Annotated in this window: 103 protein-coding genes and 1 pseudogene (2 of these 104 only partly in view); 38 read left to right on the forward strand and 66 right to left on the reverse strand. The window is 67.1% G+C overall.

The annotated features are described in order from the left end of the window. Positions 1-228: the 5' end (the start) of a pentapeptide repeat-containing protein gene (locus LDO22_RS09910; RefSeq protein ID WP_224026967.1), read on the reverse strand. The gene continues 447 nt to the left of window position 1, outside the view; the window shows 228 of its 675 coding nt (coding positions 1-228); it begins with the start codon at positions 226-228; its stop codon lies beyond the left edge, outside the window. A 126-nt stretch (positions 229-354) separates the two neighbouring features. Between LDO22_RS09910 and LDO22_RS09915 the strand changes: the two genes are divergently transcribed. Then, a complete protein-coding gene (locus LDO22_RS09915; protein WP_159630868.1) occupies positions 355-531 on the forward strand; it encodes a CsbD family protein in 177 nt (58 codons plus the stop codon). Between the two features lie 160 nt (positions 532-691). On the opposite strand, the gene LDO22_RS09920 is transcribed toward LDO22_RS09915, so the two are convergent. After that, complete coding sequence (locus LDO22_RS09920) at positions 692-1,747, reverse strand: DNA polymerase IV (RefSeq protein WP_224027210.1); 1,056 nt, start codon at positions 1,745-1,747, stop codon at positions 692-694. Positions 1,748-1,872: 125 nt separating this feature from the next. Between LDO22_RS09920 and LDO22_RS09925 the strand changes: the two genes are divergently transcribed. Next, a complete protein-coding gene (locus LDO22_RS09925) occupies positions 1,873-2,610 on the forward strand; it encodes a dienelactone hydrolase family protein (RefSeq protein ID WP_224026968.1) in 738 nt (245 codons plus the stop codon). Between the two features lie 102 nt (positions 2,611-2,712). Here the strand turns inward: LDO22_RS09925 and LDO22_RS09930 are convergent, their stop codons facing one another. After that, a complete protein-coding gene (locus LDO22_RS09930; RefSeq protein ID WP_159630864.1) occupies positions 2,713-4,176 on the reverse strand; it encodes an amino acid permease in 1,464 nt (487 codons plus the stop codon). Between the two features lie 208 nt (positions 4,177-4,384). Here LDO22_RS09930 and LDO22_RS09935 point away from each other — a divergent pair, with 208 nt between their 5' ends. From LDO22_RS09935 to LDO22_RS09955, 5 genes are all read left to right on the forward strand, one after another. Next, positions 4,385-5,146 carry a CPBP family intramembrane glutamic endopeptidase gene (locus LDO22_RS09935; protein WP_224026969.1) on the forward strand — a complete coding sequence of 254 codons (762 nt, stop codon included), beginning with the start codon at positions 4,385-4,387 and terminating at the stop codon, positions 5,144-5,146. A 51-nt stretch (positions 5,147-5,197) separates the two neighbouring features. Continuing rightward, a complete protein-coding gene (locus LDO22_RS09940) occupies positions 5,198-5,638 on the forward strand; it encodes a VOC family protein (protein ID WP_159630860.1) in 441 nt (146 codons plus the stop codon). A 22-nt stretch (positions 5,639-5,660) separates the two neighbouring features. Further along, positions 5,661-6,614 carry a 1,4-dihydroxy-2-naphthoyl-CoA synthase gene (locus LDO22_RS09945; RefSeq protein ID WP_224026970.1) on the forward strand — a complete coding sequence of 318 codons (954 nt, stop codon included), beginning with the start codon at positions 5,661-5,663 and terminating at the stop codon, positions 6,612-6,614. 12 nt (positions 6,615-6,626) lie between these two features. Further along, on the forward strand, positions 6,627-7,835 hold the full coding sequence (locus LDO22_RS09950; RefSeq protein ID WP_224026971.1) for an AMP-binding protein: 1,209 nt from the start codon (positions 6,627-6,629) through the stop codon (positions 7,833-7,835). A 75-nt stretch (positions 7,836-7,910) separates the two neighbouring features. Beyond that, a complete protein-coding gene (locus tag LDO22_RS09955) occupies positions 7,911-8,792 on the forward strand; it encodes a 1,4-dihydroxy-2-naphthoate polyprenyltransferase (protein ID WP_159630854.1) in 882 nt (293 codons plus the stop codon). Here the strand turns inward: LDO22_RS09955 and LDO22_RS09960 are convergent. Beyond that, complete coding sequence (locus tag LDO22_RS09960; RefSeq protein ID WP_224026972.1) at positions 8,789-9,100, reverse strand: DUF4229 domain-containing protein; 312 nt, start codon at positions 9,098-9,100, stop codon at positions 8,789-8,791. The two genes, LDO22_RS09955 and LDO22_RS09960, sit on opposite strands and share 4 nt — an antisense overlap. Before the next feature lie 61 nt (positions 9,101-9,161). On the opposite strand from LDO22_RS09960, the gene LDO22_RS09965 reads away from it, so the two are divergent. After that, complete coding sequence (locus LDO22_RS09965) at positions 9,162-9,551, forward strand: PLD nuclease N-terminal domain-containing protein (RefSeq protein WP_224026973.1); 390 nt, start codon at positions 9,162-9,164, stop codon at positions 9,549-9,551. 5 nt (positions 9,552-9,556) lie between these two features. Further along, a complete protein-coding gene (locus tag LDO22_RS09970; protein ID WP_224026974.1) occupies positions 9,557-10,126 on the forward strand; it encodes a hypothetical protein in 570 nt (189 codons plus the stop codon). A 28-nt stretch (positions 10,127-10,154) separates the two neighbouring features. Here the strand turns inward: LDO22_RS09970 and LDO22_RS09975 are convergent, their stop codons facing one another. The 10 genes from LDO22_RS09975 to LDO22_RS10020 form a co-directional block, all read right to left on the reverse strand. Next, entirely contained in the window at positions 10,155-11,648 is a 1,494-nt protein-coding gene (locus LDO22_RS09975) for a dynamin family protein (RefSeq protein WP_224026975.1), read from the reverse strand. Next, positions 11,645-13,525, reverse strand: a complete 1,881-nt coding sequence (locus LDO22_RS09980) for a dynamin family protein (RefSeq protein WP_224027211.1) — start codon at positions 13,523-13,525, stop codon at positions 11,645-11,647. Before LDO22_RS09980 ends, LDO22_RS09975 begins: the two co-directional genes overlap by 4 nt. A 117-nt stretch (positions 13,526-13,642) precedes the next feature. Further along, on the reverse strand, positions 13,643-14,761 hold the full coding sequence (locus tag LDO22_RS09985) for an IniB N-terminal domain-containing protein (RefSeq protein ID WP_224026976.1): 1,119 nt from the start codon (positions 14,759-14,761) through the stop codon (positions 13,643-13,645). A 164-nt stretch (positions 14,762-14,925) separates the two neighbouring features. Then, the gene (locus tag LDO22_RS09990; protein ID WP_224026977.1) at positions 14,926-17,010 is read right to left on the reverse strand and encodes a LuxR C-terminal-related transcriptional regulator; all 2,085 of its coding nucleotides are present in this window, start codon (positions 17,008-17,010) and stop codon (positions 14,926-14,928) included. A 1-nt stretch (position 17,011) separates the two neighbouring features. Next, positions 17,012-19,069, reverse strand: a complete 2,058-nt coding sequence (locus LDO22_RS09995) for an Hsp70 family protein (RefSeq protein ID WP_346347084.1) — start codon at positions 19,067-19,069, stop codon at positions 17,012-17,014. A gap of 255 nt (positions 19,070-19,324) precedes the next feature. After that, positions 19,325-20,413, reverse strand: a complete 1,089-nt coding sequence (ccsB, locus tag LDO22_RS10000; protein ID WP_159630842.1) for a c-type cytochrome biogenesis protein CcsB — start codon at positions 20,411-20,413, stop codon at positions 19,325-19,327. Continuing rightward, on the reverse strand, positions 20,413-22,191 hold the full coding sequence (locus tag LDO22_RS10005; protein WP_159630840.1) for a cytochrome c biogenesis protein ResB: 1,779 nt from the start codon (positions 22,189-22,191) through the stop codon (positions 20,413-20,415). The genes ccsB and LDO22_RS10005 overlap by 1 nt, the downstream gene beginning before the upstream one ends. Further along, the gene (locus LDO22_RS10010; RefSeq protein ID WP_159630838.1) at positions 22,191-22,946 is read right to left on the reverse strand and encodes a cytochrome c biogenesis protein CcdA; all 756 of its coding nucleotides are present in this window, start codon (positions 22,944-22,946) and stop codon (positions 22,191-22,193) included. The genes LDO22_RS10005 and LDO22_RS10010 overlap by 1 nt, the downstream gene beginning before the upstream one ends. A gap of 15 nt (positions 22,947-22,961) precedes the next feature. Beyond that, the gene (locus LDO22_RS10015) at positions 22,962-23,540 is read right to left on the reverse strand and encodes a TlpA disulfide reductase family protein (RefSeq protein ID WP_224027212.1); all 579 of its coding nucleotides are present in this window, start codon (positions 23,538-23,540) and stop codon (positions 22,962-22,964) included. Between the two features lie 35 nt (positions 23,541-23,575). After that, on the reverse strand, positions 23,576-24,256 hold the full coding sequence (locus LDO22_RS10020) for a histidine phosphatase family protein (protein ID WP_159630836.1): 681 nt from the start codon (positions 24,254-24,256) through the stop codon (positions 23,576-23,578). Between the two features lie 214 nt (positions 24,257-24,470). On the opposite strand from LDO22_RS10020, the gene LDO22_RS10025 reads away from it, so the two are divergent. Together LDO22_RS10025 and LDO22_RS10030 are read left to right on the forward strand one after the other, a co-directional pair. Further along, positions 24,471-25,019 carry a YceI family protein gene (locus tag LDO22_RS10025; RefSeq protein WP_159630834.1) on the forward strand — a complete coding sequence of 183 codons (549 nt, stop codon included), beginning with the start codon at positions 24,471-24,473 and terminating at the stop codon, positions 25,017-25,019. Positions 25,020-25,252: 233 nt separating this feature from the next. Beyond that, positions 25,253-26,080, forward strand: coding sequence for a hypothetical protein (locus tag LDO22_RS10030; RefSeq protein ID WP_159630832.1), 828 nt, complete (start codon positions 25,253-25,255; stop codon positions 26,078-26,080). A 71-nt stretch (positions 26,081-26,151) separates the two neighbouring features. Here LDO22_RS10030 and LDO22_RS10035 read toward each other — a convergent pair whose 3' ends face one another. Next, positions 26,152-26,856, reverse strand: a complete 705-nt coding sequence (locus LDO22_RS10035) for a redox-sensing transcriptional repressor Rex (RefSeq protein ID WP_159630830.1) — start codon at positions 26,854-26,856, stop codon at positions 26,152-26,154. A 10-nt stretch (positions 26,857-26,866) separates the two neighbouring features. Then, complete coding sequence (locus tag LDO22_RS10040; RefSeq protein WP_159630828.1) at positions 26,867-27,121, reverse strand: glutaredoxin family protein; 255 nt, start codon at positions 27,119-27,121, stop codon at positions 26,867-26,869. Between the two features lie 78 nt (positions 27,122-27,199). On the opposite strand from LDO22_RS10040, the gene LDO22_RS10045 reads away from it, so the two are divergent. Continuing rightward, positions 27,200-28,018 carry an HAD-IB family hydrolase gene (locus tag LDO22_RS10045; protein WP_159630826.1) on the forward strand — a complete coding sequence of 273 codons (819 nt, stop codon included), beginning with the start codon at positions 27,200-27,202 and terminating at the stop codon, positions 28,016-28,018. A gap of 104 nt (positions 28,019-28,122) precedes the next feature. Here LDO22_RS10045 and LDO22_RS10050 read toward each other — a convergent pair whose 3' ends face one another. From LDO22_RS10050 to LDO22_RS10085, 8 genes are all read right to left on the reverse strand, one after another. Further along, positions 28,123-28,221 carry an AURKAIP1/COX24 domain-containing protein gene (locus tag LDO22_RS10050; RefSeq protein ID WP_003792170.1) on the reverse strand — a complete coding sequence of 33 codons (99 nt, stop codon included), beginning with the start codon at positions 28,219-28,221 and terminating at the stop codon, positions 28,123-28,125. A gap of 151 nt (positions 28,222-28,372) precedes the next feature. Then, on the reverse strand, positions 28,373-28,585 hold the full coding sequence (locus LDO22_RS10055) for a helix-turn-helix domain-containing protein (protein WP_043452394.1): 213 nt from the start codon (positions 28,583-28,585) through the stop codon (positions 28,373-28,375). 154 nt (positions 28,586-28,739) lie between these two features. Beyond that, entirely contained in the window at positions 28,740-29,855 is a 1,116-nt protein-coding gene (locus LDO22_RS10060) for a 3-deoxy-7-phosphoheptulonate synthase (protein WP_224026979.1), read from the reverse strand. 243 nt (positions 29,856-30,098) lie between these two features. Beyond that, the gene (locus tag LDO22_RS10065) at positions 30,099-31,118 is read right to left on the reverse strand and encodes an acetylxylan esterase (RefSeq protein WP_159630822.1); all 1,020 of its coding nucleotides are present in this window, start codon (positions 31,116-31,118) and stop codon (positions 30,099-30,101) included. A 2-nt stretch (positions 31,119-31,120) separates the two neighbouring features. Beyond that, positions 31,121-32,605: a rhamnulokinase family protein gene (locus LDO22_RS10070; RefSeq protein ID WP_224026980.1), complete on the reverse strand. Its 1,485-nt coding sequence runs from the start codon at positions 32,603-32,605 to the stop codon at positions 31,121-31,123. After that, positions 32,602-34,638, reverse strand: a complete 2,037-nt coding sequence (locus LDO22_RS10075; protein ID WP_224026981.1) for a bifunctional aldolase/short-chain dehydrogenase — start codon at positions 34,636-34,638, stop codon at positions 32,602-32,604. The genes LDO22_RS10070 and LDO22_RS10075 overlap by 4 nt, the downstream gene beginning before the upstream one ends. A 7-nt stretch (positions 34,639-34,645) precedes the next feature. Continuing rightward, positions 34,646-35,812, reverse strand: a complete 1,167-nt coding sequence (rhaI, locus tag LDO22_RS10080; RefSeq protein WP_224026982.1) for an L-rhamnose isomerase — start codon at positions 35,810-35,812, stop codon at positions 34,646-34,648. Between the two features lie 127 nt (positions 35,813-35,939). Continuing rightward, the gene (locus LDO22_RS10085; RefSeq protein ID WP_224026983.1) at positions 35,940-36,284 is read right to left on the reverse strand and encodes an L-rhamnose mutarotase; all 345 of its coding nucleotides are present in this window, start codon (positions 36,282-36,284) and stop codon (positions 35,940-35,942) included. A gap of 152 nt (positions 36,285-36,436) precedes the next feature. Between LDO22_RS10085 and LDO22_RS10090 the strand changes: the two genes are divergently transcribed. Beyond that, the gene (locus LDO22_RS10090) at positions 36,437-37,459 is read left to right on the forward strand and encodes a LacI family DNA-binding transcriptional regulator (protein WP_159630812.1); all 1,023 of its coding nucleotides are present in this window, start codon (positions 36,437-36,439) and stop codon (positions 37,457-37,459) included. Between the two features lie 13 nt (positions 37,460-37,472). Here LDO22_RS10090 and LDO22_RS10095 read toward each other — a convergent pair whose 3' ends face one another. Further along, positions 37,473-37,850: an STAS/SEC14 domain-containing protein gene (locus LDO22_RS10095; RefSeq protein ID WP_224026984.1), complete on the reverse strand. Its 378-nt coding sequence runs from the start codon at positions 37,848-37,850 to the stop codon at positions 37,473-37,475. A gap of 306 nt (positions 37,851-38,156) precedes the next feature. Between LDO22_RS10095 and LDO22_RS10100 the strand changes: the two genes are divergently transcribed. Continuing rightward, a complete protein-coding gene (locus LDO22_RS10100; RefSeq protein WP_224026985.1) occupies positions 38,157-38,723 on the forward strand; it encodes an ABC transporter substrate-binding protein in 567 nt (188 codons plus the stop codon). Between the two features lie 64 nt (positions 38,724-38,787). On the opposite strand, the gene LDO22_RS10105 is transcribed toward LDO22_RS10100, so the two are convergent. The 6 genes from LDO22_RS10105 to LDO22_RS10130 form a co-directional block, all read right to left on the reverse strand. Beyond that, positions 38,788-39,459 carry a DUF1961 family protein gene (locus tag LDO22_RS10105; protein ID WP_224026986.1) on the reverse strand — a complete coding sequence of 224 codons (672 nt, stop codon included), beginning with the start codon at positions 39,457-39,459 and terminating at the stop codon, positions 38,788-38,790. Continuing rightward, positions 39,459-40,187, reverse strand: coding sequence for a rhamnogalacturonan acetylesterase (locus LDO22_RS10110; RefSeq protein ID WP_224026987.1), 729 nt, complete (start codon positions 40,185-40,187; stop codon positions 39,459-39,461). The genes LDO22_RS10105 and LDO22_RS10110 overlap by 1 nt, the downstream gene beginning before the upstream one ends. A 33-nt stretch (positions 40,188-40,220) precedes the next feature. After that, the gene (locus tag LDO22_RS10115; protein ID WP_224026988.1) at positions 40,221-41,093 is read right to left on the reverse strand and encodes a carbohydrate ABC transporter permease; all 873 of its coding nucleotides are present in this window, start codon (positions 41,091-41,093) and stop codon (positions 40,221-40,223) included. A gap of 2 nt (positions 41,094-41,095) precedes the next feature. Beyond that, positions 41,096-42,070: an ABC transporter permease subunit gene (locus tag LDO22_RS10120; RefSeq protein ID WP_159630802.1), complete on the reverse strand. Its 975-nt coding sequence runs from the start codon at positions 42,068-42,070 to the stop codon at positions 41,096-41,098. Next, the gene (locus LDO22_RS10125) at positions 42,071-43,600 is read right to left on the reverse strand and encodes an extracellular solute-binding protein (protein WP_224026989.1); all 1,530 of its coding nucleotides are present in this window, start codon (positions 43,598-43,600) and stop codon (positions 42,071-42,073) included. A gap of 123 nt (positions 43,601-43,723) precedes the next feature. Continuing rightward, the gene (locus LDO22_RS10130) at positions 43,724-44,392 is read right to left on the reverse strand and encodes a DUF624 domain-containing protein (protein ID WP_224026990.1); all 669 of its coding nucleotides are present in this window, start codon (positions 44,390-44,392) and stop codon (positions 43,724-43,726) included. Between the two features lie 255 nt (positions 44,393-44,647). Between LDO22_RS10130 and LDO22_RS10135 the strand changes: the two genes are divergently transcribed. Beyond that, positions 44,648-45,853: a Gfo/Idh/MocA family oxidoreductase gene (locus tag LDO22_RS10135; RefSeq protein WP_224026991.1), complete on the forward strand. Its 1,206-nt coding sequence runs from the start codon at positions 44,648-44,650 to the stop codon at positions 45,851-45,853. 44 nt (positions 45,854-45,897) lie between these two features. Here LDO22_RS10135 and LDO22_RS10140 read toward each other — a convergent pair whose 3' ends face one another. From LDO22_RS10140 to LDO22_RS10160, 5 genes are read right to left on the reverse strand one after another with little or no spacing between them, the layout of a single operon-like run. Next, positions 45,898-47,166, reverse strand: a complete 1,269-nt coding sequence (locus tag LDO22_RS10140) for an MFS transporter (protein WP_224026992.1) — start codon at positions 47,164-47,166, stop codon at positions 45,898-45,900. Positions 47,167-47,168: 2 nt separating this feature from the next. Beyond that, complete coding sequence (locus LDO22_RS10145; RefSeq protein ID WP_224026993.1) at positions 47,169-47,801, reverse strand: Poxvirus protein I5; 633 nt, start codon at positions 47,799-47,801, stop codon at positions 47,169-47,171. A 10-nt stretch (positions 47,802-47,811) separates the two neighbouring features. Beyond that, positions 47,812-48,729 carry a carbohydrate ABC transporter permease gene (locus tag LDO22_RS10150; protein ID WP_159630791.1) on the reverse strand — a complete coding sequence of 306 codons (918 nt, stop codon included), beginning with the start codon at positions 48,727-48,729 and terminating at the stop codon, positions 47,812-47,814. After that, positions 48,726-49,679 carry a sugar ABC transporter permease gene (locus LDO22_RS10155; RefSeq protein WP_159630789.1) on the reverse strand — a complete coding sequence of 318 codons (954 nt, stop codon included), beginning with the start codon at positions 49,677-49,679 and terminating at the stop codon, positions 48,726-48,728. The genes LDO22_RS10150 and LDO22_RS10155 overlap by 4 nt, the downstream gene beginning before the upstream one ends. 50 nt (positions 49,680-49,729) lie before the next feature. Then, positions 49,730-51,019: an ABC transporter substrate-binding protein gene (locus LDO22_RS10160; RefSeq protein ID WP_224026994.1), complete on the reverse strand. Its 1,290-nt coding sequence runs from the start codon at positions 51,017-51,019 to the stop codon at positions 49,730-49,732. Between the two features lie 176 nt (positions 51,020-51,195). On the opposite strand from LDO22_RS10160, the gene LDO22_RS10165 reads away from it, so the two are divergent. Continuing rightward, a complete protein-coding gene (locus tag LDO22_RS10165; RefSeq protein WP_224026995.1) occupies positions 51,196-53,211 on the forward strand; it encodes a beta-galactosidase in 2,016 nt (671 codons plus the stop codon). A 136-nt stretch (positions 53,212-53,347) separates the two neighbouring features. Continuing rightward, positions 53,348-54,850: an HNH endonuclease signature motif containing protein gene (locus LDO22_RS10170; protein ID WP_224026996.1), complete on the forward strand. Its 1,503-nt coding sequence runs from the start codon at positions 53,348-53,350 to the stop codon at positions 54,848-54,850. Between the two features lie 191 nt (positions 54,851-55,041). On the opposite strand, the gene LDO22_RS10175 is transcribed toward LDO22_RS10170, so the two are convergent. The 3 genes from LDO22_RS10175 to LDO22_RS10185 form a co-directional block, all read right to left on the reverse strand. After that, positions 55,042-56,427, reverse strand: coding sequence for an extracellular solute-binding protein (locus LDO22_RS10175; RefSeq protein ID WP_224026997.1), 1,386 nt, complete (start codon positions 56,425-56,427; stop codon positions 55,042-55,044). Between the two features lie 252 nt (positions 56,428-56,679). Continuing rightward, complete coding sequence (locus LDO22_RS10180) at positions 56,680-57,624, reverse strand: carbohydrate ABC transporter permease (RefSeq protein WP_159630781.1); 945 nt, start codon at positions 57,622-57,624, stop codon at positions 56,680-56,682. After that, on the reverse strand, positions 57,614-58,558 hold the full coding sequence (locus LDO22_RS10185; RefSeq protein ID WP_224026998.1) for a sugar ABC transporter permease: 945 nt from the start codon (positions 58,556-58,558) through the stop codon (positions 57,614-57,616). The genes LDO22_RS10180 and LDO22_RS10185 overlap by 11 nt, the downstream gene beginning before the upstream one ends. A gap of 336 nt (positions 58,559-58,894) precedes the next feature. Here LDO22_RS10185 and LDO22_RS10190 point away from each other — a divergent pair, with 336 nt between their 5' ends. Genes LDO22_RS10190 through LDO22_RS10205 form a run of 4 tightly spaced genes read left to right on the forward strand, consistent with a single transcriptional unit; the run spans position 58,895 to position 64,551 of the window. After that, entirely contained in the window at positions 58,895-60,190 is a 1,296-nt protein-coding gene (locus LDO22_RS10190) for a sugar ABC transporter substrate-binding protein (RefSeq protein WP_224026999.1), read from the forward strand. A gap of 55 nt (positions 60,191-60,245) precedes the next feature. Further along, positions 60,246-61,397, forward strand: a complete 1,152-nt coding sequence (locus tag LDO22_RS10195) for an acetylxylan esterase (protein WP_224027000.1) — start codon at positions 60,246-60,248, stop codon at positions 61,395-61,397. After that, on the forward strand, positions 61,394-63,439 hold the full coding sequence (locus LDO22_RS10200) for a DUF6807 family protein (protein WP_224027001.1): 2,046 nt from the start codon (positions 61,394-61,396) through the stop codon (positions 63,437-63,439). Before LDO22_RS10195 ends, LDO22_RS10200 begins: the two co-directional genes overlap by 4 nt. Then, positions 63,436-64,551 (forward strand): peptidase M24, encoded by a 1,116-nt coding sequence (locus tag LDO22_RS10205; protein WP_224027002.1) that lies wholly within the window; start codon positions 63,436-63,438, stop codon positions 64,549-64,551. The genes LDO22_RS10200 and LDO22_RS10205 overlap by 4 nt, the downstream gene beginning before the upstream one ends. Before the next feature lie 82 nt (positions 64,552-64,633). Here the strand turns inward: LDO22_RS10205 and LDO22_RS10210 are convergent, their stop codons facing one another. From LDO22_RS10210 to LDO22_RS10230, 5 genes are read right to left on the reverse strand one after another with little or no spacing between them, the layout of a single operon-like run. Next, positions 64,634-66,085, reverse strand: a complete 1,452-nt coding sequence (locus LDO22_RS10210; protein ID WP_224027003.1) for an aldehyde dehydrogenase (NADP(+)) — start codon at positions 66,083-66,085, stop codon at positions 64,634-64,636. A 37-nt stretch (positions 66,086-66,122) separates the two neighbouring features. Then, entirely contained in the window at positions 66,123-67,226 is a 1,104-nt protein-coding gene (locus tag LDO22_RS10215; RefSeq protein ID WP_224027004.1) for a mandelate racemase/muconate lactonizing enzyme family protein, read from the reverse strand. Beyond that, positions 67,226-68,131 (reverse strand): 5-dehydro-4-deoxyglucarate dehydratase, encoded by a 906-nt coding sequence (locus tag LDO22_RS10220; protein WP_224027005.1) that lies wholly within the window; start codon positions 68,129-68,131, stop codon positions 67,226-67,228. The genes LDO22_RS10215 and LDO22_RS10220 overlap by 1 nt, the downstream gene beginning before the upstream one ends. Then, positions 68,128-69,084 (reverse strand): NAD(P)-dependent oxidoreductase, encoded by a 957-nt coding sequence (locus LDO22_RS10225; RefSeq protein WP_224027006.1) that lies wholly within the window; start codon positions 69,082-69,084, stop codon positions 68,128-68,130. The genes LDO22_RS10220 and LDO22_RS10225 overlap by 4 nt, the downstream gene beginning before the upstream one ends. Before the next feature lie 9 nt (positions 69,085-69,093). Continuing rightward, entirely contained in the window at positions 69,094-70,551 is a 1,458-nt protein-coding gene (locus LDO22_RS10230; protein ID WP_224027007.1) for a Gfo/Idh/MocA family oxidoreductase, read from the reverse strand. Between the two features lie 355 nt (positions 70,552-70,906). Between LDO22_RS10230 and LDO22_RS10235 the strand changes: the two genes are divergently transcribed. Next, the gene (locus tag LDO22_RS10235; RefSeq protein WP_159630757.1) at positions 70,907-71,941 is read left to right on the forward strand and encodes a LacI family DNA-binding transcriptional regulator; all 1,035 of its coding nucleotides are present in this window, start codon (positions 70,907-70,909) and stop codon (positions 71,939-71,941) included. A gap of 3 nt (positions 71,942-71,944) precedes the next feature. On the opposite strand, the gene LDO22_RS10240 is transcribed toward LDO22_RS10235, so the two are convergent. After that, positions 71,945-72,535, reverse strand: a complete 591-nt coding sequence (locus LDO22_RS10240; RefSeq protein ID WP_224027008.1) for a TetR/AcrR family transcriptional regulator — start codon at positions 72,533-72,535, stop codon at positions 71,945-71,947. 109 nt (positions 72,536-72,644) lie between these two features. Between LDO22_RS10240 and LDO22_RS10245 the strand changes: the two genes are divergently transcribed. Both LDO22_RS10245 and LDO22_RS10250 read left to right on the forward strand, forming a co-directional pair. Continuing rightward, positions 72,645-73,961, forward strand: coding sequence for an MFS transporter (locus LDO22_RS10245; RefSeq protein WP_224027009.1), 1,317 nt, complete (start codon positions 72,645-72,647; stop codon positions 73,959-73,961). Then, positions 73,962-76,463, forward strand: coding sequence for a glycoside hydrolase family 3 C-terminal domain-containing protein (locus LDO22_RS10250; RefSeq protein ID WP_224027010.1), 2,502 nt, complete (start codon positions 73,962-73,964; stop codon positions 76,461-76,463). It abuts the gene before it with no gap. On the opposite strand, the gene LDO22_RS10255 is transcribed toward LDO22_RS10250, so the two are convergent. Further along, positions 76,460-77,179, reverse strand: a complete 720-nt coding sequence (locus LDO22_RS10255) for an FCD domain-containing protein (protein WP_224027011.1) — start codon at positions 77,177-77,179, stop codon at positions 76,460-76,462. The two genes, LDO22_RS10250 and LDO22_RS10255, sit on opposite strands and share 4 nt — an antisense overlap. Positions 77,180-77,246: 67 nt before the next feature. Here LDO22_RS10255 and LDO22_RS10260 point away from each other — a divergent pair, with 67 nt between their 5' ends. Next, positions 77,247-78,596 carry an alpha-hydroxy acid oxidase gene (locus LDO22_RS10260; protein WP_275182120.1) on the forward strand — a complete coding sequence of 450 codons (1,350 nt, stop codon included), beginning with the start codon at positions 77,247-77,249 and terminating at the stop codon, positions 78,594-78,596. Positions 78,597-78,619: 23 nt separating this feature from the next. Here LDO22_RS10260 and LDO22_RS10265 read toward each other — a convergent pair whose 3' ends face one another. Beyond that, positions 78,620-79,267 (reverse strand): metalloregulator ArsR/SmtB family transcription factor, encoded by a 648-nt coding sequence (locus LDO22_RS10265; protein ID WP_224027012.1) that lies wholly within the window; start codon positions 79,265-79,267, stop codon positions 78,620-78,622. A 69-nt stretch (positions 79,268-79,336) separates the two neighbouring features. Further along, on the reverse strand, positions 79,337-80,548 hold the full coding sequence (locus LDO22_RS10270) for an acetoin utilization protein AcuC (RefSeq protein WP_224027013.1): 1,212 nt from the start codon (positions 80,546-80,548) through the stop codon (positions 79,337-79,339). Between the two features lie 104 nt (positions 80,549-80,652). On the opposite strand from LDO22_RS10270, the gene LDO22_RS10275 reads away from it, so the two are divergent. Further along, positions 80,653-82,086, forward strand: a complete 1,434-nt coding sequence (locus tag LDO22_RS10275; RefSeq protein ID WP_159630751.1) for a potassium transporter TrkG — start codon at positions 80,653-80,655, stop codon at positions 82,084-82,086. After that, positions 82,079-82,765, forward strand: coding sequence for a TrkA family potassium uptake protein (locus tag LDO22_RS10280; protein WP_026265713.1), 687 nt, complete (start codon positions 82,079-82,081; stop codon positions 82,763-82,765). Before LDO22_RS10275 ends, LDO22_RS10280 begins: the two co-directional genes overlap by 8 nt. 18 nt (positions 82,766-82,783) lie before the next feature. Here LDO22_RS10280 and proC read toward each other — a convergent pair whose 3' ends face one another. From proC to LDO22_RS10305, 5 genes are all read right to left on the reverse strand, one after another. Continuing rightward, complete coding sequence (gene proC, locus LDO22_RS10285; RefSeq protein WP_159630749.1) at positions 82,784-83,617, reverse strand: pyrroline-5-carboxylate reductase; 834 nt, start codon at positions 83,615-83,617, stop codon at positions 82,784-82,786. A gap of 242 nt (positions 83,618-83,859) precedes the next feature. Next, complete coding sequence (locus LDO22_RS10290) at positions 83,860-84,849, reverse strand: Ppx/GppA phosphatase family protein (protein WP_224027014.1); 990 nt, start codon at positions 84,847-84,849, stop codon at positions 83,860-83,862. A 7-nt stretch (positions 84,850-84,856) separates the two neighbouring features. Then, entirely contained in the window at positions 84,857-85,276 is a 420-nt protein-coding gene (locus tag LDO22_RS10295) for an SseB family protein (protein WP_159630745.1), read from the reverse strand. A 52-nt stretch (positions 85,277-85,328) separates the two neighbouring features. After that, a complete protein-coding gene (gene topA, locus LDO22_RS10300; RefSeq protein ID WP_159630743.1) occupies positions 85,329-88,055 on the reverse strand; it encodes a type I DNA topoisomerase in 2,727 nt (908 codons plus the stop codon). Positions 88,056-88,178: 123 nt separating this feature from the next. Continuing rightward, a complete protein-coding gene (locus LDO22_RS10305) occupies positions 88,179-89,828 on the reverse strand; it encodes a methyltransferase (protein WP_224027015.1) in 1,650 nt (549 codons plus the stop codon). A gap of 43 nt (positions 89,829-89,871) precedes the next feature. Between LDO22_RS10305 and LDO22_RS10310 the strand changes: the two genes are divergently transcribed. Continuing rightward, positions 89,872-90,348: a hypothetical protein gene (locus LDO22_RS10310; protein WP_159630739.1), complete on the forward strand. Its 477-nt coding sequence runs from the start codon at positions 89,872-89,874 to the stop codon at positions 90,346-90,348. A gap of 50 nt (positions 90,349-90,398) precedes the next feature. Beyond that, positions 90,399-90,962, forward strand: coding sequence for a hypothetical protein (locus tag LDO22_RS10315; protein ID WP_224027016.1), 564 nt, complete (start codon positions 90,399-90,401; stop codon positions 90,960-90,962). Between the two features lie 56 nt (positions 90,963-91,018). On the opposite strand, the gene LDO22_RS10320 is transcribed toward LDO22_RS10315, so the two are convergent. Next, positions 91,019-91,915 carry a rhodanese-related sulfurtransferase gene (locus tag LDO22_RS10320; protein ID WP_224027017.1) on the reverse strand — a complete coding sequence of 299 codons (897 nt, stop codon included), beginning with the start codon at positions 91,913-91,915 and terminating at the stop codon, positions 91,019-91,021. 147 nt (positions 91,916-92,062) lie between these two features. Here LDO22_RS10320 and LDO22_RS10325 point away from each other — a divergent pair, with 147 nt between their 5' ends. Beyond that, on the forward strand, positions 92,063-92,755 hold the full coding sequence (locus LDO22_RS10325) for a GNAT family N-acetyltransferase (protein ID WP_224027018.1): 693 nt from the start codon (positions 92,063-92,065) through the stop codon (positions 92,753-92,755). A gap of 84 nt (positions 92,756-92,839) precedes the next feature. Further along, positions 92,840-95,215, forward strand: coding sequence for a DEAD/DEAH box helicase (locus tag LDO22_RS10330; RefSeq protein ID WP_224027019.1), 2,376 nt, complete (start codon positions 92,840-92,842; stop codon positions 95,213-95,215). Between the two features lie 54 nt (positions 95,216-95,269). On the opposite strand, the gene LDO22_RS10335 is transcribed toward LDO22_RS10330, so the two are convergent. The 3 genes and pseudogenes from LDO22_RS10335 to LDO22_RS10345 form a co-directional block, all read right to left on the reverse strand. Beyond that, the gene (locus LDO22_RS10335; protein WP_346347085.1) at positions 95,270-95,869 is read right to left on the reverse strand and encodes an Rv3654c family TadE-like protein; all 600 of its coding nucleotides are present in this window, start codon (positions 95,867-95,869) and stop codon (positions 95,270-95,272) included. Beyond that, a complete protein-coding gene (locus LDO22_RS10340; RefSeq protein ID WP_308209027.1) occupies positions 95,770-96,264 on the reverse strand; it encodes a TadE family type IV pilus minor pilin in 495 nt (164 codons plus the stop codon). The genes LDO22_RS10335 and LDO22_RS10340 overlap by 100 nt, the downstream gene beginning before the upstream one ends. Then, positions 96,261-96,416: pseudogene (locus LDO22_RS10345) on the reverse strand (DUF4244 domain-containing protein); the annotation flags it as partial. The gene LDO22_RS10340 and the pseudogene LDO22_RS10345, both read right to left, overlap by 4 nt. On the opposite strand from LDO22_RS10345, the gene LDO22_RS10350 reads away from it, so the two are divergent. Beyond that, positions 96,394-96,747: a hypothetical protein gene (locus tag LDO22_RS10350; RefSeq protein WP_224027309.1), complete on the forward strand. Its 354-nt coding sequence runs from the start codon at positions 96,394-96,396 to the stop codon at positions 96,745-96,747. The pseudogene LDO22_RS10345 and the gene LDO22_RS10350 sit on opposite strands and share 23 nt — an antisense overlap. A 346-nt stretch (positions 96,748-97,093) precedes the next feature. Here LDO22_RS10350 and LDO22_RS10355 read toward each other — a convergent pair whose 3' ends face one another. From LDO22_RS10355 to ssd, 4 genes are read right to left on the reverse strand one after another with little or no spacing between them, the layout of a single operon-like run. Further along, a complete protein-coding gene (locus LDO22_RS10355) occupies positions 97,094-97,702 on the reverse strand; it encodes a type II secretion system F family protein (RefSeq protein ID WP_224027216.1) in 609 nt (202 codons plus the stop codon). Between the two features lie 5 nt (positions 97,703-97,707). Continuing rightward, complete coding sequence (locus LDO22_RS10360) at positions 97,708-98,499, reverse strand: hypothetical protein (RefSeq protein WP_224027020.1); 792 nt, start codon at positions 98,497-98,499, stop codon at positions 97,708-97,710. Then, positions 98,496-99,794: a TadA family conjugal transfer-associated ATPase gene (locus tag LDO22_RS10365; protein WP_224027021.1), complete on the reverse strand. Its 1,299-nt coding sequence runs from the start codon at positions 99,792-99,794 to the stop codon at positions 98,496-98,498. The genes LDO22_RS10360 and LDO22_RS10365 overlap by 4 nt, the downstream gene beginning before the upstream one ends. Beyond that, positions 99,791-100,831 (reverse strand): septum site-determining protein Ssd, encoded by a 1,041-nt coding sequence (gene ssd, locus LDO22_RS10370; RefSeq protein ID WP_224027217.1) that lies wholly within the window; start codon positions 100,829-100,831, stop codon positions 99,791-99,793. Before ssd ends, LDO22_RS10365 begins: the two co-directional genes overlap by 4 nt. Before the next feature lie 282 nt (positions 100,832-101,113). Between ssd and LDO22_RS10375 the strand changes: the two genes are divergently transcribed. Further along, positions 101,114-102,850 carry a bifunctional 3'-5' exonuclease/DNA polymerase gene (locus LDO22_RS10375; RefSeq protein ID WP_224027022.1) on the forward strand — a complete coding sequence of 579 codons (1,737 nt, stop codon included), beginning with the start codon at positions 101,114-101,116 and terminating at the stop codon, positions 102,848-102,850. Between the two features lie 160 nt (positions 102,851-103,010). Further along, positions 103,011-103,199 (forward strand): DUF1508 domain-containing protein, encoded by a 189-nt coding sequence (locus tag LDO22_RS10380; protein WP_159630724.1) that lies wholly within the window; start codon positions 103,011-103,013, stop codon positions 103,197-103,199. A gap of 3 nt (positions 103,200-103,202) precedes the next feature. On the opposite strand, the gene LDO22_RS10385 is transcribed toward LDO22_RS10380, so the two are convergent. Genes LDO22_RS10385 through LDO22_RS10395 form a run of 3 tightly spaced genes read right to left on the reverse strand, consistent with a single transcriptional unit; the run spans position 103,203 to position 106,146 of the window. Next, a complete protein-coding gene (locus tag LDO22_RS10385) occupies positions 103,203-103,880 on the reverse strand; it encodes a CoA pyrophosphatase (RefSeq protein ID WP_159630722.1) in 678 nt (225 codons plus the stop codon). Beyond that, on the reverse strand, positions 103,877-104,671 hold the full coding sequence (gene nth / locus LDO22_RS10390) for an endonuclease III (protein WP_224027218.1): 795 nt from the start codon (positions 104,669-104,671) through the stop codon (positions 103,877-103,879). Before nth ends, LDO22_RS10385 begins: the two co-directional genes overlap by 4 nt. Before the next feature lie 44 nt (positions 104,672-104,715). Further along, complete coding sequence (locus LDO22_RS10395; protein ID WP_224027023.1) at positions 104,716-106,146, reverse strand: hypothetical protein; 1,431 nt, start codon at positions 106,144-106,146, stop codon at positions 104,716-104,718. 408 nt (positions 106,147-106,554) lie between these two features. Here LDO22_RS10395 and acs point away from each other — a divergent pair, with 408 nt between their 5' ends. Then, complete coding sequence (gene acs, locus LDO22_RS10400; RefSeq protein WP_224027024.1) at positions 106,555-108,576, forward strand: acetate--CoA ligase; 2,022 nt, start codon at positions 106,555-106,557, stop codon at positions 108,574-108,576. 95 nt (positions 108,577-108,671) lie between these two features. Continuing rightward, positions 108,672-109,448 carry a DeoR/GlpR family DNA-binding transcription regulator gene (locus tag LDO22_RS10405; RefSeq protein ID WP_224027025.1) on the forward strand — a complete coding sequence of 259 codons (777 nt, stop codon included), beginning with the start codon at positions 108,672-108,674 and terminating at the stop codon, positions 109,446-109,448. Here LDO22_RS10405 and LDO22_RS10410 read toward each other — a convergent pair. Continuing rightward, complete coding sequence (locus LDO22_RS10410) at positions 109,445-110,467, reverse strand: LacI family DNA-binding transcriptional regulator (protein WP_224027026.1); 1,023 nt, start codon at positions 110,465-110,467, stop codon at positions 109,445-109,447. The genes LDO22_RS10405 and LDO22_RS10410 overlap by 4 nt on opposite strands. Positions 110,468-110,481: 14 nt before the next feature. Then, entirely contained in the window at positions 110,482-111,684 is a 1,203-nt protein-coding gene (locus tag LDO22_RS10415; protein ID WP_224027027.1) for a Gfo/Idh/MocA family oxidoreductase, read from the reverse strand. Positions 111,685-111,867: 183 nt separating this feature from the next. Here LDO22_RS10415 and LDO22_RS10420 point away from each other — a divergent pair, with 183 nt between their 5' ends. Continuing rightward, positions 111,868-112,800: a sugar ABC transporter permease gene (locus LDO22_RS10420; protein ID WP_224027028.1), complete on the forward strand. Its 933-nt coding sequence runs from the start codon at positions 111,868-111,870 to the stop codon at positions 112,798-112,800. Between the two features lie 9 nt (positions 112,801-112,809). After that, on the forward strand, positions 112,810-113,556 hold the 5' portion of the coding sequence (locus LDO22_RS10425; protein ID WP_224027029.1) for a carbohydrate ABC transporter permease. It continues 177 nt past the right edge of the window; the window shows 747 of its 924 coding nt (coding positions 1-747); it begins with the start codon at positions 112,810-112,812; its stop codon lies off the right edge, out of view.

The raw sequence follows: 113,556 nt of genomic DNA on the forward strand, positions 1-113,556 counted from the left end.
GCCGCGGAGCTGCGCGTCGTTGAAAGAGGCAGCATCGAACCGGCACTCGGCAAATACGGCCTCACCCAGGTCAAGGCCATCCAGGGCGGCGCGGTTGAACCGCAGATTTTCGTACCGGTCCCCGCGGCGGAATACCGGATCCTGCAGTTCTTCGAGATCCTGCAGTTCCACGGCGGAAAGCCGGGGCGGGGCCACCTTGGCCGCCGCCGTGCCACGTCCTTTATCCATAGGCCGAGCCTAGTGCCGCTGCAGCCAGCCGGCCGCAACTGCAACAGGGTACTTGAAATAGTAAGCAAGCTTTGTTTATGGTGAAAGGGCACGGTTGATCGACGGAAACGAAAGGAGGCCGGAACCATGGGCCTCGGAGACAAGATCAGTAACGCGGCAGAGGACCTTGGCGGCAAGGCCAAGGAAGCTGCAGGCAACGCGACCGACAACGACCACCTGAAGGCAGAAGGCCAGGCCGACCAGGTCAAGGCAGACGCCAAGAAGGTGGGCGAAAGCGTGAAGGACGAGTTCAAGCGCAACTAGTCCTTGCTGCTGCAGCCGCAGCGAACGGCGTGCTGCAACAGCCCAAAACGGCGGCGGATCCAATGCATCTGCCGCCGTTTCGCTGTCCACCCACCATCGATTGCTGAGTAGATGCCGTTTTGGGGCCCCAAAACGGCATCTACTCAGCAATCGATGGGGTTCACCAGCCGCTGCGGGTTGGGGTGTGCCCCTTCCGGGAATCTTCGGGCATGGCCATCTCGGCCCGGACACCCAACAGCCGGACAGCGTTGCCGGGTTCGATCTTTGAGACCAGGCCAAGCACCCCTGCCAGCACCAACGCGGGATCGGAGGTCTCGGGGATCTTCCGCGCGTAAGTCCTGGTGGTGAAGGGAACGTAGCGGACCTTCAACGTCAGGCCGACCACCGGCCTGCCTTCGGCGGCAACATCCTCCAGGACGTGCGCAGCCAGCTCCCGGACGGCGTCCTCAATCTGCGCCCCGTCGGTCAGGTCCCGCTGGAAAGTGGTTTCGCGGCTGTGCCCGCGCGCCACCCACGGGGTGTCATCGACGGTCCGGGAACCGTCGCCCCGTCCCAGTTGCGCATACCAGGGCCCCATTTTTGGACCGAATTCGGGAACCAGGTCATCGGGGTTCGCCGCTGCCAGTTCGGCAACGGTCGTGATCCCCAGGGTGGCGAGCCGGCGGGACACCGCCTTTCCCACACCCCAGAGGTCGATGGTGGGCCGCTCCCCCATGACCTCAAGCCAATTCCCTTGCGTGAGGCGGAAAACGCCCGCGGGTTTGCCGAACGTCGTCGCGACCTTGGCACGGACCAGGGTGTCCCCGATGCCGACGCTGCAGTGCAGCTGGGTTTCCGCCAGGACTGCCTCCTGCAGCCGGCGGGCAAAGGCTTCGGGATCGGCCGCCTCGAGCCCGACGAACGCCTCGTCCCAGCCGAGCACCTGGACGGTGGTTCCCGGCTGGGCACGCAGGACCGCCATCACCTTTTCGGATGCTTCCAGGTAGGCTTCGTGGTCCACCGGCAGGATGACCGCATCGGGCACTTTCCGCGCGGCGATGCGCAGCGGCATTCCGGACCCCACGCCGTAGGCCCGTGCTTCGTAGGACGCCGTGGACACCACTGCCCGCTCCGTGGGGTCGCCCCGGCCGCCGACGATTACCGGCCTGCCCGCAAGCTCGGGACGGCGCAGTACCTCGACGGCGGCGATGAACTGGTCCAGGTCCACATGCAGCACCCACTGTTCGCTCACAAGCCCCAGTCTGCCCCCGCCATGCAGCGTGCACCACCCCGCCTCCCGCCGTCGAATACCCCGGGGCACAAACGCGGGACATCCCGGGCACCGCCGGTTAGCCTTGGCCCATGACGAACGTAGACCTCAGCGCTGCGGGCGCGGCTGCCGGCGGCTCCCCCTCCCTGCACGGCTACCTCGCCGTGCCTGTTGGACAGGGGCCGTTTCCCGGCGTCGTGATGATCCATGAAGCGTTCGGCCTGGACGACCAGACCCGGCGGCACGCGGACCGGCTGGCCCGGGCCGGGTACCTCACCCTGGCCGTGGACCTGTACAGCGACGGCGGTCCGCGGCGTTGCCTGGTGGGAACCATGCGCGCCATGGCGGCCCGTACGGGGCGTCCCTTCACCGACATCGCCACGGCCCGTACCTGGCTCGCGGAGTCTGAACTGTGCAACGGCAAAACCGGGGTGATCGGCTTCTGCATGGGCGGCGGGTTCGCCCTGCTGGTGGCGCGTGACGGGTTCGACGCCGCTTCCGTCAACTACGGCCGGCTCCCGGGCAAGCAGCAGCAGGAACTGGAAGACGCACTGCGCGGTTCCTGCCCCATCGTGGCCAACTACGGCGGCGCGGACAGGTCCCTGAAGAGGGCTGCGGCGCGCCTCGAAACTGCGCTGGACCAGTTGGGCATCGAGCACAGCGTGAAGGAGTTTCCCGGCGCCGGGCACGCCTTCCTCAACGACGAAGAAATCGGGCCGGTTCTCCTCAGGCCGCTGATGCGGGTCATGGGCGTGGGGCCGGACCCCGAGTCAGCCCCGGAGGCCTGGCAGCGCATCGAGGACCACTTCGCCAGGTACCTGAAGGACTAAGCAGCAGCAGAGGGGCTGGACCTGTCCGGCACTCCGTGGAAACGCCGACGGCGGGCCACCCACTGAAGGGGCGCCCCGCCGTCGAACATTGTCCGGAAAGCGTTAGCTGAAGAGCTCGCTCTTAGGCTCGTTGTTCTTGACCTTCTGCCAGCCGAGCCACAGGAGCACGGCGAAGAACGGGATCGTGCCCAGGGTCCAGAGGCCCAGGTAGAACACCTCGCCGGTGGCCTTGTCCGTCATGGTGTCGAAGCCGATGAGGATGGTGATGGCGAGCAGGCCCAGCAGTCCGGCCCAGCTGGTCCACGGCGAGCCGGGCATCGGCAGGGTGGAGGTGATGCCCTTGCGGCGGCGCAGCACGATCTGGCTGGCGAAGATGGCACCCCAGCAGAAGATCACGCCGATCGAGGCGCTGTTGAGCGCCAGGTCGAAGGCGTGCGAACCGCCCAGCCAGATATTCAGCAGGATGCCCACCAGGTAGAACGCCGCGATGGCCAGGATGGCGGCATACGGGACGTGCCGCTTGGACATTTTGGTAAGCCACTGCGGGGCGTGGCCGTTGTTGGCCATGGTGCGGAAGACCCGGCCAATGGAGTACAGGCCGGAGTTGCACGAGGACAGCGCGGCGGTGATGACGATCATGTTCATCACATCGCCCACCCAGCCCAGGCCCATCTGGCCGAAAACGGTCACGAACGGCGACGTGCCGGCCTTGTACTGGTCGGACGGCAGCAGCATGGCCAGCAGCAGCACGGAACCGACATAGAACACCACGATGCGCAGGACGACGGCTCGGATCGCCTTGGGCACTTCGCGCTCCGGCTTTTGCATCTCGCCGGCAGTGACTCCGACCAGCTCGATGCCGTTGTAGGCGAAGATCACGGCGTTAAGGACCAGGACCATCACCAGCGCACCCTTGGGGAACATGCCGCCGTCGGCTGCGAAGAGGTTGGCCACCGAGGCATGCCCGGTGCCCACCTGGGCATTGGTGACCACCATGAAGGTGCCCACGGCCAGGAAGATGACGATGGCGCCGACCTTGAGGCAGGACGCCCAGAACTCGAATTCGCCAAACGCCTTAACGCTCAGCAGGTTGACCGCCACCAGCAGAGCCAGGGCCGCGATGGCCGAGGCTTCCACGGGGACGTTGGGGAAGAAGAACTGGAAGTACAGACCGATGGCGATGAGCTCCGCGATGCCCGTCATGCCCCAGTTGATGAAGTACATCCAACCGGACAGGTAGGCGCCCTTTTTGCCGAACATCTCCCCCGAATAGCTCACCAGGGAGCCGGAGGTCTGGCGGTACATGATGAGTTCGCCCAGGGCCCGCATGAGCAGGTAGGCAATGACGCCGGCAATGGCGTAGGAGAAAATCAGGGCCGGGCCGGTGGAGGCCAGGCGTCCGCCGGCTCCCATGAAGAGGCCCACGCCGATGGCGCCGCCCATGGCAATCATGGTGACGTGGCGTCGGCCCAGCGTCTTTTTGTAGCCCTCGGCGCTGAGGGACGGGTCGACGGCGGAGGATGGCGCCGTGCTGTTCTTGAGGTCTGTGGGGGTACTTTGAGGCACAACTGTTCCTTGTGGGTTGGGGGTTGGCCGCATCCGGTCTTCGTATGATCAAGCTCACAAAATTCGGCCTTTAGGCCTTGGGACCAGCAGATGTGAGGGTGGATCGGCCGAACTGCCGAAGCTTCACGCGACCTGACCATCTTACAAGACGGTCCGGGGTGGTACGTGACGCGCACTACACCCCGGCGCCCGGCGATAGGCTGGGGGCATGGCAACAGCCCACCGCTTACCGCCCGCCCCGCAACCCCAGCTGTACCGGTTTTCGCCCCTGGACCTGGCCACACTGTGCCTCTACGTTGCCATTGCCGGGTTCTTCGCGGTGGCCGGCAATGTGCTGTCCCCACTGCTTCGGCTGGTGGCCCCGTCCCCGGCAGCGGCCTCTTATGCCGTGAACCTGCTGTTCTATGCCTCCGTGGGAATACTCGCGCTCCTGGCCGCCCGCCGGGTGGTGGCGCGGGACCTTAGAGTGCTGGGGACCCGGCCCTGGTTCACCCTGCTGATGGTGCCGGCAGCCGTGATCGCGATGATGATCCTGACCGCCGTCGTGGTGGCCGCGAACGGGCAGGTTGAAACCTCCGCCAACCAGGCCGGGCTGCAGGCGCTGATGCAGCAGGTCCCCGCATGGCTCATGGTGCCTTTGCTGGTGGTGGTGGGTCCGTTCGTGGAGGAGTACATCTTCCGCCACCTGCTCATCGGCAAGATGTCCAGGCGCGTGAACGTCTGGATCTGCTGCGCCCTGTCCGTGGTGCTGTTCGCCGCGCTGCACATCGTGGGGCAGGAGGCGCTGACCCTGACTGCCCTGCTCCCCTACCTGGCCATGGGTGCCACCCTGGTGTCCGTCTACATGTGGACCGGGAAGAACCTCATGTTTTCCTACTTCGTGCACGCCGCCAAGAACCTGCTGGCCGTGATCCTGGTTTACGCCATCCCGCCGGAACTGTTCAACCAGATGCAGAACGTCCAGGCCTAGGCGCGCGCACAGGACCTTCCGCAACGCCCCGGCCGCCCTTACCGTGGACGGATGGGACTAAACATCCAGATCGTTGTCGATTGCGCCAGCCCGCATGAGCTGGCCGACTGGTGGGCCGAAACCCTGCAGTGGGCGGTGGAACCGCAGGACGCAGGCTTTATCCGCTCCATGATTGAGCAGGGCTACGCCACCGAAAACCAGACCACGACGCACCGCGGAAACCTGGTGTGGAAGGACGGCGCCGCCATCCGGCCACCGGAGGAGATCGAGGCCAAGGATCCGCAGCGGCGCATCCTGTTCCAGACCGCACCCGAGGGAAAAACGGTGAAGAACCGGGTGCACTGGGACGTCCGGCTGGACGGCAGGGACAAGGATGAGGTGCGGCGCGAACTCGAGGCACGCGGGGCTTCCTTCCTCTGGTCTGCTCGGCAGGGACCGCATTCCTGGCACACCATGGCGGACCCCGAGGGCAACGAGTTCTGCATCAGCTAAGCACGATTACTAGACTTGGACGGTGAGCAACCAGATCCCCGCCCCCGTGTCCGATGTCTTCGATCCCACGCGCTGGCGGGTGGTTTCCGGCTTCGAGGACTTCCAGGACATGACCTACCACCGGCAGGTGGAGCGGGATTCCGGGGGCGGCTGGGTGCGTGACCTGCCCACGGTCCGGATCGCGTTCAACCGCCCGGAGGTCCGCAACGCGTTCCGGCCCGGCACCGTGGACGAGCTCTACCGCGCCATGGACCACGCCCGGATGACGCCGGACGTCGCCACCGTGCTGCTGACCGGCAACGGCCCCTCCCCCAAGGACGGCGGCCACTCCTTCTGCTCCGGCGGCGACCAGCGGATCCGGGGCCGGGATGGCTACCGGTACGCCGACGGCGAGACCCAGGAAACCATCGACCCCGCCCGGGCCGGCAGGCTGCACATCCTGGAAGTCCAGCGCCTGATGCGCACCATGCCCAAGGTGGTCATCGCCGTCGTCAACGGCTGGGCAGCCGGCGGTGGCCACTCGCTGCATGTCGTGTCAGACCTGACCATCGCGTCCCGGCAGCACGGAAAGTTCAAGCAGACGGACGCCACGGTGGGAAGCTTCGACGCCGGCTACGGCTCGGCGCTCCTGGCCCGGCAGGTGGGCCAAAAGACCGCCCGCGAGATCTTCTTCCTGGCCCGCGAATATTCCGCAGAAGACATGGTCCGCATGGGCGCGGTCAACGAGGCCGTGGACCACGAACGCCTGGAGGAGGTGGCGCTCGAGTACGCAGCTGACATCGCCCGGCAGTCCCCGCAGGCCATCCGCATGCTGAAGTTCGCGTTCAACCTTGCCGACGACGGCCTGGCCGGCCAGCAGGTGTTCGCCGGTGAAGCCACCCGGCTGGCCTACATGACGGACGAGGCTGTGGAGGGCAAGGAGGCCTTCCTGCAAAAACGCGACCCCGACTGGTCACGCTTCCCGCACTACTTCTAAGGCAGGACGGCAATGAACAGCGAAGCCTCACCGAGCACCGCCCACGGCGGCCCGCTCAACATCGAACCGGCCCTGAAAGCCCTCGCGGCCGCCCTCCACGGCGAGGGCCCCGCCGTCGAACTGTCCGTTGGACCGGACGGTGAACTGGTGGTGGGCCACGTGGAGACCCCCGGCTGCGACGACGCCGTGGCCGTGGTCCGCACCTCCGGTTCCACCGGCACGCCCAAGGCAACCCTGCTGACCGTGGAGTCCCTGGCGGCATCCTCGATGGCCACCGCGCTGCGGCTCAAGGGCGAGGGCCAGTGGCTGCTGGCCCTGCCCGTGCAGTTCGTAGCCGGCATCCAGGTGCTGGTGCGGTCCCTCTTTGCCGGGACCCGGCCGTGGGTGATGGACATGTCCGGCGGCTTCACCCCGGAGGCCTTCACGGCGGCCGCGCTGGAACTCACGGACAAGATCCGCTTCACTTCCCTGGTTCCCACGCAGCTCCAGCGGCTCCTGGACGATCCTTCGCCGGACACGCTTGCCGTGCTCCGCCGTTTCAACGCCATCCTGCTGGGCGGGGCCCCTGCATCCCCGGCCCTGCTGGACGCCGCCCGCGACGCAGGAGTGCGGGTGGTCACCACGTACGGTTCCGCGGAAACCTCAGGTGGGTGCGTGTACGACGGCTACCCCCTGGAAGGCGTCTCGGTCCGGGTGGCGGAGGACGGCCGGATCCTGCTGGGCGGGGACACCGTGGCTGCCGGGTACATCGAGGCCCCGGACGAGGAAACCGGAACATTCTTCGAGGAGGACGGGGTTCGCTGGTACCGCACCAGCGACCTCGGCACGATTGACGACGACGGCCGGCTCACCGTGCTGGGCCGGGCGGACGACGTCATCATCACCGGCGGCGTCAAGGTATCGGCCGGCCACGTGCAGGAGCAGCTGGAAAAGTCCGACGCCGTCGCAGCGGCTTTCGTGGCCGGCGTCCCTTCCGCGGAATGGGGCCAGGCGGTGGCGGCCTACGTGGCGCTGGCACCCCAGGGTGCCGCCGGTGAAGCCGGACCCGGGCAGGAAGCCGGGGACCCCGGCGTCGTGCTTCAACAGCACTGGCAGCGGCAGTTGGGGGTGCTGGCGCCCAAAACGGTCCTCACCGCGCCTGCCCTGCGGATGCTGCCCAACGGAAAACCGGACCGGCTCGCCATGGCCGCCGAACTCAGCTCCCGGCACGGGGGAAAGTAGAGTGGACCTGCACCACCGCGGCCGGTGCACACGTTCCATCCAGCCGTCTTACCGAAACAACACGAGGTACTAACCGTGGCAACAGCCGCCCAATGGATCCAAGGCGCCCGACTCCGGACGCTGCCGGCAGCGATCGCGCCGGTGCTGATCGGCACCGCCGCCGCCTACGAAATGGACTCGTTCCTCCTGCCCAATGCGATCCTCGCGGCGCTGGTGGCGCTCCTGCTCCAGGTGGGCGTGAACTTCGCCAACGACTACTCGGACGGCATCCGCGGGACGGACGATGACCGGGTGGGTCCGCTGCGGCTGGTGGGCTCCGGTGCCGCCAAGCCCGAACACGTCAAGTGGGCGGCGTTCGGCGCCTTCGCCCTGGCCATGGTGTTCGGCCTGGTCCTGGTGGTCCTCACCCAGGCATGGTGGCTGATCCTGGTGGGCCTGGGCTGCGTCATGGCCGCGTGGGGCTACACCGGCGGCAAGAACCCCTACGGCTACATGGGCCTGGGCGACCTGTTCGTGTTCGTCTTCTTCGGCCTGGTGGCCACCCTGGGCACCACCTTCACCCAGGCAGGGCACATCAGCCTGTCCGCGGTCATCGGCGCCATCGGCACCGGGCTGATCGCCACCGCACTGCTCATGGCCAACAACGTCCGGGACATTCCCACCGACATGCAGGCCGGCAAGAAAACCCTGGCCGTGCGGCTTGGGGACAAGCACGCGCGCGAAAGCTACGTCCTGATGCTTGCCGTAGCCATCCTGCTGGTGGTGATCCTGGCGCCGGGACGGCCGTGGATCCTGATCGTGCTGCTGCTCATTCCGGCCTGCCTGATGCCGGCCTGGCTGATGATCAACGGCCGCAAGCGCAAGAGCCTGATCCCGGTCCTGAAGCAGACCGGCCTGATCAACCTCGGCTACAGCGTGCTGTTCTCACTGGGGCTGGTCCTCAGCCACGGGTTCTAGCTCTTCTTGCCGCTGCCCTTGGCGTTGTTGATGGTGATGTCCGGGTTGGCGTCCAGCAGGGCGTCCTCGGCGTTGGCGTCCTGGACCTCGCCGGCGGAACGCATCGGCTTGGCCTTCCCGGAGAAGCGGTGCTGCAGGGCTGCCGAGGCGGCGTCGCGCTGCTTCTGGAAGAACAGGTAGCTGATGGCAAACGCAATGAGTGCGGCGCAGATAACCGCCATCAGCGCCCCGACCTGCAGGAGCGCAAACAGGACAAACAGGGGCACGAAGATTGCCAGGCGGATCAGGGAGTATTTCAAAAAGGCCACTATTCAAGTTTAGCCGCCCCGGCCAGCAGCCCCTGCGCGTCCTGACGATAGACTTAATGGCATGCTCTTCCGTGTGGCTTTGGCCGTCGCAGTCCTCGTCATCTTTGTGTATGGCCTGGTGGACGTGATCCGCACTGAAGGCCGCCTGACCCGGGGCATTTCGAAACCCGCGTGGATCATCGTGCAGATCGTCCTCCCCGTCCTCGGCGCCGTCCTGTGGCTGCTGATCGGCCGGCCGCGCGGCACTGCGCAGCCGCGGCCCAGCTACCCGCACCCCACCGCCCCGGATGACGACCCGGACTTCCTGCGCAACCTGGAGGCACGCCGCCGCAACCAGGCCGAGGCCGAGCGGCTGAAGAAGCTGCGTGACGAGCTGGAGTCCAAGGCCAAGGAGGACGGCGGGAAGCACCCGCGCGGCACGGACGAACACGATACCGACGGACTGAAATAACGCCCATGGCGTCCCCTTCCGGAGGAGAAGAGCGGCGGCTGTCCGCTCCCCCACCGAGGCCCGGCCTGTCCTACTCAGCGCCACCGCCCATCCCGGTCGCTCCCCCTGTGCCGCGGACTGTCCGCACCGCCCGGTCGCTGTGGCTCTTCAGCTTCGCCGCCGGGCTGGCAGTCCTGCTGGGCTCCTTCGTGGCCCGTGACTCCAACCTGCAGCGGCTTCGCGGAGTGGTGGCGGACATGGCCTCGGGAAGCGACGCCGGATCGGTGGGAACCGCAGCGAACATCGTGTTCTGGGGCAGCATCGGCGCCCTGCTCCTGGTGACCGTGCTGGAGGCCGCTGTCCTGGCCGCAGTAATGGGCCGCCGGACCTGGGGCCGCTGGGCCCTGGTGCTGCTGCTGGCCGGCCATCTGCCCGTCATGGTCCTTGCGTCCGCGTTCCTGGTCCCCAGTGGCGCCGCGGGCAGTTACGTGGTGATGCTGTGGGGCGCCGAACTTCTCCTGGCCTTCGCCGGGCTGGTGCTCCTGTTCCTGCCGCCCGCGGGAGCCTGGCTGAAGCGTCAGCGTCCGCGGGGCTGAGCCGCCCGTCCTTGCCTTGCCGGCCGCACTATGCCGATTGCGGCTGCCGCGTCCTGCCGGTGCAATCGGCCAGCACGCCCTCGCAGCTGCGGATCACCACCCGGCAGGCCTCCACGGCTGACCGTGCAGTCAGGGGGCTTTCAGCGACCGCGCGCCAGCGGCCCAGCACCTGGCGGGCCTGCGCCGCCAGGACCTCCGGAGGCGAATCGGAGGGCACGCCCAGCCGCTGTGACGCCGCGGCGCCCTGGCCGCCGATGAGCCGTTCAGCTTCCGCCGCCAGTTCCGGAGCAAGTTCCACCCCTGTGGTCCGCAACGCCGCCAGCAGCCGGAGCTCGCGGAATTCGTGCGCGCCGGCCTGCAGCCGCTCCAGGGATGCCGCCAGCTGCTCCGTTCCCTGCCGCGGCCGGGTGGCCAGGAGGTCTTCCACCGCTGCCAGCGCGGTCCTGGCCTTCAGCGCCCCCGCCCTCGCCTGGAACTGGCGGTCCAGCAGCTCCAGCAGCGGGTCCAGGCCGCTGCGCCGGGCGAGTTCATGGGCCAGGGCTGTTGGCTCCCCGAATCCGTTGCGGACCAGGACCATGGCGAGCCGGATGCCGAAGAGCCCGTAGCGCTCCAGCAGTGATGTCCGGGCCTCTTCCGTCAGTCCGTCCGGTTCAGCGGAGCGGCGGAACCTGTCGGCGGAAAGCAGCATCCGTTCGCGCGCGGCGCGGTCCAGGGTGGCAAGCAGCTGGAGGGCCTCGAAGTCCGCCTGGCGCAGGGTGCGGGCGCTTTGCGCCAGGAGCCCTGCCACCGGGACAACGCCCAGGGCCAGCTTCCGTAGGTTGGGGTCCCGGCTGTACCGTTCCGCGATGGTGCCGGCGGACAGCAGGGAGTCGATGCGACCGGCTCCCACCTCATCGGCCCGGGACAGCACCGCGATGGCGTTGACGGTGCCTGAGCGTCCCGCCCCGATGTCTCGGAAGGATTCCAGGAACCGGATATCGGATTCGTGCAGGTGCCGCATCAGGTAGATCACGGCATCAGCCTCCGACGGCGTATCCTCCGGGGTCAGGAACCGAATGGACCGTGCCGACACATCCTGGGAGAGGGAAGCGATGCCGGGGGTGTCGATCAGCGTCATGGCCTTCAGCGCCGGCGACGGCCATTCGACGTCGAGGCGCTCCACCTCCTCCGCACGCACGCCGTCCAGGACGAACACCAGGCGCCCGTCCACGCGCTTCAACGGGAGGTTCCGGGGCAGGCCGTCCGTGGGGTGCAGGGTGATGCGGGGCGTGCGTCCGTGCCGGTACCAGGTGACAATCCGGGTGCATTCGCCGGTGTCCGTGGGCGCGATCTCCTCGCCGATGATGGCATTCAGGAGGGTTGATTTCCCTGCTTTCACCATGCCGGCAACGGCAATCCGCAGGGGCTCGGCCAACCGCTGCGCGTAGCCTTTCAGTGACTGGACGGCGTCCGGGTCATCCGCATAGGCCTCCAGCGCTTCGCGGATCAGTGCCGCCGCTCCGGCTGTGGTGGACGCCGTCATCCCACCCCTGCCGCGGTACGGATTCCGGCGGCGGCAACCTCCGCTGCCACCGCTTCCGCCGCGCGGTGCAGCGCGTCCACCCGCTTGAGCTCGGCCCTGATGTCCCGGATGCGGCCTTCCTTCTCCTGGGCATACGAGTTGGCTGCCTTTTGGGCTGCTGCCACCGAGTCCGACAGCGACCGGTGGTATTCATCGGCGATCTCGGTGAAGTGGTCCCTGATGGTCCGCTGGACCAGGCGCAGCCTGTCCTTCAGCTGCTTGCCCACCTGGAAGGTGACATCGTCCAGTTGGCGCCTGACCAGCGCCTTCGCTTCGCCCTGGCGGCGCTTCAGCCGCGTTTCCTTGTCCTCACGGTAGGCCTTGCGTCCCAGCAGCAGCCCGGCACCCACGGACAGCGGATTGATCAGGGCCATCCCGAAAATCCCGGTCAGGAGGCCAAACATCAGGACGCCGCCATAGGATCCCCGCATGCCGATGAGGACTTTTTGGATCGGGTTCACGCGGCCGGGATCCAACCCGGGCATCTGGTCCACCGGGTCCAGGGCGTCCCCGGAGTCGGACACGTGCAGGACGGGCAGTGACACCTCGTCTGCGGCGAAGTGCTCAGCCACCTGCGCGGCCAGCCATTGCGACCGCTCGCTGGTCCAGACAAAGGTGTCCGAGACCGCCGCGGCAACGCACTCTTCGAGCCACGCGGAAAACTGCGTCCAGACAGGACCGGGATCGCCCTGGTCGATGGCGTTCTCGGCTTCCCGTTGGATCCGGCGCAGGCGGTCGCGGAGGTCGTATTCCATGTCGGCGATGAGATCGTTGATGCCGTCACTGAGCGTCAGCTGCCAGCGCGCGGACCGCTTCCGCAGCTCGTCCGCCTCCGTTTTGGCCTGCTCCAGGGCTGCGAGCATCTGCGGCGTACCGTCGGGGTTCTCCAACGCGTCCAGTTCGGACTGCAGGGACAGGCGCAGGTTTTCGGTGACGGAGAGCAGGTCCTGGCTGACGGAGCGGCGCTGGATGCGCTGCGCCTTGCCCACAATGTCGTTGCGCAGGTGGGACACCAGGGCTGGGAAGCCTGATTCGGCGTTGAGCTCGGCGTCCTGGAGGCGTGAGGCCTCGAGGCGGAGGTCTGCGGACAACGCGAACAAGGGGATGTCCGGTGACACCTGGTCCAGGTGGTTCCTGTCCAGCTCTTCAACCCGGCGCCAGTCCGGGTACAGGTCCGTTTTGGAGAGGACGGCGGCAACGCTGGGGGTGATCCGCATGGCCTGGCGCAGGAACCGCAGTTCCGGTTCCGTGTATTCCTGGGAGGCGTCCGAGACCAGCAGCATGGCATCCGCGGTGGGAAGGGCGGTGAGGGTGGTCAGCGTGTGGGTGGAGCCCATGCCGCCCACACCCGGGGAGTCGATGATGGTCAGGCCCCCAGTGAGGACGCGGCGGGGCAGGCAAACTTCCGCGGCCGCGAGCTTCCGGCTGTTTCCCGGGTTGCCCTGCTCGGAGACGAGCGCCGGCAGCTCTGACAGCTCAATGGGCCGGCGCTCGATGCTGCCGTCCCCGCCGTCGCCCGCAGGGTTGGCCGCCTGGTTGCCGGCCTGGTTGTCCGCCGTGGGGACCAGGACGGCGGCCGAGGCCGGTTCGCCGTAGCGGACGATGGTGGGCAGCGACGTGGCAATATCGTCATCCACCGGGCACACCGGGGCGTTCACCAGGGCGTTGATGAGCTTGCTCTTCCCCTGCTTGAACTCCCCCACCACAATGACCCTGATGCTGGGGTCCTGCAGCCGGACCATGGCCTGGCCGAGCCTCCTGCGCAGGTCCTCGCGGTCCCCGGCACCCACCAGCTGCAGGCCCTGCTCCACGAGCTTGGCCAGCTGTCCGGCCGTCATGGGCGCCGCCGGCCGTGCCGGTTCTGCATCTGCCACAGCCTCTCCCCCCTGCCCCAGCGCCAAAAGATCTGTTCCCGTGAGGCGGATCTGGGCGGTTCGCCTCACGGGAATAGCGTGTTACAGCACGGTGGAGTCGTCAACCACCGAATCGTCGATGGTGGCGTGGTTGTCCAGGTCAACATCCGTGTGCGTGGAGTTGTCCTCCGTGAAATCGAGCTGGTTGTCCGCCACCACCAGGTTGTCTTCAACGATGCTGGTGGCGGGGTTGTCCTGGAACGAGTCGTCCACGTGGACCTCCACCGCGGTAGTGGTGGAGCTGTCCTGGTTGAAGGAATCCTCAACCAGGGTGGAGGTGTCCTGGTTGTAGGAGTCGTCCACCGCCACGGAGTTGTGGGTGGAGTTGTCGGAATTGTCGTTGAACGAGTCCCGGACGTCCACGTCCACGTCGGTGCTGGTGGAATGGTCCGAGTAATCCGTGTGGTGGGAATTGTCGGAGTTGTCGTTGAAGGAATCGTCCACGTCCAGGCCGAGATCGGTGTTGAAGGAGTCGGAGATGTCCGTCTGCTCGTTGCCGATGCTGACGTCGCTGCCGGCATGGATGGAGTTGTCCGTGGAGTTATCGGTCGAGTGGTCGGTGTTGTAGGAGTCCCTGACGTTGTAGGAGTCCCGCACGTTGTTGGAGTCCCTGACGGCGGCGTCATCACCGGCGGCCACGGCCTGGTCGCCGGAGGCCACCACGGCATCGTTGTCGAACCACTGCTCCACGTCCCCGTGCGCCCAGATGTTTTGGTTGACGGACTGGTCGGTAATGGTGACGCGGTCATCCAGCATGGTGGTGTTGGTGGTGTAGGAGAAGTGGTTCACCACGTGGTGGAGCTGCTGGACCGCGTGGGCGTGGTCGTCCTGGTCATAGCCGGCGCCCCCCTGCCCGGCAACCGCCCCTCCGCCGTGGAGGGCGGAGGGGCCTGCGCCGTGGCCGCCCAGCGTCCCCGTCTGCCCGGCCCACACACCGTTGCCGCCGGTGGTGTGCTCCCGGGCGAAGGAGGTGGCATTGACGGTGATGGGAGCGTAGTCGAGGACCACCGGCATGGCGGCGTCAACGTCAGCCGAGCACACGTTGGCCAGGCCGTGTTCCTGCAGTGCCCTCTCCGGGTCATCCAGGAACTCCTGGATCGCCTCCCGGTCGCCGAAGAGCTGCATCAGGAACTGAACAAGGTCATTTGCGAGTGTTGGCATATGCGTGGTCCTCACATCTTCGTGGAGTTGTGGATCATCCGGTGTACGTATCCGGTTGCTTCAAACCTAGATTCGCCGCCGGGGACGGTGCATCGGGCGCTTTCCCCCTACCCCCGGGCGCTGTTCCGGGGCACTGGCACCCCCGTGTCTAGGGGGGTTAGGGGTTATTCCTGCTGCGGATTCAGCGGCTGGGAATGTTCCACGCCAAGGGCCAGGCGCAGACGGGCCAGCAGGTCGGAACGGTTTTCCGCTCCCAGCCGGCGCCGGATCCTGGCAATGTGGTGCTCCGCGGTCCTGGGCGATATGTAGATTGCCTCGCCGATCTCCCGGTAGGTCTTGCCCTCAAGCACCAGCCTGGCCACTTCCTTTTCGCGCTCGCTCAAACCGGAGGCGTCGGGCTGCCCCGCTTTGCCGGCGTCGGTACCGGTTCCTGCCTGCACCTCCGCCGCCCCTGATGCTCCGGCAGCAGGGCTGCCTTGGGGGTGAAGGTCCCGGGCACAGGAGAGCAGGCGCATCATGTCCCGACGCTCGTCGGCCCGGGCGGCAGCGTGCCCGGCCAGCCGTGCACCCTCCCAGGGCATCCCCACCGCACCGAGCAGCCGGGCAGCACCCTCCACATCGGCGGTCCGGAACCGGCCGGCGAGCACCGAGACCCAGGCTTTGCCGGCCGTGGCGAGCACCGCGGCAAGCTGACTGTGGGCAGAGGCCCGCGCCAGTGCCGTTGCGTGGGGAGCAAGATCGGCGGGGCTTTCATTCAGCAGCGCAGCCTGGACGGCGGACCAGTGCAGGGGAACGGACCACAGGGCAGGACCACCCAGGCGGCCCAGCAGTTTCCAGGCGTCCTCCAGGTACTGCGCCACCCGGCGTGTCTCGCGCAGCCGGGCCGCGGCGATCAGCAGTTCGCCCCACGGCAACAGGTTGTAGAGGTCCACCGAGGTGTGGAGCATGGCTTCGCGTGCCCGTTCCCATGCCCTGAGCAGCTCCGGCACGTCGCCGTTCCGGCGCGCAAGCCCCACCTCCAGGGCGGCGCACATGAACTCGTCGCGCGGGACCAGCGGCCAATGATTGGCTTTGGCCGCTTCCGTGGCTGCCAGGCGGGCGTCCTCGAGTTTGTCCTGCATCATCGCCGCCCAGGCCTGGAGCAGCAGGAGCCTTGGCTGGGCGGCGTTGCCGCCCTGTCCGGCTGCGGCTGCCGCCTTGCAGACCGTCTCCGCCAGGTGCGGCTCACCGCTCTGCAGGGCCAGCAGGGCTGCCAGGGCCGCCGGTGTTTCCGGCAGCGGAAGGGCCGTGCCCGCCGAGTTCAGCATGTCCGAGGCGTGGATCAGGATGGAGATGCCCTGTTGCGGCTTGTCCCCCAGGGAGGCCAGGATTCCCTGTCCGGTCTGGACCAGGGCGGCCGCAAGCAGCGTCGGCGAGGCCGCCGGAGCATCGGGCCGGAAGAAGGCCTCCGCAGCCGCCCGGTCACCGGCGCCGATCATGGCGACGGCGGCAAGAGGTGCGGAGGGGCCCACCCGTCCGGGACCAAGCCAGCTGTATACGTCGGCTCCGCGGGCCAGCATTCCCCGCTGCGCCCAGACGGAGGCAGCGACATCGGCTCCGCGGCGCACGTCCGGCGGGTCCGGGCTGACCAGGAGCGCGTCGATGATGCGGGCCGCGGCGTCGAGTTCCCCGTCGCCGGCTGCGGCCTGGGCGCGCCTGGCTGCGGTGGCCAGCGGGTCGGCGCCGGCCAGGAGTGCTTCCTCGTAGAGTTGGGACGCCAGCCTGGGGTCATTCTCCAGCACGGCGTTCCCAGCCTGCTCCAGTTCCGCGGCCACCCGTGGATCGGCAAGGCCTCCCCTGGCCAGCTCGCGGGCGAGGTTCCCCAGCGGCTGTCCTGCGGATGTGAAGACGGTTACGAGCTCCCGCTGGAGCGCGTGCACCTTGGCCGTGGGGGTGGCGGTCAGAAGGGCGTGTTGGGCCGTCCCCACCACCGTGCCGTCCGGCCGCAGCAGGCCTGCGGCTTCGGCGCGGTCCACCAGGGCATCAAGGTCCTCCACCGTTCCGCTGATGAACTTGTGCTGGAGGTCCGCCGGAAGCGGTCCCGGCAGGGCGAAGCCCACCGAAAGTGCCAGCAGCAGCTCCCGGACGGCAGCGTTTGCGCCCTTCAACTGCTTGGCCATCAGCTCCGCGGCGTGGGGCGGATGGCCCTGGTGGTCAGGTGCGGTGAGCAGGGGTACGGGCCGTTCCGCCCGCTGGATGTGTCCGTCCATGTCAGGCCCCCGGAGAAGTGGTCGTGGCCGTTGCGACGGCAGTGTCCGTCGGAGTCACGGTGGACTCCTCCGGCGTGGGTGAAGGTGCAACGGTCGGGGTGGGCGTTAGGTCGGCCGTGGGGGACACGAGCGGGTCACCTGTGGGGGCCGGAGCCGCCATGGTGGTGGGCAGGATGGTGGGGGTCGCTCCCCCGGTGGTGGGGGAAGACGTCCCCGGGTCGGCGGGAGCGGTTCCGGAGCCAAGCGTGGGGTCGACGGTCGTGCCGGGCGAGGATGTGCCCGGCGGCGGCGTCGTCGGTGTTGGCGTGGCAGTGGACGTGGGCGGGGCGGTTGTTGGGGCCGGGGTGGCAGTGGGGGCAGGCGCGGTAGGGACGGGTTGCGTGGTGGCCGTTGGCGTTGCGGGGCCTATGGTGGCTGAATCGGGAACGATGACTGTCCCCGGAGTGCTGCCCCCGGCTGCTGACGGCGGATTCGCTGCAGGGGCTGCGCCGGCGGCCGCAGGCCCACCCGCCGTGGCGCCGCCGGCCGCGGCCTGGCTGCTGGTGGGTGAGGCGGACACGTCGAGCCCGGGCTGCTGCGCGATTGGCTTTTTGGCGCTGGCCTCCACGCCCGCGAGCGGCTGGGGGGCGCCAACGGCTGCAGCTCCTCCTCCCCCTCCACCTGGTGCTTCCGCCCCGCCGGTGCCTGCGGATCCGCCGTCGGTGCTCGCTCCCGCCTGCGGTACAAACATGGCGGTGAGGCTTCCGAAGCCGTCGGGGCTCTGCGCCGCAGTGGCGGTGAGGACCGTCAGGAGGGCTGCGGCAGCGGCAACAGCCGTGACCCGGACCGTGGGTTTCGGGGCGTGTGCCCCTCTTTCCCCCCGCCGCGCAGTCCGGACGGCGCCGTGCCCCGCGCCGGCTTCAGCCGTCGTCGCATATTTGCGTGACCAGCTGGGCAGCCCTGGTCCGGAGGTTGCCGGTGGCACTGCGGAAGGCACGACGGCGGGCGGCGCCTGAGCGGCGGACGTTTCAATTCCTGCCGCGTCAGTTTGGGGCGCTGCCGTTTCTGCGCGGGCTGCGGCGTGCGCGAGAAGCGCGGCCACGGCCGCGCCGAGGCAAATGGAGGACTTGGGATCCGCGTCAACGGCGATGGGCCGGTCCAGTTCCTCCGACACCACCTGGGCTACCAGGGGGATCCGGGACGAGCCGCCAATCAGCAGCACCGCGGACAGGTCTGCCGGTTCCAGGTGCAGCTGGGCCAGGGAGCGCTCCAGCGCGTCCACCGTTTCCCGTACGGGCTCTTCAATCAGGGCCTCGAACTCGGAACGGACCAGGCGGATTTGCTGCTGGACGCCGGGCAGGAGCACGGGAATGCTTGCCTCGCTGTCGGAGGACAGGGCTTCCTTGGCCTCCACGCATTCGCGCCGGAGGCGGGCCAATGCCCCGAGGACCGCGGGGTCGGCGGGGTCGAGGTCTGCCAGGGCGGTGCCGGTGTGCCCGGCAACATAGCTGAACACCGCGGCGTCGAAGTCGGCCCCGCCCAGGTCTTCGATGCCCTCCGGACGGCCCAGCAGTTCGAAGCGGCTGCTGCCGGACTTCCGCAGGACCGCGGTATCGAAGGTGCCGCCGCCGAGGTCGTACACCGCGATGGTGCTGCCCTCCTCCACCCGCACCTGCGAGGCGTAGTGCAGCGCCGCGGCCTCGGGTTCGGGGAGGAGGGTGACGTTTTCCAGGCCGTGGGCGGCAAGGGCGGCGCGGATGACGGACAGGCGGTGGATGCCCCAGGCAGCGGGGTGGGTGAGGTAGACGGCCGACGGCGGGCCCCCCTCGCGTTCGGCCGCGCGGTCTGCCACCCAGCGGGCCATGGTGGCGAAGACGTCCTCCGGCTGCAGCGCCAGGGTGCCAAGGATGATGGGAACGTCGTCGCCGATGCGGCGTTTGAATTCCCGCACCACGCGTTCTGGCGAGTCCAGACCGCGGCGTTCCGCGACCTCGCCCACCAGGACAGTGCCTTCCTCCGGGAAGTACACCACGGAGGGAACCGACGCTCCACGCGCGCCCAAAGGCAGGCACTCAGGCACAGCGGAGGGACCTTGGTGAAAACGAACAACGGCGGCTGCCGTGAAACTGGTCCCGACGTCTACGGCGAGAGCGTAGCTCATGGTTACCTCGGAAGGCTGGCGGTCCACATGCAAGCTTCATCACAGTGAACGTCACCAACGTAGCATTTCCGACGGACCCGCGGACAGCCCTGTTGCTACATCGAATGGTTATTTAGCGGCCAGTTGCCGCGATGCGGGTGGATTCCCCGCCCAGGGCCCGGAAAGGGCCCGTTTCTAGAGGCCGGAGTAGGAGTGAAGCCCGTTGAAGAACTGGTTCACGATGGTGAAGTTGAAGATCACGCACAGGTACCCCACGATCGACAGCCACGCGGCGCGTGTCCCGGTCCAGCCGCGGGTGGCACGGGCGTGCAGGTAACCTGCGTAGACAACCCAGATCACGAACGTCCAGACCTCTTTGGTGTCCCAGCCCCAGAACCGGCCCCATGCCTTTTCTGCCCAGATGGCACCGAACATGAGGGTGAAGGTCCAACCGATGAAGGCGATGGCGTTGATCCGGTAGGAGAGGTTCTCCAGGCTCAGCGCGGAGGGCACCAGGCGCATGAAACCGAGCTTGTCGGCGCCGCCGGCTGCAACGGTCTTCTGCCGGTGGGACTGCACCAGCTGCAGGGCGGACATCGCGAACGTCAGGGTGAACAGGGCCGAGGAAAGCACGGCAATGGATACGTGGATGACCAGCCAGTAGCTCTGGAGTGCGGGGACCAGGTGGCCCACGGGGGTCCAGAAGGCCACCGAGGCAGCCACCAGCATGATGATCACCAGGCCCACGACGAAGGTGCCCAGGAAGCGCAGGTCGCGCCGGATCAGCGAAAGCAGGAAGACGGCCGCCACCAGGAACGCGCCGGTGGTGAGGAACTCGTACATGTTGCCCCACGGCACCCGCCCCGCGCCCAGGGCCCTGGTGACCACGCCGGCGCCGTGGATGAGGACGGCGAGGGTGGTCAGGGCCACGGCGACCCGCGCCGGAACCCGGCGCTCCGTGGCGTACTTCATGTCGCCGTCGGCCGTTACGACACCGCCTGCCCCCGCGCCGCCGGCCTTGGCAGCGGACGACGACGGACGCTCGGCCCGGTCGGCGGGCCCGTCCAGGCGCGCCCCGGCAGAGCCGGCGCCAACACCGGCGGCCACGGGAACCTTGGTGGCAGCCCCGGCCTGGGCGGCCTTCAGGTCAACTGCGCGCAGGGCCTTGCTGCTCTTGGCCAGGTCCCAGGCGAAGGCTATGAAGGCCACTGTGTAGGTGCCCGCCGCCAGCAGCATGAAGAGTTCGCTGTACTGGCCCATGGTTTCGTTGATTCCAAATGGCATTACTGGTCCTTTTCGGGCCCGGTGGGGCCTGCTGGGGTGGTGACGGAGCCTTCGGCCTTTTCGGCGGAGCCTGCGACATTATCGCCTGTCCGGCTGGGAGTTTGCTGGGACGGGGCAGTATTTTCGGGGGCAGCAGCGTCAGGCGCGGCCTCGTCGGCCAGCTGCCACTCGGTGGCGAACAGTTTCCGCAGCGCGGCCGCCTCGCCCGCCAGCCGGTGGTCCTCGCCGCGGGCCAGCAGCCCGTATTCCACCATGGTGCGGCCGTCGTCAGCGGTGCCGGTGCGCACCCAGACGCGGCGGCGGTTGACGTAGAGCGAAAGGATCAGGCCGGCCACAGCCAGCAAGGCGAAGATCAGGGCGTACAACTGCCCGGGGTTGTGGTGGATGTCCACGCCGATGTACCGCTTCACGCCGTCAAAGCTGATGCTGCCCTTGCCGTCCGGGAGGGTGTAGGTGGAGCCGGGCGCCAGCGTGATGCCCCCGGCGGCCAGGTTCCTGGCGTTGAGCGGGGTCAGGTTCTTGACGTCCAGTTCGAAGACGTTCTGCGGAGCACCCTTGTTCAGACCCAGGTCGCCGTAGTAGGAGTTCAGGGTCAGCTGCGGGTTGAAGAGCTCAGGGTCGGCGCTGAAGGAGACGTTCTTGTCCGTCACGAACGCGGTGGGGAGGAAGAAGCCCACGAAGCCCAGCTGGTCCGGCTGGGCGTCGGGGACCTTGATCACCACGGAGGAGTAGTAGTTCTCGCCCTGCAGCTTGGCCACCACCGGGCCCTGCATGGCCACGTTGCCCGCCCCGTCCCGGATGGTCACCACCGGCGCGTAGCCGTTGCCCGTGAGGTAGATGCTGGTGCCGCCCAGGCTCACGGGGTCGTTGACCTTCAGGATCTCCTGCTTGGGCGGAGCGTCCGGGTTTTCCTTGGTGGTCACGGTGGCGGCGAAATCGATGGGCTGGCCGAACTTGCCCCGGGACTCGCGGTCGAAGGTGATGTTGAACTTGTCCAGCTGGAGCGAGTACGGCTGGAGCTGGCTGGACTGGAAGTTGGTGCCCGGGTTGAACTGGTCATAGCCCACCAGGGTGTTCACGAAGGTGTCGCCTTCCACCAGGATGCGCTGGCCGCTGTATCCGAACAGGCCGCCGGCGGCCACGGACACCAGCACGCCGATGAGCGAGGTGTGGAAGACCAGGTTGCCCACTTCCTTCATGAAGCCGCGTTCGGCACCCAGGGACGGAAGGGCGCCGTCGGCATCCCTGACCTCCACCCGGTAGCCGCGCTTGCGCAGCAGGCCGGCCGCACCGTTGATGGCGTCCGACGCCGGGACGGCGGCACTGGCGGGGATCACCAGGGTGCCGTATTCCGGCAGCCTGGAGAGTCGCTGGGGGGTCCGCGGCGGCTGTGAGCGCATGGCCTTGTAGTGGGCGATGGCCCGCGGCACCACGCAGCCGATCAGGGAGATGAACAGCAGGAGGTAGATCGCGGAGAACCACGCCGAGGAGTAGACATCGTAGAGCTGCAGGGAATCGAGCAGCTTGCCGTAGTCCGGATGGTCCTTGATGTATTGGGTCACCACGGCCGGGTTTGCCGGCCGCTGCGGGAACAGTGATCCGGGGACGGCGGCGACGGCGAGGAGCAGCAGCAGGAACAGCGCGGTGCGCATGCTGGTCAGCTGGGTCCAGGCCCACCGGAGCATGCCCTTGGGTCCCAGGGCCGGGAGGGCAGCCTGGGCCTTTGCCTCTGCGACAGGGGCGGATTGCTTCTTCTTTACGTTCACACGCTCGCTCATCAGATCGGCAACTTCACGTCGGTTTGGAACCAGTACTGCAGCCCGGTCACCCAGGCACCCCACACGCCGGTGGCCATCAGCAGCCCGAGGACCACCAGGATCCCGCCGCCGGTCCGCTGGATGGCCAGGCGGTGCTTGCGGAAGAACGCCATGACGCCCATCCCCCGGCGCAGGGCCAGCGCGATCAGCAGGAACGGGATGCCCAGTCCCAGGCTGTACACAAAGGCAAGGAAGGCGCCCTTGGCGGCGGAGGATCCGCCGGAAAGGCTCAACAGCTGCACGGCGGAGTATGTGGGGCCGATGCACGGGGCCCAGCCCAGGCCGAAGGTCAGGCCCAGCAGGGGCGCTCCCCAGAGCCCGGCGGGCGGCTTGGCATGGATCTTCGCGTCGCGCTGCAGCCAGCTGAAGCCGCCCATGAAGACGATGCCCATGATGATGACCAGGATCCCCAGGAGTTGGGTGATCCAGGCGTTCTGGCTGCCGGTGATCAGGGTACCCAGCTGGCCGAACGCGCCGCCCAGCAGGACGAAGATCACCGAGAAGCCCAGGACGAACAGTCCGATGCCTGCCAGCATCCGGCCGCGTTTCTGCTTTTGCAGGTCCACGCCGCTCAGTCCGGTGACATATCCCAGGTAACCGGGCACCAGGGGAAGGACGCAGGGGGAAAGGAAAGACACAAGTCCGGCGAGCAGGGCCACCGGAATGGCCAGCAGGAGGGAGCCACTGAGGATGGCTTCGGCGAAGGGGCTGTTCACGGTCCCGGCCTGTCCCTATTCCGCCACGGCGGCGGTGATGAGGGCTTTCAGGGTGCCCTTCTCGATTTCGCCGAGGACGCGGGAGGCCACCCGTCCCTGCTTGTCCAGCACCAGGGTGGTGGGCACGGCCCCGGGCGGCACCAGGCCGGACACGGACAGCAGGACGCCGCCGTCCTTGTCGTCGAAGCTGGGGTAGGTGAGGTTGAAGGTCTTTTCGAAAGCCTCTGCCGTGGGCTTCTCGTCCCGGAGGTTGACGCCGAAGAACTGCACGCCCTGGTCCTTGAACTCCTGGTGCAGTTCCTCAAGGAGCGGCGCTTCCACGCGGCAGGGGGCGCAGGCGGCAAACCAGAAGTTCAGGACGCTGACCTTGCCCTGGAAGTCGGCCGGGGTGACCGCGGCGCCACTGAAGAGCGCGCCCTGGATCTGCACGGCTTCCTTGCGGTCCCCGGCGGCGAACTCGGTCACGGAACCGTCGCCGGCAACGTAGTTCTTGTTGTCTCCCGCCTTGGCCTGCTTGGCCAGCGCATCCTCCTGGGCACAGCCGGAGAGGCCAAGGATCAGCGCGGTCAGGGCCATGCCGCCTGCTGCAAGCATGCTGCGGCGCGAGGGAAGGTTGTTGTTGCTCACTGCTAGGCTCCAGGGGTGCTGGCGGCACCGGGAAGAAGGGACGCCGCGGGTTCGCTGTACTCGACCCGCACCAGCGAGCCGTCGTCGTCGAAAACCAGGGACGTGACGGATGTCAGGGTGCACTCGCGCTTGCGCGGGTCATGCCACAGCGGCCGGCCCTCCGCGCTCAGCCGTGCCGCCCAAATGGGCAGCTGGTGGCTGACCAGGATGGCCTCAGGGCCTGCGGCGCCGAAGTCGCCGGCAGCCAGTTCGATAGCCTTCAGCCGGGCGTCCTGGACGGCAGCCGCCACCCTCGCGGCCTGCTGCTTGTACGGCTCGCCCCATGACGGGCGCAGCGGGTTGACCAGGCGCGGCCAGTGCCTCGGCCGGCGGAGTTCGGCTTTGGTGACCTTCATGCCCTCGAAGTAGTTTTCCGCTTCGATGATGCGCCCGTCGGTGTGGATCTGCAGGTGCAGCGCCTCCGACGTCGGCCGCGCGGTTTCCTGCGCACGGTCCAGCGGCGAGGCGGCCAGGTAGGTGATCCGGGCGCCGCCCGCGGCACGCTCGCGGAAGTGTTCGGCAAGCATCCGGGCCATCTCCTGCCCCAGTTCGGAGAGGTGGAATTCCGGGAGCCGTCCGTAGAGAACGCCGTCGGGATTGTGGACCTCGCCGTGGCGGAGCAGATGGACAGTGGCTTGGGGCATGTTTACCAGTTTCTCAAAGATGGCGTGCGATCCGAAATCTTCCGCACGTGCTTTCTACAAAGAGTAGAACTCAAGTTTCTGAAGAAATGTTCCGAAACCGGGAACAAAAGATGCAAACGCATGTTTATACTGGATGCAGCAAGTTAGTTGAGACTTCAACCGATGAAGGTTCAACCCCCCGACCCGAGCAGCATTCACACCAAGGAGCAACATCATGGCACTTCCCGCAGACGTCACCACCGGCACCTGGACCCTGGACAACTCCCACAGCGAGATCGGCTTCACCGTCCGCCACGCGGGCATCAGCAAGGTCCGCGGCCAGTTCAAGGAAGCCGAGGCCACCCTGGACCTCGCCGAGAACGTGGCCGACTCCAAGGTCAACGCCACCATCAAGACCGCCAGCTTCGACTCCGGCGACGTCAACCGCGACGGCCACGTCCGCGGCGAAGACTTCTTCGACGTCGAGAAGTTCCCGGAAATCTCCTTCGTTTCCAACTCGATCGTCCCCAAGGGCGATGCCTACGAACTCCAGGGCGACCTCACCATCAAGGGCGTCACCCGTCCCGTGGCCCTTGAGACCGAACTCCACGGTGTGGCCGTCGATCCCTTCGGCAACACCCGCGCCGGCCTCACCGCCGAAACCACCATCAGCCGCAAGGACTTCGGCCTGACCTGGAACGCCGTCCTCGAGGCCGGCGGCGTGCTGGTCAGCGACAAGGTTGCCATCAACCTGGAACTGGCCTTCATCGCCCCCGCAGCATAAGTTTCCCCGTTCACGGCACCCCGGTACCAGGCCATCCCGGCCCGGTACCGGGGTGCCGTGTTTAACCAAGGGCCTTTCCCCCGGGTTCACCTGCCGGCCGCGGGCGTGGATCCCGCCTGAATCACCCACAACGCCACCCGCCGGGGGTACGGTGGACTTAAGCCACGCTGGGGGGAAGGCTGAGGACCGATTCCCGGCAGCCTACCTGGATCCCGACCTGCAGAAGGAACGCCATGAGTACTCCTCCCGTCCCGCCTCCCGCGCCCCAAGACCCCCACTCCGGCAATGGCCAGCCAGGGAACGGCCAGTCCGGCAGCCAGCAGCCCGGACCACAGCAGCCCCGCTACGGCCAGAACGCGCCGCAGTATGGCCAGAACGCTCCCCAGTACGGGCAGAACCAGCCCCAGTACGGTTCCCAGCCGCCCGCAGCGCCGCAGTACGGGCAAAACGCGCCGCAGTACGGTTCCCCGTACGGGCAGAACGCTCCGCAGGCCCCGGGCTACGGCCAGAATGCACCCCAGTACGGGCAGTCGCCGTATGGCCAGTCCCCTTACGGCCAGTACCCCTCGGAGCAGCCGCAGCCGGCCGGAAGCAACGGCGTCCCCCAGCTGGTGAACATCGCATTCTGGCTGCTGATCGCTGCCACCGCGATCTACGTCATCTCCATCCTCGTCAACCTCACCCAGCTGGATGCCCCGCAGTTCCGGCAGGAATTTGAACAGCAGGTCCGGGCCAGCGGGGCGGACATCACCTACGACGACATCAAGCCCTTCATCGCCGGCTCCCTGGTGGTCTTTGGCATCATCGGCGCCGCCCTCTACCTGCTGGTGGCCTTCTTCATCCGCAAGGGCAAGAACTGGGCACGCATCCTGGGAACCGTCTTTGCTGCACTGTCGGTCTTCGGCCTGTTCGGAATCCCCTCCTTTGCAACGATCGGGACCGTCCTGGGGATCGCCGCCATCGTCCTGCTCTACCTCCCTGCCGCTGCCCCCTACTTCCGGAAGCAGCAGCCCTTCGCCAACCCGTATTCCGGTGGCTTCGGCAACCCTTACGGGCGCTGACCACCAACCACAGAACGCAACGGCGGCCCGGGATGTCCAGCATCCCGGGCCGCCGCCTTTAAACCGTGCCCCTAGGCTGTCTGCCCCGGCGCCTGCGCCCGCTGGGCGTGGTAGGCCAGGATCTGCAGCTCCGTGGCCATGTCCACCTTGCGGAGGTTGACCCCTTCCGGAACCTGGAGCATTACCGGTGCGAAGCTGAGCACGCTGTGCACGCCCGCCGCCACCACCCGGTCGCAGATGCCCTGCGCCACCGCCGCAGGAAGCGCCAGCACCACCATGTTGGCCCCGGTGCGGTGGAGGACGGTCTCAAGGTCCGCGACGTCGCTGACCCGCAGCCATCCCACCTCGTTGCCCACCACCATCTGGTCCGCGTCGAAGATGGCCACCACATCGAAGCCACGCGATTCAAAGCCGCCGTAGCGTGCCAGCGCCTTGCCCAGGTTTCCGGCTCCGACGATGGCCACTTTCCAGTCATGCGTGAGCCCCAGGGCCGCGGCAATGTGGCGGCTGAGGTACTGGACCTCGTACCCTACTCCCCTGGTGCCGTAGGACCCCACGTGGGACAGGTCCTTGCGCAGCGTTGAGGAACTGACGCCGGAGGCTTCCGCCAAAGAGTCAGAGGAGACGCGCTCAACACCCTCGGCCAGCAGCGTGTTCAGGGCCCGGAGGTACAGGGTCAACCGGGCCACGGCAGCAGGGGGAATTTGCTTTGCCGGTGCACCCGCGGCATCCGGGATGCCCGGGACAGGCTGGGACGTTGAATCCAAGGACGTCACTCGCATCCCCCTAATTGGCCATGGCGCGCTGCAGGACGCGTTCCAGCCGGGCTTCGTCGATCTTCCAGAAGTCGCGCTGCACCCCGTCAACCAGGACCACGGGGATCTCTTCGGCGTAACGCTCCCGCAGTTCGGGCTGGTTGTCCACCAACTCTTCGCTCCAGGTAAGGCCCAACGAGGCAGTGACCCGGCCGACGGCGTCGCGCGCCTCCTCGCAAAGGTGGCAGTCAGCTTTGGTGACCAGGACGACGCGGGGGGTAGCCATGGCTTAACGGTATCGCCGTTCGCGCCGTGCGGGTGACGCCGACGGCGGCCAGCGGGTGGATTGACTAGACTCAAGTCCATGCCCGAGGAGAAATACGTCGCCGTCGTCACGCGGCCGGTTGCTGCGCCGCAGCCCGGTGAAGCGGCGTTTTTCGATGTGGACAATACTTTGATGCGCGGGGCCAGCCTCTTCCACGTGGCGCGGAAGATGCACCAGCGCGGCGCGTTCACCCTGGCCCAGGCGGCCGGATTCGCGTGGAAGCAGTTCAAGTTCGTGGCGCGCGGTGAGAATATCGACGACGTCCATGCGGTCCGTGATTCGGCCCTGACGCTGGCCGCCGGCATCACCGTTGACGACATCAAGGCCCTCGGCGAAGAAGTCTACGACGAGATGATCGCATCGCGGATCTGGCCCGGCGCCAAGGCGTTGGCGGAACAGCACCTGCGGGTGGGCCGCCGCGTCTGGCTGGTGACGGCCACCCCCATCGAAGTGGCAACAGTCATCTCCACCCGGCTGGGGCTGACCGGAGCGCTCGGGACAGTAGGTGAGGTGTCGGACGGCATGTACACCGGGCGCCTGGTGGGGGACATCCTGCACGGCTCGGCCAAAGCCGTAGCGGTCCAGGGAATTGCGGACCAGGAGGGCCTGGACCTCAAGCGCTGCTGGGCGTACAGCGATTCCTACAACGACGTGCCGCTGCTGTCACTGGTGGGACACCCCGTGGCCATCAACCCGGACGCCAAGCTTCGCCGGCACGCCCGGGACCGGAACTGGCCCGTTTATGACTTCCGCGCGGGCCGCCGCGCTGCCACGCTGGGCCTCAAGGCAGCAACCTTCGGCGGTGCTGTCTACGGCCTCTGGAAGGGCTTCGCCCGCATCCGCGGTCCCCGGGCATAAAACACCCTGCCGCAGCCAAAAGCCTGCAGTCTAAACCCTGACGACAAAAAAATGCCCGCCGCCTTTGGAAGGCGACGGGCATTTCCACGCTGTTCGAAGTATCTCTACTTCTTGTTGCGGCGCTGGTGACGGGTCTTGCGAAGCAACTTGCGGTGCTTCTTCTTGGCCATACGCTTGCGACGCTTCTTGATAACTGAACCCACGAAAGTTCCTTACAAACTAGATGCAGTACCTGCCTGATGGGGAATGTCCGCGGACAAAGCTACGAACTGAACAACTGACAGATTCTTACAATGACGTAAAACGTTCCTTAACAGGGTACCGCTTATCGGGGGCGGCTCGGGACAGGCCGCCTCAGGCGGTCTCGGTGTGGCCGTCCACAACAGCACCTTTGAGGTACTGTTCGACGGCGTTTTCGGGGACACGGTAGGAGCGGCCGAAGCGCACCGCGGGCATTTCGCCTGAGTGAACCAGGCGGTAAACAGTCATTTTGGAGACGCGCATGACCTCGGCCACTTCAGCCACGGTCAGGAACTTCGCGTTGGAGAAGTTCTGTTCTGCCGACATTTCCCTATTTTCCTTTGCTGACGGATGGACAACAGTGACCCCAGGTACGTGCCAATGCGGTGTTCCGATGCTGAGCCATCCACCAACCACCTAAACAGATACTCTAGATGTTCATGTGGCAGATGTGAAAGTAGTGTTTCCCCTATTTCGCCCCCTAATTCGAGGCCCGGCGCTTCCGTGCCGACGCCGCCAGCTGCTCCAGGACTGACGCGGAAACATCCCAGTCCATGCAGGCGTCGGTAACGCTCTGGCCGTAGACCAGTTCCGCCCGTCCCGCGGCGTGTTCCGCAACGTCAAGGTTCTGGGCGCCGCCCACCAGGAAGCTTTCCAGCATCACACCGGCCACTGCCCGGGCCGCTGCGCCGCCTTCCTCAAGCTGGGCACCGATCTCCAGCGCCACCTCAGCCTGCCGGTGGTGGCTCTTGCCGCTGTTGGCGTGGCTCGCATCAACGATCAGGCGGGGGTTGAGCCCCTTGCCCGCCAGTTCGGTGGAGGCGCGTTCCACATCGGCCGCCGAGTAGTTGGGGCCCTTCCGGCCGCCGCGGAGGATGACGTGCGTGTCGGGGTTTCCTGCCGTTGCCACCAGCGCGGCCCGGCCTTCGCCGTCGATCCCCAGGAAGGCCTGGGCCGCCGCGGCGGCACCGCAGGCATCGATGGCAACCTGCAGGCCGCCGTCGGTCCCGTTCTTGAAGCCAATGGGCATGGAGAGCCCGGAAGCCAGCTGGCGGTGGATCTGGCTCTCGGTGGTGCGGGCACCGATGGCTCCCCAGGAGATCAGGTCCGCCATGTACTGCGGGCTGATCGGCTCCAGGAATTCAGTGGCGGTGGGCAGGCCCAGCGCCGTGACCTGCTGCAGGAACTGCCTGGCGGTGCGCAGGCCGGTCACCATGTCATGGCTGCCGTCCAGCCGCGGATCGTTGATCAGGCCCTTCCAGCCCACCGTGGTGCGCGGCTTCTCGAAGTAGGTCCGCATGACGATCAGCAGGTCTTCCTTGTGCTTCTCGGCCTGGCTGACCAGCCGGCGGGCGTACTCCAGCCCGGCCTTGGGATCGTGAATGGAGCAGGGGCCCACGATGACCAGCAGGCGGTCGTCCACGCCGTCCATGATGGCGCGCACTTCGTCGCGTCCGCGTTCGACGACGGCGGCCTCCCGGTCCCCCAGCGGCAGTTTGGTGAGAAGCGCCGACGGGGCGGGCAGCGCAGTGAATTCGCTGACGCGCAGGTTGGACGTGGACTTGGTGGCGCTGGCGGCTGCTGTTGCGGTGCTCATGTTCGGGGTCCTGTTCCAGATGGGAAGCGGGCCCGGATTTCAGAACCCGCCGGAGAAACGGCGAAGGGCAGAGAATGATCTCTGCCCTGTTGGCTCTGAAGGAAGTTGGATGCGTGTCAGTTAGACGCGGGCCCCTCCAGAGCCAACGAAAAATACGCATACCAACGGTTAGTCATGGAAGAGACCATAAACCCGGCACACGGCGGCCGCAAAATCGGTTGCGTCACATTCCGGCGCCGCAGCCTACCCCAGGAGCTTCCGCAGGAACTGCAGCTGGCGGATCCAGTGGTGTTCCTGGCCGCCCTCATGGTTGTTAAACCGGTACACCTCAATGTCCTTCACGGCACCGGTGGCCGATGAGGCGTGGGTGCCGGTCCCGTAGGCGTTGTAGCTGGCGAACACCGTGGACGGCGGGCAGATGTCATCCATTTGCGCAGCTGAGTACAGCGCCGGAACGGTGGCCCAGCGGGCCAGGTTGACGCCGTCGAAATAGTTCAGGACGCCAAGTGCGGCGTCGTAGCGGTCCCGGTGCCGCGCCAGGAACTGGGCGATCTCCGGATAGGGCCCCCGCGGAGTGATGTCGATGGCACGGGGAAAGTCCTGCAGGAAGGGGACGTCGGGCAGCGCGGCGATGACGCCGTCGAGCCGTCCCGCGGTGAGCCCCGCCGTGGCCACCACCAGGCCACCGCCCTGGCTGACACCGGCCAGCACCACTTTGGCGGGATCGACGGCGGGGTGGGCCTGGGCAGCCTCCACCGCGCGGAAGGCGTCCACGTAGACACGGCGGTAGTAGTAGTCCTCCCGGCTGGCGATGCCCCTGGTCATGAGGCCCGCGTGCGCCACATCCCCCGCGGAGGGGTGGGGATCCGCGGTGTCCCCCAGCGTGCCGCCGTACCCCTGGCCCCGGGTGTCCATGATCAAGTGTGCGTACCCGGCCTGTGCCCACCGTGTGTCCTGGTTGGCCAGGCCGCGGCCGCCGGAATAGCCAATGTAGTTCACCACCACCGGCAGCCTGACGCCTGCCTCCCGGTTGGCCGGCAGGTGCAGCCAGCCTTTGACGGGCGCGCCGCCGAAGCCGGAGAAGGTGACGTCGAACGTATCGATCACCGTGAGGTAGTTGTCCACCGGTTCGAAGGTTGCGTCGAGCGGAAAGGCCCGCGCTTCGTCCAGGGTGGCATCCCAGAACGCCTTGAGGTCACCCGGCGGTGTGACCTCGGAGGTATAGCTGCGGAGCTGGGACAGGGGAAGGTCGAAGAGGGGCATTCCTAATTCACGCATCCTTGGCGCGCAGCGACAAGTGGCTGGTACCGGTCCAGGCTGGTCCCGGTGGCGACTATCCGGCGGAGCTCGGCCAGCCCGCCGTCGACGGCTCCGGCGGCCCGTGCCTGGACCAGCACGTTGCCCAGGGCGGTGGCTTCGACGGGTCCGGCCACCACCGGGCGCCCGGTGGCGTTGGCGGTGAGCTGGCAGAGCAGGGTGTTCTGGGAGCCGCCGCCCACCACATGCACCACGTCCACTTCACGGTTGGCGAGGCGTTCCGCAGTGGTGATGGTCCTGGCGTAGCCGGCCGCGAGGCTGTCCATGATGCAGCGGGTGATGGCCGCGGGATCATCGGCCAGGACCTCGCCGGTACGGCGGACCGCCGCGCGGATGCGCCCTGGCATGTTGTCCGGGGCGATGAAGTACGGGTCGTCGGCATTAATCCGCGGCCCGCCGACGGGGAGGGCCGCAGCGGCGGTGAGCAGGGCGGCGAGGTCGGGCTGGAAGCCTTCACCGGCCCAGGTGCGCTGGCATTCGCTCAGCAGCCACAGTCCGCCCACGTTCCGCAGGTAGCGGATGGTGCCGTCCACGCCGCGTTCATTTGTGAAGTTGGCTTCCCGGCTGGCCCCGGTGAGGACCGGATGCTTCAGTTCCAGCCCCACCAGGGACCACGTGCCGGAGGAGATGTACGCGAAGTTCTCCCCGCGGCCACCGTCTGCCACGGCGGGAACGGCCGCGACGGCGGAGGCAGTGTCGTGCGAGCCCACCGCCACCACAGGGGTCTCCGGCGGGAGGTCCACTTGCCCGGCGATGTCCGGCAGGAGTGTTCCGACGGTTTCGCCGGGCTGGATCAGCGGCGGGAACAGGTCCTTCCGCAGTCCCAGCGCCGCGAAGAATTCGGTGGCCCATTCCCCCGCCACGGCGTCAAACAGGCCGGTGGTGGAGGCGTTGGTGGCCTCGGTCCGCCGCACCCCGGTGAGCAGGAACGCAATCAGGTCCGGGATCAGGAGGGCCTGCAGCCCGTCCAGGTCCTTCTCGGTGGCCAGCTGGTAGATGGTGTTGAACTGCAGGAACTGCAGCCCCGTGGTTTGGTACAGGCGGGCGGGGTCCAGCTTGGCGTGGACGGGCGCGACGGCGGTCCTGCTGCGGTCGTCGCGGTAGCTGTACGGCTGCGCCACGAGGTTCCCCGCGCTGTCCACCAGCCCGTAGTCCACGGCCCAGGTGTCGATGCCAACGCTGGCGATCTTTTCGCCCCGGGCTGCCGCCGCCGCGGCGGCCGCACGGAGTCCCGCCAGCACCTCCGCGAACAGTGCATCGAAGTCCCAGCGGAGGCCGCCGTCGCGCTCCACCACGCCGTTGGGGAACCGGTGGACGGTTTCCAGCGCCACCCCGGCGGAGGTAACGCGGCCCAGGATCACCCGCCCGGATGAGGCGCCGATGTCGACGGCGGCGAACACCCCGCCCTCGGCCGCCCCTGCCCCCGTACTCACCGCAGGAAGGCTGCCGCCACTCCGGCGTCCACGGGAATGTGCAGGCCGGTGGTGTGGGACAGTTCGTTGCTGGTGAGGACGGCGGCCGCGTTGGCCACGTGTTCGGGCAGGACTTCGCGCTTGAGCAGGGTGCGCTGCGCGTAGTACTCGCCCAGCTTTTCCTCGTCCACGCCGTAGACCGCGGCACGTTTGGCGCCCCAGCCGCCGGCGAAGATCCCGGAGCCGCGGACCACACCGTCGGGGTTGATGCCGTTCACGCGGATGCCGTGCTCACCCAGCTCGGCGGCGAGCAGGCGCACCTGGTGGGCCTGGTCGGCCTTGGTGGCGGAGTAGGCGATGTTGTTGGGGCCGGCGAACACGGAGTTTTTGGAGGAGATGTAGATGATGTCCCCGCCCATGCCCTGCGCGATCATGACCTTCGCCGCGGCCTTGGCCACCAGGAACGAGCCTTTTGCCATGACGTTGTGCTGGAGGTCCCAGTCCTTTTCGGTGGTTTCCAGCAGCGGCTTGGAGATGGACAGGCCGGCGTTGTTGACCACCAGGTCCACGCCGCCGAACGCCAGGACAGCAGCGTCGATGGCCGCGGACACCTGCGCCTCGTCGGTGACATCTGCCTGGACGCCGATGGCGACGTCGGCACCGCCCAGCTCCTCGGCGACCTTTTGTGCGTTTTCAAGGTTGAGGTCGGCAATGACGACGCACGCGCCGTCGGACGCCAACCGTGTGGCGATGGCCTTGCCGATGCCGGACGCGGCACCGGTCACCAGGGCAACCCGGGTGGCGTGGGACTTCGGCTTGGGCATCCGGGCCAGTTTGGCTTCCTCCAGCGCCCAGTACTCGATGCGGAACTTTTCGGATTCCTCGATCGGGGCGTAGGTGGAGATGGCCTCCGCGCCGCGCATGACGTTGATTGCGTTGATATAGAACTCGCCGGCCACCCGGGCGGTCTGCTTGTTCGCCCCAAAGGAGAACATGCCCACGCCGGGGACCAGCACGATGGCCGGATCCGCGCCGCGCAGGGCCGGGCTGTCCGCGTCCTTGTGGCGGTCGTAGTAGGCCTGGTAGTCCTCGCGGTAGTCGGCGTGCAGTTCGTGCAGCCGGGCGATCGAGTCCTCCGCGCTGGCGTCGGCGGGCAGGTCCAGGATGAGCGGCTTGACCTTGGTGCGCAGGAAGTGGTCCGGGCAGGAGGTGCCGAGCGCGCCGAGACGCGGGTGTTCGGCTGCCTCGAGGAAGTCCAGGACGACGGCGTCATCACTGAAGTGCCCCAACTGCGGCCTGTCCGTGGAGGCCAGGCCGCGGATCACCGGTGCCAGGGCTGCGGCCTTGGCACGGCGTTCGGCTTCGGTCAGGGCGGCATAGCCGGGAAGCCTGGCACCGAAGGGCTCGGCCTTCCCGTTCTCTGCGATGTACTTTTCGGCCTGGTCGATGATCCAGAGCGAATTCTGCTCTGCTTCTTCGCTGGTGGCGCCCCAGGCGGTGATGCCGTGGCCGCCCAGGACGGTGCCGATGGCCTGCGGGTTGGCGTCCTTGATCGCGGCGATGTCCAGGCCCAGCTGGAAACCGGGACGGCGCCAGGGAACCCAGACCACCTTGTCACCGAAGATCTTGGTGGTCAGCGCCTCCCCGTCCACAGCCGTCGCAATGGCGATGCCGGAGTCCGGGTGCAGGTGGTCAACGTGCGCGGCGTCCACCAGGCCGTGCATGGCAGTGTCGATCGATGGGGCGGCCCCGCCTTTGCCGTGCAGGCAGTAATCGAACGCGGCCACCATCTCGTCTTCCCGTTCCACGCCCGGGTAGACATTCTTCAAAGCATTCAGCCGGTCCAGGCGCAGCACCGCAAGGTTCTGCTCCTTCAGGGTGCCCAGGTCACCACCGGAACCCTTGACCCAGAGCAGCTGGACGTCGTCGCCCGTGACGGGGTCCTTTTCGGTGCCCTTGGCGGAGGTGTTGCCGCCGGCGTAGTTCGTGTTCCGCTTGTCCGCGCCAAGGCGGTTGGAACGGGAGATCAGGTCTTCCACAGTTTTGTTCGTCATAGCTGAATCAGGCGCCCCATCCGGCTTGCTGGCCGCCCACGCGGTCCTCGTTGATCTGTTTCTGGTAACCGCTCGCCTTGAAGGCGGCCATTGGGTCCGCGGGCAGGCCGCGGGATTCACGCCACTCGGCCAGGATGGGCCGGACGTCGGTGTAGAAGGCATCGTTGAAGATGCCGTTGGCGGCCAGGACATCGCCGGCACGCTGCGCTTCGCCCAGGGCGGCGGTGTCCACCAGCAGGGCGCGCAGCGTCATTTCCTGGACATTGAGCACGGAGCGGATCTGGCCGGGGATCTTCTCTTCCAGGTTGTGGCACTGGTCCAGCATCAGGGCCACGCCGGAGTCCTTGCCGTAACCGCCGCCCCGTATCACTTCGTGCATGATGCGGAACAGCTGGAACGGGTCGGCGGCACCCACGATCAGGTCATCGTCCGCGTAGAAGCGGGAGTTGAAGTCGAAGGAACCCAGCTTGCCCAGGCGCAGCAGCTGCATCACGATGAACTCGATGTTGGTGCCCGGCGCATGGTGGCCGGTGTCCAGGCAGACGAACGCCTTCTCCCCCAAGGCCAGGGTCTGGGCGTAGGAGGTGCCCCAGTCCGGCACGTCCGTGTGATAGAACGCCGGCTCAAAGAATTTGTACTCCAGCACCAGGCGCTGCCCATCCCCCAGGGCCGCATAGATCTCCTGCAGGGACTCGGCCAGCCGGTCCTGGCGGCCGCGGATGTCATCCTGGCCCGGGTAGTTGGTGCCGTCCGCCAGCCAGATCTTCAGGTCCTGCGAACCCGTGGCGTGCATGATGTCGATGCACTCGAGGTGGTGGTCGATGGCCCGGCGCCGGACGGCCTGGTTGGAGGAGGTGAGGGAGCCGCACTTGTACTCATCATCCTGGAAGGTGTTGGAGTTGATGGTGCCCAGGCCCACGCCCAGTCCCGCCGCATACTCCCGGAGGGCGGAGTAGTCGTCCACCTTGTCCCACGGGATGTGCAGCGCCACAGTGGGGGCCAGGCCGGTCAGCTCGTGGACCTTGGCGGCGTCCGCCAGCTTCTCCTGGACCGTCCGCGGCGTGCCGGGCGTGCCGAACACCTTGAACCGCGTACCTGAATTTCCATAGGCCCACGAAGGGACCTCGATGGCAAGCTCCCCGAGCCTGCCCAGCGCCGTTGCTACGTCGTTCATGTTGGTTCTTTCCGGTGTTGAGCGTCTGTCTGATGCTTTTGGTTGGTGCCCCGCTGCTGGAGCGTGCCTGCTGGCAGTTGCCTGCTGTTCCGGTGCGCCGGTGGTCCTGCGTCCCGCGTCCTGCCGGTCAGCCTGCGGGGGGCTGTGCCGCCAGCTGGCTGTTGAGATTGAAGACTTCTTCCAGCACCTGGAACCCTTCGTCGGGCGCCTGGCCGGAGTCCTCGAACAGGGTTGCCATCTCGGCCTGCCAGCGGGCGTTCACATCCGTCAGGGCCATGCGGGCACGGACGGCGTCAAAGTCGTCGCACTCCACGTACCCCACCAGGAGCCCGTCTCCACCAAGGAACAGGGAGTAGTTGTGCCAGCCCGCCTCCTTGAGGGCGTTCAGCATTTCCGGCCACACTGCGGCATGCCTGCGCCGGTATTCGTCGATCAGCGCCGGCTGGACCGAGGAACGGAAACACACCCTCATGCGGACTCCTCCTCAAACTTCCCAAAGTTTTGAATCGTTTCATTGGTACGATTCAAAGTACTCTTGGAGTTGAGCAGGTGTCAAGCAATGGCAGAAACTTTTGATTTCCCGCGCGGAAGCTCCCGCGGCGGGCAGGTCGGCACGGAGAATCGATGAACCGCACAGCCAGTATCAAGGACGTGGCCACCCACGCGGGCGTGGCCGTGGGGACGGTGTCCAATGTCCTCAACTATCCCGACAGGGTGTCCGACCGGACCAAGGAACGGGTCCTGCGCTCCATCGACGAACTGGGGTTTGTCCGCAACGATGCCGCCCGCCAACTCCGTGTTGGCCACAGCCGCACCATCGGGCTCATCGTCCTGGACGTAGGCAACCCGTTCTTCACCTCCGTGGTCCGCGCGGCGGAGGACGCCGCAGCGCTGCAGGGAAGCGCCGTCCTGCTGGGCGACAGCGGCCACAATGCCGGCCGCGAGGCGAATTACATTGACCTCTTCCAGGAGCAGCGCGTGCAGGGCCTGCTGATCTCGCCGGTGGGCGATGTAACGGAAAGGCTGGACCTCCTCCGCGAGCGCGGCGTGCCAACGGTCCTGGTGGACCGGCTGGCTGACGAGTCCAAGTTCAGCTCGGTAGCCGTGGATGACGACGCCGGAGGCTACCTGGCTGCCCGGCACCTGCTGGACACCGGCCGCCGTCGGCTGGCTTTTGTTGGCGGCCCCATGTCCATCCGGCAGGTCGCGGACCGGCTCCAGGGGGCCCAGCGGGCCGTGAAGGAGGAGCCGGACGCCAGCCTCGAGGTGTTGGATGCTGAAGGGCAGACCGTCCTGGCTGGGCGCAGCGTGGGCGACATGCTGGTGGAGCGCGGGCGGGCTGAACTGCCCGAGGGGATTTTCTGCGCCAACGACCTCCTGGCCCTGGGCGTCATGCAGTCGCTCACTATGACGCACACGTTCCGGATCCCGGAGGACGTGGCGCTGATTGGCTATGACGACATCGACTTTGCCATCTCCGCGGTGGTTCCCCTGTCCTCCATCCGCCAGCCCACCGAACTGCTGGGCCGGACAGCCATCGAACTGCTGTCCGAAGAGGTGGAGTCCCAAAATCCCGTCCACCGGTCCGTAGTGTTCACGCCGGAGCTGGTGGTCCGCCAGAGCACGGCCGCGCCGGCCGCCGGCTGATCAGCCGGGCGCTCTACTTTCCCGTCTGCTGCAGCCACTTCATGGACTCGTCCCGGGACGTGAAGAAGCGGGTAGGGCAGGGCGGATTATGGACTCCCAGGAAGAAATTCGCGATGATCCGGTCCACCGGGCTCGATCCAAGCAGGGCAATCCGGTTGGCGGCGCAGGGGATGGAGAACACCGAGCGGGCCTGGATACTGACGTTCTCCGTGGTGGCCATGTCCACCAGCATTGGATAGTTGCCGTCTCCTGCTATGCGGTTCACCGCAGCCATCGCCGCCTGTGCGTCCTCGACTTCTATGCGGACTTTGGGCTCCCACATGAGGTGGATGACGCCGTCAGCGCTCAGTTCCACGGTTCCCTTGCCGCCGTCGACCATTATGGGCTCCATACCCCGCCTCCCTCCAGTGGGCAGTTCCTGAACCCCTCTATCTTGCACCAGGCCGCCCGGCCCAGGCATCCTGGCGCCCGACAAACAGCGCCGCAACCCCGACTTGACTACTCAGCATGCTTACTAATAGGTTGATCGACGTGCCCGTGGCCTGGATCACCATCCGGAGCTGCGTGTCGCGGCCCGACAGGGCTGCATCTGAAACAAGTGCATTTGAAATAACCAGTTCCGCCGGGGTTCTCCATGGGGGCGGAGCCTCGGGGGGTTCAGAGCGCCGCAACCCGGCGCTGAAAGGATTTACCGAAAATGCGAACAAAGGTCTCAGCTTCAGTCACTGCCATTGCCCTCTCCGGCGCCATGCTCTTCGGCATGGCAGGCCCGGCGACGGCAGCAGCACCCGCGGCTCCTTCTGCCGCTTCCCAGTCATCCCAGACAGCCAACGTCACTGGAACCATCAACCAGACCATTGACGGCGTGGGCACCTTCGTGGGCTCGTTTACGCCATCCAACTTCAGCGTCCAGAACGGCCAGCTGACCGTCACCGGCTTGGTGCAGGGTACCTTCACCGATCTTGCCGGCGTGGCCACTCCGGTGAGCCAGACCGTGACCACCACGGCTGCTGCGGCCCCCACCACCAACGCCGCGACGGCCACAGGAGGCGGTTGCGACATCGTGAACCTGGTCCTCGGGCCGCTGCACCTGGACGTGCTGGGGCTCAATGTCGACCTGAACCAGGTGGTCCTGGACATTGTTGCGCAGTCGGGAGCGGGCAAACTTGTCGGCAACCTGCTCTGCGCCGTCACCGGGCTCCTTGACGGCGGCAATGGCCTCAGCGGCCTGGCCAACCTGCTCAACCGGCTGCTGGGGCTCTAGTTCCCGGCAGTCCACAAGGCAGCAAGATGGGCAGTCCCCCGGGACTGCCCATCGTCGTTTTCGCCTAAATCTTCGCCACCACCAGGTTGCGGTAAGCCGCCCGGAGCGGGGCCATCTGCCGGAAACCAATCCGGCCGCCGCCGAGCACCTTCGACGACGGATCCTGCCACTTGAAGAGCAGCAGCCCATTGATGGAAAACGCCGCCAGGGGCCCGTCCTTCACCAGTTCCAGGCGGTAGAAGTCCGTGGCATCCTCCGCGGGCGGCAACGGGTCCGCGCCCTGCGCCACCAGCTCGAAGCCGGCACTTTTGCGCAGGTTGCAGGTGCGGAACGCGCGCTCGGACGGGAACTTGTGGCGGAAATAGGAGACGTGCAGGGCATCGATATCACCCGAATGGTACTGGGGGTAGTAGCCCGTCCTGGGCGGGAGGGCCGGGCTGAAGAGGTCCTGCCCGCGGTGTCCGGTGGCCGCGAAGAACAGCATGGCCAGGCCCGGCTCGGCGAGCGGGCGGAATTCCCAGCTGATGCGGATGCGGTCCGGGAAGTTCTCCGGGCACCACAACGTCCAGTGCGCGTGGTCGCCGAATTCCTGGTCGTCCAGCGCACCGGAGAGCTCCAGGGAACCCTCGTGGCTGCCGCCGCGCAACGGCCCTTCCGCTACCCATCCAGCCACGTCATCGGGCCCCGCCAGCGGGTTGCTGTAGAGGATCCGCTCCCTAACCGCTGCGGCCCCCACTAGGCGCGTCCCGCCGTCGTACTCATTCCCCAGGTGCCGGCCGGCTCCGCCTCTCCAGCCGGCCCGTACCCCAGCCGGCGCAGCTGCCGCGCCACCTCCCCGGCCACCAGCGAGGCACCGTGCCGGGAGAAATGCGTATTGTCCGCCAGGCCGCCCGGCCAATGCGCATGCTCCCCCGGCGCGAAGTGGCAGAAGAGCTCCCTCGATCCGTCCCGGCCCAGCCGGAGATACAGGTGGCGGGTCCACGCGTTGAGGTCCACCACGGGGACCCCGAGCTCCTGCCCCAGTTCGCGGACCACCTCCGGATAGTCCTCCAGGCTCTCTGCGAGGACGTCCGACGACGGCCCCTCCCCCGGGTGCCTGCCGTCCAGGAAGTGCCGGCGCTCCACGGAGGTGCACAGCACCACTGCCGAGCCCCGGGCGCGCACCTCCCCCACCATGGTTCGCAGGTTGGCCGCGTAGCCGGTGCGGGCGGCCAGGTGCGGCTTCTTCTGGTCGTTGTGGCCGAACTGGATGAGCACGGCATCGTCCGGGCCTGCTTCGGTGAGCAGCTCCGCCCAGAGCCCCTCAGTGCGGAAGGATTCGGTGTCGGCGCCGCCCTTGGCGAAGTTGTGTACCGTGCCCCACGTGCAGGTGAAGGGTGCCAGCTGCGCTCCCCAGCCGCTCATGGGGAACTCGTGCGTGGGACAGTTGGCAACGGTGGAATCTCCGGCCAGCAGGATTTTCATGGTGGTTCTTTCCTTTGATGCCCGCGGGCAGAGTCAGCCTTTGACGGAGCCGATGAGCATACCCTTGGCGAAATGCTTTTGCAGGAACGGGTAGAAGATGAGGATGGGCAGCGTGGCCACCACGATCACGGCGAACTTGATGCCCTGTTCGGGCGGGATGTAGTTGGGATCAACGTTGCCGGTGCCCAGCAGGTCCGAGGCGGCGGTGACCTGGCGCAGGTACATCTGCAGGGTCCACTTGGAGTTGTCGCTCAGGTATAGCAGGGGTGACATGAAGTCGTTCCAGATGCCCACCGCATAGAACAGGGCAAAGGTGGCCAGGACGGGCTTGGACAGCGGCAGCAGGATCCGCCACAGGATGCCGATCTCGGTGGCGCCGTCCATCTTGGCGGACTCTTCCAGTTCGGCAGGGAGCTCCTGGAAGAAGTTCTTGATGATGATCAGGCTGAACGGGTTGATGGCCGCGGGCAGGATCAGGGCCCAATAGGAGTTGAGCAGGCCCAGGTCCTTGACCAGCAGGAACGTGGGGATCATGCCGCCGGAGAAGACCATGGCAAAGACCACCAGGGACAGGATGGCGTTCCTGCCCCGCAGGGTTTTCTTGGCCAGCGGATAGGCCATGGTCACGGTGAAGGCCAGCTGGACCAGGGTGCCCACCGCGGTGACCAGGATGGTGGTCACCAGGGCGCGGACGAACGCCGGGGTGGCGAAGATGTATTCGTAGGAGCCCAGGGTGAACTGCTCGGGCCAGACGAAGAATGCCCGGCGCGTAATTTCGGCTTCGGTGGCAAACGATCCGGCGAAGACGTACACGAACGGCAACAGGGTAATGAGGCCGATCAGGGACAGGAAGACGTAGTTGGCGGCGTCAAAGATCCGGCCGCCGCGGGTGTTGTGGATTTTCATGGCTAGAACAGTCCGCTCTGGTTGAATCGCTTGGCCAGCCAGTTGGTGCCGAAGATCAGCACGATGCCCACCAGCGATTTGAACAGGCCCACGGCGGTGGAGTAGCTGTAGGCGCCCTGCGTGATGCCTACGAAGTAGACGTACGTGTCAAAGACATCCGCCACCTCACGGTTCAGCGCGTTGGTCATCAGATAAATCTGTTCGAACCCGGTGTTGAGCATCTGCCCGATGGCCAGGATCAGCATCACGATGATCGTGGAACGGATCGCGGGAAGCGTGATGTGCCAGACGCGCCGGAACCGGCCCGCGCCGTCGATGATCGCGGCTTCGTACTGGTCCTGGTCCACGGTGGAAAGGGCGGCCAGGAAGATGATGGTGCCCCAGCCGGTGTTCTTCCAGATCTCCTGCAGCACGATCAGGGGCCGGAACCAGGCGGGATCTGACAGGAAGTCGACGTGCGTGCCCATGGCGTTGTTCAGGAACTGGAACAGCGGCCCGATGTCCAGGGCAAACAGCAGGAAACTCAGCGACGCCACGATGGTCCAGGACAGGAAGTGCGGGATGTACACCAGCGTCTGGACCGTGCGCTTGAGGATGGACAGCCGGACTTCGTTCAGCAGCAGCGCCAGGATGATGGTCAGCGGGAAGGCCACCCCCAGGTTCAGGAAGGCCAGGATCAGGGTGTTGCCCAGCAGCCGCGGGAAGTCCGGGTTGGCGAAGAAGTCCTCGAAGTTCCGGAACCCCACCCACGGGCTGCCGTTGACGCCCAGGAACGGGACGTAGTCCTTGAAGGCGATGCTGACACCGTACATGGGGGCGTAGCGGAACACCGCGAAGTACACCACGCCAGGCAGCAGCAGAAGGTACAGCCATTTGTAGTGCGCGAAATGGACGGAGAACCTGCCCCCGTTCCGGGGAGCGGGAGCGGTCCTGCGCGTCCGCTCCCCGGCGAGGGTGTCAATGACAGGGGCTGCCATTTACTTGTTGTCCTGCCAGAGCTTGTTGATTTCTTCCTTGACCTTGTTGCCGCCGCTGGTGTCCCACAGCTTGATGGCATCCTTGAGGCCCTGTTCATCGATCTGTCCGGCCAGGTACTTGATCCGGGCGTCGGCCACAATGTTGTCCAACTGGGCACCCTTGGCCACATAGGTGGCCGAAACGTAGGGTGCGGCCGGGTTGTAGACGGCGCTCTTGAGGTCTTGGGCCATGACGTCGGTCCGCTTGTCGAAGACCTGCTGCTCGTAGTCGGAGGCCTGCTTCACCGGGTAGAACTCGTTGCCGGCAACGTTCATGCCCAGCTGGGCGTAGCTCTTGATGTCGGTGGTGACGGCCTTGCCCTCCGGCGTCTCCGGTTTGATGGTGGCGGCCTTGCCGGCCTCCACCGAAAAGTTCACGCCCTCGATGCCGTTGTTCAGCAGGACCGCAACATCCTTGCCGTTCACGGTGTTGAGGAAGGCCAGGACCTTGTCCAGTTCGGGCTCGCTCTTGACGCTGGCCTTGGGGATCGCAAGGAAGCCTGAGTAGCCGTCGGTGGGGTGGGCGTGCAGTTTGCCGTCCGGGCCTTCGAGGTTGCCCACGAAGCCCACTTTGTTCTGGAAGTTGGTGGGGTCTGCCTGCTTGAAGAGGTTGATGAGCACGCTCACCCGGGAATCGACGTCGACGATGATGCCGCCCTTGCCGTTGAAGAACGGCTCGTTCCACTTGGTGCTGTCGAAGGTGGCGAAGTCGGGGTTGATGAGCTTTTCGTCAACCATCTTCTTGATGAAACGGTCCGCCTCGAGGAACTCGTCGGTTTCGAAGCTGGGAATGAGCTTCCCGTCCCGCTCCGTCCAGCGGTTCCCGGCGCCGTACCATTCCTCGATCAGGTCGTAGGGGCTGTTGGTGCCCAGCGCACCCCACTTGGGGATGGTGATGCCGTAGGTGTCATTGACGCCATTGCCGTCCGGATCCTGCTCGGTGAAGGCCTCTGCCACCTTGTACAGGTCCTCCGTGGTTTTGGGCGGCTGCAGGCCCAGCTTGTCCAGCCAGTCCTGCCGGAACATGACGGCCGCACGCATGGGGGAACGGCCGCGGAAGACGCCGTAAACCTTGCCGTTGACGCTGGCGTTCTTCTGGATGTCCGGGAAAGTGGTCTTGAGGTTGGGGTACTTGTCCAGCTTGTCGGTGAGGTCCCAGAACGCGCCCGCCTGGGCGTTCTTGACGAAGCCGGGTGTTTTGCCCTGGATCACCATGACCTGCGGAATGTCGGATCCCGCCAGCGTGATGTTGGTCTTGTCCTCATAGGAGGCGTTCGGCGCCCAGTTGATTTTGACCTGTTTGCCGGTGAGCTCCTCCAGCTTCTTCTGCACCGCGCCGTCCGCTGCAGGCGGCTGGGCCTCCAGGAACGGGGCCATGATGGACACCGAAGTGAGGTCCGCGGCCGGGGCGTCCCCGCCGCTGCACGCGGTGAGGGACAGCGCCGTGGCCGTTACGACGGCGGCGGCCAGGGAGAGTTTGCGATGGATCATATGTCGTCCTTTTCCACTTCTTTGGGGTTTGTTGGGCTGGCTGGCCCACGGTTTTGATACGTTTCATTCATGCGTCCGCCCAGGGCAGCGCCCACCATCGGCAACCAAGGGCGGGGAGCAGCGTCAGGCGGCGGTGGCCCCCTGCAGGGCGGTGCGCGCGGCAGGCTCCCCCGCTGCGGCCGCCGACTCGTCATTGGCCGCGAAGAAGCGGTCACACAACCAGCCGGTGAGGTAGAGCCAGGCCCCGATGCTGAAGAATGGAACCAGGCCCGGAAGGCAACTGCTGGCGTAAAGTACCGCGGCGGAAACGAAGAGCAGGATGACCGTTCCCGCCAGGTGCCGCAGGGCGAACCGGGACGACATCAGCAGGTACTGGAACAGGGGCAACTCGTACCGGGCATACATGGGGAACACGTAGCAAACGGCCCCCGCCAGGAAGATGGCGGCAACCAGGATGCCGACGGCCATGAACTGCGCCAGGACTCCCCTGCCTCCCGAAAAATAGTTCCAGTTCAGGACAAGGGCCGCCGCGACGGCCATGACCGGGAGCGCCAGGGCGTTGGCCCGGAGGAAGTTCCGGAAGTATGCGGAGGCAAACCCCCGCAGCAGCGGAACAGCATCGCCTGCGGCCCGCTTGCGCACCGCAATCTGTGCCGCGGCGGTGGCCGGACCTGCACCAAAAATGCCAAAACCCAGCAGGGTGAAGGCGATCCACAGCAGGTTCAGGCCGGCGATCCACACTAGCGTGTCAAAAAATGAGTAGGCGCGCGCACTGAAGGTCCCGGACAGCATGGCACGGCTCCCTTCTGTTCTCCATCGTTGCAGAGGCGAAGCGGAAAGTGTCCCGCATCACGCCGGTAATCGGTTTCTCGAAAATGTAGACCCCCTATCCGGCCGCGGTCAAGCGGAACTTTGAATCGTTACATAGCTGGACGGCGGCTTGCCGTTTGCCTCACACTAAAAGGTGGAAAGCGCTTGCTGACTCGATGCACGCGCAGATGATGCCGGTGCCCGCAAGGCGGGAGCCGGTGGGCAGAACGGAGAACCATGGAAACGGCAACGGAAGCCGCCGGCAGCGCCGCCGCGGCTTCAGCAACAACCCCGGCACGGGTTGCACTGGTGGGAGTGCACGGCTTCGGCACCCACCACCTGCGGAACCTCCAGCGCCTGCAGGCGGCAGGCAGTGTCAGCCTGGTCGCCGTGGCGGACCCGCAGCCCCCGGCACCCGGCGCCCTCCCGCCGTCGGCCGCCGTCTACCCGGGGCTCGAGGAGCTCCTCACCGCCACCCGGGACCTGGACCTGGTCATCGTGGCCACCCCCATCCAGACGCATGCTCCGCTGGCCCTGGCCGCCCTGGCCACTGACGCTGAGCTGTACCTTGAGAAGCCACCCGTCGCCTCCCTGGCCGACTTCAACCGGTTGTGCACGGCAGCCGCCAGGTCCGGCCACGGGGTGCAGATCGGCTTCCAGAGCCTGGGCTCGCACGCGCTTGGAGCCATCGAAGAACTGCTTGCCGCCGGGACCATCGGAACACTGGAGGGCATCTCCGCCACCGGCCGCTGGGTCCGGGACCGGGCCTACTACACGCGCTCCCGTTGGGCAGGAAAACGCAGCATCAATGGCGTGGATGTGGTGGATGGCGTGGTCACCAACCCCTTGGCGCACGCGGTGGCAACCGCCCTCCGGATTGCCGGGGCGCGCACCACAGCAGACCTCGCATCAGTGGAAACCGAGCTGTACCGCGCCAATGACATCGAGTCGGATGACACCTCCGTGATCCGGATCCGCACCGCCTCGGGCCTGCCCATCACCTGCGCCCTGACCATCTGCGCCGCGGAGTCCGTTGAACCGTACGTCACGCTGCAAGGTTCGGGCGGCACGGCGGTGTTCCACTACACCGAGGACCGGCTGACGGTGGAGACGGCGGCCGGGCGCACGGAGGAAACCTTCGGCCGGGACGACCTGACGGAGAATCTCCTGGCCCACCGCGGCCACGGCGTTCCGCTGGCCAGCAGCCTGGCGGACAGCGGAGCCTTCATGCTGGTGCTGGAAGCCATCCGGACCGCACCGCCGCCGGCCCCCATCGATCCCGCCTGCGTCCGCTGGGAAGGCGAAGGAGACGCTGCGCATGCCGTGGTGGTAGGCATCGAGGAAGCCCTGGAGCGCGCCGGCCGGCAGCATGCCACGTTCAGCGAAATTGGGCTCCCCTGGGCTGTGGCCGCGCCGGTGGCCTTCGACATCCCTGTGTCCTGATGCGGTTCAGGACCCGGCGGCGCAGCCGGCCGCCGGGTCTTTCACTATCGTGCAGCAACACCCCGGCGCCGTCCGTGGCGCCACAGGAGCAGGCCCACCACGGCCGCGGAGAGCATGCCCAGTCCGCCGGTGACCACCAGCCCGGTCCGGACGCCGAACTGTTCCGTCAACCAGCCCGCCAGGAGGCCGCCGCAGGCGTGGCCGCCCAGCAGGAGAGGAAGGTACAGGGCCATCACCCGGCCGCGGATGGCAGGCCCGGCCTCGAGCTGGACGGCCGTGGCTGCGCTGGTGAGGAACAGCAACGTCATGATGCCCACCACCGCCAGCATCGCCACAAACAAAACCAGGGTGGGCATCAGGGCGGCCACCAGCTGGGACAGCCCAAAAAGCCCCGCCGCGGCCACAATGCCCCTGCGGCCCATGGTCCCCAGCCGGGCTGCCAGGAGGGCACCGGCCAGGGCGCCGCCGGCGCTGACCATGTTGAAGAGGCCAAAGCCCTCCACGCCGTTGTGCCACACGTCCTGGGCGAAGGCCGCGAGGACCACCGGCCCGTTCATGCCGAAGGCGCCCAGCAGGCCGGCCAGCAGGATGAGGAGCAGCAGGCGCGGGCGTTCACGGACGTAGCGGAAGCCGGCAAGCACCTGCCCGCGGCCCCGCTCGGCGGGTGTACCGGGATGCAGTTCGTGCGGCCGGATGCCGGCGATCAGGCCCAGCACCACCAACCCGATCACTGCGTTTGAGGCGAAGGCGGCGGCCGGCCCTGCCTGCGCGATCAGCACGCCGCCCAGCGCGGGGCCGGCCATGGCGCCCAGCTGGGCGAGGGCGTTGTTCAGTCCGATGGCGGGACGCAGGGCGGCGTCGCCCACCACCTCATTGACGAAGACCTGGCGGGTGGGCTGGTCAACCGCCGCGGTGATGCCCAGCGCCATGCAGCTGGCGTAAACAACCCAGACCGTAATGGTGCCGCTGGCAGCCCAGGCCGCCAGCCCAAGGCCGAGCAGCACAATGACGGACTGGCACACCATCATGATCCTGCGCTTGGGGAAGATGTCCACCACCAGGCCGGCAAGCGGCCCCACCACGAGCATGGGAAGGAACTGAAGGGCGACGGCGGCCCCCACCGCTGCCGGGCTCCCCGTCAGTTGCAGCACCAGCCAGTCCTGCGCCAGCCGCTGCATCCAGACGCCAAGGCTGCCGGCGAGCTGCATGCCCAGGAAGAGCCGGTAGTTGTACTGCTTAAGGGGGTGGAACCAGCGCGGCTGGCTGATACCCGGGCGTGCAGACGGTGCGGGACGGGTGCGGCGGGACGGCACGGTCAGGTTCGGGCGCGGCTGGAGCGCAGTTTCACTGCGGCGGCGGCAAGGATCAGGGTACCGGGGACCACAACGAAGAGCGCGGCGAGCATCCAGACAAACACCACGGCGCAGAACAGGGCGGCCGCCAGCAGCAGCGACCCCGTCCAGTCGCGCAGGGAGACGTCCTTACCCACCTGGAGGGCCTGGCCCCAGGTGTCCTTGCCCGTGGCACCGGAAGCCGTGGCGTCGGACCAGGCGGATGCGGTGCGCAGGAGCAGGATGGCACCGCATCCGGCGAGTATCAGCGTGGCTGGAAGGACCACTTCGCGGCCCGGCAGCTGCCCCACCCATGCGAGCAGGAGGTTGAGGACAATCACGACGCCGGCTCCCGCCGTTGCGATTCCCAGCTTCCAGCTGCCCGGCAGGGCAGCCCTGAACAGGCCCCACAGCCCCCAGACGGAATCGTCCCTGCCATTGAGGTGCCGTTCAAGGTGCGCGGTCCCGGCCGCGTAGGCGGCGGGGATGGTGGCCAGCGGTACGGACAGCACCAGCACCAGCACCCCCGCCAGGAGGGTTTCGGAGAACAGGGCGAACCGGTTCACCGGGATTGGTTCGTGGCCTGGGGCGGATGTGGTGCTGTCCATGGCGCTCATTGTCCTTTGCCTAGCCCTTCAGTCCCTGGGTGGAGACGCCTTCGACGATGTAGCGCTGGAAGATCAGGAAGAAGATCAGCACAGGCAGCAGGGCCAGGACGGACATGGCGATCATGGCGCCGTAGTCGGAGGACTGGGTCTGGTCCACGAACAGCCGCAGGGCCAGCGGCAGCGGGTACTTGTCCGGGGTGTTCAGGTACAGCAGCGGGCCCAGGAAATCGTTCCAGCTCCAGATGAAGGAGAAGATGGAGGTGGAGATGAGGGCCGGCTTCATCAGCGGCAGCATGATGGATCCAAAGATCCGGGCGTGCCCCGCGCCGTCGATCCTGGCGGCTTCATCCAGTTCCGCGGGCAGGCCGCGCATGAACTGGACCATCAGGAAGACGAAGAACGCGTCCCCGGCCAGGAACTTGCCGATCAGCAGCGGGACGTAGGTGTCCACCAGGCCCAGCTGCTGGAAGATGATGTACTGCGGGATGATCACCACGTGGAAGGGCAGCAGCAGGGTGGCGATCATCATGCCGAAGAACAGGCTGCGGCCGGGAAAGTTGATCCGGGCGAACGCGTACGCCGACACGCTCGCGGACAGGATGGTGCCGACGACGGCGCCGAGGGCCAGGATCAGCGAGTTGGTGAAGAACTGCAGGGTGGACACCCCGCCGATCCCCTCCATGGCGGTCACGAAGTTATCGAAGCTGAAGTTGTTTGACCACAGCGACGTGTTCTGGCCGCCGATCTCCGAGTTGGGCTTGAAGGACGAGGCGATCATCCACAGGCCGGGGTAGAGGACGATGGCAGTGAGGACAAGGGCCACCAGGTGGAAGATGGCGCTCTTGGCCCGTTTGGCTGCCACCGATTCGGATTTCGGGTTGTAGGCCGGGGCGGCGGCGTCCGGTGTGGACTGGGTGGGGGTTGCCGTGGTTGTCATTTTGAATCACCGCTGTAGTGGACCCAGGACTTGGACGTGCGGAAGAAGATCAGCGTGATGATGCCCACCACGATCACCAGCAGCCATGCCATGGCCGAGGCGTAGCCCATCCGGAAATCGCTGAAGCCCCGCAGGTACAGGTAGAGGGTGTAGAAGAGGGTGGATCCGGCGGGGCCGCCGTCACCGTTGGAGATGATGTAGGCCGACGCGAAGATCTGGAACGCGTGGATGGTTTCCATCAGCAGGTTGAAGAAGATCACCGGGGAGAGCATGGGCCAGGTGATGTTGAAGAACTTGCGCACCGGGCCGGCACCGTCCATTGACGCTGCCTCGTACAGCTCACCGGGGATCTGCTTGAGGCCGGCCAGGAAGATCACCATCGGGGCGCCGAACTGCCACACGGTCAGGAGAATGAACATCGGCATGGTCATCGAGGGGTTGCCCACCCAGCCGCCCAGGTTGATCCCGAAGAAAGACAGGCCCTGGTCCACCGGTCCGGAATCGCCGAACATGGCCTTCCAGACGATGGCGATGGAGACGGACGCACCGATCAGGGACGGGGCGTAGAAGGCAGAGCGGTAGAAGCCCTGGCCGCGGCGCTTGCTGTTCAGCAGCATGGCCACCGCCAGTGCCGCCGCGAGCTTCAAGGGGGTACCGAACACCACGTAGCCCACGGTCACGCCCACGGACTGCAGGAAGCGTTCGTCCTGGAACAGGGTGGTGTAGTTGTCCAGGCCGATCCACTTGGGCGGCTCGAACAGGTTGTAGTTGGTGAAGGACAGGTACAGCGAGGAAATCATCGGCCCCACCGTGAGGGCAATGAATCCCAGCAGCCAGGGCAGCAGGAAGGTATAGCCGGCGCGGGCGTCCGAGCCCCGCTGCCGCGACTTGCGCGGCAGCGGGGAACCGGACGACGCCGGGCGCCTGCTCAGGGTTGGAGTTTGAGTCACAAGATCATTCCGTCAGTCGTAAAACCTGGGTGGGAGTGCACGGCGCCGGATCAGGCGTTCTGCTTGATGAGGTCTTCGGCTTCCTTGAACCACGCGTCGACGGCTCCGTCAACCGTGAGCTTGCCGTAGTTCAGGTCGGAGGCGATCCGGCCGAACGACGCTTCCAGCGTGCCGAAGCCAACGATGGGCGGCTCCGGAGCGTCCTTGAGGTACTGCGCAATTGATTTCTCGTAGTCCACCACGAGCTTGTCGGCGCCTTCGAACGTGGTGCCGTCGCGCTGGGTCTTGGAGGCCGGAACGCCGCGGGAGGTCTTGAAGATCTGGCCTACTTCGGGGTCGTTGACCATGAAGTCGATGAAGCGGGCGGCGGCGTCCTTGAACTTGGTCTTGGCACTGGCCACCATCAGCATGGAGGGCTTCAGGAATAGGCCCAGGTTGTTCGGGTCGTCCGACGGCACCGGAACAAGCTTGAGTGATTTGGCCCCGCTGTCGGCCAGGTAGCCCGCCATGAAGTTGTCCCAGGTGACCTCAGACGCTGTGACGTTGGAACCGAAAGGCGACTTGGGCTTGAGCTGGGTTACCCTGTCTTCCGGGACGAGGGCCTGCGTGCCGCGCAGCTTCGAGTTGAGGTTCCACCAGCTCTTCAGGTCGTCCTTGCTGAAACCAAGCTTCCCATCGCTGTTGAAGGCCTGGATGTTCTTCTGGCGGAGCCAGATGTTGAACTGCCACCACACGCCCGTGAAATCCGTGGAGCCGAACAGGGTCCCGTTGCCCTTGTCCCCTACCTCCTTCAGGAATGCCTGGTATTCCGACCAGGTCCAGCTGCCGTCCGGCTCCGCTATGCCCAGGGAGGCGAGTTTGGCGGGGTCGTAGTAGACGGCGAAGGCGTTGGTGCTGGTGGGAATGCCGTAAGTCTTGCCCTTGATCTGGCCGGAAGGCAGGAGTGACTTTTCGAAGGCGTCAGTGTTGATCTTGACCGTGCCCAGGTCCAGGAGCTGGTTGCGCTGGCCGTAGTCCCGCAGGTAGGACAGGTCCCACTGCATGACGTCGGGAAGGCCGCCGCCGGCCGCCTCGGTGGCGCGCTTCTGCCAGTAGCCGGCGAAGTCCGTGAAGTTGCCGTTGACCTTGATGTCCGGGTTCTTCGACTCGAAGAGGGCAATGGCCTTGCGGGTGCGCTCGGCGCGGTCGTCGTTGCCCCACCAGGTGTAGTTGATGGTGACGGGTTTGTCGGCCGATCCGGTCTGGCCGGAAGAGCTGGATCCGTTCCCACAGGCCGCCAGGGCTGCGGCAGATGCGGTGCCGATGGCCACGGTTGTGAGGAAATGCCTTCTGTTGATCACGGGAGCCTCCTTGCTCGATGTGTGTTGCTCTTCCGCTCCGCCTACAACGTGAGTAGTGAGCTGGCTTACACGGCTTCTGAAACGATACAATATCCGCATTCCCGGAATTGGGCAAGCGTTTTCCAAACGTCTGGCCAATGCCCCCGTTCCGCCTTGCGAGCAGACAAAGGAGTCACATGACACAGCAGGAAACCAGCTCCCCTTCGAGCGTTTGGAACAGGGTTGAGGGCGTGGCCTTCGGAGGTGATTACAACCCTGAGCAGTGGCCGGTGAGCATCCGCCTGGAAGATCTGGACCTCATGCGGGAAGCTGGCGTGAACTTCCTCAGCGTGGGGATCTTCTCCTGGGCGCTGCTGGAACCCGCCGAGGGGCAGTATGACTTCGGGTGGCTGGACGACGTGATGGACAACCTCGCAGGGATCGGCGTGAAGGTGGCACTGGCCACCGCCACGGCCGCTCCCCCTGCCTGGCTGGTCCGCAAGCACCCGGAGATCCTGCCGGTCACGGCTGACGGGACCGTGCTGGGACCGGGCTCGCGGCGGCACTACACGCCGTCGTCGTCCGTGTACCGGCGCTACGCCGCGGGCATCACGCGCGTCCTGGCCGAACGGTACAAGGACCACACCGCGCTGGCCCTGTGGCACGTGGACAACGAACTGGGCTGCCACGTCTCAGAGTTCCACGGGGAGGAGGACGCCGCGGCCTTCCGTGCCTGGCTGGAGCGCCGGTACGGGAACATCGATGCGCTCAATGCCTCCTGGGGCACGGCGTTCTGGTCCCAGAACTACGGTTCCTTTGACGAAATCCTGCCGCCGTCTGTCGCCCCGTCCACGCTCAACCCGGGCCAGCAGCTGGACTTCCAGCGGTTCAGCTCCTGGGCCCTGATGGACTACTACCGGGACCTCGTGGCGGTGCTGCGCGAAGTGACGCCGGACATCCCCTGCACCACCAACCTGATGGCCTCCAGCGCCACCAAGTCCATGGACTACTTCGACTGGGCCAAGGACCTGGACGTCATCGCCAATGACCACTATCTGGTGGCCGCTGACCCCGAACGGCACGTGGAACTCGCGTTCAGCGCGGACCTGACCCGCGGCATTGCGGGCGGTGACCCATGGATCCTGATGGAACATTCGACGTCGGCCGTGAACTGGCAGCCGCGCAACCAGCCCAAGATGCCCGGTGAGATGCTGCGCAACTCCCTGGCGCACGTGGCCCGCGGCGCCGACGCCGTCATGTTCTTCCAGTGGCGCCAAAGCTTCGCCGGCTCGGAAAAGTTCCATTCCGCGATGGTGCCGCACGGCGGACGGGACACGCGGGTGTGGCGCGAGGTGGTGGAGCTGGGCGCCGCGCTGAGACGGCTGGAACCCGTGCGCGGTTCACGGGTTCATTCCCTGGCCGCCATTGTTTTTGACTATGAGGCGTGGTGGGCCAGCGAGATCGATTCGAAGCCCAGTATCGACGTGAAGTACCTGGACCTGCTGCGGGCGTTCCACCGCGCCCTGTTCCTCCGCGGGATCTCCGTGGACATGGTGCACCCGTCTTCTTCGCTGGATGGGTATGACCTGGTGCTGGTGTGCACGCTGTACGCGGTATCGGACGGGAACGCCGCCAACATCGCTGCTGCCGCCGCTGCCGGTGCCACGGTACTGGTGAGCTACTTCAGCGGGATCGTGGACATGCAGGACCGCGTGCGGCTGGGCGGCTACCCCGGGGCGTTCCGCGAGCTGTTGGGCGTGCGCGTGGAGGAGTTCCACCCCCTGCTTGCCGGGTCACAGCTGAAGCTCAGCGACGGGACGGTTTCCTCGGTGTGGAGCGAGCATGTCCATCTGGCCGGCGCCGAGGCGGTACAGACCTTTACGGAGTATCCGCTGGACGGCGTGCCTTCCCTCACCCGGCGGCCCGTGGGTTCCGGGGCGGCCTGGTACATGGCCACCTTCCCCGATCCCGATGGCATCGAGTCCGTCCTTGACCGGCTGCTCGCCGAGTCGGGCGTCACGCCGGTTGCCGACGCCGATCCCGGGGTGGAGCTGGTCCGCCGGATGGCCGCCGACGGACAAAGCTTCCTGTTCGCCATCAACCACACGCGTTCGGCTGCCTCGGTTTCCGCCACGGGCGCCGACCTGCTGACGGGTGAGCCGTTTGCGGGCACTGTGCCGGCAGGCGGCGTGGCGGTGGTTGCGGAGGGCTAGGCACACGCGCGTTCGGGAACGTTCGACGGCGGCCGGTTGCGGCGCGATCCAGGGGTACGCCTTCCACGGGGGTGCGTTTTCCACATAGGGGTTTGAGCGAGCTGGGATTGTCAGAGGGTGCTGGAAGACTCTGGTTATGGAAGCGGTTGTGTGGGCGGCAGCAGTACTGAAGGCGGAACCTCAGGTGCCTTCCATCGCTGACGTCCTGAACCTGCTCGCCCGCGTCCCGGTCCCTGCGGATGGTGCGGGCATGATTGATCAGATTCGTGGGTTGGAGGATCTGAAGTCCTTGGCGGGTGCCCGGCAGGCTGATACCGCTGTCGCTTTTGATTTATCCCAGCGGCGGGAGCAGGCCGAGGCCGGGGTCCCGGCTGACGAGCGGGGCGCCGGGGTCGCGGCGCAGATCGCGTTGGCCCGGCGTGAGTCCCCGGCCCGGGGTTCCCGGTTGCTCGGCCTGGCCAAGGCATTGACCGGCATGCCGCACACGTTCGCCGCGTTCCGGACCGGCCTGTTGAGCGAGTGGCGGGCCACGCTGATCGTGAAAGACACCATCTGCCTGTCGTCCCCGGACCGGGCGGGGGTGGATGAAGAACTCGCCGCCGACACCGGCGCCCTGGACGGCCTGGGCGACAGGGCCATCATCGCCGCGGTCCGCGCCGCCGCGTACCGGCGGGACCCCGCCTCGGTCGCGAAGCGCGCCAGCCGGGCCATGGGCGAACGGTGCGTGAGCCTGCGCCCGGCCCCGGACACCATGACCTACCTGACCGCCCTGCTCCCCGCCGCCCAGGGCGTCGCCGCCTACGCCGCGTTATGCCGGGACGCCGACACCGCCCGCTCGAACGGGGATCACCGGTCCCGGGGCCAGGTCATGGCAGACACCCTCGTCCAACGCGTCACCGGCACCCCCGGCGGCGTGACCGGGGTCCAGATCCAGCTCGTCATGACCGACCACACCCTCCTGCAGGCCGGCGCCGAACCCGCACGGCTGCCCGGCTACGGCACCATCCCCGCCGAACAGGCACGGCACATCGCCCTCACCGGCGGATCCCCCGTGCCCACGGCCCCGGCGGCCGGGCCGGCGGGTGCGGAGGAACTCAAGCTGTGGGTGCGCCGGCTCTATACCGCCCCCGGCACCGGTGAATTGGTGGCGATGGACTCCACAGCCCGGCTCTTCCCGGCGGGGTTGAAGCGCTTCCTCCAGGTCCGGGATGACACCTGCCGGACCCCCTACTGCGACGCCCCCATCCGCCACCACGACCACATCGCCGCCTGGCACCATAGCGGACCCACCACCGCCGGAAACGGGCAGGGCCTCTGCGAAGCCTGCAACCACACCAAAGAAACACCGGGATGGACCGCAAAAGCAGTCCCCGGCCCGCGGCACACGGTAGCGACCACCACCCCAACCGGCCACACCTACCACTCCACAGCACCACCACTCCCCGGCACCGGCATGGGTAAGCGGCTCAATGAACAGCTTCTGCACGGGGAGTCCTCCCCACCCTGCCCTCCGGCACGAACCCTCTCCGTCCAGGTCCTGGGGCGGGTCCTGCCGTCCGAACCGGTCCGGCGTCCGGCTGAACCGGAACGACGACATAACGAGCTTCGGACCAGGCGAAGGGAACGCGCCGCCCCATAAAAGCTGCGCCATGGAACGCGGCTGCTCAATTCCACCACCCCGCCCGGGCAGCCTGACAACTGCGCTTTAAACAGCTCCACCCCGGAAGGAACCATGGGTTCCTTCCGGGGCAGAGCTACCACCCGCCGTCGGACGTCTGTGATGAGGAGGCACCATACAGACGGTCCGGAGCCGTGTCGGCGGGGTGGGGACTAGCTGCTGATGGCGGACTTCATTTCATCGGTCGCCTTCTTGCCGGCATCCTCCGGGGACAGCCGCTCGAAGAGGACTTCGGAGGTGTAGCGCTTGATGATTTCCTGGATGGCGCCCGCACCCTTCGGCGGCGGTGCCGGCGCCTCGCCGAGTTCGTCCTTGATCTGGTCGATGAAGTTGACCACCTTGACGTCGGCGGGGGTCAGTTTCGGCTGGATGGCTGCCCGGACCTCGGAGTTGGGGTAGACGCCGCGGTCTGCAAGCAGGGCCTCGCCGGCCTTGACGTTGTTGGTGAGGAAGTTGATGAACTTGGCGGTTTCCTGCGGGTGCTTGGTGCGCGATGATGCTGACCAGAACTGTGAGGCCTTGTACCAAAGCTCGGTGTCCGCGGATGATCCGGTCTTGGTGGGGAACCGCAGGATCTTCAAGTCCCCGCCGCTCGCCTTTTCGAGGGCCGGGGCCTGGTTAGACCACCAGAAGGCCATACCGTTCTTGCCTGTTGCCAGTCCGCTCTGGTCGAGCGGTGCAGCCTCGGCCTCCACCACCTCGGATGCGGACGGCACTGCCTTGTCCTTGCTGAGCTTCTTCAGGAAGGCCCACCACTCGGCGATGTCGCCCGGCTCGAAGCCCAGCTTGCCGTCGGACGTATACAGCGACTTGCCTTCCTGCCGGAGCCAGACTCCCAGGGATGCCTCGTCCGTTCCGTAGGCCGCCGCACCATAGGTTCCCTTGGGCGACTTTGCAGTGATCTCGGCGGCGATGCGGCCAAAGTCTTCCCACGTCCACTTGGTGTCGTCCGGAAGTGGGACTCCGGCAGCCTGGAAGACGGCGGGGTTGGCCAGGATGGTTGCAGCATTGATGCCGGCGGCGATGCCGGTCAGGCCTTTTTCGCCCTTGCCTGCGTTCAGTGCTGCCTCATCCAGCTTGGACGTGTCGATGTCGTACTTGGACAGGTCCAAAAGGGCACCCCGGCTTGAGTATTCCGTGATGTACTTTTCGTCCATCTGGATAACGTCGGGGGCATCGTTGGCCGCCACCTGCGTGGCCAGTTTGTCCCAGTAGCCGCTCCAGTCCCCAAACTCCGGCTTGATCTTGATCTTGGGGTTTTCGGCCTCGAACTGCTTGATTGCTTCCTGCGTGAGCTGCGCGCGCTTATCACCGCCCCACCACGAGAAGCGGAGCTCGACGGTGCCGTCCGCACTCTGCGGTGCGGCTCCTCCACCGCAGGCACTGAGGGCCATAACGGCGGCGACGGCGGCAACCGCGCCGGCCTTGCGGGTCCGGACACTGCGGGTTTGGGCACCGCGGCGTTGGGGGTCAGGGCCTGAAGCGGGTGCCCCTGCTGTTTGCTTGGCAGCAGATGCAGGACGGGGAAAAAGCGGCACTGTGTACTCCGATCTTCGTTGATCCAGGTGCGGGTGGTGGGTCTCAGCTGTGTGGTTGAGGGGCAAAACTCGGCGGCGGGACAGCAGCCTCCCGGCTGTGCGAAGGTCCCTGAAAGCGCTTTCTGGTACAGATACTACAAGTTCAACACTTGTAATACAAGATGCGTCGTGGCCGGTGCCGGGAATGTCTTGCCCAACGGCAAACGGCCCGCCACCAGGGCGGGCCGTTCAGACCGGGATTGTCTTTGAGTTTTACTTGATGCCCGTAGTCGCGATGCCCTTGATGAGGAACCGCTGGCCAAAAAGGAACACCAGGAAGACCGGCAGCAGCGAGACGATGGACATGGCAAACAAGGAACCCCAACTCGTGGCCGACTGGGAATCCACGAAAGCCCGGAGGGCCACCGGAACGGTGAACATGTCCGGATCCGTGAGGTAGATCAGGGCACCAAAGAAGTCGTTCCAGGTCCAGATGAAGGTGAAGATGGTGGTGGTGGCCAGCGCCGGCACCATCAGCGGCAGGATGACCCGCAGAAAGATGCGCGGATGGCCGGCACCGTCGATGCGGGCTGCCTCGTCAAGCTCCCGTGGAATACCACGGATGAACTGGACCATGAGGAAGACGAAGAATGCGTCCGTGGCCAGCAGCTTGGGCACCAGCAGGGGCCAGAAGGTGTTCACCCAGCCAATCTGCGAGAACAGGATGTACTGCGGGACGATTACCACGTGGAACGGCAGCATGATGGTGAGAAGCATGATGCCAAAGAACAGTTTCTTTCCCGTGAACTGGAGCCGGGCAAAAGCGTAGGCGGCCATGGAACAGGAAACGAGGTTTCCCAGGATGGAGCCGATCACCACGATGGCCGAGTTCAGCATGTAGTGGCCAAAGGGGTGGGTCAGGGCCGACCAGCCGGACGTGTAGTTGCTCATTTCCAGGCTGTTGAGCCAGAGGCCCGGCTCCCGGAAGATCATCTCGTTCGGCCGCAGCGATGACACCACCATCCACAGGAGTGGATAGATCATCAGCGCGCCGGCCAGGATCAGGATGCCGTGCTTCATGAGGGATTTGCCCCGCTGGGCCCGGCTGAAGGCCAGGGTTCCCCGGGACTCGCGGACCCGCGGCTTGCGGTTGTTAGGCTTGCCGGCACCCGCGGTCTTCTTGTCCGCGGCGGGCAGCGTCTCCAGGTTAGTCGTCATAGAAAACCCAATACTTAGAAGCGATGAAGTTGATGGCGGTAAAGACGCCGATGATGAGCAGCAGCACCCACGCCATGGCGGACGCGTAGCCCATGTCGAACTGGCCGAAGCCCTTTTGGTACAGATACAGGGTGAAGAACATGGTGGAGTCTGAGGGCCCGCCATTGCCGCCGGAGACGATGAACGCCTGCGTGAAGGACTGGAAGGACCCGATGATCTGCAGCACCAGGTTGAAGAAGATGATCGGGCTCAGCATCGGCATGGTGATCCGCCAGAACTGCTGGAGCGTGCTGGCGCCATCCACCTTGGCGGCCTCGTAGTACATGGCGGGAATCTGCCGCAGGCCTGCCAGGAAGATGATCATGGGTGCGCCGAAGGTCCAGACGTGCAGCAGGATGATCGATCCCAAAGCGGTGCTGGGATCCGAGATCCAACCCGGACCCTGGATCCCGAACATGGCCAGCACCTGGTTGACCAGGCCCGTGGTGCCAAAGATCTGCTTCCACAGGATGGCCACGGCAACGGATCCGCCCAGGAGGGACGGCAAGTAGAACACCGAACGGTAGAACGGGAGGCCGCGGAGGCCCTTGTCCAGCACGAGGGCTATGAGCAGTGCAACGGCGAGCTGCAGGGGGACGCCGACGAAGACATAGGTGAAGGTGACCCGCAGCGAGTTGTGCAGCCGGGCGTCACTGAGCATCCGGGTGAAATTGTCCAGCCCGGTCCATTCCGGCGGCTGCAGCAGGTTGTAGTCCGTGAAGGACAGGTAGAGGGACATCAGCATCGGGCCGATGGTGATGGCCACCAGGCCCACCAGCCATGGCAGCAGGAAGATGTAGGCGGCCTTGTTATCCCGCCTGTTGGCCTTCTTTTCCTCGGCGGTGACTCCGCCCTTCCGCCGGGTAATGGAGCTGAGCTCGCTGATGGCGCTCATCGGAGCTGCTCCGTCCGAGACAGGCACACTGCGTCCGGCGCCAGGGCCGGACGATGCGTCCTCGGGATGTGTTTTGCGGCCATGTGGTCTCCTTTGGTCATCGTGGCCTCCACGTTGCGGTCATCGCCAGGCGATGGGGTGTGCGGCACCTCCGGCACGGTCAGCTGCTGCCGGGAATGGCTGCGGATTCCGGCGCCGCGGGTGCCTTCGAAAATGCGGCTCGGTACCAAAGTAAACGCTTTCTTGACTCCTGTATAGCCCTTTGTTAGTTTTTGAGAAACCGTTTTCTGCTGGACGCATCACTCCACCCTAAATGAGAAGCCGAGGGGCACAACAATGAAGTTTGGTCTCAGAAAATCCGCCGTCGGAGTAACCGGCGCCATTGCCGCCCTGGCCATTGCCCTGACCGGCTGCGGCAACAGTCCCCAGGCGGGAAAGGTGGGGACGGCGGAAGATCCCGTCACCATCCGGTTCGCCTGGTGGGGCAATGACTCCAGGGCCAAAACCACGATGGAGGTCATCAAAGCCTTCGAAGCCGCCAACCCCACCATCAAGGTCCAGGGCGAAAACACCGAATACAGCTCCTACTGGGACAAGATGGCCACCCAGATCGCAGGTGGAACAACGCCCGATGTCATTGCCATGAGCGGCGCTTACCCCAGTGAGTACGCCAGCGGCGGCGTCCTGCTGAACCTGGACAAGGTCAAGGACCAGATCGACACGTCGAAGTTCGCGGAAGGCACCGTGGACCTGGGCAAAATCGATGGCAAGCAGTACACCATCACCGCAGGCGTCAATTCCATGTCGATGGTCCTGGACCCCAAGGTGTTTGAAGCGGCAGGCGTCCCCATGCCGGATGACGAAAAGTGGACCTGGGACGACTACGCGCAGATCGCCGCCGAGATCACCCGGAAGTCACCCGCCGGCACCTTTGGCACCACCCCCACGGCCAACGATTCCTTCCTTGCTGTCTGGGCCCGCCAAAACGGCGAAGATCTCTACACCGACGACGGGAAGAAAATGGGCATCAGCGAGGACACCCTTGCCCGCTGGTTCGAGCTCAACAAGAAGCTGATGGATACCGGCGGCGCACCTTCCGCATCACAGACGGTGGAGGACGGGTCCGCGCAGCCGGAGATGACCCTGATGGGGCAGGGGAAACAGGGCATGAAGATCTCCTGGAGCAACCAGATGACGTCCTACTCCGGCGCGCCCCTGGTCATGGCAAAGCTGCCGGGCGAGAGCGGCAAGCCGGGTGCCTGGCTCCGGTCCTCGATGGAATACGCCATCTCATCCAAGTCCGCACAGCCCAAGGAAGCGGCCCTCTTCATCAACTACCTGGTCAACAACATGGACGCCGCTTCAAAAATCAAGAGCGACCGCGGCATGCCCGCCAACACCGAACTCAAGGCCGGCATCACTCCCCTGCTGAAGGAAACCCAGCAAAAGGAAGCCGCCTACCTGGACCGCATCGCCGCCCTCAAAGTCCAGGCCCCCAAGCCGTTCCCGGCGGGATCATCGGCAACCATGGAAGTTTTGAACCGTTACAACACGGATGTACTCTTCGGGAAGATCTCTCCGCGCGACGCGGCCAAGGGCATGATCTCCGAGGTAAACCAGAACCTCTCCTGACCGCAGCGCCCAACGGCGGCAGCAGGCAGGACCATCACCGAAAGGAGCCGGCCACATGACTCCAGCACGGCCCAGCGCCATCGCGGGCTATAACGACTGGCCGGCCTACGTAAGAAACAACCCGCGCCATCAGGCCCCAACCGCCGCGGCGCAGGAGCTTTCGGACGCGCTGGGCGTACCGGGCGCGGGCGCACTGCCGGAGGTCACGGTGCACTGGGAGGAAACGTACGACGGCGCCACCACCTCCCAGCTCAGCTGGCAGTTGGGTTTCGGGCCACGGACTACGGGCTGGCTGGTGCGGCCGGCTGGACGTCCCGGTCCCCTGCCGGGCGTCCTGGCTCTCCACTGCCATGGCGGCAACAAGTTCGGCGGCGCGGACCGGCTGGTGGACCTCCCGGAAAGCCACCCGTCGGCGGCCGCCGCCCGTGCCGGGCTCTATGACGGGCGGGCCCTGGCCACGGACATCGCCCGCCGCGGTTTCGCAGTGCTGGCCCACGACACCTTCGCCTGGGGCAGCCGCAAATTCGACCTCTCAACGCCGCCGTGGCGGACCGCCGCCGCAGCGGCGGCGAGGCAGGCGCAGTGGCGGGAGGACGGCGTCGTACCCACCGACGCGGACCAATACAATGCCGCCGCCGGCTTCCACGAGGACACCGTGGCCAAGGCCGCAGGCCTGCTGGGCACCAGCCTGGCCGGCATGGTGGCGTACGACGACCTCGCAGCCCTGGAAATCCTGGCAGCCCTGCCCGGGGTCGACCCGGAGAACCTGGGCTGCATCGGGTTCTCGGGCGGAGGTGGCCGGTCGCTGGCCCTGGCAGCCCTCAGTCCCCGAATCCGGGCCGCAGTGGTGACCTGCATGATGACCACCTTCGAGTCCCTCCTCCCCGCCTACCTGGATGCGCACTCGTGGCTGCTGCAGACCCCCGGGCTGTGGAGGCTGGGCGATTGGCCGGAGCTTACCGGCCGGTCAGCGGCCGCCCAGTTCCTGGTGCAATACGCTCTAGCGGATGAGCTCTTCCCGGAGGACGGGATGCGCCAGGCGCACCACCTGCTGGAATCCCTGCACGCCGGTACGGACAAGTACACAGGCGCCCTTTGGCCCGGGGGGCATATCTTCACTGGGCCCATGCAGGACGAAGCACTCGAATTCCTGGCCCACACCCTGGCCCTCCGGCCCACCTACAACACATCCCAAGGACCGTTATGACCACACAGCACTCCGCCGCCGCGGACCAGCCGCAGCAGCAGGCCGCTTCCCCAGCCGTCCCGCGGGTAGCCCTGGTGGGCGTGCACGGCTTCGGCGAGCGCCACCTTGCCAACCTGTCCCGGCTCGAACAGGCCGGCGCCCTGGAACTGGTGGCCGTCGCCGATCCCAACCCGCCGCAAGCCGGCACCCTCGCCGCCCCGGTGGCCGTGTTCCCCGATTTGGATGGACTGCTGGCCGCCCGGCCGGGGGTCGACGTCGTCATCATTGCCACGCCCATCCAGACCCATGCCCCGCTGGCGGTAACCGCGCTGGAAGCCGGGATGGACGTCTACGTCGAAAAGCCGCCGGTGGCCTCCCTGGCACAGTTTGAAGAGGTCCTTGCCGCTGCCCGGAAAAATGGGCGGCTGGTCCAGGTTGGCTTCCAGAGCCTGGGGTCCCACGCGTTGCCTGCCATCACGGAGATGGTGGCTGCCGGGGATGTCGGCACCGTCCTGGGCATCAGCGCCACCGGCCAGTGGCTGCGGACCAAGGCATATTTCAAGCGCTCGCGCTGGGCCGGGAAGCGCACCCTGGACGGCACCGATGTGGTGGACGGCGTGGCAACAAATGCGCTGGCCCACGCCGTTGCCACTGCACTCCACGTCGCCGGCGCCCGCACCCTGGCAGATGTGGCCTCCGTGGAAACAGACCTGTACCGGGCCCACGGGACCGAAAGCGACGACACGTCCGTACTCCGCATCCGCACGGCCAACGGAGCCACGGTGCTGTGCGCCCTGACCCTCTGCGCCCCGGAACAGCAGGATCCCACCGTGACCGTCCACGGAACCCTGGGCGACATCACGCTTTCCTACACAAAAGACGAGGTGGTCATCACCACTGCCGATGGCGAACGCCGCGAGACATATGGCCGCACCGACCTCTCGGAGAACCTGCTGGACGCCCGCGCCACCGGGGCGCCGCTCCTGTCCGCGCTGCAGGACACCGGCGCCTTTACCGCCGTCCTCGAAGCCATCCGCACCTCCCCCGCGCCCGCCCCGATCGACCCCGGATCCATTTCCTGGGAAGGCGCGGGCGACGACGCCCACCCGGTGGTCCAGGGCATCAGCGACCTCATCGGACGGTCCGTCAAAGCGCAGGCAACGTTCGCCGAGCTCGGTGTCCCGTGGGCGCGGGCCATTCCGCCCGTCCGCACGCTGACCATGGACAGACGGCCGGTGGCGGACTGCCAGGATGGCAGCCACATCCGCGCGGTCTCCTCCCCGCGGCCCTACCTGCACCCCGTCAGGACCCTGGGCGGCACCGTGGTGACGGACCACCAGCCGCTGGACCACGTATGGCACCTTGGTGCCGGCGTGGCCCTGCAGGACGTGGACGGCGTGAACTTCTGGGGCGGCCGCACCTATACCCGGGAGGCCGGAGCGTACGTCTGGCGCCCGGACCACGGCACCATCAGCGCCACGGCCGTACAGCAGACCGATGCGGCCGGCGGGCACGGGGGCACGCTTCAGGAAACCCTGAGCTGGAACGGCCCGGACGGCGCCCCGATCCTCCTGGAGGAACGCTCCTGGGCGTGGTCCGGCGTCGCGCCCTCCACGTGGCGCCTGTCCCTCGACTTCGCGCTGTCCCCTGCCGGCAGTACGCCTGTCAGCCTGGGCAGCCCGGGCTCCAATGGCCGCTTTGAAGGCGGCTACGGCGGCTTCTTCTGGCGCCTGCCGGCCTGCGACGCCGCCACGGTCTGGACGCCCGATGGCAGTGGCGAGGCGGAGACCCACGGCAGCGTCACGCGCTGGCTCGCGTGGTCGGGAACGTTCGACGGCGGCCCGGCCACCCTGGTGTTCGTGGCCCCGGAAAGCTGCACGGATCCGTGGTTCGTCCGCGTGGAGGGCTACCCGGGCGTAGGCCAGTCGCTGGCATGGGAGGCGCCCGTCATCGCCCAACCAGGCGAGCCGGTCCGGCGGAGCGTCACCGTTTTTGTGGCCGACGGCAACCTGGCCACAGCCGATATCGAAGCACTGATCAACCACCAGGGGGACCCGTCATGACCCAGACAACAACCGCAGCCGCTCCCCCGCAGGAGGCACGGCTGGCTCCCGGGTCACCGGCGGACCGCACCGTCAAGCGCCAACGGGTGGTGGACATCCTGGACGCCGCCGGGCGCGACTCGCTGCTCCTCACCACCAATACCGCGTTGACCTGGTATCTGGACGGCAGCCGGGTCCACATCAGCCTGGCCGGCGATCCGATCGCCGCCGTGCTGGTGGACCGGGACGGCGACCATCTGGTGACGTTCAACAACGAAGCCGGCCGCATCGCCGCAGAGGAGCTCCCGCTGGGGGTCAACCTGCACACAGTTCCCTGGCACGCCAACCTCCTCCAGGCCGCCGCGGCGCTTGGCACTGGTTCCCGGCCACCCCTGGGCGAAGGCGATGTCGCTGCCCAGCTGCGGGCCGCCCGCCAGCAGCTCCTCCCGGCGGAGAGTGCCCGGTACTCGCTGCTTGGCGCCGAGCTGGCCGGCATCATGACGGACGTCCTGTCCGCCGCCCGTCCGGACACCACGGAATTCGGCCTGGCCTCGGCGCTGGCCGCCCGCGTGGTGGCGGCCGGCGCCGAACCGCTGGTGCTGCTGTGCAACGGCAGTTCCCGCAGCGGCTTCCGGCATCCACTGCCGACGCATGCATCCCTCGGCCGGCGCGCCATGGCGGTCGTGTGTGCCCGCCGGGATGGCCTGGTGGCCAACATCACCCGCTGGGTAAGGTTCGACGCCGGCCCCCCGGAAGAGCGCGACGCCGAGGCCCGCATCGCCGCAGTGGAAGCGGACATTTTCGACGCCACGGTTCCGGGGGCGCGGCTGGACAGGATCTTTGGGGAGATCCAGTCCGCCTACGTGCGCCACGGTTTCGGGGCGGACCAGTGGGAGCAGCACCATCAGGGTGGTCCTGCCGGTTATGCAGGACGCGACCCCCGGGTCACCACAGATGTCTCCGACGCCGTGGTGCTGGACCAGGCCTTCACCTGGAACCCGTCCGGGCCCGGCGTCAAGATCGAGGACACCGTGCAGCTCACGGAGTCCGGGCTTCACGTCCTCACCGTGGACCCGCGCTGGCCGACAGCCACGGTGAACGGCCTGGACCGGCCCCTCACCCTGCAGCTGTAGGCAGGCCGCCAGGCACACAGAAAACCCCGGGACCGAGGTCCCGGGGTTTTCCGTTGGTGGTTGGGCTTACGGGTTCCTGGGCCTAGGGAAGCCGCAGTTCGCCGTCCACGCGGCGCGGGACGCGCAGGGGGTTGGCCTCCCGCAAGGCCGGGTGCAGCACTTCTTCCGGGGCGTCCTGGTAGGCCACCGGGCGCTGGAACCTGCGGACCGCCGTGGCGCCCACGGACGTGAACAGCGAGGTGGTGGCCGGGTACGGTCCGCCGTGCTGCTGGGCCCAGTTCACGGCAACGCCCGTGGGCCAGCCTTCGAACAGGACCCGGCCGGCGAGCCCGGACAGCTGCTCCACGAGCGCACCGATCTCCTCGCCGGGCTGGGCATGGAGTGTGGCGGTCAGGCTGCCCGGCACCTTGGCCAGGACCGCCGACAGTTCCTCCTGGTCCGCATACTCGATCACCATGGTGGTGGGGCCGAAGCACTCCTCCAGGAGCTGCTCCGGGCGTTCCAGCACCTTTGCGGCAGTGGTGGAGAAGACAACCGGCGCCGCACCGTTGGCCGAAGCATCCTGGTCCACGGTGCCGCCCACCACGTCCACGCCGTCCACCGACGCAAAGCTGCGCAGGCCGTCCGGGTAGGCCTCGGCGATGCGGCTGGTGAGCATGCCGTGGGCCGGCTTATCCTTGCTCGCCTCCGCAACGTGTGCTGCGAACCCCGTCCCGGCAGGGATGAATACGACGCCCGGCTTGGTGCAGAACTGGCCCGCGCCCAGGGTGAAGGAGCCGGCCAGCCCCGCGGCAAGTTCGGAGGAGCGGGCCTGCAGGGCTGCCGCGGTGATGACCACGGGGTTCAGGCTGCCCAGTTCCCCGTAGAACGGGATGGGGTCGGGGCGTGAGGTGGCAAGGTCGAACAGGGCACGGCCGCCGGGGATGGAGCCGGTGAAGCCCACGGCCTTGATGGCAGGGTCCTGGACCAAGGCTGTGCCCACCTCGCGGCCGCTGACCAGCGCGAACAGGCCCTCGGGTGCACCGGCGCCGCGCAGGGCCCCGGACACGATTTCAGCGGTGCGTTCCGACAGGCGCAGGTGCCCGGAGTGCGCCTTGACGATCACGGGGCAGCCGACGGCGAGGGCTGAGGCGGTGTCTCCGCCGGCCACGGAGAAGGCGAACGGGAAGTTCGACGCAGAGAAGACGGCAACGGGGCCGATGGGCTTGAGGATCCGGCGGAGGTCCGGCTTTGGCGGGGTGGCTGACGGATCCGCGTGGTCGATGATGGCCTCCAGGTAGGAGCCCTCGGTGATCACGCGGGCGAACAGGCGTAGCTGCCCCGTGGTCCGGGCCACCTCCCCCGTAAGGCGCGGCACCCCCAGGCTGGTCTCGGCGTCCGCAATGTCCACCAGCTCGGCGGCGTTGGCATCCAGGGCGTCCGCTACCGCGTTCAGCCAGCCGGCGCGTTCGGCGTCGGTCGCCGCGGCGGAGGTCCTGGCCGCTTCCGTGGCGGCAGCGGTGAGCTCGGACAGGGAAAGGGTTGCAGTTGTCACGTCAGGTACCTGTTCGTCGTCGTTCGGAAAGTAGTGGTCACAGCGCCTCCCGGAAGCGGAGTCCCAGCCCCTGCCGGTCCGCCGTCGCCAGCCTGCTGTTTTTGAACCGGACCGGTGACGGGCCGGCCAGGAGGCCAAGCTGTTCGAAGGATGCCTCCTCGACGTCCTCCACCATGGTGGGCTCCGCCAGGGTCAGGGCCAGCTGCCCGGACAGTTCCGGCAGCAGGTGCGGCATGACCTTGATGCTGTGGGTCCGTGCCAGCTCCACGATCCGCCGGAACGGGGTGATGCCACCCACCCTGATGATGTTGGGCTGGATGATGTCCACCGCCTCCGCCTCGATGAAATCGCGGAACCGGTAGATGGTGTGCAGGTTTTCGCCCAGGGCTATGGGCACCGGCGAGTGTTTCCGGAGCCTCCGGCAAGCCCAGAGATCGTCCGCGCGGAGGGGTTCCTCCAGCCAGTCCAGCCCGTACCCGGCGAGGACGTCCAAGGCGCGGAGGGTGGTGGGCAGGTCCCACCGCTGGTTCGCATCGATCATGAGCCGGCGGTCCGGGCCCAGCACGGTGCGGACGGCGGCAACCCGTTCTGCGTCCTCGCGGAGGTCCGGCTTGCCCACCTTGATTTTCACGGCTCGATGGCCTGCGGCGACCCAGCGTTCGGTCTGCGCCACCAGCTCCTCCAGGGTGTAGTGCAGGTTCACCCCGGAGCCGTACACCTCCACCGAGTCCTGCCGCTGGCCGAGGAAGCCAGTCACGGAGGTGCCGGCACTGCGCGCCTGCGCATCCCAGAGGGCCAGGTCCACGCCTGCCATCGCGATGGTGGTGAGTCCCCCGCCACCGGCCTCGTGCAGCCGCTTCCACAGCGCGTCCCACACCGGCTCCGGCGCAGCCGGAAGGCCGGTGACAAAAGGTGCGATGTCGCAGTCCAGCAGCGCCTTGACTGCCTGAGGACCGATGGTAGGTGTCCAGGAGAAGCCAAAGCCCGTGCCGCCGTCGTCCGTGTGAAGCTCGGTGGCGATGACGTGGTTCTCCGGCGCCTCCACACCCCAGCTGCGGCGCAGCGGAACGGTGAGGAGCCTGGTGGACAGTCCGGTGATGCGGGGAACGGTGCGGACGGTTTCCGCCGCCGGTGCTCTCATCAGCGGCCGGCCAGCTCGTAGCCCCTGGCGAGGATGGCCTTGAGCTCCACCAGCTGCTCCCCGCTGGGATCCACCAGCGGCGGCCGGACGGACCCGACGGGAAGTCCACCCAGCCTCAGGCCGGCCTTGATCAGGGAAACGCCGAACCCGGGCGTCTGGTCGCGGAGGCGTACCAGGGGTGCGTAAAAGCCCTCGAGCAAGGCGTTGCGCCGGTCCTCGTCCCCGGAGACGTAGGCGTCGTAGTAGGCCTTGGCGATTTCCGGGGCCATGGCAAACGCGGCCGAGGAATACAGCGGGATGCCCAGCCCGCGGTAAGCGCCCTGCGTCAGCTCGGCGGTGAGCAGGCCGTTGAAGAATGCGAAGTCTTCCCGGCCGGAGGCCCTGACAGCGGACACGATCTCCTGGGCCAGGCCCACATCTCCCAGGCCATCCTTGAAGCCGATGACCTTCGGATTGGCAGCGAGCTTGGCCATGGACGCGGCGGTGAACCTGGCGTTGCCGCGGTGGTAGACAATGACCGGCAGGCTGCTGGCATCCGCCACGGCCTCGATGTACGCCACCAGCCCGTCGGTGGGTCCGGTCACCAGGTAGGGCGGAAGTACCAGGAGGGCGTCGGCGCCGGCCTCCTCGGCGGCGCGGGCGGCGGCGAGGGCGTGGCCCAAGGGTCCGCCCGCACCGGCCACCACGGGGACTTTTCCGGCGACAACCTCCACGGCAGCCGCCACGACGGTGCGGACCTCGTCGATGCTGAGGGCATGGAATTCGCCAGTGCCGCAGGCGGGGAACACGCCGCCGGGTCCGAAGGGAAGCCGGGAGCCGATGTGTTCCTTGAGCATTTCCACGTCAACGGCGCCTTCGGCCGTGAACGGGGTGACAGGGAAGAACAGTACGCCGTCGAATTTCATGGTGTCTCCTTGCCTCCGCCGCCGGCGGTAACCAGGGCGGTGGCCTCGTCGTTGAGGGTGGGCTTCAGTTCGGTGCGCCAGCTGCGCCTGGGCTGCCAGCCGAGCAGCTCCCGGGCCTTGGCTATGGAAAAAGCGGGGCTGGTGCCGGTCAGGCCGGAGCTCAGCGCGTCGCTTCCCGGGAGGAATGCGGGCATCAGCTCCGCGAGCGGCGCCGTTGCGAGCGCGTCAGCTGCCCCCACGAAGAAGGTTTCCCCGTTGGGAATGTCTTCCATCTTCTGCAGCAGCACGTCCAGGAAGTCCGCAACGTCCCGCGCATCCACATAGTTGAACAGGGCCGGCGCGGAGAGGGCGGGGTCGGCGAGGCGTTCGGCGAGGGTGTGCCCCTGCTGCGTCGGGGCCCCTTCCCATTCTTCCGGCGAGATCACAAAGCAGGGCCGGAACGCTGCATAGCGGATCTTCTCCCCCTGGGCGGCGGCGAACATCTGCACGGTTTGTTCGGCAATGTGCTTGGACAGCGCGTAGGCGTTCCAGGGCTTTGGCGGCGTGCGCTCGTCCAGCGGGAACGACGGCGGCAGCCAGCCGGCCGGGCAGCCGTAACCAAGGACGGTGGGGCTGCTGGCCGTCACCACCTTGGGGACGCCCAGCTCCGTCGCCGCACTGATGACGGCGAAGGCGAGCCGGGTGTTGGTGGCGAAGATGACGTCCTCGGGCGCACTGAACGGTACGGCGATCGCTGCAAGGTGGATGACGGCGTCGGGCCTTGACGCCCCTATCAGCCGCAACGCCTCACCCGGGGCAAGAAGGTCGGCGGTTTCCTGCACGACGCCGGGCGGCAGCAGTTCCGCGGGCACGGCCTCGCGGTCCACCGAGATGACGTGGTGGCCGGCCTGGGCCAGCCCGGCCACTACGCTGCGGCCCAGGCGGCCGGAGCCGCCGGTGACAAAAATCCTCATGGTCTTCCCCTACTTCCCGCGGCGGAGATCGACGCCGAGGTCCAGATCCTCGACCCGTACGGGCAGTGACGTCTCCAGGGACCGGTTCCCGGCGATGCCCACGGACACAGAGCGCAGCCCGTCCAGGTAGCCGGAGGGGCGGCCCAGCGGGTCTTCGCCCGGACCGTTGAAGAGGTCGGAAAGCAGCAGTTCGTCGCCGCCGCCGTGGCCGCCCTCGCCGTTGATGATGGGCACCTCATAGGCAGCGTCCCAGTGGCGTTGGACCACCAGGCGCTCGCCGTTGCGGCGGACTGCGTCCTCTTCCTCAACCGGCGTTGCGCTCGGGTCCACCACGGTCTTCTGGTCGGTGCTGTGCCGGACGGCGGCACGTTCCACCACTTCAAGCTCGGCGCGGCCCTCGGTTCCGTTGACCGCGACCCGGTAGCCTTCCCAGGGGCTGTGGGCATTCAGCGAGTAGCTCAGCCGCGGTCCGCCCTGGTATTCCACCACCAGTGCCAGGTTGTCCTCGATGGTGATGCCACCGGTGAAGACATCCTGGTCGCGGCGGTAGCCGTCGTAGTGCTCGTTGTCCAGGAACAGCGCTTTGAGCCGTTCATCTTCCCTCAGGTCCAGCGCAAAGGGGTCCTTATCCGCAGTGGGGGCATCGGCGTCGGGCGTTCCGCGTTCGGGGCGGGGTCCAAGCCCGCGCTCGGCAGCGTTCTTGTCGCCATAGAACTTCAGCCCACCAGAGGCGAAGACCCGCTCCGGCACGTCGTCGATCCACCAGTTGACCAGGTCGAAGTGGTGGGAGGCCTTGTGGATGAGGAGGCCGCCGGAGTTCTTCTTTTCGCGGTGCCAGCGGCGGAAGTAGTCCGCGCCGTGCACGGTGTCCAGGACCCAGCTGAAGTCGACGGAGGTGACCTTGCCGATCACGCCGCTCTGGATGATTTCCTTCAGCGCGCTGTTGCGTGGCGAGTAGCGGTAGTTGAAGGTGACCACCACGTTGCGGCCGGTCTCGTGGACGGCGTGGACGATGCGGCGGCAGCTTTCGGCGTCAATGGTCAGGGGCTTTTCGACGACGACGTCCGCACCGGCCCGGAGCCCTTCCACGATGTAGTCGGCGTGCGTGTAGTCCGGCGTGGTGACGATGATGCGGTCGATGTTGTTCGCCTGGACGAAACCGGTGAGCTGGGCAGGGTCGAACGACGCCACCGGTCCGGGCGCGCCCAGTTCCTGGATGAGCTTCTGGTAGAACTCCACGCGTCCGGGGTTCACGTCCGAGAAAGCCACCAGCTCGGCGGTGTCCGCGTGCTTGCCGTAGATGGCACGGATGTACATCTCGGAACGGCCGCCGGTGCCGATCAGGGCAATCCGGGCTTTCCCGCCCCTACGGGCGGCGGTGCCTGCAGCGGCAGCGGTCTCAGCGCCGGCGGCTCTGCCGGTCTCTGAAGCAGCTGCGGCCGACGTGGTCTCGGCTGTGTTGACCATTGGGGTCCCTTTCGAAAAAGCTCATGTCCCGCGGTGGGGCGGCGGTGTTCCGGCAGCGGTACTGTGCTGCACCGTGGCGGAGGGCTGAGAAAGCGTTTTCTCATTGCTCTATAAGAGTTTTATCAACCTGTCGGCAGATCCGTCAACCACTTCCAGAAAAGGAAGAAAGCGGTTTCCGGGCCTTCCGCATGCAGCACCGGCAGCGCCGCCGGGAAAACGGCCGGGAAAAGGATAGAAATCGGTTTCCCACTCCCGTATATGCTGTCTTCCAAAGCACCTGCCATGAAGGCCGGAGCCCCTGGACGCCAAGCAGTCCCGGGGGGCGCCGGCCGACGGCGCAAACGAAGGGTTCCCTATGGCCAGGAAATCGGCAAGCGGCCGGATCGGCATCGCGGATGTCGCCGTCAAGGCGGGAGTCTCCCACGCCACCGTTTCGCGTGTCATGAACGGCAACTTCACCGTGGACCCGGACATCGCGGCCAGGGTCCGGGCGGCAGCCGCAGAGCTGAAGTACCAGCCCAACCCGGTGGGCCGCAGCCTGGCGCTGGGCAAGACGGACACCATCGGCATCGTGGTCCCGGACCTGGCCAACCCCACGTTCCAGGCGATCCTCCGCGGCCTGAGCCGGGCCGCTGCGCAGGACGGCTACCGGGTCCTCATTGCAGACTCGTTTGAAGTGTCCAGTGAGGAATCCATCCTGGCGGGTGAAGCGCGGCGGCGCTGCGACGGGCTGGTCCTCTGCGCCCCGCGCATGACTGACGCGGAACTCGAGGAGATTGCACCCTCACTCCACCCGCTGGTGCTGATCAACCGCACCACCACGGCGCCGGGAGTCCCCAGCCTGGTGGTGGACTACGGCCAGGGCGTCCAGGACATCGCCGAACACCTGGTGGAACTCGGCCACACCCGCCTGGCCTTCCTGGCCGGCCCGCCCCGCAGCGCCTCCAATGAGATGCGGCTCAAAGGCCTGGAGACATTCAAGGCAGCCCACCCCGAAGTGGACGTCACCATGCTGGAGGGCGGATCGGACTTCGACACCGGACATGGGGCCGTGGATGCCGTCCTGGCCAGCGGGGCCACCGGAATCCTGGCCTTCAATGACCTGGTGGCCATGGGCCTGATGAGCGGCCTCCATGAGCGGGGCCTGGACGTCCCCGGCGACATCTCGGTGACGGGCTTCGATGACATCCCCTTTGCCAGATATACGACGCCGGCGCTCACCACCGGCGCCGTCCCCATCACCGAGCTGGGCGAGCAGGCATGGCACCAGCTCCGGGCGCTGATCCGCAAGGAAGGGAACGACACCCCCGGCGGCCGCTACCAGCCGCGCCTGGAAGTCCGGGCCAGCACGGGACCGGCAAAGGCGCCGCGCAGCACGGTCCACGGCTGATACCTAGGCAGCCGGCGGCTTCAGGAGCACATCAATGAACTCGCGCAGCCCGTCCGCCACGTCCACGTCCTTGTCGTAGAGCCACTGCAGCTGCAGGCCGTCGGAGACTGCCACCACCAGCTTGGCCAGGTCGCCGGCGGGCAGGTCCGAGCGCGCCTCCCCGGCAGACTGGCGGCGTTCAATGTCTGCCGCCAGCACGTCAACCACCTCGGCGTAGCGCTCCTTGAAATAGGCGTGCGAATCGTGCCCCGGGTCATTGGCAGTGGCTGACGCCACGGCATACAGCGTGGTAAGCCCGGGCTCACGGCGGTTCCGCTCCGCGGAGCGCACCATCAGCGCCAACCCTGCCTCCTCGGCGCCCATTGCCGCGAGGCTGCGGCGGTCCCGCTCGGCCAGGACCGCCGTCAGCAGTTCCTGCTTGCCCCGGAAGTAGTGGAAAAGGGTGGCTTCCCTGACCCCCACCAGCTCTGCCACGCGCTTCAGCGCCGTGCCTTCAAAACCTTCAGTCGCGAAAACGTCCGTAGCCGTTTGGATGATCTGTTCGCGGCGTTCCGCTCCCTTGGCGTACTGGCCGCGCGGCTTTGATGAAGGCATCTGGCCAGTGTATTTCACGTGGAATCGACAAAACCTAGTCAGACTCGGTTTTTACCGGTACCATCTTTCGCAGGGCCCAATGGAGGGCCACTTTTTGTCAGGAGGCACCGTGGCCGTCAAGACCATCACCGGGGATTCAGCAGGGTTGCCTGCCGGAATCCCTTCAAGCAGCATTTCACCGTCCAGCACTGTTTCAGCCGCTCCCTCCGGAGCGCCCACCCGGACACCCCGCGCCTACGTGATCGGCATGCCCATTGCCAGCGCCGGGCTTTGGATGGCCGTCCTCGCTCCGGCCCTGGTGGTGCTGGCCATCAAAGTTTCAGAAATCACCACACCGGAAACGCGTGCAGGTGCGCTCAGCCTGGTGGCCGGCGTCGGAGCCCTCATTGCGCTCCTGGCCAACCCCTTCTTCGGCCGGTTAAGTGACCGCACAACATCCCGCTTCGGCATGCGCAAGCCGTGGATCGTGGGCGGGTCCCTGATTGGACTGGCATCCCTGGTCCTCCTGGGCTCCGCCACCAACGTCACCGGCGTCATGGTTGCCTGGGTCATCGCCCAGCTCGGCTTCAATGCAGCGCTGGCGGCCCTGGTAGCCACGCTTCCGGACCAGACGGCACCCGCCGAACGCGGCCGCCTCTCAGGACTGATCGGGATGACCCTGCCGGTGGGCCTGGTCGCCGCCGCGTACTTCGCCCAACTGTTCGACAACGCTTTCCAGATGGCGGTGGTCCCCGGCGTCGTAGGGACCGCCGTGACGCTCATCTTCGCGTTCACCTTCAAGGACCGTGTACTGACGGAAAAGCCGGCCCCGCTGAACCTGAAGGAAATTGCCGGCTCCTTCTACTTCAACCCCCGCACCTACCCCGGCCTCGGCTGGGCCTGGTTCACCAAGTTCCTGGTGTACGTCGGCTACTGCGCCGGACTGCTCTACCTGCCCTACTTCTTCGCCGACCACCTGCACGTAGCAGAAACCGCAGTCCCGGCCCTGGTCTTCCAGGCCACCTTGGTCAGCTCGGCCGGAACCGTGGTCACCAGCATCGCCGGCGGCTGGCTCAGCGACCGGATCGGCAAACGCAAAGCCATGGTCATCGCCTCCGCCATCATCATGATGGCTGGCCTGATTGTCATTGCCACCAGCAGCACCACGGACCAGGTCCTGGTGGGACAGGCCCTGGCCGGCCTGGGCCTCGGCTGCTTCGGGGCGGTCGATGTGGCCCTCATCGCGGACCTCCTGCCCGGGAGCCAAAGCGAGAACGCCAAGACCTTCGGCGTCTTCAACATCGCCCAGGCCCTGCCCCAGTCCCTGGTACCGGCCATCGCCTTCCCCGTCATCACCCTTGGCGGCTACCCCGCCCTCTTCATCGGCGGAGCCGTCGTCGGCATCATCGGCGCCGTCCTCGTCACCCGCATCAAAGGAGTCAAGTAAATGAATCCCACGCTCTCCCCCGCCGTCACTGCTCCCCCCGCCGGTTCACCGGATGCCGAAGCGCGCCTCCTTGACCTGGCCAAGAGCCTCACCCTCGAAGAACAGATCCAGCTGCTGACCGGCGCTGACGTCTGGGCAACCCACTCCCTGCCCTCCATCGGCCTCTCCCGCGTGGTCATGTCCGACGGCCCGGCAGGTGTCCGCGGGGAAGACTTCGACGAGCGGCACGACTCCGTTTCCCTGCCGTCGTCGTCTGCCCTGTCCGCCACCTGGAGCGTGGAGACCGCCCGCCGCTACGGCCAGGTCCTGGGCCAGGAGGCTCGCCGCAAGGGCGTCCACGCAGTCCTGGGCCCCACCATCAACCTGCACCGGTCCCCGCTGGGCGGCCGCCACTTCGAGTGCATGAGCGAGGACCCCCGCCTGACCGCCACCATGGCGGCAGGGTACGTTGCCGGAGTCCAGTCCATGGGCGTAGGGGCAACACCCAAGCACTACATTGCCAACGAGGCCGAAACCGAGCGTTTCACGTCCAACTCAGTGGTGGACGAGCGCCCCCTGCGCGAGCTCTACCTTGCAGCCTTCGAGGACGCCATCACCGAGGCCCGCGCCTGGCTGGTGATGAGCTCCTACAACTCCATCAACGGCACCACCGCCAGCGAAAACGACCTGCTGAAGACGCCACTGTCCACCGAATGGGGCTTCGACGGCGTCGTCGTGTCCGACTGGACCGGTGTCCGATCGGTGGAGGCCGCCAACGCCAACCAGGATCTGGAGATGCCCGGGCCGGTGGGCCACTGGGGACCCAAGCTGCTGGCCGCCGTGAACGATGGCCGCGTGAGCAGGTCCGCGATCCTTGAAAAGGTGGTCCGTATCCTGCGGCTCGCCGCCCGCGTCGGCTCCCTCGAGGGCGTCTCCCCCTCCGTCACGGAGCTGCCGGCACCCCTGAATGCCGCCGCCGTCGCCCGCGAAGTGGCCGTGCGCGGCGCTGTGCTGGTGCGCAACAAGGACAGCCTGCTGCCGCTGGATCCGCAGGCGCTGGCGAGCGTCGCCATCAGCGGCCACAACGCGGAGGAGGCCCGCACCCAGGGCGGCGGCAGCGCCACCGTCATGCCCAAGCAGAACATCTCACCGCTTGAAGGCCTGCGCGCGGCGCTGCCCGAAGGCGTCCGCGTCAGTTACGCCCGCGGCGCCAAGGTGGCGGAAGGCCTGCAGCCCTTCCCCCGCACCTCGCTGCACAACCCCGTATCCGGCGTGCCCGGCCTGCGGGTGACCTTCCTGGCCGGCGACGGGACCGTCATCTCGGGTGAGGACCGGCTGGCGTCGCACCTGATCTGGTTTGGCGTCGGCATCCCCGAGGGCGCAGCGGCCATCCGGATGGAAACGGAGTGGACCGCGCCGACGGCCGGCATCCACCACCTGGGCATCGGCACCGTCGGCCGGGTCCGCCTGTCCCTGAACGGTGACGAGGTGTTCAACGGCGGGCTCGAGGATGACACCGACGTGCTCGGCGCGGCCCTTTTCGACCCGCCCAAGACCGTCCACCCCGTCACCACCGACGCCGCCGGGGACGCGGTCCGCATTGAGGCCGTATACGACCTCCCCGCGGACCAGGTCATCCCCTTCACGGCCATCCTCCTGGGCGAGGAAACGGTGGTGGACGACCCGCAGGCAGAGATCGACGCCGCGGTGGAGGCTGCCCGGACCGCCGATGTGGCGGTGGTGGTGGTGGGAACCAGTGCCGCCATCGAATCCGAGGGCTTTGACCGCAAGGACTTGGACCTTCCAGGCCGGCAGAACCAGCTGGTGGAAGCGGTGGCGGCGGTGAACCCGCGCACCGTGGTGGTGGTGAACTCCGGCTCGCCCGTCATCATGCCATGGCTGGACAAGGTGGGCGCCGTCCTGCTCGGCTGGTTTGGCGGCCAGGAATTCGGCCGTGCCATCGCCGACATCCTGCTGGGCGTCGAAGAGCCGGGCGGCCGCCTTCCCACCACCTGGCCTGCGGCCCTGGCCGACGTCCCGGTCCTGGACACCACCCCGGTGGACGGCAAGGTGGTGTACTCCGAGGGCATCCACGTCGGCTACCGTGCCTGGCTCAAGCAGCAAGCTTCGGGCGGTGCCGCACCGGCCCTTCCCTTCGGCTACGGCCTGGGCTACACCACGTTCGAGCTCGGCGCCCCGCATGCGCGGGAGTCGGTCCCGGCCGGCGCCGACGTCGTCGTCCACGTTCCTGTCCGCAACACCGGCAGCCGGTCCGGCCGTGAAGTAGTGCAGGTGTACCTGGACCGGCCCGTATCCGCTGTGGAACGGCCTGTCCGCTGGCTGGCGGGCTACGCGGGCACCCACCTGGCGCCGGGCGGCACCGAGAGTGTGGAAGTCCGGATTCCGGCCCGCTCCTTTGCGCATTACGACGGCGGCTGGCAGTTTGAGCGCGGCACCTTCCGGATCCTCGTGGGCCGTCATGCCGAGGACGACTTCCAGGAATTGGCGATCGAGGTCCGCTAGCCCACTGTGCCGGGCTGGGCGGGGTTATCCCTGCCCAGCCCGGCTTCTTTGTAGAACCCTTTGATATGGCCCGACACCAGCTCCGCCGCCCGGCCGCCGTCGCCGTTCCTGACCGCAGCCAGGATGGCGTGGTGCTCGGCGTGCAGGCGCGAGGCAGTTGCCTTCCAGTCCGGCAGGTTGCCCGTCAGTTCCGCGGCGTACCCCTGGATGGATTCGCGGAGCGAGCCCATCATGGCGCTGACCACTGCGTTGCCTGCGGCGTTGGCCAGGGCCAGGTGGAACCGGACATCGAGGGCCAGGAATTCGCCCACGGGCAGGCCTTCCGGAGCGTCCATCGCCGCCAGGAGCGTGGCCGCATCCTCAAGCTGCGGCGCATCCCGTCGGGCCCTCGCAGCAGCCCACGACTCCAGCAGGACCCGGGTCTCCACAATGTCCGCCACGGGCAGGTGCTGGGTGGCCACGTGCAGCCGAAGGGCTGAGCCGAGGGCGGCGGTGGGATCCGAGATCACCACTGTCCCGGCATCCGGGCCGGAGCCAACGCCGGACCGCACCACGCCCATGGCTTCAAGAATCCGGATGGCCTCCCGCACGGAGGTCCGGGAGACCTGGAGCTGTTCTGCCAGCGCGCGCTCCGCCGGGAGCCTGCCGCCTACGGCCAGGTCGCAGGCTGACAGCCGATCCTCGATCCAGTGCAAAACCAGCTGGTGGGTGCGCATACCAAAAATAGTAGTTGATGTGGTTGGACCACATGTCCTAGAGTGTGGTTGGACCATAGGAGGACCCATGACCCACACCATCCAGCCCAACAACCCGGAGGCTACCCCGGCTCCGGAGGCCACGGACGTCCCCGCAGCCCCGGCACCTGCCAAGGCTCCGTCGTCGGCTGCCCTTCCCGGTTTGGTGCCTCCAGCACTCAAGCGCCGCGTCCCCAAGTACTCGGACCTGGCGCCCCTGATGCAGTTCAAGAAGCCCGGATTCAGCAAGGCTGCCCGGCTGCAGCGGGCCAGCACCATTTGGGAACTCCGCGACATCGCCAAACGCCGCACCCCGAAGGCGCCCTTCGACTACACGGACGGCGCCGCCGAAGAGGAAATCACCCTCCGCCGCGCCCGCCAGGCTTTCCTGGACATCGAGTTCCGTCCGGGCATCCTGCGGAACGTCTCCAGCATCGACCTCAGCACCGAGATCCTGGGCAAGCCGTCGCGGCTGCCGGTCGGCATCGCCCCCACCGGCTTCACCCGGATGATGCAGTCCGAGGGCGAGTACGCCGGCTCCCAGGCCGCGGAAGCCGCCGGCATTCCCTACACGCTGTCCACCATGGGCACCGCCTCCATCGAGGATGTGGCCGCCGCCGCGCCCAACGGCCGCAACTGGTTCCAGCTGTACCTGTGGACGGACCGGGACCGCTCGCTGGAACTGATCGAACGCGCTGCCAGGGCAGGCAACGACACCCTCATGGTCACGGTTGACACCGCCGTGGCCGGTGCCCGGCTCCGGGACGTCCGCAACGGTATGACCATCCCGCCGGCGCTGACGCTCAAGACCGTCCTGGACGCCTCCTACCGGCCGGCCTGGTGGTTCAACTTCCTGACCCATGAGCCCCTGACGTTCGCCTCACTGTCCCGCTACACCGGCACGGTGGCGGACCTGATCAACTCGATGTTCGATCCCACCCTGACCTTCGGGGACCTGGACTGGCTGCGGGAAACCTGGAAGGGCAAGCTGGTTGTCAAGGGCATCCAGACGGTGGAGGACGCCCGCCGCGTGGTGGATCACGGCGCCGACGGCATCATCCTGTCCAACCACGGGGGACGCCAGCTGGACCGGGCCCCTATCCCGTTCCATCTGCTCCCCGAGGTCAAGCAGGCCTTCGCTGCGGACAACGCCACGGCGGCCATCATGCTGGACACCGGGATCATGAGCGGCGCGGACATCGTGGCGGCGCTGGCCCTGGGCGCCGACTTCACGCTGATCGGCCGCGCCTACCTTTACGGACTGATGGCCGGCGGCCGCGCAGGCGTGGACCGGACCCTGCAGATCCTGGAAAAGGACATGGCCCGCACCATGGCCCTCCTGGGTGTCAGCCGCGTTTCCGAACTCACCCCGGAGCACGTGCGGCTGCTGGCCAGGTAGGCCCTGCTTCTTCCGGCCGGGCCCTACTTCTTGCGTCCGAATTTCGGCAGGTTGGGGAGGCTGGCCAACAGGTCGGCCGCCTTGGTGGCCGCCCGGCCAACGGTGCGTCCGATCTGCTGCGGAACGGTATCGTCGCTCAGCGGGGCGGCTGTCCCGCCGGGAATCACGACGGCGGGGCTCAGCTCGGCGCCTTCCCGCACCAGCAGGGGCGCGGGGACCTCTTCCCGGGGTTTCTGCGTCACCGCCGGCTGCGCCGCCCTGGGGGCCGGCGGCAACGAAGCGGCCGCAGCGGCAACGCCCTCCTGCAGGTGGGCGGGGACTTCCGGGGCGGCCTCTGCCTGCGCGGCGGGTGACGGGACTGCTGCTGACTGGTCCGCGCCGGACGGTGCGGCGGCGGCGCTGCCGGCGGTGCCGACGTCGAACGTTTCCAGCCAGCTGGCGATGCCTTCCAGCGGTCCCCGGTTCAAGGCGTAGTAGCGCTTCTGGCCCTGCGCCCGCATGCTGACCAGCTGCGCTTCACGGAGGACTTTCAGGTGCTTGGAAATGGTGGGCTGGCTCGCCGCCAGTTCCTCCACCAGTTCCCCCACGGCTTTATCTCCTGCCCGAAGGGCCACCAGGATGTCCCGCCGGGTGGATTCCGCTATGACGGCAAATACGTCGTCTGTCACCATGCCTCCCACCCTAGCGACATATACGTCTAAAGGCATCAACTATTTCGGCGGCGCAAAGTTCCGGCTTGACTAGTCGAACCAGGGATCCAGTCCGTGCAGCGGGAACACTGCCTTGCGGGTGGCCATGACGGTGCGGTCCACGGCGTCATTGGGGTCGAAGCCCACCTCCCAGGACCGCCACCAGAGCTCCACGTCATCCCCCATCAGGGCGGGCGCTTCCCTGCCGAACTTCTCCATCACGTACTGACGCCAGTCCGCCGGCACGGGGGTCCGCAGCGGTACCGGCCGCCCCGCGGCGATGGCCACCAGGTGGCTCCAGGCCCGTGGCACCACATCCAGCACGTTGTAGCCTCCGCCGCCGGTAGCGATCCAGCGGCCGCCGCAGTACCTTTCGGCCAAGTGCCCGACGGCGTTCGCTGCCTCGCGCTGGCCGTCCACGCTGAGGTTGAGGTGCGTGAGGGGGTCGCTGCGGTGCGAGTCGCAGCCGTGCTGGCTCACGATCACCCCGGGTTCGAAGGCACCCACCAGTTGCGGCACCACGGCGTAGAAGGCGCGAAGCCAGCCGGCGTCGGACGTTCCTGCAGGCAGGGCGACGTTCACGGCCGTCCCCTCCGCCACGGGGCCGCCCACCTCGTTGGCGAAGCCCGTGCCAGGAAAGAGGGTCAGCCCCGTCTCGTGCAGCGAGATCGTCAGGACCCGGGGATCGTCCCAGAAGATGTTCTGCGTGCCGTCGCCGTGGTGCGCGTCGACGTCGATATAGGCCACCTTGCCCACCCCGCCGTCGAGCAGTTTCTGCACGGCAAGGGCGGCGTCGTTGTAGATGCAGAATCCGCTGGCGCGCTCCCGGGCGGCGTGGTGCATGCCGCCGCCGAAGTTCACCGCGTGGACAGCCGAACCATCCAGCACGCGCTGGGCCGCCAGCAGCGAACCGCCGGCCAGGCGCGCCGCGGCCTCGTGCATGCCCGCGAATGCCGGATCGTCCTCGGTTCCCAGCCCGCGCGACTCGTCCGGCCGGGAAGGGTCCGTACTGACCCGGCGGACTGCTGCAACGTAATCAGCGGAGTGGACGGACTCCAGTTCCGCGTCCGATGCGACCTCCGGGGCTGCAAGGTCAACGTGGTCCAGGTCGAAGAGCCCCAGGCTGCGGGACAGGCGCGCGGTCAGGTCCATACGCTCGGGCGCCATGGGGTGGCCGGGCCCAAAGTTGTAAGCTGTCATGTCAGGACTCCACGCCACCATCGTTGGCGGCGCGGGCTGGCTGAGTCCGGGCAGGTATGTCATCAATCACAGGCTACCCGAGCCCGCGCTGCCGCCGGCCCGGCCATGGCGCGGGCTTTAGTGGTTTACTACTGAAGGAAGCCGTTTCAACCGAGGAAAACCCACACATGACGCAAAGCCAGTCGAGGCCCCGGACTCCGGCCCCCTGGCACCCCCCGGCGCAGGAGCGGGAGGGCCTCTGGATCTTCACGCGGCTGCGCGACTTCATTGACGACATCGCCAACACCTCCCCCGCACGGCTGGCACTGACCGCGTTCGCCGCTGTGTGCACGGTATTCACCTTCCTGCTGTCCCTGCCCGTATCGTCGGCTGACGGAACACCCACCCCCATCCACCAGGCGCTGTTCACGGCCGTCTCAGCCGTGTGCGTCACGGGGCTCACGGTGGTTTCGACGGCGATCCACTGGTCCTTCTTTGGCCAACTGGTGATCCTGGTGGGCATCTTCATCGGCGGCTTGGGCACGTTGACGCTGGCATCGCTGCTGGCGCTCATGGTGAGCAAGCGGCTGGGTGTGCGCGGCAAGATCATTGCCGCGGAATCCATGAACAATGCCGGCCGCCTGGGCGAAGTGGGCACGCTGCTGCGGATCGTCATCACCACTTCCGTAGTCATCGAGGGCATCCTGGCGCTCGCCCTGGTCCCGCGGTTCCTCACCCTGGGCGAACCGTTCTGGCAGTCTGTCTGGCACGGCGTCTTCTATTCCATTTCGTCGTTCAACAACGCCGGCTTCACGCCGCACTCGGACGGCATCGTGCCCTACGAGACGGACCTGTGGATCCTGATCCCCCTCATGGTGGGGGTCTTCCTGGGCAGCCTGGGGTTCCCGGTGGTGATGGTCCTGCAGCAGAACGGCCTGAACTGGAAGAAGTGGAACCTCCACACCAAGCTCACCATCCAGGTCTCCCTCATCCTGCTTGCCGCGGGCACACTGCTGTGGGCCCTGATGGAGTGGGACAACGCCCGGACCATCGGGCCGATGGCCATCGGCGACAAGATCACCCATTCCCTTTTTGCCTCGGTCATGACGCGTTCGGGTGGGTTCAACCTGGTGGACCAGAATCACATGGAATCCACCACCAAGCTGCTGACTGACGCGCTGATGTTCGCAGGCGGCGGGTCGGCGTCGACGGCGGGCGGCATCAAGGTGACCACCATCGCCGTGATGTTCCTGGCCATCGTTGCCGAAGCCCGCGGCGACGCCGACGTTAAGGTGTACGGCCGGACCATCCCGCAGGGCACCATGCGGGTGGCCATCTCCGTGATCGTTGCCGGCGCCACGCTTGTTTCCGTCTCCGCCTTCCTGCTCCTGCAGTTCAGCGGCGCATCACTGGACCGGGTACTGTTTGAGACGATTTCGGCCTTCGCCACGGTGGGCCTGAGCACCGGCCTCAGCGCGGAGGTTCCGCCCGAGGGCGTCTACGTCCTGACAGCCCTCATGTTCGCCGGCCGCGTGGGCACCGTGACCCTCGCCGCTGCACTGGCCCTGCGCCAGCGCAGCCAGCTGTACCACTACCCCGAAGAGAGGCCGATCATTGGCTAGTTCCACAGACGCCCCCCGGCGCCCCGCCCACAATGCTCCGGTACTGGTCATCGGGCTGGGCCGCTTCGGATCATCCACCGCGGAGCAGCTGGTCAAGCAGGGCCGGGAAGTGCTCGCCATTGAACGGGACCGGAACCTGGTGCAGAAATGGGCACCCCTCCTGACCCATGTGGTGGAGGCTGATGCCACCAACATCGACGCACTCCGCCAGCTGGGCGCCCAGGAGTTCAGCTCCGCCGTCGTGGGCGTGGGCACCTCCATTGAGTCCTCGGTACTGATTACCGTGAACCTGGTGGACCTGGGCATCGAGCACCTCTGGGTCAAGGCCATCACTCCGTCGCACGGCAAGATCCTGACCCGGATCGGCGCGAACCACGTCATCTACCCCGAGGCCGACGCCGGAGTCCGCGCCGCGCACCTGGTCTCCGGGCGCATGCTGGACTTCATCGAGTTCGACGACGACTTTGCCATCGTGAAGATGTACCCGCCGCGCGAGACCGTGGGCTTCACCCTGGACGAGTCAAAGGTCCGCTCCAAGTACGGCGTGACCATCGTGGGCGTGAAGTCCCCGGGTGAGGACTTCACGTACGCCCGGCCCGAGACCAAGGTGTCCTCCCGGGATATGCTCATCGTCTCCGGCCACGTGGACCTGCTGGAGAGGTTCGCGGCCCGGCCGTAGCCGGGCCACGCCTGGGAATCAGCCGAGCTGCCTGGTGATCTCTGCTGCCCGGTCGGCGGCGGCGCGGGCGCCGGCGGCAATGATCGCGGGGATGCCCTGTTCGTCAAAGGTGGCAATGGCGCGTTCGGTGGTGCCGTTGGGGCTGGTGACGGCCTTGCGCAGCGCTGCGGGATCTGCCCCGGGCTCGGCCAGCATGAGGCCGGCGCCGGCCACTGTTTCGCGCGCCAGCAGGAGGGACAACTCTCGGTCCAGGCCCAGCTCTTCCCCTGCGGACGCCATGGCCTCGGCAAGGTAGAACGCGTAGGCAGGACCGGAGCCACTGATGGCCGAGAGTGCATCCACCTGCTCCTCGGGGACCTCAACCACGGTTCCTGCGCCCTGCAGCATGTCTTTGACCATCTGGAGTTGTTCCGGAGTGCAGTGCGTGCCCGGCGAGACCGAAACGACGCCGCGGCCCAGCTTCGCGGGGGTGTTGGGCATGGTCCGGATCACCGGCTGCCCCGCGGGGAGTGCAGCCTCCAGCTGGGCGATGGACACGGCCGCAGCCACACTGACCACCACGGTATCGGGCGAAAGGGCCGGGCTGATTTCCTTTGCCAGGTCCGCGATGCCCACGGGCTTGACGCCAAGGATGACTACGGCAGATCCCTTGGCGGCCTGTTTGTTGTTGTCAGGTTCTTCCTCGCCGGCGATGGCGGTGATCCCGTGGTACCGCTCGGCCAGTTCCGCGGCGCGACCGGCGCGGCGGACCGTGGCCACCACATCCCCCGGGTCCTTCCCCGCCTCCAGCAGGCCGCCAAGAATGGCTTCGTTCATGGATCCACAGCCAAGGAATGCGATTCGGTTGCTCATGCCTCCATCATTGCAGTTGCGAGGCATTCACAGGCAACTCCCATCTTCAGCGCAGGCAGCACACAACTTGGGGTCCTAACGTAGTTATTACCTCATTGAGGGTGCGAGTGATGCGGCAGGCATGGGGATGCCTGCCAAGGGCACCGGTGGCACGGCAGCAGGTTTTCCCCCATTTTCCTGTTGCCGGCCCCGGTGCTTCCGCTTTTAATGAACCTGCTGCGAAGCAGGCTGGACGCCTGTGGCTAGACTCCTGCGTCCACCGGCCGGGAAGCGGCAACATGGGGCGCCGGCTCCAGAGGTCCGGCAAAGACCAGCTGGTCTAGGCGCCGCAGGATGAGCCCTTCGCGGAGCGCCCAGGGGCAAATGCGGAGCTTCTTGAACTTGAACATTTCCAGGGCTGCCTCGGCCACCAGAGCGCCGGCAAGGAGCTGATGGGCGCGCGCCTCGGAAACACCGGGAAGGTGCAGCCTGTCTTCCGAACTCATGGCCGAGATCCGCTGGGTCCAGATGCCCAGGTCCGAGGCGTGCAGTTCCCTCTTAACGTAGGGTCCTTCCGCACTGGGGGCGGCACCGGCGATCCGGGCCAGGGAGCGGAAGGTCTTGGAGGTTCCGGCCACCACGTTTGCCCGGCCCAGGCCGTCGAATTCGCGGACGGCAGGTTTGAGCGTGGCCCTGATGTACCGCCGCAGTTCCTTGACGCTTTTGGCCGACGGTGGATCCTCGGCGAGCCAGTCCCTGGTGAGCCGGCTGGCGCCCAGCGGCACCGAGGTGGCTACTTCCGGAAGTTCGTCCTGGCCAAAGGCCATTTCAAACGAGCCGCCGCCGATGTCCAGGTTCAGGATGGGACCGGCTCCCCACCCATGCCAGCGCCGTACAGCGAAGAAGGTCATGGACGCCTCTTCGCTGCCGGTGAGTTCCTGGAGGGTCACCGTGGTTTCGTGCTTGACCCGGGCCAGGACGGCTGGGCCGTTGGTGGCCTCGCGGATGGCCGAGGTACAGAACGCCAGCAGGTCCTCGGCCTTGTGGCGCGCCGCGAATTCCCAGGCTTCCAGCACGAACTCGGTCAGCTCGTGCTGGCCCTCGTCGCTGATGCTGCCATCCGGTTCCAGGTACTGCACCAGGGACAGCGGCCGCTTATGGGACGCGAACGGGACCGGCTGCGCGCCCGGGTGGGCATCCACCAGGAGCAGATGGACAGTATTGGAACCAATGTCGAGGACGCCTAGACGCATGGGGACATTATTGCTCGTCGGCGCGCTTGAAGTCGCGCCGGATGTTGGCGACGCCCTCGGGGTTGATCTCGAAACCGTAGGCTGCGCCGGGGTTGATCACCATGCCCAGCTCATCGCCGATATTGGCGATGATGGCAGCGCCCTGCGTGCCCAGGACGTTGGGGGCGGCTTCCAGGTACTGCTGGTCCACCCGGCTGGGGTGCGAGAAAACGGCAAGGACGGGGTCGCCGTCGGCGTTGGCAAGGACCAGGGGCTCCACCTGGGAGTCGATGCCCTCAACCGTGTCCGAGCTGATGATGTAGACCTCGCTGTTGAGGAAGGACAGGATGACGTCCACCGGGTCGGCGTCGGGCTGTCCGCCGGTGGCGAGCTTCTCCTCGAGGTCGTTGAGCGGCTGGAGATCCGTGTGCGCGGGCTGTTCAGTCATTCCCCTAGCCGATCACGATACGGTGGCCGGCGCAAACGCGCCGGCCACACGCCTACTTCTTGGCCGTTGCCTTCTTCTTCGCGGGCGCCTTGCGGGTGGCGGTCCGCTTGACCGGGCCCTTGGCGCGCTTCTCTGCCAGCAACTCCACGGCCTGTTCCCGTGTGAGTTCCTCCAGCGAGGTGGCACGGGGAACCGTGATGTTGGTGATGCCGTCGGTGATGTAGGGCCCGAACCGGCCCTCCTTCACCACGATGTTCTTCTCGGATACCGGGTCCGGGCCGAACTCCGCCAGCGGCGGCACCGCGGCACGGGCGCCGCGCTGCTTGGGCTGCGAGTAGATCTCCAGGGCCTGTTCCAGGGTGATGGTGAAGATTTCCTCTTCGGAACCAATGGAGCGGGAGTCAGTCCCCTTCTTCAGGTAGGGCCCGAACCGGCCGTTCTGCACCGTGATGAGGTTGCCTTCGGCGTCCTCCCCCAGTGCCCGGGGCAGGCTCATGAGCTGGAGCGCCTCGTCCAGGGTGACGGACTCCACGGTCATCGACTTGAAGAGCGACCCCGTGCGGGGCTTTGCCTTGACGGGCTTCTTCGGCGGCTTGGGCTTGCCGTTCTTGTAGTACTCCACCGGCTGGTTGGCCAGTTCCTCGTCGGTCATCTCAGGGATGATCTCGGTGACGTAGGCGCCGTAACGGCCGTTCTTGGCCACCACGGTGTGTCCCGTATGCGGATCGGCGCCGAGCACGCGTTCCTCCGGGGCCGCCGTCTCCATCAGCTCGATGGCCTTGGCCGCGGTCAGCTCATCCGGAGCCAGGTCCTCGGGCACGTTGGCGCGCGCCGATTCCACGATCTCGCCCGTCTTCGGGTCCACCACGGCGGCAGAGCTTTCCAGGTAGGGACCGAACTTGCCCACCCGGAGCGTGATCTCGTCGGTGATCGGGATTGAGTTGATTTCCCGGGCATCGATCTCGCCCAGGTTGTTGACGATGCTCAGCAGGCCCGGATCGGAATCCTCGCCGAAGTAGAAGTGCCGCAGCCAGGAGGCGCCGGCTTCCTGGCCATTGGCGATCTTGTCCAGGTCGCCTTCCATGTCGGCGGTGAACTCGTAATCCACGTAGTCGGAGAAATGCTGCTCCAGGAGCCGGATGACGGAGAAGGCGATCCAGCTGGGCACCAGGGCTGAACCCTGCTTCCGGACGTAGCCGCGGTCCTGGATGGTGGAGATGGTGGAGGCGTAGGTGGACGGGCGGCCGATGCCCTTCTTCTCCAGCTCCGCGGTCAGCGATGCTTCCGTGTAGCGCGGCGGCGGGGACGTCTCGTGGCCCACGGCCTGGATGTCCGCGGCCGTCAGGGAGTCATCCTTGGCCACATTGGGCAGCCGGCGTGCTTCGTCGGAGTCGTCGTCGCCGCGGGTCTCGTCCTTGCCTTCCTCGTAGGCGGCGAGGAAGCCGGGGAACGTGATCACGGTGCCGGAGGCGGAGAATTCCGCGTCCCGGCCATCTGCGGAGACGGCACCCAGGCGGATGGTGGCCGTTGAACCCTTGGCGTCGCCCATTTGGGAGGCGACCGTACGCTTCCAGATGAGCTCGTACAGGCGGAACTCATCGCCGGAGAGCTGCTTGGCGACCTGGGCAGGCGTGCGGAAAGAGTCACCGGCGGGGCGGATGGCCTCGTGCGCTTCCTGGGCGTTGGCGGCCTTATTGGAGTAGACGCGCGGCGACTGGGGAATGTATTCGGGGCCGTACAGTTCGGAGGCCTGGCGGCGGGCTGCCGTGATGGCCTCATCGCTCAACGCGGACGAGTCCGTACGCATATAGGTGATGTAGCCGTTTTCGTACAGCCGCTGGGCGATCTGCATGGTGCTCTTGGAGGAGAAGCGCAGCTTGCGGCCGGCCTCCTGCTGCAGCGTGGAGGTGGTGAACGGCGCGGCGGGACGGCGCGTGTACGGCTTGGTGTCCACCGACCGGACGCGGAAGTCGGCGTTCTGCAGGCCGGCCGCCAGGGACGTTGCCAGTTCCTCGTTGAGGTGGGCCACGTTCCGGGACGTGAGCTCGCCGTTGTCGTTGAAGTCGCGGCCCGTGGCCACCTTGGCGCCGTCCACGGCGGCCAGCTTGGCCTTGAACGAGCCGGACTCGGCGCCGAACTGGCCGGTCAGGTCCCAGTAGGAGGCAGCCTTGAAGGCCATGCGTTCGCGTTCGCGGTCCACCACCATGCGGGTGACCACGGACTGCACGCGTCCGGCGGACAGGCCGCGGGCCACCTTGCGCCAGAGGACGGGTGAGATTTCGTAGCCGTAGAGGCGGTCCAGGACGCGGCGGGTTTCCTGGGCGTCCACCAGGTCCTGGTCCACGTCGCGCAGGTTGCCCATGGCGCGCTGGATGGCTTCCTTGGTGATTTCGCCGAACGTCATCCGGTACACCGGGACCTTGGGCTTGAGTACTTCCAGCAGGTGCCACGCGATGGCCTCGCCCTCGCGGTCCCCATCGGTTGCGAGATAGAGTTCGTCGGCGTCCTTGAGCGCGGCTTTGAGCTCGGTGACCTTTTTCTTCTTGTCCGGGGACACCACGTAGTAGGGCTTGAAGTCGTGTTCAATGTCGACGGCGAACTTGCCGACGGAGGTTTTCTTCAGCTCGGCAGGGAGTTCGGACGGCTGCGGCAGGTCCCGGATGTGACCAATGGAGGCCTCTACGATGAAGCCCTCGCCGAGGTACTTGGCGATGGTCTTGCTCTTGGCTGGAGACTCCACAATCACGAGTTTCTTGCCGGTTTTGGCCTTGCTTGGCACGGTGCTCCTACAGAAAAAGGTTGCTGGGGCAGATGAGCCCATGTTCGCCTAGTTCACCATATTTTGGGCAATCGTGCGCATTCATGTGGAAAAGACGGGGCTCTGTTGAGGGCTTGAGGGGGCTTATTCCACGGCGGGATTTCCGGCCGGGACCAGGAAGCCGTCACGGACCAGGTTGGCAACGTCGGCGAGCAGCGCAGCCTGGAAAGTCCCGGCGTCGAACCCCTCCCCGCCGCCCAGGAGGGCCTCCAAAGCCCCGGCGATCTGCCCGGCGGTGAGGTCGCCGTCGCATGCGGACACGAAGCCTGCCAGCTCCGTGCTCATCAAATTGGTGCGGCGCAGCCCGGCACCCTGCCGGAGCAGGATCACGCCGGGGTGTTCGGCGCCCGGGCGCTGGTGGCGCTCCTCGGTGACGTCCTCCGCCACGAGCAGGTGCGTGGCCTCAAGGTCATGCGCGGCGAGCCAGTCGGCGCGTTCGACGGCGGCACCCAGGTGGGGGCCGATGGGCTGCTCGATGGGGTACGTGATTTCCTCGAAGCGGCTGATGGCGGCAGCGCGGCCGTCAGCGGGGCGGCGCAGCCAGACCATGCCGAAGCCGATGCCGGCAACATCCCGGGACCCGAAATCGGCAAGGTACTGGGCATAAGACTCCCGGTAGTGCTGCCGGTCCCGGGACTCCGAGGCGTCCCGGAGCCAGGTTTCGGCGTACTGTTCCGGGCTGACCTCTTCACGTTGGATGAACCAGGCGTCCGTGCCCTGCCGCACCCAGGATTTTGGCCGCTCCTCCCAGCTGCTGCCGGCGGCGACTTCCCAGTTGCCCAGCATCTGGGCCCAACCGCCGGGCTCCAAGACGCCGGGCAGGGCGGCCACCAGGGAGGCGACGATCCCGTCGCCCGGGAGGCCGCCGTCGCGGTAGGTGAATTGGTCCGCCGCGTCCTCGCCGGGACTGCGCGGGGTGATGACGAACGGCGGGTTGGAGACCACCAGGCCGAACTCTTCCCCGGCCACCGGCTCCAGGAGCGAACCCAGGCGGAGGCTGACCCGGTCCTCGAGGTGGTCCGGGTCGATGGACAGCGCCTCCGCGTTGAGCAGGATGTTGAACCGCGCGTAGGCCAGGGCACGTTCGGAGATGTCGGTGGCGGTCACGTGCTGGCAGTGGTGCAGCAGGTGGAAGGCCTGGATGCCGCACCCTGTCCCCAGGTCCAGCGCGCGCTCGGTGTGGCGGCGGATGGTGGTCTGCACCAGGGTGGTGGATGCCTGCCCGATGCCAAGGACGTGGTCATGCCGGAGCACCCCGGCCTGCTGGTGGGCGGCGAGGTCGCTGGCCACCCAGAGCTCCGCGCCGCCGCTGCCGTCCTCATTCTTGTCCCAGCCGTACGGCCGGAGGTCAGCCTTCGCCGTAAGGAGCCCGGAGCCGGGGACGGGCTGCACCAGCCCCAGTTCAAGGAGACCGTCGGCGCCGGTGCCCGGCAGTGCGGCGTCGAGCGTTTCCTTTTCCTGCGGCTCTGCGAGGAGCCACAAGCGGACGACGGCGGCCAGCGGCGCCGTGCCGTTGTCGGCCCGCACAGCATGCTCAACAGCGAGCACCGCGGGGATGATCTGGTCCCTGTTCAGCGCGGCCGAGGCCGCCGGGCCCAGCAGCCGTGCCACGCCGTCAAGCGTGTAGTCGAGCCCGCGCAGGTCCGCGGCGAGGGTGGAAAGCAGCGCGGGGAGGTCGCTGCGGGGAGCGTCGGCAGTGTTTCCGGCGGTGAACTCATAAGGGGATCCAGGCATCGCTCAAGTTTAGTCCGGCGTGGCTGCGGGGTACGGTGGTCACATGCCTTCCCGCCTTCCCCTCCTTCCGCGCGCCCGCACGGCGGCCGCTGTGGTCCGCCGTTCGCTGCCGGTGACGGTGGTGGCCGCGGCTCTCTGCCTGGCCGCGGCGGGGTGTTCACCCGTGAACTCGGTGGAGAATGCGGATGTTCCCAAGTGGCGGGCCACCGCCCTGCCCTCTACGCCGGCGGGTGTCGTGCTCCAGGATTCGGGGAAGATCCTCAACCGGAACCGCATTGTGCAGGAGGCCGCCAGGGTGCCCGCCGGCAGCTATGTACTCACGACGGTGTGCGAAGGGACCGGCAAAGCCTTCTTCGCCGTGTCCCTGGACGGCAAAGCCGTGACGGAAGCAGGAGCAGCCTGCAACGGCCGGCAGGAAACCACCAAAATAACGCTGTCCGCCACCGGACGGGTCGAAATCAGCAGTTCCAGCGTGGACGCTCCGCTGCTCTACGCCTACCAGCTGGCACCGGCGAAATAAGCCCTCTTCCGGCTCTGGCCCGCCGCCCGCTGCGGGCTTAGAGTCGGACTATGCCCAGCGTGCGGGGAATCTCCGCGCCCCTTCCCGAAGGGACAGCACGGGCGCTTCTGGCACCGAAGCCGGGAGCCGCCGTCGCCCTTGGGCTGGTGCTTGCGGCAGGTGCACTGGCCGGCTGCGAATATACGTACGACGACGGCAGGGCCGGCAGCGCGCAGGGCACCGGGACTGCTGCGCCGGCGCCTGCGTTCACCCGCGACCCGCTGCAGCAGGATCCGGTGGGCGCGGCGGAGCTGGGTGACTGGGTGTCCCGGGCCCTTCCGGGTACCACCGGCCCCGTGGTCCAGGCCGACGCCGGGCTTTTGGCTGCCGGGGAGGACCGGCTGGTCGCGTCGCCGGTGCTGGACACCGGGACCTATATCTTGTCCATCGCCTGCCGCAGCCAGCGCCGGGTGACCTTCACCGTCCGCACCGAGACCCTCACCTTGGTGGACCTTGCCCTCCGGTGCGGCATCAACCGCGAGAACGTCATTTACCTGTCAACGGACAGCGTCCTCACGGTCCGGGTGGAGGCGAGGACCGCGGCGAACTACGCGTTCCGGGTGCACAGGCTCTAATCCGGGACGACGGGCGGGCATCACGCTCCCCCAGCCCGGTTTCCTTGCGGTGCGGCTCAGGCCGCCGCGCAGCCGTCCGGGCAGCGGAGCGTCTCCGGGCTGGCGGCGCAGTCGGCGCAGTACAGCGTGAGGGTGCGGCAGCTCGGGTTGGAGCAGTTCTCGAATTTGCTGGTGGGCGCCGAGCAGCGGGCGCACTGGCCGATGGTCTTGGCGTCCTCGCTGAATTCCAGGTGCATGCGCTTGTCAAAGACGTACAGCGAGCCCTCCCAGAGCCCCTGGTCCTTGAAGGCTTCGCCGTACCGGACGATCCCGCCGTCGAGCTGGTACACCTCTTTGAAGCCGCGGTTCACCATCAGGCTGGAGAGCACCTCGCAGCGGATGCCTCCGGTGCAGTAGGTCACCACGGGCTTGTCCTTCAGAGAGTCGTATTTGCCGGACTCCAGCTCCTTGATGAAGTCATGGGTGGTGGCGACATCCGGTACCACCGCGTCCTTGAACCGGCCAATCTGCGCTTCGAAGGCGTTCCGGCCGTCGAAGAACACCACGTCCCCGCCTTCCTGTTTCCTGGCTTCCACGAGCTCGTGGAGCTCCTCCGGCTTGAGGTGTTTTCCGCCGCCCACCACGCCACCGGCGTCGACCTTGAGTTCGCCGGGCGCGCCGAAGGAGACAATCTCGTCCCGCACCTTCACGCTGAGCCGGGGGAAGTCCGCCGCGCCGCCGTCGGACCATTTGACGTCGATTCCCCGGAACCCGGAGTACTCGCGGGTGGTCTTGACGTACTGTTTGACGGCGCCGATTTCCCCGCCCACCGTGGCATTGATGCCGTCCTTGGAAATGAGGATGCGGCCGGTCAGTCCCAGCTTTTCGCACAGGGCACGCTGCCAGAGGCGGACGGCGTCCGGGTCAGCTATGGGGGTAAAGCCGTAAAAGAGCACAATCTTGTTCAAAGCCACGTATTTAAGGGTACCGGCTGCTTTAAGGTCAGCGGCTGCGCTGCAGGGCCGGCCCGGGTCCACGTGCGGCGGCCCGGCGTATCACAATTGCATAAGCACTTCGGCACCCCCTGTTGCTTGTGATCGGGCTGGAATAGTGTTCTTGCCATGAGCCCGGAAACCCTGGTTGAAGACATCACTGGCCTGCTCGAAGTGTGGGTTGCCGGCTGGGCCGGATGTCGCGGCTACCGGACCTCCACGGAGGGCCGTTTCCCCGCTGCGCTCCGCTCTGACACCAGCGGCGAGTGGGAAATTTTCGCGTCCGAACCCACCGATGACGAGTTCGCCGCCCTCGCGGCCAGGACTGCGGAATCCCCGGCGCGGGTACTGACCATTCTTACCAACGACCCCTCACGGTACGCCGCCCTGGCGGCCCGTAAAGGGCTGAACGTCACGTCCGATTCGCAGACGATGATGATCGTGGACATGGAGACGCAGGACGCCGAGGACCCCTGGCTGTCCGACGACGACCTGAGCCTGTCCACGTACGAGCAGGACGGCGTGCATTACGCCGAGGTCCGCTCCGGAGAAGCCCTCGCGGCCAGTGGCAGGGTGTTCGTGGTGGGTGACACCGCAGTGTTCGACAAGATCATCACCGAGCCGGCGTTCCAGCGCAGGGGCCTGGGCAGTTTCATCATGCGTGCGCTGGCGGCCCAGGCCTTCGGGCACGATGTCCGCGCCGGTTTGCTGCTGGCGTCCCTGGACGGGCAGAAGCTCTACTCCCATCTTGGCTGGACCACGGTGGCCCGGGTCCTGATGCTCTCGGCATCTCATGACGGGGCGGACCTCTCCCTGAGCTGAACGGGTTCAGCTGGGCCTGCCGTTTGTTTTCCCCGTTGGCGAACCTCGGGCGGGCGGCACAGTTACGGGTGGAAGAATGGTGGGGTGAACCCCCACGACTCCCTGATTCCTTTGCTGGGCCGCGGCCCGGAACCGGAACAGCTGCGTCATGTCCGCACCATACCGGCGCGGGAGGCAGTCCACGCGCCCTGGCCTGAATGGGTTCATCCGGACATTGCTGCGGCGTACGGGACGCTGGGCATCCTTGAGCCGTACCGGCACCAGGTTGACGCGGCCGATGCAGCGCATTCGGGCCAGCACGTTGTGGTGGCTACCGGCACTGCGTCCGGAAAGTCCCTGGCGTACCAGCTGCCGGCGTTGGATGCGATCCACCGGTCCGAACTCCGCGTGCTCGCGGACCCGGGCAAGATTCACGACGACGGCGCCGTCACCCTTTACCTCTCCCCCACCAAGGCGCTGGCGGCGGACCAGCTGAACGCCATCCGCGCCCTGAAGCTGCCCACGGTCCGGGCGGAAACTTACGACGGCGATACCGATCCCTCCGCCCGCCGGTGGATCAGGGACCACGCCAACTTCATCCTGGCCAACCCCGACATGCTGCACTTTGGCATCCTTCCCAACCACGCGTGGTGGGCCGGTTTCTTCCGCCGCCTTCGCTACGTCATCGTGGACGAGGCGCACAGCTACCGGGGCGTGTTTGGCTCACACGTGGCCAACCTGATGCGGCGGCTGCGCCGGATCTGCGCCTATTACGGTGCGGGAACGGCGTTCCCCGAGCCCGTGTTCATCGCTGCCTCCGCCACCGCGTCCGAGCCCGATGTCTCCTTTTCCCGCCTCATCGGGGCCCCCGTCAAGGCGGTGTCCCGCGACTGCTCGCCGCACGGGGCCACCACCGTGGCGCTGTGGGAACCGGCGCTGACCGAGGTCAGAGGGGAGAACGGCGCGAAGGAGCGGCGGACGGCCGTGGCCGAAACCTCCGATCTGCTGGCCAATCTGGTATCCGCCCGGGTCCGCACCATCGCCTTCATCAAGTCCCGCCGCGGCGCCGAGACCATCTCCGCGATTACCAAGCGGCTCCTCGACGAGGTGGATCCCAGCCTCCCGCAGCGGGTTGCCGCCTACCGGTCGGGGTACCTGCCGGAGGAACGCCGGGCGGTGGAGAAAGCGCTGCGTTCAGGCCAGCTGCTGGGTGTTTCCAGCACGTCTGCGTTGGAACTCGGGATCGACATCTCGGGCCTGGATGCCGTCCTGGTGGCCGGCTGGCCCGGTACGCGGGCATCGCTGTTCCAGCAGATCGGCAGGGCCGGCCGGGCGGGCCAGGATGCCATTGCGGCCTTCGTGGCCAGCGATGACCCGCTGGACACTTTCCTGGTGAACCATCCCGAGGCCATCTTCGACGTGTCGGTGGAGGCGACGGTCTTCGACCCTTCCAACCCCTATGTTCTGGGCCCGCACCTGTGTGCGGCAGCCGCCGAGCTTCCCTTGGGGCCGGGCGAGCTGGACCTCTTCGGGCCCACCGCTGAAATGCTCCTGGACCGGCTGGTTGCCCAGGGCTACCTCCGGCGGCGGCCCGCGGGCTGGTTCTGGACCCACTCGCAAAGCGCGGCGGGGATGGTCAACCTGCGGGCAGACGGTGGGGGCCCGGTCAGCATCGTCGACGCCGAGACGGGTTCCCTCCTGGGGACCATGGACTCGCCGCAGACGCACTACCAGGCACACACCGGGGCCGTGTATGTCCACCAGGGCGACTCCTATGTGGTGGAGGACCTGAATGAAGACGACCACTGCGTGATGGTCCGCCGGGCCAACCCCGACTACTACACGACGGCACGCGACGTAACCCAGATCGAGGTCCTGGACACCCTGCGGACCATGCAGTGGGGCGACGTGACCGTCCACTTCGGCGACGTGAAGGTCACCACCCAGGTTGTCTCTTTCCAGCGCAAGGCCCTGATCTCCAATGAGGTCCTGGGCGAGGAGCCGCTGGAACTCGGTGCACGGGAGCTCTTCACCAAGGCGGTGTGGTTCGTGGTGGACAACCGTTCGCTGACCGGGGCCGGCCTCATCGAAGCGCAGTTCCCGGGCGCCCTGCATGCCGCGGAGCACGCCGCGATCGGACTTCTGCCGCTGGTGGCCTCCAGCGACCGGTGGGACATCGGCGGGGTCTCCACTGCCCTGCATGCCGATACCGGGGTGCCCACCATTTTCGTGTACGACGGGCACCCCGGCGGAGCCGGCTTTGCCGAACGGGGATTCGACAAAGCCATGGTCTGGCTGGCAGCGACCCGCGATGCCATCAAGGCCTGCGAGTGCGATGCCGGCTGCCCGTCCTGCGTGCAGTCCCCAAAATGCGGCAACAAGAACAACCCGCTGGATAAGGCCGCCGCGGTTACCCTCCTGGACGTGCTGCTCAAGGACGCCACAGAAGCCACGCCGGTGGATCTGGAAGCCAGGAGCTGATTCCCCGCCCGGAGACGTGCCCTTCGATGACCCATCTCCCCCGATTCCCTGGCCCTACGGCGGAGGTCCTGCCCGGGCCCGTCCCGTCGCGGCACCCAGCAGTGCGCGCTCCCCGAGCTCAGTGCACACCTCAATCGTCTGTCCCGGGCCCGCTGAGCAGCTGAGGACCGTGGCGGAGTGCCGCGCCGCCACCTCAACGGCCACCGCGCAGGGATCCCCCGTGGTGATGCCGCGGAGGGCATCCGCCGCGGCGAGAGCTGCCAGGTCCGCTGCTGCTGCCGCCCTGCTCGCGAGCACGGCTGACTGGGCCAGCAGCAGCATGACGGCCATGGCCGTCATGACCACCAGCGCCAGCCCCGCGGCCAGGACCGTTCCCGACCCACGTTCGCGGCCATCTGTGGCGCCTTGTGGACTCTGACCGGGACCAAAATTCCGCCGCCCTCCCCGGGCGTACCGGCGTCTTGTGGCGTGCCGGCGCCCGGGTGCAGCACGACCGGACCCAGCACAGGGATGGCCGGTCCCAATCGTGGGGTGTCGCCGCCCGTGGTCACCCATCACCTGACGCCCCCGGCATCGCCCGATCCGTCGCCGCTGCCGGCGGCGCCGGTCCCCGCAGTCTCGCTGCGTGTTGAGGCACGGGCGGTAAGGGTCCATGGGATGGAAGTTCCCAGGGGTCCGGGCACCCGGTCAGTGACCGTGACCCTGAACCAGCCACCGTCGGCGGCAACTGTCGCGGACGCCGAACTGCCGGCGAGCATCCTGACGGTCCGTTCCACGGCTGCGGGGTCATCGCCCCTGGCCACGGCCCTGGCGCCGGCCCGGGCTCCCTCTTCAATACGCAGCTGAGTCATGCCCGCGGCGGCTCCGGCGAGCAACATGGCCAGGAGTGCCAGCACGGCCGGCAATGCCACGGCGAACTCTGCCGTTACGGTGCCGCGGGCGTCGCCCGTCTTGCCTGCCTGTTCCTGGTGACCGTAGCTGGAGCCCACACCGCCGGTCACCGCTTCAAGAGTCTTCCGGGACGTCAACAGTCCTGCCGGACGCGTCACGGCAGCGCCAGGGCGGTGCGGATGAGGTTCAGCAGGAAACCACGCACTTCATCGCTGCGGAGGATGAACACGAGCAGCCCGGCAAAACCCACCGCGGCCAGGGTGGCAATGGCGTATTCGGCTGTTGCCATGCCGGCTTCCGAGCCCAGCAACCCTACGCTGCGCCGCATCCTGGGGGTGCGGCCCGCAGCCGGGTACAGCTCCACCACGTTGCCGGGCGGCGGGAAGGACGCCGCTGGAAAGGACGTACCTGAGGCCGGTGCCTGCGGAACGAGTGCGCGACTGACAGTTGTGTTGGAAGCAAGGGCACGGGATGTGGCACGGGATGTGTATTGCGTCCCGACCGCGTTGCCACGGCTGCGGGCCGGCCCCATGGCCATCGGCCTGGGAGCGGTGGCCATCGGCCTGGGAGCGGTGGCCATCTGCCTGGGAGCGGTGGCCATCTGCCTGGAAGCAGCGGGTGCGGACATTCCGGCGGAGTAATTGCGGCGGTAGTGGTTGGTGGACATCTGGTTTCCTTTCCATGGGTGCCGGTGGTTTTCCCGGCTGTCTTGACTCTTCCCGGCGGGGTTGTTGCGGGTAAGGGAGGGTGTGGGCTAAGTGGAAAAGCGGGGCTGCTCCAGCGCTGTGGAGGAGGGGACGGACAGCGCGACCGGGGGCGGCGGGACAGGCTGGGAACCAGGAACCAGGGGCACCGGGACAGACCGGGAACCGGGAACCGGAAGCGGCGGAATAGGCCGGGAAGCGGGAACCGGGGCCCGGGGCCCGGGAGCGGCGGAGCCAGCGAGGAGCCGGATTGCGACGAGCCGGATTCCGAGGAGACAGCCGCTTAGGAACCGGACGGTACCAGGGCCAGCAGCACCGGAACGACACCAAGGCAGATGAAGGCCGGGAGTGAGCACAGGCCCAGGGGAACGACCAGCTTCACCCCGAGCGAAGCGGCCCGCTTCTCCGCAGCCCGAAACCGCTCCCGGCGGAGCCTTGCAGCCTGGGCGTAAAGAATCGCTGACGACGGCGCGCCCGTGAGTGCGGCGAAGCCCAGCGCGTCCCGCAACTCCAGGACTTCGGGCAGCTGTATTGCGGAGCTGCGCCATGCCGTCTCCCAGTCGGCGCCAATGGCCAGCGCCGAGACCACGGGCCGCAGGGATTCCCGGTACTGCGGGGCAGCCGAAGCAGCCACCAGGTCAAGCGCCCGGCCAATGCCGGCGCCGGCATCGAGCATGGCCGCCACCAGCTCCAGCATCATGGCCGGATCCTTCAGCCCGCTGCCGGAACTCGCTGGCGCCCCTTTGGTGGCTGCCGTCGGTTGTGCCCCTGCAGCGGCAGGAAGCAGGAGGCGCAGCCGTTGGCGCGGCCTGGCGTGGCTGGAACAGGCAAGCCAGGCGCTGGCCGCGAGCAGCAGGAACAATGCCAGGCCTGGAGCCCACCCCTGGGTCATGGCACTCATGCCCCTGCCGCCGCCGAAACCAGCCGGGCAGACCATGCCCTTCCCGTCACGGTGAGGACCACCCCGCCGAACAAGGCGGCCAGTCCCAGGGGTGTTCCCAAGAGGGTAGCGAGGGGATCCACGCCGAGGGCGGCACCAAGTCCAAGACCCATCAAGGGGAGCCAGGTCAGGAGCCGAACGGTGGCTTTGGGCCCTGCGAGCGCCGTCTGCCGGGCCGCATCTGCGTCATCCTCCGCTTCCAGTTGGGCCGCGAACCGGGTCAGTACGTCGGCGAGCGGACACCCGCTGGCCTCCGCAATGTCAAAGCAGGCGGCCAGCTCCAGCCAGGTCCTGGCCTCCCTGTCCCGGGGCTGGAACGCTGTGGAAACCGCGCGCCGGATGGATTCCGAAACGGGAGCTCCGGTCGCGGCGGCAGCACGCGCGGATGACAGAACCGCAGCTGATCCCTCTGACAGCATCGCCCCGGAAACGGGTGCACGCTCTTGAAGCCGCTGCCCGTTTCCGCCATCGCCGTAAACCGTCCACAGCTCGTCCCACAACCGCCCCGGCGTCCGTCCGCCCTGGAGCAGTGCCGCCAGTTGCTGCACCACCAGGGTCAGGCCCGGTCCCCGCCTCCGTGCCGCGCTCCTGCCGGCAGCGTTGCCCCACGGCCGTACCAGGACTCTCTTTATCCCCTGCGTGTTCTTCCTCTTGCCGGTTGCCGTGCGCAGCCGGGAAGCCGCGTCCAGGGGCGGTTTGAGGAGCAGCAGCATGGCACTGCAAAGAAGCACGATGAACAGGACCGTCACAGGGTTGCCCCGGGATCCATCCCCAACCGGGCCGCCAGCGCCGGCCACGCCGGACCCGTGATACCTGACTCCTTAATGGCCGGCACCACGGCCAGTCCTGCCGGGCCATCGGCGATGAGTCCAACGCACAGGACTTCCCGGCCCTTCGGGGTCCTTCCGACATGGATGACAACGTCGAGGGCGCTGGCGGCCTGAAGCCGCACGGCCTCCGGGCCGAGCCCGGCGAGCGCGCCGAGGGCGTTGAGCCTGGCCGGGACCGCGGCTGCCGTGTTCGCGTGGATGGTTCCGCCACCGCCACTGTGCCCGGTATTCATCGCCGTCAGGAGCTCACGGACTTCAGCACCCCGGCACTCCCCCACCACCAGCCTGTCCGGACGCATGCGAAGCGCCTGGCGAACCAGCTCCCCCAAGTCCACGGCGCCGCCACCTTCAAGATTCCCGTGGCGTGATTCGAGGGCCACCACATGGGGGTGGACAGGGTTGAGTTCGGCCGCATCCTCGATCAGGACCAGCCGCTCTTTCGCGGAACAAAGGCCCAGCAGGGTGGACAGCAGCGTGGTCTTACCGGAACCCGTGGCACCGCTGACCAGGAAACTCAGCTTCCTCTCCACTATCCTCTCCAGCACCGTCTGCACGCGCTGGCCGAACATGCCGCCCGCGCGCAGCTCCGCCATGCTGAAAACCCTCTCCCTGCGAATCCGGACGCTCAGCAGCGTCCCGGACGTGGACACCGGCGGCAACACGGCGTGAACACGGTAGCCGCCGGCAAGCCTGACATCGACGCAGGGCGACCCGTCATCCAGGCGGCGCCCGCCTGCAGCCACCAGCCGGCAGGCCAGCGCGCGCAGTTGGGCCTCGCCATCGAACACGACAGGTACGCGCTCGATGCCCCTGCCACGGTCCACCCACACGGAATCGGGAGCGTTAACGAAAATGTCTGTGACGGCAGGATCCCTGGTGAGCTCCTGCAGCGGTCCCAGTCCGTTGAGTTCGGCACTGATCCGTTCCACCGCGGCAAGCGCTCCGGCGGTGCCCAACAGCTTGCCCGTGGCCTGGACAGCAGCAGCGACGCGCGACGGTGTTACCGCTCCAGCCTCGGCCATCATCGACTCACGGACGGATTCCAGCAGCCCGGAATCAACGGCCCGGCCAGTACCGGCTGCCTCACCGGCCCGCGCCTGGCGGACGGCCTGGTTCGCTTCAAGGATCCGGGCACTGCGCCGTGCACCCAGGCCCCCGGACCCTGCAGCGCTGCCCGTATCGGGAGCTGAAGGTGTACCCGACGGCCGCCTCATGCCACATCCCCCGCCTGCAGGTCCTCGCCGAGCCAATCGAGCACCGTGGCGCCGAAATGGCGGATGCTCCGCCGCTTCCCAAAGTCCAGCAGGCGCCCCGCTTCCATGGCTACCGGGACGGCCCGCAGTTCGGGGATGCGGCCCTGCACGGGCAACCCTACGGCGTCAGCAATCAGGGAACTGTCCAGCGCAGCGCCTGGCCGGCCCCGCACTAGCAAGGCAGCCTCCACGGGCGGAAGTTCCTGCAGGAGGCGCACCGTTGCGACCGCGGCCTTCAGCTGCGCCGGCACCACCACCATGATCCGGTCACAGTCCCCGGCCACCGTATGGAGCGGCTCCGCGGCCCTTCCCACATCCACAACGACCAGCTCAAAACCACGGCGGGCAGCATCGAGCACACCCGCTGCGGCGGCAGCAGGGACACGGACCGGCTGCTCCCGGGTGGCAGGCCAGGACAGGAAGGAAAAACCTCCGGCCACGGGCAGGGAGTCGGAGAGCTGCAGGGGATCAATGCTGCCCCTTGCCTCCGCGAGGTCCGGCCAGCGCAGTCCGGGGTTGTCCTCGGCAGCGAGCGCCAGTTCCAGGCCACCGCCCCAGGGGTCCCCGTCAAACAGCAGGACGCGTACCCCCAGCCCTGCCGCGGCCTGGGCTATCCAAATGGCGGCGGTGGTTGCCCCCGCCCCGCCGCAACCGCCCGTGATGCCAAGGACCAGGCCGCCGGGTCCCGGCGAGCGTGACCGGCTCAGATGGTCCGCCAGCCAGGCAGCGGCATCGGGCAGCACGGCAACGCGTTCGGCGCCCAGGGCGGCGGCGAGGTGCCAGAGGCTGTCCCCTTCGCCGTCGAGGCCCACCATGACGGCAGGGGTGCGCCGCCGTGGTGGCAGCTCCCGCACATCGCTGCCCACCAGGACGGCCGATGCAGCGTCCCAGTACCGTCCGCCCTCCACTGCATCCGGAACGACGCGCAGCTGGGCTCCGGCGGCTGCCACAATGCGCTCCACTTCGGCGCGGAGAACCCCCGAGGAGGTAACCAGCAGCACCCCGCCCGCACCGCCCGGTGCTGAACCGCCCGGCGGTGAACCGTCCGGCAGCCAGGCGGCGCCGGACGCCGGGTTGTCCGGCAACGCAGCACGGGAGGGTGATCTCCGGCCTGGTGGCCGCCGGAAGGAATCCGTGGCCTGCCCCGGCGCGGGGTGCGGTGCATTCAGCTGGTGCCTGCTCATGCAGCCACTCTGCCGCGGCAACCAAAGCCCGTTAAGGGGGCACCTCCCCTATGTGGACAAACAGGGCCACCACTCCCGGCAGGGCACAATGGGAACATGTACCTGCTGCTTGCCGCCCACCCCCGCGGTGCGGCACTGCAGGAACTGACACAGGCAGGCGACCCTCAACCGGCCAACCCCGGGCCCCGGCTGGTGGCACCCGGCGAGCTTGCCGCCGTCGTCCGTGAACTGGAAGCCCGGCGCCCCGGAGGACAGCCGCCCCGGTGGATCTGGCACCGGACGCAGGACTGGTACCCCGCGCTGCTCGCCTCCGGTGTGGAGGTGGAGCGCTGCTACGACGTCACCCTCTGCGGCAACATCCTGGCCTTCTCGCAGTTCAGCGCCCATACCGATTACGCCAGGAATACCGACAGGGTCCCGGTGGAGGATCCCATGCTCCCGCCGAAGGCTCTGCTGCCGCCGCGTCCCCCGGCGGACCAGGGAGCGCTGTTCGACGATCCGGGTGCCGGACCGGCCCCGGGGTGGGGACTTGAGGACCTCCGCGCCGAATACGCGGCCCAGCAGGCCGCCCTGGCCGGCGTGGGGATGGAGGAAAACCGCCGGCACCGCCTCCAGCTGCTGCTCGCGGCGGAGTCGGCAGCCGCCATGGTTGCTGCCGAGATGCAGCACGCGGGCGTTCCGTGGCGGGAGGACCTGCACGAACAGATCCTGGTTGACCACCTGGGGCCCCGCCCGCCCGCCGGACAGCGTCCGCAAAGACTCGAGGCGCTTGCTGCGGAACTGCGTACCCTGCTCAACTCCCCGGGGCTCAACCCCGACTCGCCGCAGGACCTGATGCGGGCCCTGCACCGCAACGGCATCGAGGTGAAGAGCACCCGGAAGTGGGAGCTCAGGGAGTCCAGCCACCCTGTCATCGAGCCGCTGCTGGAATACAAGAAGCTCTCCCGCCTCCACACGGCCAACGGCTGGTCATGGCTGGACGCCTGGGTGGACGGTGGCAGGTTCCGCCCCGAGTATGTGGTGGGTGGAGTCGTTTCCGGGCGCTGGGCGTCCCGGGGCGGTGGCGCACTGCAGATCCCGCGCCAGGTCCGCGGAGCGGTCCATGCAGACCCGGGCCACAAACTGATCGTGGCCGACGCCTCGCAGCTGGAACCGCGCGTCCTGGTGGCCCTCGCGCAGGACTCCTCCATGGCTGAGGCCGCCCGGGACCAGGACCTGTATGCCGGCATCGCCGCCAAGGGCTTCGGCGGGGACCGGGCCAAAGCGAAGATGGCGTTGCTGGGCGCGATGTACGGCGCCACCTCCGGCGAGGCCGGGCGGCTGATGCCGCAGTTGGCGCGCACCTATCCGCGCGCCGTCGACTTTGTGGAGCGTGCGGCGCGGGCGGGTGAAGCCGGCGGAACGGTGACCACGCGGCTGGGCCGCAGCAGCCCGCCGCCCTCGGAGCGGTGGTTCCTGAGCCAGCGCTCCACCACCGCCGAAGAGCAGCGGCGCGCAGAGTCCATAGCCCGGTCCCGGGGGCGTTTCACCCGGAACTTCGTGGTCCAGGGCTCCGCGGCGGACTGGGCGGCGTGCTGGCTCGCGGAATTACGACGGCGGCTGCGCACCCTTCGGACAGCGGGCACCGGCGGCAGCGGCGGGACGGTCCGGGCCGAGTTGGTCTTCTTCCTGCACGATGAGGTGATGGTGCATGCGCCCGCGGAAAGGGTTGACGCCTGCATCGCCGCCATCGAGGAATCGGCCGTGGCGGCAAAGGAGCTATTGTTCGGGCGGATCCCGGTGGAGTTCCCGGTGAGCCTCGCCGTCGTCGACTCCTACAACCTCGCCAAATAGCGGTCCTGGCGGGCGCCGGATACCTGCCCATGAGATGCAAGGTAACCTACCCGGCAGTAGCTCGACGGGCAGGGTGGCGGAGGTTACAGTCGGAGGCGGTGGCTGAAACAGACCGGTCCACACGCTGATGCAACGACGCATACCAGGGAGGTCCCCGTCCATGGCGGGAAGATTTGAAATACACCGCACAGGCGACGAGTCGTACCGGCTGCGGCTCACCGACTCCGAGGGCAACACCGTTGCGGTTTCGCCAACCTTCAAGTCCCTGACCATGCTCCGTGACGGCATCAAGGCCATGCGCGAGAACGCCGCCACCGGCATCGTGGTGGATTTGCGCCAGCAGGCCTGAGGTTTAGACCCCGATCGGATGCAGCCGGTTCCGGTCCCACGGAACCGACCAGCCGAGCTGGTCGAAGAGGCCACTGAGCACAATGCCGGTGAAGCCCCACACCACCACGCCGTTCACCGTGAACGCTGGGCTGTCGAACGTCCGCCCTGCCCGGTGGACGGTGGCCATGACCCGGTTGTCCGGGTCCAGCAGGTCCCGCACCGGGACGCGGAACACCTGGGCGGATTCACCATAGTCCACCACCCGGACCGGCGAGGGTGCCTGCCACCACCCCAGCACGGGCGTCACCAGGAAGTTGCTGTGCGCCAACCCCAGCTCCTGGAGCGTGCCCAGCACTTCCACGCCGCTGGAATCCAGCCCGGTCTCCTCCTCGGCTTCCCGGAGCGCGGCCTCCACCGGGGTTTCGTCCCTGTCGATGCCGCCGCCGGGAAAGGCCACCTGGCCGGGATGGGAACCCAGGGTGTGGGCGCGTTCCAGGAGCAGGACGTCCAGGTCGGCCGGCGCAAGTGGCTTGCCGGACGCGGCCGGGACGTCGTCAAGAACGCCAAAGAGCATCAGCACCGCGGCCCTGCGGGCGCGTGCCGCGTCGACGGTCAGGGCCGCCCAGCGCGGATCAGGAGGGCCGGCCGTTCCGGTTTTGGCCCGCCGGACCAGCCCGGCGAGGTCTTCGCGGGCGCTCACGGGGTCCTCTTCTGGGAAGCCATCCGGATCTCTGCGGCCCGGTGCTGTTCTGCCAGGTACTGCTCCAGCAATGCCTCGCTGCCGGGGGCAAGTTCGTATTTGAGGAGCTTGGCCGCCTTGACGGGGTCGGTCTCGCCCAGACCGTAGCTGGGGCACCAGTTGGCCACCGGACAGGCGCCGCAGGCGGGTTTCCTGGCGTGGCAGACCCGGCGGCCATGGAAGATCACCCGGTGGGACAGCATGGTCCAGTCCCTGCGCTCGAACAGCTCCGCCACGTCCTGTTCAATCTGGACGGGATCCTCTGACTGGGTCCAGCCGAACCGCTTGGCGAGCCGGGCGAAGTGCGTGTCAACGGAGATGCCCGGAACGCCGAAGGCGTTGGCGAGCACCACGTTGGCGGTTTTGCGGCCCACGCCGGGCAACGTGACCATTTCCTCCATCCGCCCGGGCACCTCGCCGTCAAAGTCGTCCACCAGCCGCGTGCACAGTGCCTGGACGTTCTTCGCCTTGGCACGGAAGAACCCGGTGGGCTTGAGGATGGCCTCAAGCTCCGTGGGGTCCGCCTCCGCCAGGGCGCGGGCATTGGGCCACCGCGCGAACAGTACTTTGGTGACCTGGTTGACCGTCACGTCGGTGGTCTGGGCGGACAGGACGGTGGCCACGAGCAGTTCGAACGGATTGCGGAAATCCAGTTCCGCGTGGGCGTACGGGTATTTCTCGGCCAGGGCCTTGTGGATGCGCCGCGCCCTCCGCTTCAGCGCCAGGACGGATTCGGACGAGACCACGGGCATCCCTGCGGCCTGGCCGGTCTTGGTGCGGGCCCCGGCCACCGGCGTCAGCCGCGCTCGATGTTGCTGAGGTCGCGCAGCACGCCCAGCCGTCCATCGGTGTGCTGGACCAGGAATTCGTGGCCGCGGTCCTCAAGTGCCAGCACCCAGCCGCCGGGTTCAATCACGAACGCGGGGGCACCGGTGCGGGGGTCGAAGGCGGTGCGGTGCTGGGCAACGGCAAACCAAAAGGCCTCGTGGATCGGCTGCCCGTCCATCTCGTCGTGGCGGCTTGCCGGGTCCACCGTTGCCCCGATGGGCTGCTCGGCGCGGACCTGCTGGTGAACGGCGGTGGCAGCCGGCGGCTCCCACGCCGCCTGGGGGGCATGGGCTGCGGGGACATCCCCGTGCTGGGTCTCCTCCGCAACGGGAGCAGAAGCAGGGCGGACGACGTCGGCTGCCTGGGTGGGCGGGCCGGCGTCCACCGCGGGGGCAGGGCGGGCGACGTCGGCTGCCTGGGTGGGCGGCCCGGCGTCCACTTCAGGGGTCCGTTCCGACGTTTCGGGGGCGGGCGCGGACGGCGACGACGCGGACGCGGCAGGCCCGTGGGCACCGGAAGCGGCGGCCGCGGCACCGGCTCCTGCAGCTGCAGCTCCGGCGGTTCCCGCGTTTGATGTCCCGGCGGCAGCCACCGGTACGGCAGCGGTAGCGGGCGGCTGCGCGGAACGGACGGGCTCAGGGCTGTGGCCGGCAGATCCCGGCTGGACAGCGGAGGAGCCGGCGCCGGCACCCCCGAAGATGCCGGCGCCCTTGAAGCCGCCCTTGGACTGGTTGGCGCCGGTCTCCGGTTTGGCCGCTTTAGGGGCCCGCGGCTTCCGGGTCGGGACCGCGGCTTCGCGGGCCACGACATGCGCCGGCATCTCGGGCCGGTCCTTGAAGTCACCGGACAGATAGGGCACGAAACGGCCCAGCACCGTGGCAGTGAACAGGATCAGGGAGCCGATCAGGCCCACCAGCAGTGTGGTCCCGTATCCGGAGGCCACCGACAGGAAGAAGAAGGCGACGGCAAAGGAAGCCACCACGGAGGCGAACTGGTCGATGGAGAGCGAACCCACGCGGATCCGGGTGGCAGGGGCCAGCCGGCGGGCGGCGAACAGGGCACTGGCGATCAGCGGCAGAATGATGCCCAGTCCCAGGAAGAACAGGTTGTTCAGGTTCCACAGGTTGTACCTGGCACCGAAAAGGGGCAGCAGGGACGCGACAAACAGGATCAACGTCCCGGCGAAAACGGCCAGGTCCCGCACAGTGAACGGACCGAGGACGGCATGGTTGGCGTTGGGGTCGATCTTTCCGGAGGCAGCGTTGCGCCCTGCAGCCTGTCCCTTGGCGGCGCCGCCGGCGGCCGTCGGGTGACCTGGTCCCACAGCGGCGGATCCGGAGCCTCCGGGCCCCGGCTCGGTGTCCGGGGCCGTTCGCTGGCCGAAGCTCTGCTGGTTCATTCTGCTCTCCTTAGCGTGGCGGCACCGGGCCCGGTCCGGACCCGAAAACCGTGCCGTCTTGACATGCGGACCGGGCCCGTCCAGGCACTGTTTGCGCCTGGGCGGAGCGGTCCGAAATGAAGTCACAATTCCATCTCAGCCTAGTCAACAGCCTGGCTGATCACTAGCTGGAGCAGGCCTCCGTGGCCCCGGGAGGAGTAATGAAGACACCATTCACCGCTTAAAAAATGCCGCTCATGGCCGCACGTGTGACGGGGAGCACAGAGGGCGAGCGGCAAGCATTAGGCTAGGTTGCGGAACAGCTCTTTGCGGTACGCCCGCCCGGCTGGAGCCCAATGCCGTGCCACACGGAGGGCCCTGCCGTGCCGGTGTCCCGCGCGGCAAAGATCGATGAATGATGAGGTTCACATGTCCCAGGACACTCCCAGCTCCACGGCCACCGTTCCCTCCGCTTCCGCCCAGCCGGCAGGTCAGCAAGGCCACCAGGGCGATGCTTTTGCGAACCTGCTGCATGAGACCCGGGCCTTCCCGCCCTCCCCGGAATTCGCGGCCAACGCCGTTGTCACCGCCGCCGAGTACGGGGAAGCGGATGCCGACCGGCCGGCGTTCTGGGCAAAGAAGGCCCGGGAACTGCTGACCTGGAGCAAGGACTTCACCCAGGCGCTGGACTGGTCCAATCCGCCCTTCGCCAAGTGGTTTGTGGGCGGTGAACTCAACGCCGCCTACAACGCCCTGGACCGCCACGTCGAAGCCGGCAACGGTGACCGTGTGGCCATCTACTTCGAGGGCGAACCCGGCGACACGCGGACCTACACCTACGCGCAGCTGACCGAAGAGGTGAAAAAGGCGGCCAACGCCTTCGAGTCCCTGGGCGTGGCCAAGGGTGACCGCGTGGCCGTGTACCTGCCCATGATCCCCGAGGCCGTCATTACGCTGCTGGCCTGCGCCCGGATCGGCGCGGTCCACTCCGTGGTGTTCGGCGGTTTCTCCGCCGAAGCACTGCGTTCGCGGATTGACGACGCCGAGGCCAAGCTCGTGGTCACGGCGGACGGCACCTACCGGCGCGGCAAGCCCAGCCCGCTCAAGGCCGCCGTCGATGACGCCCTGGCCCACGACGGCCACACCGTGCAGAACGTGGTGGTGGTCAAGCGCAACGGCCAGGACGTGGACTGGACGGAAGGCCGCGACCACTGGTGGGCTGACACCGTGGGCACGGCAACGGCCGAGCACACGGCGGTGGGCCACGATTCGGAACACCCGCTGTACATCCTCTACACCTCGGGCACCACGGGTAAGCCGAAAGGCATCCTGCACACCACCGGCGGCTACCTCACCCAGACGGCCTACACCCACAAGGCGGTCTTCGACCTCCACCCGGAAACGGACGTCTACTGGTGCACGGCCGACGTCGGCTGGGTCACCGGACACTCCTACGTCGCCTACGCGCCGCTCATCAACGGCGCCACCCAGGTGATGTACGAAGGAACCCCGGACTCCCCGCACCAGGGCCGCTGGTGGGAGATCGTGGAAAAGTACAAGGTCTCCATCCTCTACACCGCGCCCACCGCCATCCGGACCTTCATGAAGTGGGGTTCGGAGATCCCGGCGAAGTACGACCTCTCCTCGCTCCGCGTGCTGGGCTCCGTCGGTGAACCCATCAACCCTGAAGCCTGGATGTGGTACCGCAAGGTCATCGGCGGCGACAAGGCACCCATCGTCGATACCTGGTGGCAGACCGAGACCGGCGCGCAGATGATCGCCCCGCTTCCCGGGGTCACGGCCACCAAGCCCGGCTCGGCGCAGGTGCCGCTGCCCGGGATCGCCGTGGACGTTGTCGACGAAATGGGCCAGTCAGTCCCGAACGGGCACGGCGGCTTCCTGGTCATCCGGGAGCCCTGGCCGTCCATGCTGCGCGGGATCTGGGGTGATCCGGAGCGCTTCAAGGACACCTACTGGTCCCGGTTCGAGAACATGTACTTTGCAGGCGACGGTGCCAAGAGGGACGAAGACGGCGACATCTGGCTGCTGGGCCGGGTGGATGACGTCATGAACGTCTCGGGGCACCGGCTCTCCACCACCGAGATCGAGTCCGCCCTGGTGAGCCACCCGGCCGTGGCGGAGGCCGCCGTCGTCGGTGCCACGGACGAAACCACCGGCCAGGCCGTGGTGGCGTTCGTCATCCTCCGTGGCGACGCCGCCAACAACGGTGACGCCACCGTCCAGGAACTGCGCAACCACGTGGGCAGGGAAATCGGACCGATCGCCAAGCCCAAGAACATCCTGGTGGTCCCGGAACTGCCCAAGACCCGGTCCGGCAAGATCATGCGCCGCCTCCTCAAGGACGTGGCGGAAGGCCGCGATCCGGGCGACGCCACCACCCTCTCGGACCCGACCATCATGCAGCAGATCGCGGCGTCGCTGCGGAAGTAGCGGTATCCGTTTGGCGACGGCGCTGCCCGGCCTGGGTGGCGCCGTCGCCGTATGCTGGGAGCAACCCTGTAATACCAATGAAGGAACCCGCTCACATGCTTGCAGCTGCCCGACACCAGGCCATTGTGAATGCTGTCCAGCGGGAGCGGGTGGTGCGGGTTTCGGACCTGGCCGCGCAGCTGGGTGTGTCGCTGATGACGGTGCGGCGGGACATTGAGCAGCTTGAAGAGGGCGGGAAACTGGAGCGCATCCACGGTGGGGCGAAACTTCCCGGTGACGCCAGTGCCCATGAGCCCGGCTTCGAGTTGAAATCCACACAGTTGACGGCGGAGAAGCGTGCCATTGCCGTAGCCGCTGCGGGGCTGGTGCAGGAAGGCATGGCGGTCGGCTTGAGCGCAGGCACCACCACGTGGGCGCTGGCCCGGGAATTGACCGGCGGCCCGCGCATCACCGTGGTGACCAATTCGATGCGGATTGCCGATCTTTTCCACCCCGGCGGGTCCACCGTGATCCTGATAGGCGGCGAACGCACGCCGTCGGACGCCCTGGTTGGCCCGATCGCCACCGGGGCCCTCAAGCAACTGCACCTGGACGTCCTGTTCCTGGGCGTCCACGGAATGGATGCAGACGCCGGGTTCACCACCCCAAACCTGCTCGAAGCCGAGACGGACCGTGCGTTCGTGGCAGCCGCACGGAAGACGGTGGTCCTTGCCGACCACACCAAGTGGGGCATGTTGGGCATCAGCTCCATCGCAGCACTCGATGACGTGGATGAGGTCATCAGTGATGCGGGGCTCAGCGCCGAGGCCCAGCGCGTCCTTGGTGAACGTGTGGGCCGGCTGCGACTCCCTGAGGTGGCGCCGGCCGGCTAGGGGCAGCCGCAGGACTGGCGTACGTGCAGTTTGGTGGGGAAAATCCGGTGCCGCGGTTTCTCGCCGCGGCTGGCGCCTACCAGCGCCGCCACCGCTGCCGCGGCCATGACCGCCACCGGCTGCTCAACTGTGGTCAGCGGCGGCCAGGAGTATTCAGAGTCGGTCGACCCGTCGAAGGAGGCCACGGCAATGTCGCCCGGAACTGACAGTCCCGCTTCATGGATGGCCCGCAGGAGTCCTATCCCCTGCATATCGGATGTGGCGAAGATGGCCGTTGGCCGGTTCACTGATGCCAGAAGGCGCTGCCCGGCCACGTAACCACCAGGCCGGGTGAAGGCACTGTACGAAATAGGCCCCTCGGGCAGGCCTGCTTCCTGGAGCGCCTGCCGCCAGCCCACCTCACGGCCGTCCGTCTCCCCGGAGACGTTGGTTCCCATGGCCAGGCCTATGTTGATGTGGCCATGGCTGATCAGGTGTTCCACCGCGATCCTGGCTCCGGCCGCCAGGTCCACACCGATGCTGTTGAAGCCCGGGGCGTCACGTTCCTGGTTGAGCAGCACGGACGGGATGTCCGCAGTTTCCAGCGCCTCAAGATCGGGCTCGAAAAGGACGCTCGCCAGCAGGACGCCGTCCACCTGCCGGGCTGCGAGGTTCCGGATATTGCGGCGCTCCTTGGCCAGGTTCCCGTCCGAGTTGCTCAACACCAGCGCATACCCCAGGTCCGCGGCGGCATCCTCCACCGCGTGGGAGAACAATGAGAAGAACGGGTTTGAGATGTCCGGAACGATAAGCCCCAGCGTCTCGCTCGAACCGAGCTTCAGCGCCCGCGCCGCGGCGTTGGGCCGGTAGCCCAGGACGCGGATGGCGTCCTGGACCTTGGCTTCGGTGGCCGGGGCCACCTTCTTGGGGCCGCCATTGACCACGTAGCTGACGACGGCGGTGCTGACGCCGGCATAGCGCGCAACGTCCTTGCGCGTCACAGGGCCGCCACGGGGAGCCTTTACTGCCGGTGATGTCATGGTCTCCATGCTAGCTACGAGTCGGCCGGGGCATCGCCAAAGTCGCGGATGGGCAGCCGGGCGCCGTTCTGCCGGGCCGATTCGTGGGCGACGATCCCGGGGAGGGTGAAACGTGCGGCCACCCAGGCGTTGACCGGGGGCAGTGTCCGGTTGTTCACCGCGGTGACGAAGTCGTCCACCAGGAAATGATGGCTGCCCTCATGGCCGTTGGGCGCTCCCTGGAACTCCACGGGCAGCCGTCCCGCGTCGTGGACCGGGGAGAGTCCCGACACGAACGCGTCCCGAAGCTCCGGCGCCACGTGGGCCAGGGACGGATCGTCCAGGGACATGCTGGGACGGGTTTCCATCTGCTCCGACATGTCGTGGACGTCCTGCTTGTCCTGCCAGACGGTGACCTTGGCGAGCTGTTCGAAACTGGCCTCGGTGCCGAAGAACCGGAACCGGGATTCTCGGATGTGCGACGGATAACCGACGCGGCGCATTTCGTTGGTGCGCATCACGCCGCCGTCATTCAGTTCGAAAAGCGCCGTGGCGTTGGAGAAGTCGTTGCCGAACATGCTGACGTCCTTGTCGAACACGCCGTCGTTCCGCTGGTCGCTGACCCCCACGCAGCTGACGCTGACGGCGTGGGCCGGGACTGCCCCGAGCACACCGCCGATGGCGTGGGTGGGGTAGAGCATGGGCGGATAGCTGGCCGTCTCTTTCCACCGGTCGCCGCCGCTGTACTGGTAGGCGTCATAGAAGCCAAGGTCCATGTCGTGGACGTAGTCACCCTCGGAGTAGAAGATCCGCCCGAACCTGCCGGCCGCGTGCTGTTCGCGGGCATAGACGGTGGCCGGGTTGTAGTAGCTGGTCTCCCCCATCATGTAGACCAGGCCGGTTTCCCGGACTGCTTCAATGATGCGCTCGATTTCGTCCTCTGAGACTGCCATGGGGACCGCAGAGTAGACGTGCTTGCCTGCACGGAGGGCGCGTTCCACCAGCGGACCGTGCGTCCAGCGCTGCGTGAAAATTGCCACCGCATCGATGTCAGAGGCCAGGAGCGCGTCAAAGTCCGGCAGTACACCGGCGAGTTCGAGGCGTTCGGCCACTGATTCCGCACGTGCGGGCAGCTGGTCGACCATGTGGACTGCGCTGATGCCGGGGTGCAGGTTGAACAGGTGCGCGAACTGGCCGCCGAACTGGCCTGCGCCCACGATGCCGATGGAGAACGTCATTGTTTGCCTTCCGATAGGGGTTTGTCCGAGTGTTTCACTCGGATCTACTCGAGTCAATATCCATAGAATTGCGAAAATACTTGGTGTAGAAACATTTCGACGTAGGCATTGCCGAGCTAAATCTACTCGTGTAGATTACATCGCAGCTTGTTACTTCCATCACACTCGCCGAAAGGGTCGACGATGACCACCCTTACCAGGAACGCCAGCCCGGCAGCCAACACGGTGCACCGGCCACTGAAGCGCCGGGGACAAAGCGACCTGAAGACCGCACTATTCTTCATCGCCCCCGCAATGATCGGATTTATCGCCTTTTACCTGGTGCCCACGCTTCGCGGCATCTACCTCAGCTTCACCGAATACAGCATCCTCGGGGATCCCACCTGGATCGGGACCGCCAACTATGAGGCCATCGGCAAGGATCCCCTTTTCTGGAACGCCCTCGCGGTCACCACGCAGTACGTCCTGATCAACATCGTCCTGCAGACGGCGCTGGCCCTGGGCCTGGCCCTCCTGATGCACCGGGTCGCCAGATCAACGTTCATCCGGGGGACCCTGCTCCTCCCCTACCTGATGGCCAACGTGATCGCCGCACTGCTGTGGTTCTGGCTGCTGGACTACCAGATCGGCATCGTCAACTACTTCATCGATGCCCTGGGCATGCCCAAGGTAGCTTTTTTCGGCAGCGAAGAATGGGCCATCCCCACGCAGGCCCTGATCAACACCTGGCGGCACATGGGCTACACCGCACTGCTGATCTTCGCCGGCCTGCAGGCCATCCCGCACCATGTATACGAGGTTGCCAACCTGGACGGCGCCTCCCCATGGCAGACGTTCCGGAAGATCACCCTGCCCCTGCTGCGCCCGGTCCTGGCCCTGGTCCTGATCGTCACCATCATCGGTTCCTTCCAGGTCTTCGACACCGTCGCCGTCACCACCCAGGGCGGACCGGTCAACGCCAGCCGCGTGCTGCAGTTCTACATCTACCAAAAGGCCTTCACGGAATCGGACTTCGGTTACGGGTCCGCCCTGGCCGTCATCCTCTTCGTCATCCTCGCCCTGGTGGCCTTCATCCAAATGAAGTTCCTCAAGGGCAATGAATCGGACCTGGACTAAGGACGCCCCATGACCACCGCAAGAGTCTCCGCCCCCGCCCGGCCGGCCGCCCGGCGTCGCCCGTTCAACTGGCGCCGCGCCGGCGCCTGGGTCCTCGTCGCCATCGCCGTCGCCGTCTCCGTCCTCCCGTTCTACTGGGTCCTGCGGACCGCGCTGTCCACCAACGGGGCCCTGGCCTCCAACGCCACCAACCTGCTCCCCGCCGAGTTCAACCTGGGTGCGTTCCAGCGCGTCTTCGGCCTGCAGTCCCCGGAGGAAGCCGTGGCCGACGGCGGTTCCGGCGCCCAGATCGACTTCTGGTCCTACCTCCGCAACTCCGTGCTGTTCGCCTCCATCACCACCATCGGGGCCGTGTTCTTCAGCGCCATGGCGGCGTACGCGTTCGCCCGGCTCCGCTGGCGGGGACGGAACGCCGTGTTCAGCCTCTTCCTGGCCACCATGATGGTCCCGCCGATCTTCACGGCCCTGCCCAACTTCCTGCTCATCAAGAACCTGGGCCTGCTGAACACCATGGTTGGCCTGGTGCTGCCCTATATCTTCATGACCCCCTTCGCCATCTTCTTCCTCCGCCAGTTCTTCCTGAACATGTCCCGCGAAGTCGAAGAAGCGGCAATGCTCGACGGCGCCAAGCACCTCCGGATCTTCTTCCAGATCATCCTGCCCAACGCCGCAGCCCCGCTCGCCACACTTGCCCTGCTCACATTCATCGGCCAGTGGAATGAATACTTCTGGCCCCTGCTGGTGGGCCAGGACGAA

Source organism: Arthrobacter sp. NicSoilC5 (assembly GCF_019977395.1).
Taxonomy (GTDB): domain Bacteria; phylum Actinomycetota; class Actinomycetes; order Actinomycetales; family Micrococcaceae; genus Arthrobacter.

Coding starts and splice junctions, on each gene's coding strand:
- LDO22_RS09915 (WP_159630868.1), top strand. CDS start 355: ATGGGCCTCGGAGACAAGATCAGTAACGCGGCAGAGGACCTTGGCGGC.
- LDO22_RS09925 (WP_224026968.1), top strand. CDS start 1,873: ATGACGAACGTAGACCTCAGCGCTGCGGGCGCGGCTGCCGGCGGCTCC.
- LDO22_RS09935 (WP_224026969.1), top strand. CDS start 4,385: ATGGCAACAGCCCACCGCTTACCGCCCGCCCCGCAACCCCAGCTGTAC.
- LDO22_RS09940 (WP_159630860.1), top strand. CDS start 5,198: ATGGGACTAAACATCCAGATCGTTGTCGATTGCGCCAGCCCGCATGAG.
- LDO22_RS09950 (WP_224026971.1), top strand. CDS start 6,627: ATGAACAGCGAAGCCTCACCGAGCACCGCCCACGGCGGCCCGCTCAAC.
- LDO22_RS09965 (WP_224026973.1), top strand. CDS start 9,162: ATGCTCTTCCGTGTGGCTTTGGCCGTCGCAGTCCTCGTCATCTTTGTG.
- LDO22_RS09970 (WP_224026974.1), top strand. CDS start 9,557: ATGGCGTCCCCTTCCGGAGGAGAAGAGCGGCGGCTGTCCGCTCCCCCA.
- LDO22_RS09975 (WP_224026975.1), bottom strand. CDS start 11,648: ATGACGGCGTCCACCACAGCCGGAGCGGCGGCACTGATCCGCGAAGCG.
- LDO22_RS09980 (WP_224027211.1), bottom strand. CDS start 13,525: ATGACGGCCGGACAGCTGGCCAAGCTCGTGGAGCAGGGCCTGCAGCTG.
- LDO22_RS09985 (WP_224026976.1), bottom strand. CDS start 14,761: ATGCCAACACTCGCAAATGACCTTGTTCAGTTCCTGATGCAGCTCTTC.
- LDO22_RS09990 (WP_224026977.1), bottom strand. CDS start 17,010: ATGGACGGACACATCCAGCGGGCGGAACGGCCCGTACCCCTGCTCACC.
- ccsB (WP_159630842.1), bottom strand. CDS start 20,413: ATGCCATTTGGAATCAACGAAACCATGGGCCAGTACAGCGAACTCTTC.
- LDO22_RS10005 (WP_159630840.1), bottom strand. CDS start 22,191: ATGAGCGAGCGTGTGAACGTAAAGAAGAAGCAATCCGCCCCTGTCGCA.
- LDO22_RS10015 (WP_224027212.1), bottom strand. CDS start 23,540: ATGCTTGCAGCAGGCGGCATGGCCCTGACCGCGCTGATCCTTGGCCTC.
- LDO22_RS10020 (WP_159630836.1), bottom strand. CDS start 24,256: ATGCCCCAAGCCACTGTCCATCTGCTCCGCCACGGCGAGGTCCACAAT.
- LDO22_RS10025 (WP_159630834.1), top strand. CDS start 24,471: ATGGCACTTCCCGCAGACGTCACCACCGGCACCTGGACCCTGGACAAC.
- LDO22_RS10030 (WP_159630832.1), top strand. CDS start 25,253: ATGAGTACTCCTCCCGTCCCGCCTCCCGCGCCCCAAGACCCCCACTCC.
- LDO22_RS10040 (WP_159630828.1), bottom strand. CDS start 27,121: ATGGCTACCCCCCGCGTCGTCCTGGTCACCAAAGCTGACTGCCACCTT.
- LDO22_RS10045 (WP_159630826.1), top strand. CDS start 27,200: ATGCCCGAGGAGAAATACGTCGCCGTCGTCACGCGGCCGGTTGCTGCG.
- LDO22_RS10055 (WP_043452394.1), bottom strand. CDS start 28,585: ATGTCGGCAGAACAGAACTTCTCCAACGCGAAGTTCCTGACCGTGGCT.
- LDO22_RS10060 (WP_224026979.1), bottom strand. CDS start 29,855: ATGAGCACCGCAACAGCAGCCGCCAGCGCCACCAAGTCCACGTCCAAC.
- LDO22_RS10065 (WP_159630822.1), bottom strand. CDS start 31,118: ATGCCCCTCTTCGACCTTCCCCTGTCCCAGCTCCGCAGCTATACCTCC.
- LDO22_RS10075 (WP_224026981.1), bottom strand. CDS start 34,638: ATGACGAACAAAACTGTGGAAGACCTGATCTCCCGTTCCAACCGCCTT.
- rhaI (WP_224026982.1), bottom strand. CDS start 35,812: ATGAACGACGTAGCAACGGCGCTGGGCAGGCTCGGGGAGCTTGCCATC.
- LDO22_RS10085 (WP_224026983.1), bottom strand. CDS start 36,284: ATGAGGGTGTGTTTCCGTTCCTCGGTCCAGCCGGCGCTGATCGACGAA.
- LDO22_RS10090 (WP_159630812.1), top strand. CDS start 36,437: ATGAACCGCACAGCCAGTATCAAGGACGTGGCCACCCACGCGGGCGTG.
- LDO22_RS10095 (WP_224026984.1), bottom strand. CDS start 37,850: ATGGAGCCCATAATGGTCGACGGCGGCAAGGGAACCGTGGAACTGAGC.
- LDO22_RS10100 (WP_224026985.1), top strand. CDS start 38,157: ATGCGAACAAAGGTCTCAGCTTCAGTCACTGCCATTGCCCTCTCCGGC.
- LDO22_RS10110 (WP_224026987.1), bottom strand. CDS start 40,187: ATGAAAATCCTGCTGGCCGGAGATTCCACCGTTGCCAACTGTCCCACG.
- LDO22_RS10115 (WP_224026988.1), bottom strand. CDS start 41,093: ATGAAAATCCACAACACCCGCGGCGGCCGGATCTTTGACGCCGCCAAC.
- LDO22_RS10120 (WP_159630802.1), bottom strand. CDS start 42,070: ATGGCAGCCCCTGTCATTGACACCCTCGCCGGGGAGCGGACGCGCAGG.
- LDO22_RS10125 (WP_224026989.1), bottom strand. CDS start 43,600: ATGATCCATCGCAAACTCTCCCTGGCCGCCGCCGTCGTAACGGCCACG.
- LDO22_RS10130 (WP_224026990.1), bottom strand. CDS start 44,392: ATGCTGTCCGGGACCTTCAGTGCGCGCGCCTACTCATTTTTTGACACG.
- LDO22_RS10135 (WP_224026991.1), top strand. CDS start 44,648: ATGGAAACGGCAACGGAAGCCGCCGGCAGCGCCGCCGCGGCTTCAGCA.
- LDO22_RS10145 (WP_224026993.1), bottom strand. CDS start 47,801: ATGAGCGCCATGGACAGCACCACATCCGCCCCAGGCCACGAACCAATC.
- LDO22_RS10150 (WP_159630791.1), bottom strand. CDS start 48,729: ATGACAACCACGGCAACCCCCACCCAGTCCACACCGGACGCCGCCGCC.
- LDO22_RS10165 (WP_224026995.1), top strand. CDS start 51,196: ATGACACAGCAGGAAACCAGCTCCCCTTCGAGCGTTTGGAACAGGGTT.
- LDO22_RS10170 (WP_224026996.1), top strand. CDS start 53,348: ATGGAAGCGGTTGTGTGGGCGGCAGCAGTACTGAAGGCGGAACCTCAG.
- LDO22_RS10180 (WP_159630781.1), bottom strand. CDS start 57,624: ATGACGACTAACCTGGAGACGCTGCCCGCCGCGGACAAGAAGACCGCG.
- LDO22_RS10185 (WP_224026998.1), bottom strand. CDS start 58,558: ATGAGCGCCATCAGCGAGCTCAGCTCCATTACCCGGCGGAAGGGCGGA.
- LDO22_RS10190 (WP_224026999.1), top strand. CDS start 58,895: ATGAAGTTTGGTCTCAGAAAATCCGCCGTCGGAGTAACCGGCGCCATT.
- LDO22_RS10195 (WP_224027000.1), top strand. CDS start 60,246: ATGACTCCAGCACGGCCCAGCGCCATCGCGGGCTATAACGACTGGCCG.
- LDO22_RS10200 (WP_224027001.1), top strand. CDS start 61,394: ATGACCACACAGCACTCCGCCGCCGCGGACCAGCCGCAGCAGCAGGCC.
- LDO22_RS10205 (WP_224027002.1), top strand. CDS start 63,436: ATGACCCAGACAACAACCGCAGCCGCTCCCCCGCAGGAGGCACGGCTG.
- LDO22_RS10215 (WP_224027004.1), bottom strand. CDS start 67,226: ATGAGAGCACCGGCGGCGGAAACCGTCCGCACCGTTCCCCGCATCACC.
- LDO22_RS10220 (WP_224027005.1), bottom strand. CDS start 68,131: ATGAAATTCGACGGCGTACTGTTCTTCCCTGTCACCCCGTTCACGGCC.
- LDO22_RS10225 (WP_224027006.1), bottom strand. CDS start 69,084: ATGAGGATTTTTGTCACCGGCGGCTCCGGCCGCCTGGGCCGCAGCGTA.
- LDO22_RS10230 (WP_224027007.1), bottom strand. CDS start 70,551: ATGGTCAACACAGCCGAGACCACGTCGGCCGCAGCTGCTTCAGAGACC.
- LDO22_RS10235 (WP_159630757.1), top strand. CDS start 70,907: ATGGCCAGGAAATCGGCAAGCGGCCGGATCGGCATCGCGGATGTCGCC.
- LDO22_RS10240 (WP_224027008.1), bottom strand. CDS start 72,535: ATGCCTTCATCAAAGCCGCGCGGCCAGTACGCCAAGGGAGCGGAACGC.
- LDO22_RS10250 (WP_224027010.1), top strand. CDS start 73,962: ATGAATCCCACGCTCTCCCCCGCCGTCACTGCTCCCCCCGCCGGTTCA.
- LDO22_RS10255 (WP_224027011.1), bottom strand. CDS start 77,179: ATGCGCACCCACCAGCTGGTTTTGCACTGGATCGAGGATCGGCTGTCA.
- LDO22_RS10260 (WP_275182120.1), top strand. CDS start 77,247: ATGACCCACACCATCCAGCCCAACAACCCGGAGGCTACCCCGGCTCCG.
- LDO22_RS10265 (WP_224027012.1), bottom strand. CDS start 79,267: ATGGTGACAGACGACGTATTTGCCGTCATAGCGGAATCCACCCGGCGG.
- LDO22_RS10270 (WP_224027013.1), bottom strand. CDS start 80,548: ATGACATACCTGCCCGGACTCAGCCAGCCCGCGCCGCCAACGATGGTG.
- LDO22_RS10275 (WP_159630751.1), top strand. CDS start 80,653: ATGACGCAAAGCCAGTCGAGGCCCCGGACTCCGGCCCCCTGGCACCCC.
- proC (WP_159630749.1), bottom strand. CDS start 83,617: ATGAGCAACCGAATCGCATTCCTTGGCTGTGGATCCATGAACGAAGCC.
- LDO22_RS10290 (WP_224027014.1), bottom strand. CDS start 84,849: ATGCGTCTAGGCGTCCTCGACATTGGTTCCAATACTGTCCATCTGCTC.
- LDO22_RS10295 (WP_159630745.1), bottom strand. CDS start 85,276: ATGACTGAACAGCCCGCGCACACGGATCTCCAGCCGCTCAACGACCTC.
- LDO22_RS10305 (WP_224027015.1), bottom strand. CDS start 89,828: ATGCCTGGATCCCCTTATGAGTTCACCGCCGGAAACACTGCCGACGCT.
- LDO22_RS10310 (WP_159630739.1), top strand. CDS start 89,872: ATGCCTTCCCGCCTTCCCCTCCTTCCGCGCGCCCGCACGGCGGCCGCT.
- LDO22_RS10315 (WP_224027016.1), top strand. CDS start 90,399: ATGCCCAGCGTGCGGGGAATCTCCGCGCCCCTTCCCGAAGGGACAGCA.
- LDO22_RS10325 (WP_224027018.1), top strand. CDS start 92,063: ATGAGCCCGGAAACCCTGGTTGAAGACATCACTGGCCTGCTCGAAGTG.
- LDO22_RS10335 (WP_346347085.1), bottom strand. CDS start 95,869: ATGGACCCTTACCGCCCGTGCCTCAACACGCAGCGAGACTGCGGGGAC.
- LDO22_RS10350 (WP_224027309.1), top strand. CDS start 96,394: ATGCCGGCTTCCGAGCCCAGCAACCCTACGCTGCGCCGCATCCTGGGG.
- LDO22_RS10355 (WP_224027216.1), bottom strand. CDS start 97,702: ATGACCCAGGGGTGGGCTCCAGGCCTGGCATTGTTCCTGCTGCTCGCG.
- LDO22_RS10365 (WP_224027021.1), bottom strand. CDS start 99,794: ATGAGGCGGCCGTCGGGTACACCTTCAGCTCCCGATACGGGCAGCGCT.
- LDO22_RS10375 (WP_224027022.1), top strand. CDS start 101,114: ATGTACCTGCTGCTTGCCGCCCACCCCCGCGGTGCGGCACTGCAGGAA.
- LDO22_RS10380 (WP_159630724.1), top strand. CDS start 103,011: ATGGCGGGAAGATTTGAAATACACCGCACAGGCGACGAGTCGTACCGG.
- nth (WP_224027218.1), bottom strand. CDS start 104,671: ATGCCCGTGGTCTCGTCCGAATCCGTCCTGGCGCTGAAGCGGAGGGCG.
- LDO22_RS10395 (WP_224027023.1), bottom strand. CDS start 106,146: ATGAACCAGCAGAGCTTCGGCCAGCGAACGGCCCCGGACACCGAGCCG.
- acs (WP_224027024.1), top strand. CDS start 106,555: ATGTCCCAGGACACTCCCAGCTCCACGGCCACCGTTCCCTCCGCTTCC.
- LDO22_RS10405 (WP_224027025.1), top strand. CDS start 108,672: ATGCTTGCAGCTGCCCGACACCAGGCCATTGTGAATGCTGTCCAGCGG.
- LDO22_RS10410 (WP_224027026.1), bottom strand. CDS start 110,467: ATGACATCACCGGCAGTAAAGGCTCCCCGTGGCGGCCCTGTGACGCGC.
- LDO22_RS10415 (WP_224027027.1), bottom strand. CDS start 111,684: ATGACGTTCTCCATCGGCATCGTGGGCGCAGGCCAGTTCGGCGGCCAG.
- LDO22_RS10420 (WP_224027028.1), top strand. CDS start 111,868: ATGACCACCCTTACCAGGAACGCCAGCCCGGCAGCCAACACGGTGCAC.